The 115,343-nt window shown below is 40.8% G+C and carries 115 protein-coding genes and 4 pseudogenes (2 of these 119 cut by a window edge); 72 read left to right on the top strand and 47 right to left on the bottom strand.

Going from position 1 to position 115,343, the window contains the following annotated elements; all coding sequences use genetic code 11:
- The 6 genes from ACE1CI_RS14760 to ACE1CI_RS14785 form a co-directional block, all read left to right on the top strand.
- Window positions 1-89: the final stretch of an AcrVA2 family anti-CRISPR protein gene (locus ACE1CI_RS14760; protein ID WP_413261622.1), read on the top strand. 901 nt of this gene lie to the left of the window's left edge; only the last 89 of its 990 coding nucleotides appear in the window; its start codon lies beyond the left edge, outside the window; its stop codon occupies window positions 87-89.
- Entirely contained in the window at window positions 76-477 is a 402-nt protein-coding gene (locus ACE1CI_RS14765; protein WP_413261621.1) for a hypothetical protein, read from the top strand. The genes ACE1CI_RS14760 and ACE1CI_RS14765 overlap by 14 nt, the downstream gene beginning before the upstream one ends.
- The gene (locus tag ACE1CI_RS14770) at window positions 474-1,556 is read left to right on the top strand and encodes a DNA cytosine methyltransferase (protein WP_413261620.1); all 1,083 of its coding nucleotides are present in this window, start codon (window positions 474-476) and stop codon (window positions 1,554-1,556) included. The genes ACE1CI_RS14765 and ACE1CI_RS14770 overlap by 4 nt, the downstream gene beginning before the upstream one ends.
- A gap of 50 nt (window positions 1,557-1,606) precedes the next feature.
- Window positions 1,607-2,212, top strand: coding sequence for a hypothetical protein (locus tag ACE1CI_RS14775; RefSeq protein ID WP_496615482.1), 606 nt, complete (start codon window positions 1,607-1,609; stop codon window positions 2,210-2,212).
- Window positions 2,213-2,290: 78 nt separating this feature from the next.
- Window positions 2,291-2,815 carry a thermonuclease family protein gene (locus tag ACE1CI_RS14780; RefSeq protein ID WP_413261618.1) on the top strand — a complete coding sequence of 175 codons (525 nt, stop codon included), beginning with the start codon at window positions 2,291-2,293 and terminating at the stop codon, window positions 2,813-2,815.
- A 6-nt stretch (window positions 2,816-2,821) separates the two neighbouring features.
- Complete coding sequence (locus ACE1CI_RS14785) at window positions 2,822-3,016, top strand: hypothetical protein (RefSeq protein ID WP_413261617.1); 195 nt, start codon at window positions 2,822-2,824, stop codon at window positions 3,014-3,016.
- Here ACE1CI_RS14785 and ACE1CI_RS14790 read toward each other — a convergent pair.
- Window positions 3,013-4,212, bottom strand: a complete 1,200-nt coding sequence (locus tag ACE1CI_RS14790; RefSeq protein WP_459563986.1) for an RNA-guided endonuclease InsQ/TnpB family protein — start codon at window positions 4,210-4,212, stop codon at window positions 3,013-3,015. The two genes, ACE1CI_RS14785 and ACE1CI_RS14790, sit on opposite strands and share 4 nt — an antisense overlap.
- Window positions 4,213-4,548: 336 nt before the next feature.
- On the opposite strand from ACE1CI_RS14790, the gene ACE1CI_RS14795 reads away from it, so the two are divergent.
- From ACE1CI_RS14795 to ACE1CI_RS14810, 4 genes are all read left to right on the top strand, one after another.
- The gene (locus ACE1CI_RS14795; protein ID WP_496615483.1) at window positions 4,549-4,884 is read left to right on the top strand and encodes a hypothetical protein; all 336 of its coding nucleotides are present in this window, start codon (window positions 4,549-4,551) and stop codon (window positions 4,882-4,884) included.
- A 314-nt stretch (window positions 4,885-5,198) separates the two neighbouring features.
- On the top strand, window positions 5,199-5,684 hold the full coding sequence (locus ACE1CI_RS14800; RefSeq protein ID WP_413261614.1) for an Arm DNA-binding domain-containing protein: 486 nt from the start codon (window positions 5,199-5,201) through the stop codon (window positions 5,682-5,684).
- 253 nt (window positions 5,685-5,937) lie between these two features.
- A complete protein-coding gene (locus ACE1CI_RS14805) occupies window positions 5,938-6,246 on the top strand; it encodes a hypothetical protein (protein WP_413261612.1) in 309 nt (102 codons plus the stop codon).
- Between the two features lie 364 nt (window positions 6,247-6,610).
- On the top strand, window positions 6,611-7,072 hold the full coding sequence (locus tag ACE1CI_RS14810) for a GIY-YIG nuclease family protein (RefSeq protein WP_413261611.1): 462 nt from the start codon (window positions 6,611-6,613) through the stop codon (window positions 7,070-7,072).
- A gap of 18 nt (window positions 7,073-7,090) precedes the next feature.
- On the opposite strand, the gene ACE1CI_RS14815 is transcribed toward ACE1CI_RS14810, so the two are convergent.
- From ACE1CI_RS14815 to ACE1CI_RS14825, 3 genes are all read right to left on the bottom strand, one after another.
- The gene (locus tag ACE1CI_RS14815) at window positions 7,091-7,468 is read right to left on the bottom strand and encodes a hypothetical protein (protein ID WP_413261610.1); all 378 of its coding nucleotides are present in this window, start codon (window positions 7,466-7,468) and stop codon (window positions 7,091-7,093) included.
- Between the two features lie 251 nt (window positions 7,469-7,719).
- Window positions 7,720-8,541 carry a hypothetical protein gene (locus ACE1CI_RS14820; protein ID WP_413261609.1) on the bottom strand — a complete coding sequence of 274 codons (822 nt, stop codon included), beginning with the start codon at window positions 8,539-8,541 and terminating at the stop codon, window positions 7,720-7,722.
- A 56-nt stretch (window positions 8,542-8,597) separates the two neighbouring features.
- Window positions 8,598-8,759 (bottom strand): hypothetical protein, encoded by a 162-nt coding sequence (locus tag ACE1CI_RS14825; protein ID WP_413261608.1) that lies wholly within the window; start codon window positions 8,757-8,759, stop codon window positions 8,598-8,600.
- A 5-nt stretch (window positions 8,760-8,764) separates the two neighbouring features.
- Between ACE1CI_RS14825 and ACE1CI_RS14830 the strand changes: the two genes are divergently transcribed.
- The gene (locus tag ACE1CI_RS14830) at window positions 8,765-11,395 is read left to right on the top strand and encodes a PAS domain S-box protein (RefSeq protein WP_413261607.1); all 2,631 of its coding nucleotides are present in this window, start codon (window positions 8,765-8,767) and stop codon (window positions 11,393-11,395) included.
- 35 nt (window positions 11,396-11,430) lie between these two features.
- Here ACE1CI_RS14830 and ACE1CI_RS14835 read toward each other — a convergent pair whose 3' ends face one another.
- Both ACE1CI_RS14835 and ACE1CI_RS14840 read right to left on the bottom strand, forming a co-directional pair.
- On the bottom strand, window positions 11,431-12,009 hold the full coding sequence (locus tag ACE1CI_RS14835) for an HNH endonuclease (RefSeq protein ID WP_413261606.1): 579 nt from the start codon (window positions 12,007-12,009) through the stop codon (window positions 11,431-11,433).
- A 136-nt stretch (window positions 12,010-12,145) separates the two neighbouring features.
- Window positions 12,146-12,598 (bottom strand): annotated as a pseudogene (locus ACE1CI_RS14840) (reverse transcriptase domain-containing protein); the annotation flags it as partial.
- Between the two features lie 38 nt (window positions 12,599-12,636).
- On the opposite strand from ACE1CI_RS14840, the gene ACE1CI_RS14845 reads away from it, so the two are divergent.
- The 6 genes from ACE1CI_RS14845 to ACE1CI_RS14870 all read left to right on the top strand — a co-directional run bounded on the left by ACE1CI_RS14845 (window position 12,637) and on the right by ACE1CI_RS14870 (window position 19,531).
- Entirely contained in the window at window positions 12,637-14,334 is a 1,698-nt protein-coding gene (locus tag ACE1CI_RS14845) for a CHAT domain-containing protein (RefSeq protein ID WP_413261605.1), read from the top strand.
- An 18-nt stretch (window positions 14,335-14,352) separates the two neighbouring features.
- Complete coding sequence (locus ACE1CI_RS14850; protein WP_496615484.1) at window positions 14,353-15,558, top strand: DUF928 domain-containing protein; 1,206 nt, start codon at window positions 14,353-14,355, stop codon at window positions 15,556-15,558.
- A 61-nt stretch (window positions 15,559-15,619) separates the two neighbouring features.
- Window positions 15,620-17,542: an adenylate/guanylate cyclase domain-containing protein gene (locus tag ACE1CI_RS14855; protein ID WP_496615485.1), complete on the top strand. Its 1,923-nt coding sequence runs from the start codon at window positions 15,620-15,622 to the stop codon at window positions 17,540-17,542.
- A gap of 164 nt (window positions 17,543-17,706) precedes the next feature.
- Window positions 17,707-18,582, top strand: a complete 876-nt coding sequence (locus ACE1CI_RS14860; RefSeq protein ID WP_413261602.1) for an SDR family oxidoreductase — start codon at window positions 17,707-17,709, stop codon at window positions 18,580-18,582.
- Window positions 18,583-18,600: 18 nt separating this feature from the next.
- Complete coding sequence (locus tag ACE1CI_RS14865; RefSeq protein WP_413261601.1) at window positions 18,601-19,224, top strand: Uma2 family endonuclease; 624 nt, start codon at window positions 18,601-18,603, stop codon at window positions 19,222-19,224.
- 139 nt (window positions 19,225-19,363) lie between these two features.
- Window positions 19,364-19,531: a hypothetical protein gene (locus ACE1CI_RS14870; protein ID WP_413261600.1), complete on the top strand. Its 168-nt coding sequence runs from the start codon at window positions 19,364-19,366 to the stop codon at window positions 19,529-19,531.
- Window positions 19,532-19,607: 76 nt separating this feature from the next.
- On the opposite strand, the gene ACE1CI_RS14875 is transcribed toward ACE1CI_RS14870, so the two are convergent.
- Together ACE1CI_RS14875 and ACE1CI_RS14880 are read right to left on the bottom strand one after the other, a co-directional pair.
- On the bottom strand, window positions 19,608-20,876 hold the full coding sequence (locus ACE1CI_RS14875) for a pre-peptidase C-terminal domain-containing protein (RefSeq protein ID WP_413261599.1): 1,269 nt from the start codon (window positions 20,874-20,876) through the stop codon (window positions 19,608-19,610).
- Between the two features lie 365 nt (window positions 20,877-21,241).
- A complete protein-coding gene (locus tag ACE1CI_RS14880) occupies window positions 21,242-22,009 on the bottom strand; it encodes a TIGR00297 family protein (RefSeq protein ID WP_413261598.1) in 768 nt (255 codons plus the stop codon).
- A 31-nt stretch (window positions 22,010-22,040) separates the two neighbouring features.
- Between ACE1CI_RS14880 and ACE1CI_RS14885 the strand changes: the two genes are divergently transcribed.
- Entirely contained in the window at window positions 22,041-22,472 is a 432-nt protein-coding gene (locus tag ACE1CI_RS14885; RefSeq protein ID WP_413261597.1) for a VOC family protein, read from the top strand.
- Here ACE1CI_RS14885 and ACE1CI_RS14890 read toward each other — a convergent pair.
- Both ACE1CI_RS14890 and ACE1CI_RS14895 read right to left on the bottom strand, forming a co-directional pair.
- Window positions 22,402-23,067, bottom strand: coding sequence for an esterase/lipase family protein (locus tag ACE1CI_RS14890; protein WP_413261596.1), 666 nt, complete (start codon window positions 23,065-23,067; stop codon window positions 22,402-22,404). The two genes, ACE1CI_RS14885 and ACE1CI_RS14890, sit on opposite strands and share 71 nt — an antisense overlap.
- Window positions 23,068-23,166: 99 nt before the next feature.
- Complete coding sequence (locus ACE1CI_RS14895; RefSeq protein ID WP_413261595.1) at window positions 23,167-24,552, bottom strand: proton extrusion protein PcxA; 1,386 nt, start codon at window positions 24,550-24,552, stop codon at window positions 23,167-23,169.
- Window positions 24,553-24,660: 108 nt separating this feature from the next.
- Here ACE1CI_RS14895 and ACE1CI_RS14900 point away from each other — a divergent pair, with 108 nt between their 5' ends.
- Window positions 24,661-26,859 (top strand): recombinase family protein, encoded by a 2,199-nt coding sequence (locus ACE1CI_RS14900; RefSeq protein WP_413261594.1) that lies wholly within the window; start codon window positions 24,661-24,663, stop codon window positions 26,857-26,859.
- 79 nt (window positions 26,860-26,938) lie between these two features.
- Here the strand turns inward: ACE1CI_RS14900 and ACE1CI_RS14905 are convergent, their stop codons facing one another.
- The 5 genes and pseudogenes from ACE1CI_RS14905 to ACE1CI_RS14925 form a co-directional block, all read right to left on the bottom strand.
- A complete protein-coding gene (locus ACE1CI_RS14905) occupies window positions 26,939-27,949 on the bottom strand; it encodes a CHAP domain-containing protein (RefSeq protein ID WP_496615486.1) in 1,011 nt (336 codons plus the stop codon).
- A 640-nt stretch (window positions 27,950-28,589) separates the two neighbouring features.
- Entirely contained in the window at window positions 28,590-29,954 is a 1,365-nt protein-coding gene (locus ACE1CI_RS14910; protein ID WP_413261592.1) for a serine/threonine protein kinase, read from the bottom strand.
- 213 nt (window positions 29,955-30,167) lie between these two features.
- Window positions 30,168-30,968, bottom strand: a pseudogene (locus tag ACE1CI_RS14915) (serine/threonine protein kinase); the annotation flags it as partial.
- 15 nt (window positions 30,969-30,983) lie between these two features.
- Window positions 30,984-32,408: a serine/threonine protein kinase gene (locus tag ACE1CI_RS14920; protein ID WP_413261590.1), complete on the bottom strand. Its 1,425-nt coding sequence runs from the start codon at window positions 32,406-32,408 to the stop codon at window positions 30,984-30,986.
- Between the two features lie 330 nt (window positions 32,409-32,738).
- A complete protein-coding gene (locus tag ACE1CI_RS14925; RefSeq protein ID WP_413261589.1) occupies window positions 32,739-34,505 on the bottom strand; it encodes a ShlB/FhaC/HecB family hemolysin secretion/activation protein in 1,767 nt (588 codons plus the stop codon).
- A 195-nt stretch (window positions 34,506-34,700) separates the two neighbouring features.
- Between ACE1CI_RS14925 and ahcY the strand changes: the two genes are divergently transcribed.
- From ahcY to ACE1CI_RS14950, 5 genes are all read left to right on the top strand, one after another.
- On the top strand, window positions 34,701-35,972 hold the full coding sequence (gene ahcY, locus ACE1CI_RS14930) for an adenosylhomocysteinase (protein WP_413261588.1): 1,272 nt from the start codon (window positions 34,701-34,703) through the stop codon (window positions 35,970-35,972).
- 88 nt (window positions 35,973-36,060) lie between these two features.
- Window positions 36,061-36,666 carry a DedA family protein gene (locus tag ACE1CI_RS14935; protein ID WP_413261587.1) on the top strand — a complete coding sequence of 202 codons (606 nt, stop codon included), beginning with the start codon at window positions 36,061-36,063 and terminating at the stop codon, window positions 36,664-36,666.
- A gap of 12 nt (window positions 36,667-36,678) precedes the next feature.
- Window positions 36,679-37,293, top strand: coding sequence for a DedA family protein (locus ACE1CI_RS14940; RefSeq protein WP_413261586.1), 615 nt, complete (start codon window positions 36,679-36,681; stop codon window positions 37,291-37,293).
- 23 nt (window positions 37,294-37,316) lie between these two features.
- The gene (locus tag ACE1CI_RS14945; RefSeq protein ID WP_413261585.1) at window positions 37,317-40,040 is read left to right on the top strand and encodes a pentapeptide repeat-containing protein; all 2,724 of its coding nucleotides are present in this window, start codon (window positions 37,317-37,319) and stop codon (window positions 40,038-40,040) included.
- 116 nt (window positions 40,041-40,156) lie between these two features.
- Entirely contained in the window at window positions 40,157-43,852 is a 3,696-nt protein-coding gene (locus ACE1CI_RS14950; RefSeq protein ID WP_496615487.1) for a WD40 domain-containing protein, read from the top strand.
- Window positions 43,853-43,894: 42 nt separating this feature from the next.
- Here the strand turns inward: ACE1CI_RS14950 and ACE1CI_RS14955 are convergent, their stop codons facing one another.
- Entirely contained in the window at window positions 43,895-44,677 is a 783-nt protein-coding gene (locus ACE1CI_RS14955; protein WP_496615488.1) for an ATP-binding protein, read from the bottom strand.
- Between the two features lie 209 nt (window positions 44,678-44,886).
- Complete coding sequence (locus ACE1CI_RS14960) at window positions 44,887-45,738, bottom strand: PEP-CTERM sorting domain-containing protein (protein ID WP_413261041.1); 852 nt, start codon at window positions 45,736-45,738, stop codon at window positions 44,887-44,889.
- A 186-nt stretch (window positions 45,739-45,924) separates the two neighbouring features.
- On the opposite strand from ACE1CI_RS14960, the gene ACE1CI_RS14965 reads away from it, so the two are divergent.
- Window positions 45,925-46,566, top strand: a complete 642-nt coding sequence (locus ACE1CI_RS14965) for an adenylate/guanylate cyclase domain-containing protein (RefSeq protein ID WP_413261042.1) — start codon at window positions 45,925-45,927, stop codon at window positions 46,564-46,566.
- Window positions 46,567-46,667: 101 nt separating this feature from the next.
- Window positions 46,668-46,811 (top strand): CHAT domain-containing protein, encoded by a 144-nt coding sequence (locus ACE1CI_RS14970; RefSeq protein ID WP_413261043.1) that lies wholly within the window; start codon window positions 46,668-46,670, stop codon window positions 46,809-46,811.
- Here ACE1CI_RS14970 and ACE1CI_RS14975 read toward each other — a convergent pair.
- The 9 genes and pseudogenes from ACE1CI_RS14975 to ACE1CI_RS15015 form a co-directional block, all read right to left on the bottom strand.
- A pseudogene (locus tag ACE1CI_RS14975) lies at window positions 46,786-47,325 on the bottom strand (DUF928 domain-containing protein). The gene ACE1CI_RS14970 and the pseudogene ACE1CI_RS14975 overlap by 26 nt on opposite strands.
- Before the next feature lie 23 nt (window positions 47,326-47,348).
- Entirely contained in the window at window positions 47,349-47,582 is a 234-nt protein-coding gene (locus ACE1CI_RS14980) for a hypothetical protein (RefSeq protein ID WP_413261044.1), read from the bottom strand.
- A gap of 30 nt (window positions 47,583-47,612) precedes the next feature.
- On the bottom strand, window positions 47,613-48,398 hold the full coding sequence (locus tag ACE1CI_RS14985) for a GDSL-type esterase/lipase family protein (RefSeq protein WP_496615489.1): 786 nt from the start codon (window positions 48,396-48,398) through the stop codon (window positions 47,613-47,615).
- 3 nt (window positions 48,399-48,401) lie between these two features.
- Complete coding sequence (locus ACE1CI_RS14990) at window positions 48,402-48,719, bottom strand: hypothetical protein (protein WP_413261046.1); 318 nt, start codon at window positions 48,717-48,719, stop codon at window positions 48,402-48,404.
- A gap of 47 nt (window positions 48,720-48,766) precedes the next feature.
- Window positions 48,767-49,510 carry a class I SAM-dependent methyltransferase gene (locus tag ACE1CI_RS14995; RefSeq protein ID WP_413261047.1) on the bottom strand — a complete coding sequence of 248 codons (744 nt, stop codon included), beginning with the start codon at window positions 49,508-49,510 and terminating at the stop codon, window positions 48,767-48,769.
- 2 nt (window positions 49,511-49,512) lie between these two features.
- A complete protein-coding gene (gene xth, locus ACE1CI_RS15000) occupies window positions 49,513-50,304 on the bottom strand; it encodes an exodeoxyribonuclease III (RefSeq protein ID WP_413261048.1) in 792 nt (263 codons plus the stop codon).
- Between the two features lie 351 nt (window positions 50,305-50,655).
- Entirely contained in the window at window positions 50,656-52,386 is a 1,731-nt protein-coding gene (locus ACE1CI_RS15005; RefSeq protein ID WP_459563972.1) for an acetolactate synthase large subunit, read from the bottom strand.
- 59 nt (window positions 52,387-52,445) lie between these two features.
- Window positions 52,446-53,813, bottom strand: a complete 1,368-nt coding sequence (locus ACE1CI_RS15010; RefSeq protein WP_413261050.1) for an NAD-dependent succinate-semialdehyde dehydrogenase — start codon at window positions 53,811-53,813, stop codon at window positions 52,446-52,448.
- 448 nt (window positions 53,814-54,261) lie between these two features.
- Window positions 54,262-55,308, bottom strand: a complete 1,047-nt coding sequence (locus tag ACE1CI_RS15015; protein ID WP_496615490.1) for an alcohol dehydrogenase catalytic domain-containing protein — start codon at window positions 55,306-55,308, stop codon at window positions 54,262-54,264.
- Window positions 55,309-56,465: 1,157 nt separating this feature from the next.
- Between ACE1CI_RS15015 and hetR the strand changes: the two genes are divergently transcribed.
- Both hetR and ACE1CI_RS15025 read left to right on the top strand, forming a co-directional pair.
- Window positions 56,466-57,365: a heterocyst differentiation master regulator HetR gene (gene hetR / locus ACE1CI_RS15020; RefSeq protein WP_413261052.1), complete on the top strand. Its 900-nt coding sequence runs from the start codon at window positions 56,466-56,468 to the stop codon at window positions 57,363-57,365.
- A gap of 199 nt (window positions 57,366-57,564) precedes the next feature.
- A complete protein-coding gene (locus ACE1CI_RS15025) occupies window positions 57,565-57,927 on the top strand; it encodes a DUF433 domain-containing protein (RefSeq protein ID WP_413261053.1) in 363 nt (120 codons plus the stop codon).
- Window positions 57,928-57,930: 3 nt separating this feature from the next.
- On the opposite strand, the gene ACE1CI_RS15030 is transcribed toward ACE1CI_RS15025, so the two are convergent.
- Window positions 57,931-58,191, bottom strand: a complete 261-nt coding sequence (locus tag ACE1CI_RS15030) for a hypothetical protein (RefSeq protein ID WP_413261054.1) — start codon at window positions 58,189-58,191, stop codon at window positions 57,931-57,933.
- 284 nt (window positions 58,192-58,475) lie between these two features.
- Window positions 58,476-59,465, bottom strand: coding sequence for an MvdC/MvdD family ATP grasp protein (locus ACE1CI_RS15035; protein ID WP_413261055.1), 990 nt, complete (start codon window positions 59,463-59,465; stop codon window positions 58,476-58,478).
- Window positions 59,466-59,941: 476 nt separating this feature from the next.
- Between ACE1CI_RS15035 and ACE1CI_RS15040 the strand changes: the two genes are divergently transcribed.
- Window positions 59,942-61,357 (top strand): helix-turn-helix domain-containing protein, encoded by a 1,416-nt coding sequence (locus ACE1CI_RS15040; protein WP_413261056.1) that lies wholly within the window; start codon window positions 59,942-59,944, stop codon window positions 61,355-61,357.
- Window positions 61,358-61,590: 233 nt separating this feature from the next.
- Here ACE1CI_RS15040 and ACE1CI_RS15045 read toward each other — a convergent pair whose 3' ends face one another.
- On the bottom strand, window positions 61,591-62,418 hold the full coding sequence (locus ACE1CI_RS15045; protein WP_413266134.1) for a Tab2/Atab2 family RNA-binding protein: 828 nt from the start codon (window positions 62,416-62,418) through the stop codon (window positions 61,591-61,593).
- A 4-nt stretch (window positions 62,419-62,422) separates the two neighbouring features.
- The gene (locus ACE1CI_RS15050; protein ID WP_413266133.1) at window positions 62,423-63,490 is read right to left on the bottom strand and encodes an AI-2E family transporter; all 1,068 of its coding nucleotides are present in this window, start codon (window positions 63,488-63,490) and stop codon (window positions 62,423-62,425) included.
- 489 nt (window positions 63,491-63,979) lie between these two features.
- On the opposite strand from ACE1CI_RS15050, the gene ACE1CI_RS15055 reads away from it, so the two are divergent.
- A complete protein-coding gene (locus ACE1CI_RS15055) occupies window positions 63,980-65,263 on the top strand; it encodes a valine--pyruvate transaminase (RefSeq protein WP_413266132.1) in 1,284 nt (427 codons plus the stop codon).
- Between the two features lie 37 nt (window positions 65,264-65,300).
- Here ACE1CI_RS15055 and ACE1CI_RS15060 read toward each other — a convergent pair whose 3' ends face one another.
- The 4 genes from ACE1CI_RS15060 to ACE1CI_RS15075 form a co-directional block, all read right to left on the bottom strand.
- Complete coding sequence (locus ACE1CI_RS15060) at window positions 65,301-65,543, bottom strand: hypothetical protein (protein WP_413266131.1); 243 nt, start codon at window positions 65,541-65,543, stop codon at window positions 65,301-65,303.
- A 77-nt stretch (window positions 65,544-65,620) separates the two neighbouring features.
- Complete coding sequence (locus ACE1CI_RS15065) at window positions 65,621-65,950, bottom strand: type II toxin-antitoxin system RelE/ParE family toxin (protein ID WP_413266130.1); 330 nt, start codon at window positions 65,948-65,950, stop codon at window positions 65,621-65,623.
- Window positions 65,934-66,197, bottom strand: coding sequence for a hypothetical protein (locus ACE1CI_RS15070; protein ID WP_413266129.1), 264 nt, complete (start codon window positions 66,195-66,197; stop codon window positions 65,934-65,936). The genes ACE1CI_RS15065 and ACE1CI_RS15070 overlap by 17 nt, the downstream gene beginning before the upstream one ends.
- Before the next feature lie 139 nt (window positions 66,198-66,336).
- Window positions 66,337-66,486, bottom strand: a complete 150-nt coding sequence (locus ACE1CI_RS15075) for a hypothetical protein (RefSeq protein ID WP_413266128.1) — start codon at window positions 66,484-66,486, stop codon at window positions 66,337-66,339.
- Window positions 66,487-66,686: 200 nt separating this feature from the next.
- On the opposite strand from ACE1CI_RS15075, the gene ACE1CI_RS15080 reads away from it, so the two are divergent.
- From ACE1CI_RS15080 to ACE1CI_RS15095, 4 genes and pseudogenes are all read left to right on the top strand, one after another.
- Complete coding sequence (locus ACE1CI_RS15080) at window positions 66,687-67,106, top strand: XisH family protein (protein ID WP_413266127.1); 420 nt, start codon at window positions 66,687-66,689, stop codon at window positions 67,104-67,106.
- Window positions 67,094-67,426, top strand: coding sequence for a XisI protein (locus ACE1CI_RS15085; protein WP_413266126.1), 333 nt, complete (start codon window positions 67,094-67,096; stop codon window positions 67,424-67,426). Before ACE1CI_RS15080 ends, ACE1CI_RS15085 begins: the two co-directional genes overlap by 13 nt.
- Window positions 67,427-67,656: 230 nt before the next feature.
- On the top strand, window positions 67,657-67,887 hold the full coding sequence (locus ACE1CI_RS15090) for a type II toxin-antitoxin system Phd/YefM family antitoxin (RefSeq protein ID WP_459564106.1): 231 nt from the start codon (window positions 67,657-67,659) through the stop codon (window positions 67,885-67,887).
- Window positions 67,884-68,087 (top strand): annotated as a pseudogene (locus ACE1CI_RS15095) (type II toxin-antitoxin system VapC family toxin); the annotation flags it as partial. The gene ACE1CI_RS15090 and the pseudogene ACE1CI_RS15095, both read left to right, overlap by 4 nt.
- Before the next feature lie 92 nt (window positions 68,088-68,179).
- On the opposite strand, the gene ACE1CI_RS15100 reads toward ACE1CI_RS15095, so the two are convergent.
- The gene (locus tag ACE1CI_RS15100; RefSeq protein WP_496615491.1) at window positions 68,180-68,446 is read right to left on the bottom strand and encodes a prevent-host-death family protein; all 267 of its coding nucleotides are present in this window, start codon (window positions 68,444-68,446) and stop codon (window positions 68,180-68,182) included.
- A gap of 303 nt (window positions 68,447-68,749) precedes the next feature.
- Between ACE1CI_RS15100 and ACE1CI_RS15105 the strand changes: the two genes are divergently transcribed.
- The 3 genes from ACE1CI_RS15105 to ACE1CI_RS15115 all read left to right on the top strand — a co-directional run bounded on the left by ACE1CI_RS15105 (window position 68,750) and on the right by ACE1CI_RS15115 (window position 69,856).
- Window positions 68,750-69,022 (top strand): hypothetical protein, encoded by a 273-nt coding sequence (locus ACE1CI_RS15105; RefSeq protein ID WP_413266123.1) that lies wholly within the window; start codon window positions 68,750-68,752, stop codon window positions 69,020-69,022.
- Window positions 69,022-69,459, top strand: a complete 438-nt coding sequence (locus ACE1CI_RS15110) for a type II toxin-antitoxin system VapC family toxin (protein WP_413266122.1) — start codon at window positions 69,022-69,024, stop codon at window positions 69,457-69,459. The genes ACE1CI_RS15105 and ACE1CI_RS15110 overlap by 1 nt, the downstream gene beginning before the upstream one ends.
- A gap of 226 nt (window positions 69,460-69,685) precedes the next feature.
- A complete protein-coding gene (locus tag ACE1CI_RS15115) occupies window positions 69,686-69,856 on the top strand; it encodes a hypothetical protein (RefSeq protein ID WP_413266121.1) in 171 nt (56 codons plus the stop codon).
- Between the two features lie 103 nt (window positions 69,857-69,959).
- On the opposite strand, the gene ACE1CI_RS15120 is transcribed toward ACE1CI_RS15115, so the two are convergent.
- The 3 genes from ACE1CI_RS15120 to ACE1CI_RS15130 all read right to left on the bottom strand — a co-directional run bounded on the left by ACE1CI_RS15120 (window position 69,960) and on the right by ACE1CI_RS15130 (window position 71,596).
- Entirely contained in the window at window positions 69,960-70,253 is a 294-nt protein-coding gene (locus tag ACE1CI_RS15120) for a hypothetical protein (RefSeq protein ID WP_413266120.1), read from the bottom strand.
- Between the two features lie 4 nt (window positions 70,254-70,257).
- Window positions 70,258-70,596, bottom strand: coding sequence for a flavoredoxin (locus ACE1CI_RS15125; RefSeq protein ID WP_413266119.1), 339 nt, complete (start codon window positions 70,594-70,596; stop codon window positions 70,258-70,260).
- A 364-nt stretch (window positions 70,597-70,960) separates the two neighbouring features.
- Entirely contained in the window at window positions 70,961-71,596 is a 636-nt protein-coding gene (locus ACE1CI_RS15130) for a hypothetical protein (RefSeq protein WP_413266118.1), read from the bottom strand.
- Window positions 71,597-71,783: 187 nt separating this feature from the next.
- Here ACE1CI_RS15130 and ACE1CI_RS15135 point away from each other — a divergent pair, with 187 nt between their 5' ends.
- From ACE1CI_RS15135 to ACE1CI_RS15145, 3 genes are all read left to right on the top strand, one after another.
- On the top strand, window positions 71,784-73,154 hold the full coding sequence (locus ACE1CI_RS15135) for a helix-turn-helix domain-containing protein (protein ID WP_413266117.1): 1,371 nt from the start codon (window positions 71,784-71,786) through the stop codon (window positions 73,152-73,154).
- A 110-nt stretch (window positions 73,155-73,264) separates the two neighbouring features.
- A complete protein-coding gene (locus ACE1CI_RS15140) occupies window positions 73,265-73,741 on the top strand; it encodes a Panacea domain-containing protein (protein ID WP_413266116.1) in 477 nt (158 codons plus the stop codon).
- Window positions 73,722-74,156 carry a hypothetical protein gene (locus ACE1CI_RS15145; RefSeq protein ID WP_413266115.1) on the top strand — a complete coding sequence of 145 codons (435 nt, stop codon included), beginning with the start codon at window positions 73,722-73,724 and terminating at the stop codon, window positions 74,154-74,156. The genes ACE1CI_RS15140 and ACE1CI_RS15145 overlap by 20 nt, the downstream gene beginning before the upstream one ends.
- Before the next feature lie 17 nt (window positions 74,157-74,173).
- Here the strand turns inward: ACE1CI_RS15145 and ACE1CI_RS15150 are convergent, their stop codons facing one another.
- Both ACE1CI_RS15150 and ACE1CI_RS15155 read right to left on the bottom strand, forming a co-directional pair.
- On the bottom strand, window positions 74,174-74,803 hold the full coding sequence (locus ACE1CI_RS15150) for a type I restriction endonuclease (RefSeq protein ID WP_413266114.1): 630 nt from the start codon (window positions 74,801-74,803) through the stop codon (window positions 74,174-74,176).
- Between the two features lie 82 nt (window positions 74,804-74,885).
- Complete coding sequence (locus ACE1CI_RS15155; RefSeq protein ID WP_459564105.1) at window positions 74,886-75,530, bottom strand: ClpP family protease; 645 nt, start codon at window positions 75,528-75,530, stop codon at window positions 74,886-74,888.
- A gap of 331 nt (window positions 75,531-75,861) precedes the next feature.
- Between ACE1CI_RS15155 and rimM the strand changes: the two genes are divergently transcribed.
- The 20 genes from rimM (at window position 75,862) to ACE1CI_RS15255 (ending at window position 96,798) form a co-directional block, all read left to right on the top strand.
- On the top strand, window positions 75,862-76,428 hold the full coding sequence (rimM, locus tag ACE1CI_RS15160; protein ID WP_413266112.1) for a ribosome maturation factor RimM: 567 nt from the start codon (window positions 75,862-75,864) through the stop codon (window positions 76,426-76,428).
- Between the two features lie 151 nt (window positions 76,429-76,579).
- The gene (locus ACE1CI_RS15165; protein WP_413266111.1) at window positions 76,580-76,951 is read left to right on the top strand and encodes a DUF2237 family protein; all 372 of its coding nucleotides are present in this window, start codon (window positions 76,580-76,582) and stop codon (window positions 76,949-76,951) included.
- Window positions 76,952-77,235: 284 nt separating this feature from the next.
- The gene (locus ACE1CI_RS15170; RefSeq protein WP_413266110.1) at window positions 77,236-77,937 is read left to right on the top strand and encodes a 2,3-bisphosphoglycerate-dependent phosphoglycerate mutase; all 702 of its coding nucleotides are present in this window, start codon (window positions 77,236-77,238) and stop codon (window positions 77,935-77,937) included.
- 411 nt (window positions 77,938-78,348) lie between these two features.
- On the top strand, window positions 78,349-82,953 hold the full coding sequence (locus tag ACE1CI_RS15175) for a PAS domain S-box protein (RefSeq protein WP_413262940.1): 4,605 nt from the start codon (window positions 78,349-78,351) through the stop codon (window positions 82,951-82,953).
- A 275-nt stretch (window positions 82,954-83,228) separates the two neighbouring features.
- Window positions 83,229-83,918 (top strand): manganese catalase family protein, encoded by a 690-nt coding sequence (locus ACE1CI_RS15180; protein WP_413262939.1) that lies wholly within the window; start codon window positions 83,229-83,231, stop codon window positions 83,916-83,918.
- 267 nt (window positions 83,919-84,185) lie between these two features.
- Window positions 84,186-84,980 (top strand): CbiX/SirB N-terminal domain-containing protein, encoded by a 795-nt coding sequence (locus ACE1CI_RS15185; protein ID WP_496615492.1) that lies wholly within the window; start codon window positions 84,186-84,188, stop codon window positions 84,978-84,980.
- On the top strand, window positions 84,977-85,771 hold the full coding sequence (gene cobA / locus ACE1CI_RS15190) for a uroporphyrinogen-III C-methyltransferase (protein WP_413262937.1): 795 nt from the start codon (window positions 84,977-84,979) through the stop codon (window positions 85,769-85,771). The genes ACE1CI_RS15185 and cobA overlap by 4 nt, the downstream gene beginning before the upstream one ends.
- Window positions 85,772-85,778: 7 nt before the next feature.
- A complete protein-coding gene (locus ACE1CI_RS15195; RefSeq protein ID WP_413262936.1) occupies window positions 85,779-86,264 on the top strand; it encodes a DUF2721 domain-containing protein in 486 nt (161 codons plus the stop codon).
- Between the two features lie 225 nt (window positions 86,265-86,489).
- Window positions 86,490-87,830: a hypothetical protein gene (locus tag ACE1CI_RS15200; protein WP_413262935.1), complete on the top strand. Its 1,341-nt coding sequence runs from the start codon at window positions 86,490-86,492 to the stop codon at window positions 87,828-87,830.
- Window positions 87,831-87,953: 123 nt separating this feature from the next.
- On the top strand, window positions 87,954-88,916 hold the full coding sequence (locus ACE1CI_RS15205; protein ID WP_413262942.1) for an RluA family pseudouridine synthase: 963 nt from the start codon (window positions 87,954-87,956) through the stop codon (window positions 88,914-88,916).
- A 710-nt stretch (window positions 88,917-89,626) separates the two neighbouring features.
- A complete protein-coding gene (gene cpcB / locus ACE1CI_RS15210) occupies window positions 89,627-90,145 on the top strand; it encodes a C-phycocyanin subunit beta (RefSeq protein ID WP_413262934.1) in 519 nt (172 codons plus the stop codon).
- Between the two features lie 79 nt (window positions 90,146-90,224).
- Entirely contained in the window at window positions 90,225-90,713 is a 489-nt protein-coding gene (gene cpcA / locus ACE1CI_RS15215; RefSeq protein ID WP_413262933.1) for a C-phycocyanin subunit alpha, read from the top strand.
- A gap of 122 nt (window positions 90,714-90,835) precedes the next feature.
- Window positions 90,836-91,699: a phycobilisome rod-core linker polypeptide gene (locus ACE1CI_RS15220; RefSeq protein WP_413262932.1), complete on the top strand. Its 864-nt coding sequence runs from the start codon at window positions 90,836-90,838 to the stop codon at window positions 91,697-91,699.
- A gap of 77 nt (window positions 91,700-91,776) precedes the next feature.
- The gene (gene cpcD, locus ACE1CI_RS15225; protein WP_413262931.1) at window positions 91,777-92,046 is read left to right on the top strand and encodes a rod-capping linker protein CpcD; all 270 of its coding nucleotides are present in this window, start codon (window positions 91,777-91,779) and stop codon (window positions 92,044-92,046) included.
- Between the two features lie 20 nt (window positions 92,047-92,066).
- On the top strand, window positions 92,067-92,897 hold the full coding sequence (gene cpcE, locus ACE1CI_RS15230) for a C-phycocyanin alpha-cysteine-84 phycocyanobilin lyase subunit CpcE (RefSeq protein ID WP_413262930.1): 831 nt from the start codon (window positions 92,067-92,069) through the stop codon (window positions 92,895-92,897).
- A gap of 132 nt (window positions 92,898-93,029) precedes the next feature.
- Window positions 93,030-93,638, top strand: a complete 609-nt coding sequence (gene cpcF / locus ACE1CI_RS15235) for a C-phycocyanin alpha-cysteine-84 phycocyanobilin lyase subunit CpcF (protein WP_496615613.1) — start codon at window positions 93,030-93,032, stop codon at window positions 93,636-93,638.
- Between the two features lie 106 nt (window positions 93,639-93,744).
- Window positions 93,745-94,584, top strand: a complete 840-nt coding sequence (gene cpcG1 / locus ACE1CI_RS15240) for a phycobilisome rod-core linker protein CpcG1 (protein ID WP_413262928.1) — start codon at window positions 93,745-93,747, stop codon at window positions 94,582-94,584.
- A gap of 90 nt (window positions 94,585-94,674) precedes the next feature.
- On the top strand, window positions 94,675-95,421 hold the full coding sequence (gene cpcG2 / locus ACE1CI_RS15245) for a phycobilisome rod-core linker protein CpcG2 (protein WP_413262927.1): 747 nt from the start codon (window positions 94,675-94,677) through the stop codon (window positions 95,419-95,421).
- Window positions 95,422-95,466: 45 nt separating this feature from the next.
- Window positions 95,467-96,219 carry a phycobilisome rod-core linker protein CpcG4 gene (gene cpcG4 / locus ACE1CI_RS15250; RefSeq protein ID WP_413262926.1) on the top strand — a complete coding sequence of 251 codons (753 nt, stop codon included), beginning with the start codon at window positions 95,467-95,469 and terminating at the stop codon, window positions 96,217-96,219.
- A gap of 168 nt (window positions 96,220-96,387) precedes the next feature.
- Window positions 96,388-96,798, top strand: coding sequence for a hypothetical protein (locus ACE1CI_RS15255; protein WP_413262925.1), 411 nt, complete (start codon window positions 96,388-96,390; stop codon window positions 96,796-96,798).
- Window positions 96,799-96,878: 80 nt separating this feature from the next.
- Here ACE1CI_RS15255 and psb29 read toward each other — a convergent pair whose 3' ends face one another.
- On the bottom strand, window positions 96,879-97,601 hold the full coding sequence (psb29, locus tag ACE1CI_RS15260) for a photosystem II biogenesis protein Psp29 (protein WP_413262924.1): 723 nt from the start codon (window positions 97,599-97,601) through the stop codon (window positions 96,879-96,881).
- Window positions 97,602-97,832: 231 nt separating this feature from the next.
- On the opposite strand from psb29, the gene ACE1CI_RS15265 reads away from it, so the two are divergent.
- The gene (locus tag ACE1CI_RS15265) at window positions 97,833-98,447 is read left to right on the top strand and encodes a chromophore lyase CpcT/CpeT (RefSeq protein ID WP_413262923.1); all 615 of its coding nucleotides are present in this window, start codon (window positions 97,833-97,835) and stop codon (window positions 98,445-98,447) included.
- 187 nt (window positions 98,448-98,634) lie between these two features.
- On the opposite strand, the gene ACE1CI_RS15270 is transcribed toward ACE1CI_RS15265, so the two are convergent.
- Window positions 98,635-99,003, bottom strand: coding sequence for an STAS domain-containing protein (locus ACE1CI_RS15270; protein ID WP_193986826.1), 369 nt, complete (start codon window positions 99,001-99,003; stop codon window positions 98,635-98,637).
- Window positions 99,004-99,238: 235 nt separating this feature from the next.
- Window positions 99,239-100,279 (bottom strand): oxygen-dependent coproporphyrinogen oxidase, encoded by a 1,041-nt coding sequence (gene hemF / locus ACE1CI_RS15275; RefSeq protein ID WP_413262922.1) that lies wholly within the window; start codon window positions 100,277-100,279, stop codon window positions 99,239-99,241.
- A gap of 419 nt (window positions 100,280-100,698) precedes the next feature.
- Here hemF and ACE1CI_RS15280 point away from each other — a divergent pair, with 419 nt between their 5' ends.
- Window positions 100,699-101,187: an SRPBCC family protein gene (locus ACE1CI_RS15280; protein ID WP_413263266.1), complete on the top strand. Its 489-nt coding sequence runs from the start codon at window positions 100,699-100,701 to the stop codon at window positions 101,185-101,187.
- Window positions 101,188-101,195: 8 nt separating this feature from the next.
- Here the strand turns inward: ACE1CI_RS15280 and ACE1CI_RS15285 are convergent, their stop codons facing one another.
- Window positions 101,196-101,984 (bottom strand): SDR family NAD(P)-dependent oxidoreductase, encoded by a 789-nt coding sequence (locus ACE1CI_RS15285; RefSeq protein WP_413263267.1) that lies wholly within the window; start codon window positions 101,982-101,984, stop codon window positions 101,196-101,198.
- 190 nt (window positions 101,985-102,174) lie between these two features.
- On the opposite strand from ACE1CI_RS15285, the gene ACE1CI_RS15290 reads away from it, so the two are divergent.
- The 5 genes from ACE1CI_RS15290 to ACE1CI_RS15310 all read left to right on the top strand — a co-directional run bounded on the left by ACE1CI_RS15290 (window position 102,175) and on the right by ACE1CI_RS15310 (window position 108,382).
- Window positions 102,175-103,269, top strand: a complete 1,095-nt coding sequence (locus tag ACE1CI_RS15290; RefSeq protein ID WP_413263268.1) for an Mrp/NBP35 family ATP-binding protein — start codon at window positions 102,175-102,177, stop codon at window positions 103,267-103,269.
- A gap of 179 nt (window positions 103,270-103,448) precedes the next feature.
- The gene (gene rodA, locus ACE1CI_RS15295; RefSeq protein ID WP_413263269.1) at window positions 103,449-104,864 is read left to right on the top strand and encodes a rod shape-determining protein RodA; all 1,416 of its coding nucleotides are present in this window, start codon (window positions 103,449-103,451) and stop codon (window positions 104,862-104,864) included.
- A 169-nt stretch (window positions 104,865-105,033) separates the two neighbouring features.
- Window positions 105,034-105,231, top strand: a complete 198-nt coding sequence (locus ACE1CI_RS15300) for an NAD(P)H dehydrogenase subunit NdhS (RefSeq protein WP_413263270.1) — start codon at window positions 105,034-105,036, stop codon at window positions 105,229-105,231.
- A 154-nt stretch (window positions 105,232-105,385) separates the two neighbouring features.
- A complete protein-coding gene (locus ACE1CI_RS15305) occupies window positions 105,386-106,030 on the top strand; it encodes a hypothetical protein (RefSeq protein WP_413263271.1) in 645 nt (214 codons plus the stop codon).
- A 279-nt stretch (window positions 106,031-106,309) separates the two neighbouring features.
- Entirely contained in the window at window positions 106,310-108,382 is a 2,073-nt protein-coding gene (locus tag ACE1CI_RS15310; RefSeq protein ID WP_413263272.1) for a cation:proton antiporter domain-containing protein, read from the top strand.
- Window positions 108,383-108,501: 119 nt separating this feature from the next.
- Here the strand turns inward: ACE1CI_RS15310 and ACE1CI_RS15315 are convergent, their stop codons facing one another.
- From ACE1CI_RS15315 to ACE1CI_RS15325, 3 genes are all read right to left on the bottom strand, one after another.
- Entirely contained in the window at window positions 108,502-108,639 is a 138-nt protein-coding gene (locus ACE1CI_RS15315; protein ID WP_413263273.1) for a hypothetical protein, read from the bottom strand.
- Between the two features lie 294 nt (window positions 108,640-108,933).
- A complete protein-coding gene (locus tag ACE1CI_RS15320; RefSeq protein WP_413263274.1) occupies window positions 108,934-109,284 on the bottom strand; it encodes a hypothetical protein in 351 nt (116 codons plus the stop codon).
- Window positions 109,281-109,412, bottom strand: coding sequence for a hypothetical protein (locus tag ACE1CI_RS15325; RefSeq protein ID WP_413263275.1), 132 nt, complete (start codon window positions 109,410-109,412; stop codon window positions 109,281-109,283). The genes ACE1CI_RS15320 and ACE1CI_RS15325 overlap by 4 nt, the downstream gene beginning before the upstream one ends.
- Window positions 109,413-109,624: 212 nt before the next feature.
- Here ACE1CI_RS15325 and ACE1CI_RS15330 point away from each other — a divergent pair, with 212 nt between their 5' ends.
- The 5 genes from ACE1CI_RS15330 to ACE1CI_RS15350 form a co-directional block, all read left to right on the top strand.
- On the top strand, window positions 109,625-110,425 hold the full coding sequence (locus tag ACE1CI_RS15330) for a hypothetical protein (RefSeq protein ID WP_413263276.1): 801 nt from the start codon (window positions 109,625-109,627) through the stop codon (window positions 110,423-110,425).
- A 39-nt stretch (window positions 110,426-110,464) separates the two neighbouring features.
- Window positions 110,465-111,457, top strand: coding sequence for a pentapeptide repeat-containing protein (locus tag ACE1CI_RS15335; protein ID WP_413263277.1), 993 nt, complete (start codon window positions 110,465-110,467; stop codon window positions 111,455-111,457).
- Between the two features lie 116 nt (window positions 111,458-111,573).
- The gene (locus ACE1CI_RS15340; RefSeq protein WP_413263278.1) at window positions 111,574-112,842 is read left to right on the top strand and encodes a pentapeptide repeat-containing protein; all 1,269 of its coding nucleotides are present in this window, start codon (window positions 111,574-111,576) and stop codon (window positions 112,840-112,842) included.
- 126 nt (window positions 112,843-112,968) lie between these two features.
- Complete coding sequence (locus tag ACE1CI_RS15345) at window positions 112,969-113,508, top strand: hypothetical protein (protein ID WP_413263279.1); 540 nt, start codon at window positions 112,969-112,971, stop codon at window positions 113,506-113,508.
- Window positions 113,509-113,613: 105 nt separating this feature from the next.
- Window positions 113,614-115,343, top strand: partial view of an ATP-binding cassette domain-containing protein gene (locus ACE1CI_RS15350; RefSeq protein WP_496615493.1) — the 5' portion only. Its footprint extends 13 nt past the window's final position; 1,730 of the gene's 1,743 nt are visible here — the first part of the coding sequence; the start codon lies at window positions 113,614-113,616; its stop codon lies off the right edge, out of view.

A 115,343-nucleotide genomic window follows, 5' to 3' on the forward strand; every position in this document is an offset into this window, starting at 1 on the left:
GAAGTCAACGAGTGGGGGCAGGTCGATCGCATATCAAAACCATCTGGATAGAACCGCATTTAGTTGGTCAAAAATATGTTGAAACCTAGACAATTCTGGGCAGAATTAAAACAACGCTTGTTATCTGACAATTCCGAATTATTACATGGAGAGGCTGATATCTTTGTGACCAATCTTAAACATAGAGATGCCGAAAAGGAACTGGCAATTATTGAAGCATATAAAATTTTATTACTTCCTGAAATTTGTCAACTGGGGATTAACCAAATAATTTTATTCACCAAAAAAGGGGGTTGGTTTGTCGAAAGAATTGAATCAAATCAATTCAGTGATGAAACTTGTCATAAAACAGAATTATCCAGGGAATTATTATCAGCATCAGAATCGTTTAAATCGCCAAAGTTTAAGGGATTTGGACAAGAAAATTCGTTGCCACCAACCAAGATTAGATTACTTGAGCGGGCAATTCCAGTATGAGTAGACCAACAGCGATCGATTTGTTTTGTGGAGCCGGGGGGTTATCGCTCGGTCTGGAACAAGCAGGATTTGATTTAATTGCAGCAGTGGATTGCGAACGCATCAATTGCCAAACCCACAAACTAAACTTTCCTGATTGCCCAACGGTATGCCATGACATAACTGAACTGACCGCAGCTTCCTTAACAAAAATCGCTGGAATTAGCTCTCGACCGATAGACCTTGTAGCAGGTGGGCCACCATGTCAAAGTTTCTCACTCATCGGTAAGCGGCAACTGGATGATGAGCGCAGCGAGTTGATTTTTGAGTTTGCCAGAATAGCGATCGAGCTTGATACCAGTTACTTTCTGATGGAAAATGTACCGGGGCTGCTGTCATCAAAACATCGGTGGTACTTGGATGAGGTAATTAACCAATTTAGAAATGCGGGTTATGTAGTTCATGAGCCTGTCATTCTCAATGCTGCCGATTATGGAGTACCGCAAAATCGCAAGCGGTTGTTTTTGATGGGATGTAAACGTGGATTCGATTTACCAATTTACCCGCCACCTGACACCAAAACAGCGCCAACTGTATGGGATGCTCTAGCAGATTTACCAGAAGTCAGCAACTACCCCGAATTGTGGGAGCGAGATTGGATTGAAACCGATTGGTTTACTAAAGAAGGCACTTATGCTGCATCTCTGCGATGGGATAGTGCCAGAACATACAACCCAAATCTGTTAACCAACAGCAAACGTTGTCAACACTCCCCTGAATCGGTGTTTCGATTTGCCAAAACTCCACCTGGTCAGCTTGAGCCAGTTAGCCGTTTTCACAAACTGAATCCCTTTGGACTTGCACCAACTTTGAGAGCGGGAACTGGGAGACTTCGAGGAAACCATACCGCACCCAGACCAATTCATCCACATCAGCCCCGGTGCATCACCGTTAGAGAAGGTGCGCGATTACATTCTTTTCCTGATTGGTTTCGATTTCATCCCACAATTTTGTGTGGATTTCGACAACTTGGTAATTCAGTTCCACCTTTATTAGCAAAAGCGATCGCTTCGTCCATTATTCAGGTTATGGCAATTTAATCGCTGAACTTGGGTACTTTATTGGTGAGTAGTACAGGAGTACCAATACCATGCTTACAGACAAAATTATCGATTACATGGAACGGAATCAATATCAAATCTTTCGAGGCGAAAAACTGTTAAACATTGTTTACATTGAAGGGATGAATCCCGATGGGTCATTAAATGATGACGCACCGAATTACTTTAATGATGTACGGATGGTGATTGGATTTGAAGGCTCGGAACCGATCGCACTCGGTATTTGGGAAGGAACCACTGAGCCGGGTCGCCGCTATACAGTTAAACCGATGAACCCGAAAGGCGCTGCCAGAATTGCTTTCGGTCAATATCGCGCCTGGGTTGTTGGGCGGCATGGAAACTCTGAACCGCACGAGGCACTGATTCAGGTTGCAGCAGTTAAAGTGCATCGAGATTACAACAAAGATTTCATCCGCACAGGCGATCGCATTGATGAAGGTTTGTTTGGTATCAATCAACACTACGGTTATGATTTACCCCGTAGTGATATCGGGTTAGCCAGCGCTGGTTGCCTGGTGGGGCGCACCCGTGCTGGTCATCGGGAATTCATGCGGGTTGTTAAAAGCGATCGCAGATATCAGGAAAATAAGAACTTTATTTTCACCACAACAATAATTCCGGGTGACAAATTGTAGTTGTGATGACAGAAGAGGAAAAGACCATTGTTCCAGACTGACAAAAGTGTTGAGATAAACCTACCAGATAAACTTGCAATGAAGACCGAAACAAAGATTTTACCAAATCAGAAAATTATCGCTAAAGTTAAATATGTTGTTGATGGAGATACAATAGTTTTAAATTATCAAGGTGAAGATTTTTCGAGCCGAGCTAGATGGATTGATGCCCCAGAAACGAAAAAATCTAATCAGTTTAGCAATGACCCACAAATTTTAAAACATTGGCAATGGGGCGAACAATCAAAACAGTTTCTAATTAACTTAGTTCAAGGACAAAGTTTAGTAGTTAAAACTATTGAACTAGACCAGTACGAGCGATGGATTTGTGATTGGTATTTGCACAAAATAACAATCGCTAATAATCTGCAACTCAAATTATGTTTGGCTGGTATGTGTGCCAATTCTTTGCCATTCCAACAGTATAAATTTGCCACTAATACCGAATTAAGTTTGTATGTAGGAATCTTAAAAAATTGTGTTGATGCTTATAAAAAGCGCATAGGATTCTGGGCAGAGAGTGATTTTATTTTGCCTTATCAATTCAAAAAATTGATGTTGTAGAAGTTTATGGGAAAAAAGGGGAAAAAGTCGCAACGTGGCATCGGTGAAAAAGATACTGAAGTTCGGAATGTCAGAATTTCGATTTGGGTAACTAAATCAGATGCGCTTGGTTTAGAAGAGTTGGCGAAAAAACTTGGAAAATCGAAAGCAGATTTGCTAATACCGCTGATTAGAGAACTATTTGACACTCCCCAGGTCTAAAGACACGGGGATTCTTGTTTCTTAGAACGCTGCTTTTTGGTACTAGTACCAACGAGTCTTACACCTTCTCCACAAGCTTGAAATTCTGCGTGTCCCGCAGTATTTGTTGACATGATTCTGATGCCTTCTTCCCTAATATTCTTAGCTGCATTCTCATCACGGTCATGGTGAGTTTTGCATACTGGACAAGTCCATTCTCGGTTTTCTAACGTGAGAGAATCATTTTTGTACTTGCAGCAACTACAAAGCTTTGTGCTTGGGAAAAATCTGTCAACCTCTACAAGTATTCCGCCAACTTTATTCAGTTTGTAGTCTAAGAAATTAACTAGCATTCCCCAACCAGCATCTAATACAGATTTAGCTAGATTAGTTCGTGCTAATCCCTTAACACAAAGGTTTTCTACTACAATAGTTTGGTTATCACTGACTAACTGATGGGAAAGTTTGTGGAGGAAATCAAGTCTAGTATTTGCAATTTTCTGATGAACCTTGGCTACTCTCTTAACCTGTTTTTTTCGGTTACTAGAGCCAAGCTTTTTCCGAGATAAAGATTTCTGTCTCCTTCTTAATCGCTTGGCATATTTCCTGGTAGGTTTTATGGGGTCAATCTTATAGGTTGTCTCCCCATCAAACACCGTGACGAGAGAGTTAAGACCTAAATCAATTCCCGAAATCTTACCTTCTTTGTTCGCTGGAACATCTTCAACCTCCAACAAAATAGCGGCAAAATATTTATCCGTACTGTCCTTTGAGACAGTCACGGATTTTATTTTGCCACAAACGTTTTTGGAGATTACTGCTTTCACGATTCCCAGTTTAGGGAGTTGGATACCATTGCCTTTAATTGAACAAGCCGATGGATATCTCAGAGATTGCTTTTTGTGCTTACTTTTGAACTTCGGGAATTTAGCTCGATGTTCAAAGAAGTTTTTAAATGCTGCTTCTAGGTTTTTAAGCGATTGTTGCAATGCTGATGATGACGCATCTTGCAGCCACAAGAATTCTTCTTGTTTCTTTAGCTGTGTCAAATCTTTAGTCATATCGCAATAGCTTAATCCCTTACCTTTTTTTTGATATTGAGTAACAGTCTTATTCAGGTAGTAATTCCAAACAAAGCGACAACAGCCAAAGTTTTGAGTTAAGGCTATTTCTTGCTCTGTATTTGGGTACAATCTGACTTTTAAAGCTGTCAACATATCTCTATCAATCAAAGAATTACTAACAGTATATTCGATGAAATCTTGCATTGTCAATTATTATTTGATGTCACGGCGGTTAAAACCGCCTGGTACGTTTCATCCATACAGTCTAAAGCCAGGGGCTTTCATGTATGTTTTTCGGTAAGTACTTATATGAATCATCAGATTAATGTAACTTAAACTTAACTGACTGTTAATATCTTGGCGCTTTTAGGTGTATCTCTACAGATAAAATTTGGTAAATTTAAAGACCTGATGAATTTATTAATTCGCTTGGGGATTATCTGTATATTTTTGTGAAGATTATAAGAACATTATAAATAGGGAGGAACTATGGTAATTGCGGTAATAGAGCAGCAATCAAACACAGATATAATACCTATACCAAACACAGTGAAAGAAGCGGAATTAGTAATAGTTCCAATATTGGTGTCAGCATTGGTTTTTGGATTCCGGGAGGTGGTGGTAGCGCGGTTGAAGCGCAGATCGGTTCAGCAAGCAGCATTCATTGAAATGCAAAAGGCAGAGCAGAAAGAAAAAAGCGATCGCATCGAATATCTAGAAAAGCAGAATCAGATGCTACTCAACGAAATTCTCGACCTCCGTAAAATCCTTCAAATGTCTGGGCCATTGAGTTTGTCCATGTATGACCCTAGCAAAAAGTCTTAGAGTCCCTAAAAATCTTTACAATACCTTGCTGAATTAACAGCAGGGTATTTTTATCAAATTTTCTAAAATAAGGATAAAACTAATATATTATTTCGCATTAATTTTGTAATGCCTGTTGAATAAAGGTTACAGATTTATTAAACTTTTTTGGGGTAGTGGGGGTCGCACGTTCAAATCGTGTCGCTCCGATTGTTAGAACCCGCTCTCGTAGCGGGTTTTATCATTTTTATCCTTAATTCTCCTCTTTAGGCATTCTCAATAAGCACTGACAACGAGTGACAGTTTCCGACAATTTCTGTGATAAAACTGTGTGCATGAAGAGAACCCCTAAAGGCAGTGTTACGGTTGAAGATTTCAAAGGTCGGTTGCGCCTGTATTGGTCGTGGCAGGGCAAGCGTTTTTACTTGTATGTAGGTCTACCAGACACTGAAGCTAACCGAAAGGCAGCAGAAATCAAAGCCAGACAAATTGAGTTGGATATTGCTTCTAATAACTTTGACCCCTCTCTGACGAAATATAAACCGACTCGCCAGGAAGCTTTAACAGTAGTCGAACTATACGAAAAGTTCGTCACTTGGAAGAAAGCTCGGATAGCCCCTGGAACTCTGACCAAGTATGAAGGCTTACGCTCTCACATTTCTATTTACTTTAAAAATAGAATTGCTTTCTTAAGCGAACAAGAAGCAGAAAAGTTTAGAGATTGGTTAATGCAACGATTAGAACCTATTACCGTGCGAGAACGGATTGTAATGCTTTCAGCTTGCTGGAATTGGGGGATTAAAAAGAAGCTTGTACAATGATTGTAACTGGGATTCTTGCCTGTATACAACGGTAAAGGCTGCAAGTTTTCGTTGAGTGGACAATGTTCCCAAATCTGACGCTCCGGGTCTGCCTTACCCAACTTGTGATGCAGCTTCGGGTCTTGCTGCGGTGCGACTGGTAAAGGCGGATAACCCTCATTTAATAACCAATCGATTACCGCTTGCCGTTGAGCAATGTATTCGTCATCAGCATTGATCTGATATTCCCTGATTTGACTTGTCATTGATTGCGGTGGCCCAGGAACGGGACAAAGTTGATATCAGACCTTATCGCACTGCCGAAGAAGCAATGAGTGTTGTCGATCAACTTCACCATCAGGAAGCGGCTCGGTTAGCCCAAATGATTATCGGTCGTTTGGCGCAAATGGATGTCAAAATCGAAGAAAATCCTCCTGATGATGGTCTGTTGCTGCAAATTAGATTGATGAGTCCTGAACAAATGGCTGAGGTTTTACGCGCAGTGGCGAATCGTTTGAGTCCTGCTGTCAATCATCAGGAACCACCAGATGAAATCAGCACCCAAAATGCTGAGGATGTTTAGTTAAACAATGCTCATGCTGAGGAAACTTGTTATCCTGTAGCCACAAAAAAGGAATTACCTACTTTACCTCTGTACGACAACTTTAATATTAAATTATCAGGAACCGCGCTACAACTATTACAAAAACTCTGGCAATCTTTTGGTAAATATGATTGGGGGATTCCGCATTTACCGGAACTAAAGCTATTAATTAAAGCTAAAGTATTACAGAAAAATGTTTACCTTCAACCACCCGCTTATGAGTTTACTTCTCTAGGTAAAATTCCTGTTGGCGCTTTACCATTGCAAGAATTTAATCAAGTGCAAGAACCATTGTTGTTAGCTTGCATTAGCTGAACTCTCACGTCAAGCAGAATTAGCCAAGGTGATTAAATCACTAAATCTAGCAGAAAGATTAGTTGATTTAAGGTTATATCGCGCTCAGTTAGCTAGCATTTTATTGCATAATTTGTACTATCTGCGAATTGAAGCTGATGGGTTAGTTTTGCATAAGATTGGGGTAACTAAGCGATCGCTCACCCAACGCATCCCGGAAATTGAAAGAGATTTACGTTGCCATTACCAGAATATTAAAGTTAGCGTACTGGGATTATGGTCACATCGGGGAAATGTGGAACTCTATTTTAAGCATCGGTATAAACCGTTTAATTATCCCATTGGTAGTCTAACTGAATACTATTTGTTTAGCGATACATCGATCGCTGATGCTGTGTTAGATGATTTGAATCTCATGCAACCAAAAGTGCTTAGTTCAGAGGAGCAAAGTGTTTTGGCTGAAGGTAATATTTCTCGATTAACAGAAGCACATTTAGTAATGGTAAACTAACCCAAATTAAGTACATCCTTAGATTTTTTGACATTGCCGTTGCATCAAAATGCGATCGCTTCTATAAACCTCCAACGTACCTCTATTGGGAGAATCTATTGTTCCATCCCATACCCAATACTGGTAAGAGCCATTACGGAACTTATACACCGTAACACCTTCAGTTGCCTGCTTTGTGCCTCGCTCTATTTTCATGTTCCCACTCGAATTTTGAGAGCGATACATTAGCCCTCCAGTTCTCCGGTTTTTCCACACTTGGACGTTGTATCCACCTTGGCAACGTAAATTCAAGATTAAATCTGCTGTAGAGTCGGCGATCACTGGTCGGCAAGGAATGCTCGACAGACAAATGGATACTGCGATTGGTAATCTCAACAGTTTCAATAAAGACTTCATATTTTGTTGATACTCAGTTAATTTCTCTATTTTAAAGTGTTATCAGCCGAGAGAGGTTAACCTTGAAGGTTAGGAGTCACCTGATTCAGGAAAGTTAATTAATACAACTATTTTCTTCAAAAAACCTAAAAAATAATAGTTTTTATACTTGAGCGAAACAGAGTTCGCTCATATTAGCTGAACACTTTAAAGACAAAGAGCAGAATAATTATTAATTCATGCCAACAATCATCAAAACCTGATCTGAAAACTCAAGGATTTTTCGTAGTTGTACCGCGCTCGGATAGCTGGAGTTTTGGCTTGGGTGAGGGTGGTAGTTTAGTTATTTCTGTATCATTACTCTCTTCAGTGGATGTGGATTTTTTGAATTCTTTAACTTGTTGTAGTGCTTCGGTTTTCATTTTCTTGCTAGCTTTAAAGAATTGCGGCACTTCTGATTGCGGCAAGGTTAATAACGAATCAAAACCAAATACGTTCCTTTGGGGTAAAAATTTAGCTTTGATGGAGACAAACAATGGCTTACCTTGCTCTTCTTTATCTAATTTTGGATTAAACCGAAATGGTCGCATCGGCGCATCTTTCCAAAATATCGGTAAATGGCTGCCTTTCATAAATCTGACTCTTTTGTAAACAGGGGCTTTTTTGACCAACTCTAATCGTTCGGGAGTAAAATTCTTGAACACCGAAATGCACGGGACTTGACAAACTGGTATAAACTGCCACAAACCAGAGATTTTAAACTCAAAATCATTGAGGGATCTACAAATCCCTTCGCTCGAACCGTTGTCGAATCCTACTAATTGGAAGGTGATTTGATGCGGTTTATCTTTTCGAGGAAAATGAATTACTCTAGGATAGACGATCAGACGTAACTCGTTATTCCCTGTAGTTTCTATTTGTTTTTTCAGGGCTTCAAATGCTTTCAAGCCTTTTTTTGTGGGAATATATAAAAGCGGGTAGTTGCGGCCAGCAACTGTAACAGTAGCAGCTTTATCTTCTTCTGTAAAAGTTACTTTCCCAGGGAGGATGCCTACAGCTTGGAAAAGTAGTTCTTGGGGGGAATCAGTGGTCATACAAATTAAGTGTCTATTGATTACCTTTTTGACTTATGATGACCAAGGTAACATCCTCAGTCAATTGCGATCGCATCAATCCAACCTGGAAACAGTGCTTTCACCTTAGCATGAAACAGATCTCTTGCCCAAGCCAACAATAAAATCGCAAATACATATAGCCAAAGAAGTCTGGGTAATGGTAACACCAAGCAACCATTGATAAAGCTGTGTAGCATAATATATGGAATGGGATGCGGCAATGCTCTTAGAAACACTGATCGACTTGGCTCCCGATGCAATTTTTATTGCTGACTTGAATGGCTACTTCACGGAAGTCAACAGATTTGCCTGTCAACTGCTGGGCTATCGCCGTGAGGAATTGCTGGGCAAAACGATCGCCGATTTGATTGGGCCCGAAGATTTGCCCCGACTCGCAGCTGCACGAGAGCTAATGCTACAGGGCAATGTCCAGGTTGAATACTGGACGCATTTACACAAAGACGGTAGCCGCATTCCCACGGAAGTCAGCGCCAAAATTCTCCCGGATGGTCGCTGGGTGGCGTTTGTCCGCGATATTCGCCAACGCCAACAGGCAGAACTTGCTCTGCGGGAAAAAGAGCAGCAGTGGCAACAACTGAGTGACTCGATACCGCAATTCGTGTGGATACGCGATGCAATGGGCAACTTAAACTATGTCAATCAGCAATGGTGTGAATATTCGGGCTTAACACCCGAGCAAAGTCAAGATGTCACCCAGCGAGTCCAGTGTTATCACCCAGACGATCGGGATTTGGCGCTTGAGCAATGGGCACTGGCACTGGCAACCAAACAGCAGTTTGAGTTTGAGGCTAGGGTGAAGCGAGCGATCGATGGGGCATATCGATGGTTTTTGATTCGCGGTGTGCCTGTTCTGGATGAGCAAGGGGAAGTGCAGCGCTGGTATGGCATCTCAACGGATATTCACGATCGCAAAATAACCGAACTCAACGAACGATTCCTCAGAAACTTGGAATTGCGATTGCGGCAACTTTCCGATCCCGATCAAATGCTCTGGGAAGCTGTAAGTCGTATCGGCGAATATCTCAATGTGGAACGCTGTGTCTGGCATGAAGTGAATTTGCAGGAGGATGTGTCGATCGTCAAACAAGATTGGCGACGACAACCAGATATTTCCAGTGTGGTGGGCCTGTATCCCTTGTCTCGATCCATTCTGCCAGAACTAATCGCCCAGTACCACGCAGGTCAACCCGCCGTTGTTCCAGACGTAGCCACCCATCCCTACACCGCCCCCTTCGCCCAAAATTTTGCCCAAAGAGACATTCGCTCCTTTGTTGGCGTTCCCTGCATTTATGAAGGGCGCTGGGTAGCAGTTCTCGCCATCAATGCGAGAACTGTGCAACAGTGGCGATCGGATCAAGTTGCTTTACTTGAGGAAACCGTAGCGCGTCTGTGGTCAATTATAGAACAAACTCGTGCTATGCAAGCCTTGCAAGAACGAACCAACCACATCCAACTGTTGTACGAAACTACCCGCGATTTACTCTCGGCAAATCAACCCCTGACGCTGGTAGAAACGCTGTTTGCCAAAATAAAAACCCTGATGGGGCTCGATGTTTACTTTAACTATGTGCTCGATGAAGAACGGCAGCAGCTACATTTGGAGTTTTATGGTGGGATTTCAGAGGATACGGCTCGGCAGATTGAATGGTTAGAATTGGGCTGTGCTGTTTGTGGTACGGTGGCGCAACAACGCTGTCAAATGTTGCAATTTGATGTGCCCAACTCAACCGATCCGAAAACTCAACTGGTGCGATCGCTCGGTATAACCGCATATTCTTGCCAACCGTTAATCGCTCAAGGCAAACTGTTCGGAACATTAAGTTTTGGCAGCAGAACTCGGATGACGTTTTCGCCAACAGAAACTCAATTGTTTCAGGCACTTTGCGATCAAATTGCCATTGCTTTGGAGCGATCGCAACTGCTGTCTTCGTTACAAGAACAAACCGAAGAACTCAAGCAAAACAATCGCCTCAAAGATGAGTTCTTTTCTGCCCTTTCTCACGAACTGCGAACACCGCTCAATCCCATTCTCGGCTGGACTAAGTTACTGCAATCCCAAAGGCTCACCTGCGATCAAGTTACTCAGGCTTTAGAAACGATCGAGCGCAATGTGCAGCAACAAATTAGATTAGTTGACGATTTGCTCGATGTCAGCCGTGTGATTCAAGGCAAGATGCGCTTAGAAACTCACCCCGTTGATTTGGCACTCACCCTGAAAAGCGCCGTTGAAACAGTGGCATTTGCGGCTCAGGCAAAAGCGATTACCCTGGAAATGAATCTGACAGAGCCAATTTATACTTTGGGAGATGGCGATCGCCTGCAACAAGTATTTTGGAATCTATTGTCCAACGCGATCAAATTCACACCTAATGGTGGACAAGTTGACATTGAATTATCTGTATCTCAGGGACATGAGGGCGAATCGGTTCAAATTCGTGTGTTCGATGCTGGTATTGGGATCTCTGCTGATTTTCTGCCCCATATTTTTGAATACTTCCGTCAGGCGGAGGGCGGTTGGGCACGCCGATATAGTGGGCTAGGGTTAGGATTGGCGATCGTTCATCATCTTGTAGAACTGCATGGTGGTACGATTACCGCAGAAAGTCCAGGGTTGGGCAAAGGCGCAACTTTTACGGTGAAACTGCCGCTGTTGGGCAGTAGTCCACAAAAGCAAAGGAATCTGAGCGATCCCACCCTAGATTCGATTGATAAAAATCACTCTGATGCTTTCAACCTCTCATTTTCACCTGAATCCAGTTCCCCAACTGCTGCTCTGAAGCCACCCGTTAGGGTCGAGAGAAGTTATTACTAACCTCTCCCTCCCATCCGAAACCGTGCGTGCGACTTTTACCGCACACGGCTACTCAATGTGTTTCCTTTGTCATTACAGGACTTTCCACTACCATCACTGGTAGTCTTTTTATCATGACAATGCCGATGTAATACTTGCAGGTTTTTCCATTCATCCTTACCACCTAGCGTTCTGGGGATTATGTGGTCTACCTCTACTACATCCCATGATTGGAAGCTTAATCCACAATGAGAGCATTTACCCTTTTGTTGTTTTAACAACTTAGCCGTTCGAGAAGGCATTTCAGGATGTACTCCCAATCTTGTACTCCAATAAACTGTGTCGCCATCGAAAGGGCTTTTATCGTCTTTAACTTTCACATACTGAGTGCTACTGCTGCCAAGTTCGGTATGTGTCAGTAACCGGAAGGGGTTCGCATTTCCTTCCCTGGTTGCGAATACCCAGTTTTTATTGCCGATGGTTGTCCAGTATTTCTGGTGTCCAGAGTTGATATTTCCACATCGGCTTTTTGCCCATCGTCGAAGTTTCAGGTATGTGAGGTTATCTTGTTTAGATAACTCTCCAACTGTTTGTGCATCACAATTGGAGTAGTAGGCTGTCCATCCCCTTATCACAGGGTTGAGTTCCTCACCTCAATGTTATTTGAGGTGAGGAACCGTGTTTTTTGATGATTCGCCTGATTTGTTCTTGGTGAACCTTACTCGCCTTCTGAGATGGGGTGATGAGTACTCTAAAACCAAATACTCTTTGGTCTATCACTCCAGATTTCAGCCATGCTTTTATTTGTCGCCTGACTTGACCTAGAAGGTTCAACTTTTGGAGTAATTTATCATGGTTGATGCGGTCAAAACATTTGGCTATGTCTGCATCCAGCACATATTTTGCTTTCTGCTGTGTAGCCAGTTTTATTTGCGCTATTGCATCGTGACATGACCTTCCTGGTCTAAAGCCGTAACTGTTTGGCTCAAACTGAGCTTCCCATTCCGGCTCAAGGGCAGCCTTGATTACGGCTTGTAAAGCGCGGTCGTACATGATCGGTATTCCCAAGGGACGCTTTTCTTCACTTCCTGGTTTTGGTATCCATACCCTGCGAGTGGGTTTGGATTTCCCCGTTATTTTCAGGTGATTTGCCAGTTCAAGACGTGCTGCTGGGGATAGTTGTCGAATTCCATCCACTCCTGCCGTCTTTTTACCTTGGTTTTCTACAGACAGAAATAGAGGCACAACTCAATCAATTGAGTATGTTAGTCAATCTGGCAAAATGGGAACCAGCATTAGCTTTGATTCCCACAATTGAAAATAATTTGTCAGAACTTCCGGCAACACGCCCCAGCATTTATGCCAAAATTAATTTAGCAGAAAGTTTGCTCAGAATAGAGCATTTGCAAGCAAATAAGCCAGGATTGGGAGATGGAAATGGGCAAAAAATAGCCCAATTGTTAGTCACAGCTATTCAAGAAGCTCAAAAAATCCAAGACCCCAGAGCCGAAGCTTATTCTCTATATAAATTAGGCAAAGTTTATCAAATTAAAAATCAATTAAATGATGCTAAAAACTTGAATAAACAATCACTTCAGATTGCCCAAGGAATCAAGGCTGATGATATTATTGCTCGGTCAGCAGGACAGTTAGGCTCAATTTTGAAACAACAAGGGGAAGTGAAAGAAGCGATCGCCGCTTACGAAATAGCTTTTAATAATTTACAATCATTGCGAAGCGATTTAGTAGGAATTAATCCCGAATTACAATTCTCATTTAAAGAAGGCATTGAACCGCTTTATCGAGATTTAGTTAGCTTGTTATTAACTCCAATCCAAGGAGAAGTTAGTCAAGCTAACTTAAAACAAGCACGTCAAGTAATGGAAGCATTGCAAATTGCCGAATTAGATAACTTTTTCCAGGATGCTTGTTTAGATAGCCATCCAGTAAGTCTCGATCAAATTGACGTAAAAGCAGCCGTAATTTATCCGATCATTTTACCCGATCGCTTAGAAGTAATTCTCGCAATTCCCAATCAACCTTTACGCCACTACACCACCCAACTAACCCAACAACAAGTAGAAACTACTCTCAAACAATTTTATTCTTCTCTCTCTCCAGGTTATCCAAATGACGAGCGTTTGCAACTCGCCCAACAAATCTACAATTGGCTAATTGCACCTGCCACAAGCAACCTAGAAAATAATCAAATTAAAACCCTTGTTTTTGTGCCCGATGGTTTTTTGCGAAACTTACCAATGGCAGCAGTTCATAATGGAACAAAATATTTAATAGAAGACTATAATCTAAGCTTAAGTCCAGGTTTACAACTCTTTCCTCAAGGACTAAATCAAAAAAAACTTACCTTATTAGCTGCCGGATTAACAGAAGCACGCCAAGGTTTTCAACCTTTACCGGGAGTTTACGCAGAAATAGAGGAGATTACATCGGAAATTAAAGCTGAGGTATTGCTGAATCAAAAATTTACCCTCGACAGCTTTAGAAATACAATTAATAGCCAAGCTTTTCCGATTATTCACTTAGCTACTCACGGTCAGTTTAGTTCCAATCCAGAAGAAACATTTCTTTTAACTTGGAGCGATCGCATTTCCATTTCCGAATTCGATCTACTATTTCAAAGAAGGAGACTGGGACTACTCGAACCGATCGAATTATTAGTCATGAGTGCTTGTCAAACAGCAGCAGGTGATAATCGCGCTACCTTGGGTTTAGCTGGATTTGCCCTGCGTTCTGGTGCCAAAAGTACCATCGCTAGTTTATGGTCAGTGAGTGACGAATCAACTTCTAATTTGATGCAGGAACTCTACCAGCAACTATCCACTGGAAAAGTAAACAAAGCAGAAGCATTGCGACAAGCTCAATTAAAATTGATGGCAAATCCTTTATACAAACATCCCTATTTTTGGTCAGCGTTTGTATTAGTTGGTAACTGGTTATAAAATCAAACAGGTCGATCGATGAATCAATTAGTTTACTACCCACTTTTATTCACAACTGTTACTGGATTAGTTATCTTAACTGCTAATTCAGCCAGAGCTAGTTTATCCACCCAAAAACTAGGTATTGTCACCAATGATTCCCTAGTTGCTCTGGAATTTACCCCGCCAGACGATTCTGCACCCAAAACTAGCATTGGTGCTGGCATTCGGGGTGATGTGGAGTTTTCCTTACCCAGTGGCAGTTCTGCACCCAGAAGCAGCGTGGCTGGTGGCAGTCGGGGTGATGTGGAGTTTTCCTTACCCAGTGGCAGTTCTGCACCCAGAAGCAGCGTGGCTGGTGGCAGTCGGGGTGATGTGGAGTTTTCCTTACCCAGTGGCAGTTCTGCACCCAGAAGCAGCGTGGCTGGTGGCAGTCGGGGTGATGTGGAGTTTTCCTTACCCAGTGGCAGTTCTGCACCCAGAAGCAGCGTGGCTGGTGGCAGTCGGGGTGATGTGGAGTTTTCCTTACCCAGTGGCAGTTCTGCACCCAGAAGCAGCGTGGCTGGTGGCAGTCGGGGTGATGTGGAGTTTTCCTTACCCAGCGGTCGTTCTGCACCCAGAAGCAGCGTGGCTGGTGGCAGTCGGGGTGATGTGGAGTTTTCCTTACCCAGTGGCAGTTCTGCACCCAGAAGTAGCGTGGCTGGTGGCAGTCGGGGTGATGTCCCACGACTTACGGCATTAGTTCCGCCGAACAAATTCGGACTCACTGTATCAGCACGTCCGACAATCTATGTTTACTTGCCTCCTATTGGAGCGCAAGAAGTTTTCTTCAGTATCCAAGACGAAGGAGGTAATCCTCACTACCATACTAGGGTTCAGGTTCCGCCTGATGGTGGCGTAATTAGCATTACTTTACCTTCAGAAGCGCCTGCTTTGGAGATAGGAAAAAATTACTTGTGGTATTTTGCACCGATCGAACCAGGAGGAATTCTCCGCCCTGATAATTATGCTGTAATCGGTTGGGTAAAGCGGATTAAACTTAACTTGAATGAGCAAGAATTAGCTGCTTTTCCCATTAAATTGGCAACTGAATATGCTAAGGCTGGAGTTTGGTATGATACCCTCAGAGTATTAGTTAAGGCTCAAATTGATGCCCCAAATAATAAAAATTATGCTACAGAATGGCACGATTTATTAAAGCAAGTAGGATTGGAAGCGATCGCCTCTCAATCTCTAAGTAAATAAGGATAATCATAGTAGTTTAGCGATTCCTAATTTCAGAAAATAGTAGATTTTACATATTTTTATGCTCAAAAGATTCACCAAAATCAATAAGTATTTACCTCCAGCTAATCTGGTTATTACTAGCTGTATCACCGGATTAATAGCTACCGGAAGTCAATTGGGATTTTTTCGGATTGTAGAATGGGCGACGTTAGATCAATTTTTTCGTCTGCGTCCGCAAGAAGCTATAGATAACCGGATTGTTATTGTTACAATTGATGAGCCAGATATCAAATACGTGAAAAAATGGCCGATGTCAGATGCGGTCATGGCGCAAATATTACGCAATATTAAAGCACAACAACCAAGAGCGATCGCGATCGACATTATTCGAGACATCCCTGTAGAACCAGGACATCAAGAACTGGTGGAAATCTTTGAAAGTACCCCAAACTTGATCGGTGTGGAAAAAATTGCAGGTCAGTCTATCGCACCTCCACCAAGCCTAGAAAAACTTGGTCAAGTTGCTACAATTGACTTAGTTTTAGATCCTGATGGGAAAATCCGGCGCGGTATTGTTCTCTTAGGTAAAAATGGTACTTTAAGGCAGGGATTAGGGGTAAAATTAGCATTAAATTATTTAAAGAAAGAAGGAATTAAACTCAAAGCAATTAATCCAAAACAACATATTTATGGTTTAGGAAAAGCTACCTTTTCTCCGCTTTCTGGTAATGATGGGGAATACAACGAATCTGAGTTAGGAGGATATCAAATTCTGTTGAATTATCGGGGGGGAATGAATATTTTTCCCACTATTTCGATGACCGATGTGTTAGAAAATCGTATTCCTCCCGATCTTATGCGCGATCGCATCGTCTTCTTAGGCCCAAAAGCACCCAGTCTCCATGATGCTTTTTTAACTCCCTACAGTAGTAATAAATTTAATACTGTTGATTTAATGCCTGGAGTATTTATTCACGCCAATATTACTAGTCAAATCCTCAGTGCGGGTTTAGAAAATCGTCCAATGTTGCGGGCAACAGTCAAACCAATTAATTGGTTAATCATCTTTCTTTGGTCTGGATACAGCGCTACATTAGGTTCATTTTATATCCGCAATCGTTGGCTAAGTTTAGGAGGAATATTATTAGCAGGAGTAATTATTGTTAGCAGTTCCTACATCGCTTTTTTATTAGGTTGGCTAGTTCCTGTCTTTACTCCACTTTTAGCTGTGGTTGCTGCTGCCGTCGTCAGTATTGGTCAAGTTTTGTGGCAAAATCTAATGCTTTCTTACCGTCAATTAGAAGATTATGCTCGCAACTTAGAAGAAAAAGTTGAAGCTCGGACTCAAGAACTATTTTTAGAAAAAGAAAGATCCGAGAAGTTATTATTAAATATTTTACCTAAAAGCATTGCAGAAAAATTGAAAACCAACCAAAGTAGTATTGCTGAATATTTTGAAGAAGCGACTATTTTATTCTCAGATATTGTCGGTTTTACTCAAGTTTCTTCCCAAATATCTCCCATTGAGTTAGTGGAGTTACTCAATCAGATGTTTTCCCTATTTGATCGACTGACAGAAAAGTATAATTTAGAAAAAATTAAGACGATCGGGGATGCTTACATGGTGGTTGGTGGGCTACCAATTCCCCAAGAAAATCATGTTCAATTAGTTGCAGAAATGGCTTTAGAAATGCAACTTAAAATGCAAGAGTTACAGAATTATTCGGAAAATTCATTTCAAATTCGCGTCGGTATTCATTGCGGTCCCGTAGTTGCTGGCGTGATTGGTACGAAAAAATTTGTTTATGATTTATGGGGTGATACAGTTAATGTAGCATCCCGGATGGAATCCACTGGAACTCCCGGAAAAATTCATGTTAGCAGCAGCATTTATGAAAAACTCAAAGAGGAATTTATTTTTGAAAAAAGAGACATAATTACAGTAAAAGGCAAGGGAGAAATGCAAACTTACTGGTTAATTGGCAAAGGTGCTAACTTTTGACACTCTCGGATTTCATCCCCCGTTAAAGAGCGGTGTAACGGGGGCATTCATCCGACATTTGAGGTAAGCGATCGACCATAGATGAGATGTTTGCTATTTTAAGATCAAGATAACTTAGTTCAACATAGACGATCGCTCAATTGCTCGCAAAAGGAAGTACCATTATGTTTCTAGTTACTGGAGCCACTGGAGATTTAGGTCGCCGGATAGTGCGCTTATTATGCGATCGCATACAGCCAGTACGTTCATTTGTTCGTCTTACCTCACGTTATGGGGAATTAGAATACCGAGGTAGCGAAATATTTATCGGTGATTTACGGCAAGACAAAGATATTCACAAAGCTTGCGATTCAGTTAAATATATTATCAGCGCTCATGGTGGAGAGGGCAATCCTTCAGCAGTTGATTACCGAGCTAATATCGAATTAATTGACCAAGCAAAAGCGATCGGAGTCGAACATTTTGTCTTTATCTCTGTGCTGGGTGCCGATCGAGGATACGAAGATGCGCCGACTTTTAAAGCTAAACGAGAAGTAGAAAAATACTTACAATCTAGTGGATTAAATTACACTATTTTGCGTCCTTCAGGATTTGCTTCTAATGTTTTACAATTAGCAGAAAGATTCCGGGATACGGGGATTTATTTGTTAGTTGGAGACCCGAAAAATCGTTCTTCAATTGTCAGCACTGATGATTTAGCTCGGATTGCTGTGGAATCGGTGAATGTACCAGCAGCAAAAAACCAAATCTTTCCCGTTGGTGGGCCGCAAATTTTAGAAAGAGGCGAAATCCCGCAAATTTTTGGCAAGATTTTTAACCAAGAACCTTTTGTGGTTAATGTACCTTTGTTTTTATTTGATGGGGTGCGAAGTGCGATCGGTTTAGTTAGTCCTTTTACCAAAGATTCTTTAGGAACTCTGCGAGTATTACTGGGAAATGAATTCTTTTGTACCAGTGATGAAATTGCCAACTTGGAGTCAACTTTTAACTTCAAGTTAGAAACTTTGGAAATGTTTTTGCGCCGCTATTTGGGAGTGTGAATAGTTGGAAGTACTGCCATGTATGCAACATCTACAAAACCATTGACCTTTGAGGAATTTCTCGCCTGGGATGACGGTTCAGGCAGAGACTTTGAGTTACTTGATGGGGTTCCTGTGCCATTATCCGAACCAAATGCAAATCATGAGGATTTGATAGAGCGACTTTGTGCTTACCTCGAAGCTCACTGCTTAGAGGCGAATCTTCCTTATGTTTCTAGACAGTCTAAACAAGTTCGGCTCAAAACTAACCCAGACGAGAAAGAAAAAAGCCGTAAAGCAGATATTGTAATTTTTGCCAAAGAAGAGTGGCAGCGCATGAAAGGTAATTCTAGCTCTGCTGCTGCTTACGTTCCACCGCCAGGAGTCATTGAGGTAGTTAGCACAAATTGGAAAGATGACTATCTCACCAAACTCGCTGAATACGAGGATCTGGGAGTTTCAGAATACATAATTGTGGACTACGCTGCTTACGGCGGAATTCGTTTTATCGGTTCGCCGAAACAGCCAACAATTACGATTTATCAATTGGAGAATGGTGAATATCTGCCAGGTAAGATTTTTCGAGGGGACGATCGAATAGAGTCTCGCTTGTTTCCCAACTTAACTCTCACAGCCGAACAGATTTTTGCTATGAGCAGGTAAGCTGATGCAAGCGATCGTATTATTCAGATCTTGCACTCAAAGGAGGTAGAACCTCCTTTGTCCTCGTTTCCAGGTTGAACCTGGGAACGAATCGCACTCCTGATATCATTATAGCATAAAGGATAGCCAATAACCACCCATGAAAAGTGAAAGATTGTCGATTCGCCTCTCTCAAAGAAGGCATAATCGCTTAAGGCAGTACGCCGCATCTCAAGACAAGACGATTACCCAAGTAGTGTCTGACTGGATAGATACGCTGCCTGTCGATAAAAACTTCTCCAAGATAGATAAGTTTGATGAGGAATGAACAGGATTTTGGCTATTTAATCAAGCTCTGTTCCTTCCCCAGGTTTTTCAGACAATTATGATTGAGGGAAAATTGATTATACAGCTACAGTCATGTTATAGCTGGTGTTAGCTGTAGTGGTGTTGGTAAATACTTGGACAAAGTAAGAACCTGCCTCCAAGTTTTGTGTCAAAGTACCCAGGCTATTGTTAGAAGAAGTCACAACACCCAAAGTTTCTGTACTATCAAACTGACCATTGTTGTTAGTATCTCGGTAAAGGATGGCATACGCTGGATCGGTTGTACCGTTGAGTGAAAGGTTGAGATTCTGGTTACCATTTAAGACGAAGCGGTAGAAATCGAGGCGATCGGTACTGCCGACAAAATCACTTACCGTGCGACTACCGCTCAGAATACCTAGACTGAAAGCACTAGCTTGAGTACTTCCGGGATCTGTGGTGTTGGTAGAGGGAATGGTAGAAGGAGTCATTGCCAAAGTGTACAGGGTGTTACTTGCAGGGCTTTCAGTTAACACATCAATATGATAATAACCAGCACCCAAGGTCTTGTTAATGACTGCGGGAGTGGAAGCATTACCAGTAACACTAGCTATTTCTTCACCTGAATCAACTCGACCGTTATCATTAGTATCTGCAAAGAGTTTTAAAGTAGCATTATCACTCAATCCAGAAAGATTCAAGTTAAGATTAATTGGATCGACTACACGGAAGCCGTAATAGTCATCGCGATCGCTAGTTCCCACAAAATTGACGAAAGTTCCTTTAGCAATTAAAACTCCTACATCGTAAGCAGTATTAGAAACGTTACTCGGATCGGTGTCAGGAGAAACAGCTGGAGAACCTACTCGTCCTTCCCGAATCCCATTATTCAAGAAGTGTTGCAGTGCGGCTTGATAATTATTTCCAAAAGCTGCTCTCAAATCGCTATAAGTCGCTAAATAGTAATTTGGGTTGAAAAATTCTGAGGAAATTCTTCCTTCGCTCACACCATATTCTTTAAAGTGTTGATACAATTGCTCGTTATTGAACCCAACAGCAGCCAAATCAGTATTAACTGTCTTGTAAAAGTAGGGGCTGAACACCACTGAAGAACGCCGTCCTTCATTAGCACCAAAGTTTTCCAAATGGCTGAATAACTGCGCGTTAGTGGTTAACCCCGCCCGTCCTAAATCGGGATTGCTTTGGGCATAGTATTTGAGATTAACAAAAGCTGAAGGGACTCTTCCTTCGTTAATTCCAATGGTGCGGAAGTGGTTTTCTAGTTGTTCCGGGCTAGTTAAACCTGCTGCTGCTAAATCAGGATTCAGAGAAGCGTAAGTTTTAGCGTCAAAAAGATTGACAGCCATGATTTTTTCCTCCTAAAATGAAGGGTAAGCACTATATTTGTGAGAAAAAACACAAAGCATTTGGCAATGGCTATGTAATAAAAGCCTGCCATTTTTCATGTTGGTGATAAATGGAAGATGCGATGGCTCAAACTATGTTTTGTACACTAAGTATCCTTACATAACTATATATCATTGAAGGCTTTTTGGCGATTTAGTTAAAAGGAATACAGAATTTTTTAACAAAGTCAGTATGCGATCGGTTCTCCATAGATTTACCTAACCAAGGTGTGCTTTTGCTTTTGCTTTTGCACACCTATCTCTACAAACACCGATCGTACTATTCCAGAAAGTTACCAAGATTTACTAAAAGCCTGGAATAGTGGTCAGTGCGTCAGGATTAAAGCTAACAGGATGGCGACGATCGCGCCCACAAAAGTATTGATAGCATTAACTACTTCGTTAGTTAACCAGCTAACTTTTGTTTGGAGAGTGGCACCAATGACGCTTTCTAAGTTAGTGGCGACAAAGGCGGCGATGAGGCATAAACCGACACCTAGTAAATTAATTAAACCGACACCCCAAGCTAGGAGGGCGATCGCCACTGAACCGATGACTCCGGCTAAAGTTCCCTCTAAACTGACTGCACCTTCAGTTCCCCTGGCGACAGGTTGTAAAGTGGTAATCAAAAAAGTGCGTTTGCCGTATGCTTTGCCGACTTCACTGGCGCAGGTATCGGAAAGTTTGGTGCTAAAACTGGCGACATAACCAAGTAAAAGTAAAGGCTGTAAACTGGGGGGGAGGAGATTGGCACTAATGGCAGCTACGCCTAAAGCACAAAGGGCAGCTGTAGCCGCTGAGCCCCAAACATTTTCTGGCCCTCTGGCACCAGAACGCTTTTCGGCTATGCCTTCGGCTTCTTTTTGGGCCATACCGATGCGGGTGACAGCCGATCCTGCGAGGAAGTAAAACATAACGACTACGTAACCTTGCCAGCCGAGAGTTCCCCAAATCAGTACACCTAGTACCCAAGCGTGAAATAAACCAGCGGGAGTAAGTAGTTTTTTGGGGATTACCCAAGCGATCGATAATAAAACTGTGTTTAATCCCACTGCAATTAACCAGGGATTTAGAGAATTAATAGAATTAAACATTGAACACCAGCCTCCGGTGAAACAGTAGCTTATGAACCAAGTATTATTTCATCTTGCCTTTCCTGTCACTAACATTACCCAAACGAAAGAGTTTTACGTTGATGGTTTAGGGTGCGAAGTTGGTCGAGAAGCGGCAAATTCTTTAATTTTGAATCTTTACGGGCATCAGATCGTTGCTCATGTTACCAAAGAATTGCTTACCCCGCAAAAAGGGATTTATCCCAGACATTTTGGTTTAATTTTCACCCAAGAAGCAGACTGGGAAAATTTGTTAGCCAGGGCACAACAAAAGCAGCTGGGTTTTCATCAACAACCAAAACGGAGATTTGCGGGTTTACCCACCGAACATCGTACTTTCTTTTTAGAAGATCCGTTTTACAACTTTTTGGAATTTAAATATTACTGTCAATTTTCGGCAATTTTTGGGGAGGCGGAGTTTGCTCAAGTGGGTGATGCTGTCTGAGTGGTTCCGCAAGGGCTTCTGCTACTGCGGCAATTCCTTTAGGATCGGTAATCATCCAGGCATGAAAGGGAACTGGAACTTGCACATCTTTACCTACTAGCATTCGCGAACTAGTGGCAGGCACAATCATTAAATCATAAGGTGTCCAGATGGAAGTAAAATTAATGCGTTCCAACATGGAAAAATCACGATTTAAGTCGGCTAAAAATGGGCTATCTGGTCGCATTTGAATGCTGCCGGGACGAGCGACCAAATATGCTAAAACGGTGCCATGATGGGGTGAGGAAACGGTGATAAAGCGCTGTACGCGATCGATTCCCCCTAGCCTTTGAATATAGTAACGGCTGACAATTCCTCCCATACTAAACCCAACAATATCGATGGATTGTTCGGGGGGAAAAGTTTTTTCTACGTAATTAGCAATTTGTTTAGCTAAGTAGTCTAAAGGTTGAGCGCAGTTGTTGGGAGTTAAATCTATATCATGGACTGTCCAACCTTTTCTCGCTAATTGGGGAGCCATTTTAGAGAAAACTGAGGCAGTATCGTTCATGCCGTGAACTAAGAGTACGGGGTTAGGTTTAGTGGTAATGTTCATATTGTTTTCCAAGCATTATTTAATTTTAGTTTAGGGGACTGGGGACTGGCGACTAGGGTAGGGGCAATTCATGAATTGCCCCTACCCTAGTCCCCTAAACTATTCATTCATATTTCTGTAAGTTGCTACTGCCGAAGGAGATATACGGTTTAAATATCTGAAGATCCAATACTTAAACACCGTATCTAAAATTACTGGGAAAGTAGCAATAAACAAAAAGATAAAATCACGATTTTCTGGTAATCCTAAATGGCGGGCGACATTTTCTAACAACACTTCCCAACCATGAGGGGAATGAAAACCAACGAAGATGTCAGTTAATAGAATAATAATGAAAGCTTTGGCACTATCGCTAAGTCCATAGACAACTTCATCCATAAAAGATTTCAAAATTGCAATTTCTCGACGACTAAACATAATAATGACGACAAACATACCTAATGCTGCTAAGTCAGAAAACACATTTTTCACTGCATTAGCACTGGAACGTCGGGATTCTTCGGCTATTTCATTTGCTCTTTCTTGCAGCTTTTCTTCGATTTTTTCTGGTTCAAGTTTGGGTGTTCCTGAAATTAAATAATCAAATCTCAGCCGCTCCTCAAATTTTTTCAACTCTTCAAGGGCTTCTCGTTCTAAGTCTTCATTGATGAATATACTAATTTTGTTTTTCTCAATTAAGCTGTCAACTATTGGGCCTGCAACTGCCAATTTAAACAGTTGAAAACTTAACAAAGGTACAATAATTAAAGTTAAAATGAATCTTAGAGAAATCGCTGTTTTAGCTTTAGAACTCCGGTATTTTTTAATAACTTCCTGTTCTGATTCCGGGTCTAATTCCCTTTGAATTTTATTTAAAGTTGAAAAAATTGACCTGGGTAATACTCCAGTTTTATCAACAACGGTTTCAAATCTATTAGGCTCATCTTCAGGGACAGCAAACAGCTGCTTTTCATTGTTTAAACCCTCAGCAGCTATAGCTTCAGTACGTTCCAGTTTGTTATTATTTTTGGGAACTGGTATCAAAGAGGTAGATGAATTTTGAGCATTAATTCTGGGTTGTGGTCTGTACTTAGATATTACTTGGTCAATAAATTTCAGTTTTTCTAATGTTACTGTGACCTGCTCCGAGTTGGAGATTCTTTGGTAAGCTTTACCATTACCATCTGATGAGTTTACTTGCGATTTAGCGATTTTTTGACTGGTAATTAAATTGAGGAAAGAATTACTAGCTTTAAATTCTCGCAGACGATTAGAGGCAATAGTTAAATTTTGTCTTAATTCTGACAGAAAATAGGCTTTAACACTATCGCTGTAGTCAGTTTGATTGGCGGAAATTTTCTTGCCTTCAAAATATTCGTCTTCAATGGCTTTAATTTGTAAAGCGGCATTGTATGCTTGTTCTAAGGCTCTTTCTGGGGTGTCAAAGTACCAATCTCTCACCGATCGTACTAACCCTTGAATTGAAGTAAAAATGCTGTTAATCATGACACAGAGGGTTGTAAAATTTGTCTTTTAGTTGTAGTAGAGGTGTTTTTATAGATTAAGTTTTTTCAATGTATGTGGTATGATAACAGATTCGACGGAGGAGAAACGGTGTTTTCTGAATCTCTTTGGATTTCTGGCTCTAGCCGTAGTGGAAAAACAGCACGTTTGATAGAGCAGTTTTGCCATTGGTCAGAGTTAGGTTTTGATTTAGCGAATGTAGGCGCGGGAGATACTTTGGCGGGTGGAAGAGTTTCTTTAAGGAAACGTCGTTTAATTGCCAAGCAAGGTGTCCCAGCAGTTTTAGTGTTTGCGGCTAATGGAGATAATCGCATTGAATTGACCGATCGCATCGCTATCGCCAAACCTAATTTAGCAGTACAAACTACCACACCTTTAGCTTTTTTTGAAAATGAAATAATTTTATTTTGGCCTCTATTAATTCAACAGTTGAACTTGCCTGCACAATTTCCCTTGCGTCTACGTCCAGAGGCGGAACAAGAGTTTGCGACTGGGCTATGGCGACCGGAATTAGACCAGGGAATTGCGGTAAAAATGGGGGTGAATGAATATCGTTTGGTGCGGCGTGCTTTGGACTTGTTGCTATTAGCAGGTTTAAGCGGTACACCGATCGAAGACCTACCGCAAATTTTAGAACAAGGTTTTCCCAATGAGGAAGAAAATGACGATTCTGACGCAATTAATACAGTGGCAATTCCCCAAGAAATGCTACTGCGTTGGCGAGACTGGTGTTGGCAAAAAGGTTTATTAACTTACGGAATTATTGCAGAGTTATATTGGCGATATTTATTACCTAATCAAACTTATCAGCAGCATTTAAAGCGACGTTATCGGTTAATTTTAGCGGATGATGTAGATGATTATCCAGCGATCGCAGGCGATCTTTTTGAGTTTTTGTTAAGTAATGGTGCTATTGGCGCGTTTACTTTTAATCCTGAAGGAAGAGTTAGATTAGGTTTAGGTGCTGACCCTGATTATATAGCAAATTTAGCTTCCCGTTGTCGAGTGGAAAGGTTAACTAATCGACCTGTAGAATCTTTAGCAGATACTTGGGGAATGACATTAGTAGAAGCTGTCAGCGATCCGATGTTGATGTTTAATTTGCCGTCAGAAATCAAGTCGATTCAAACAACTTCGCGATCGCAATTATTACGCCAAACAGCGGAAGTAATTATTGATGCAGTTAATTCGGGAAAAGTTAAACCGCAAGAAGTGGCGGTAATTGCACCTGGTTTGGATGCGATCGCACGTTATACTTTAATCGAAATTCTTTCTAGTAAAGGTGTTGAAGTTGAATCTTTAAACGATCAACGTGCTTTAGCTAGTTCGCCAATTATCCGCGCTTTACTAACTTTATTAGCTTTAGTTTATCCGGGTTTAGGGAGGTTGGTAGATCGAAATGCGATCGCGGAAATGTTAATTGTTTTAAGTGCTAGGCAAGTACATAGCGGAGAACCTAATTCGCCATCTAAAATTGAACATTGGATCGATCCTGTGCGTGCAGGTTTACTAGCTGATTATTGTTATAAACCAGACCTAGAATTACCTGAATTATTACCTGTAAAAACCTTTGCGCGTTGGGATAGATTGGGGTATCGTGCGACTCAAGCTTACTTAGAAATTGTGCAGTGGTTGTCAGAACAGCGATCGCAACAAGAACAGCATCTTATTCCTAATCCAGTTTACATTTTAGACAGAGCAATTCAACGCTTTCTTTGGCATGGTAGCTATCTTCCCTACGACCAATTATCAGCATTGCGAGAATTAATTGAAACTGCTCAACAATACTGGGAAGTTGATGCCAGAATGCGAAAAATTGAAACTAGTAATACCTTACCAAATACTACCATTGGTCGCTTTATTCAATTGCTCAGAAGTGGGACAATTACTGCTAATCCTTACCCAATAAGACTATTTGGAATTACTAAGCAAGCGGTCACTTTAGCTAATATTTTCCAATACCGTTCTAGCCGGAGATTTCATAAGTGGCAATTTTGGTTAGATGCAGGTTCGCCACTGTGGTTAAGTGGAGGTGCAGCAAACTTATTTGGCGCACAATTATTTTTGCAAAATCGCTTTGGTCAACCTTGGACAACGGAAGATGAAAATAGAGAAGGTGAGTCAAGATTACGACGAATTTTAATAGATTTGCTCAGTCGTACAGGGGAGCAACTTTACTTGTGTCATAGTGATTTAGCTGTGAATGGACAAGAACAAAATGGCCCTTTGGTAACATTAATAAATGCAGCGGTTCCTGTGCTAGCCGTACAATCAAATGAATTTAGGTAAGAATGCGATCGCACTTTACAAATAAAAAGAGCGATCGCATTTTGGGAGAGTAAGCTTTTAATTACTAAAACTGAAAGGTTTATGTGGTTATGAAATCTCTTGTTGAGAGTTGAATACTGCCATTAGATGTCGAAACACCCAAAACCACAGCCACAACTTCACTAGTATTACTACTCAAAACAATAGCTGTATCGTTACTGGAATAGCCATACAGACTACCAGATCGCAACTGATATTGACTGAGACTTCCTTGGACTTTGATCTTATCACCCTGCGAACTTGAAAAGTCTTGAATGACAGCCCAACTGTTACCTAAGTAGCCTTTTCCGTAATAATCACCAATGACGAAAGTATCTGCACCTCCATCACCGCGTAAATAATCAACTTCCCCATTTCCGCTTAAGCCACTATAGTAAAAACCATCTAAAACATCGTTACCTGCACCGCCAATCACAGTATCATTTCCAGTACCGCCATATAATAAATCATTACCGTCATTGCCATAAACAATGTCATTGCCACTGTCGCCTCTTAGGGTGTCACTTCCGCCTGCTCCACTTATCGTGTCATTTCCACCTAAAGCGTTAATATTGTCGTTACCCGCACCTCCCATAATGTTGTCATTGCCTGCTGTGGGAGTACTAGGAGGAGTACCTCCTGTTGATGATGGGATTGTTACAAATTTCGCAGTATTAAAAGCAGTCGTACCAAGAGAAATTGTGCGGGAGTTGAAACCTGGTTTGCTCCAGTTTGCTTCCGAAATAACAAATGAACCGTCTGAGTTAACTTTTTCAACAAAACCTACATGACCGACGGAACCTGCTCCCGCTTGCAAGGGGTCCCAAACAACAAAACTGTTAGCTTTTACTTGCTTAGTCCATCCTAAATTATCATCCCACTGACCTGCATTACCAAAATATTTTGCGCCGAAGCCTTGATTATTTTGAAATAACCCTTTTTCAATGGCACGACCATAAGCAAATTCAGTACACCAAAAAGTCGAATCGTTGTTTCCAGCAACAATTTTATTGCCTGCGGCTTGATAGTTAATGGAATTAAGGTTAATTCCGAAATCAGATGGATTTGGCATAGGTTTTTCCTTCCTTACTGTGTGGGATTTGTCTGGTAAATCAAATGCAAAGTTATGCGCTTCACTTCACCCATTTTTCACTTACTTAGTGTGGATTTCATAGTGAACGAAACTTGAGATTAAACTGTATGAGATTAATCAAATCCTGGTAAGCGCGATCGCGTTATTGTCTAATTTATCTAAACAGTAGTAATGCGTTCACACCTAGTTTTAGACGTTCATCAAATTCTCAAATCTCCTAGTTGATGAAGAAATTAGCTTTCCTAACACAATTTAATATAATTAATAAAAAAAATTTATCAATCGTGGCTTCCACTGAAATTTATTTCTGAGTTTTGTGAAGTTCTCTTAAAATCTCCTCTTAAAAGCTTTAAAAATAATAGATAGCCAAAAAACATAAGTAACTCTACTTACGTAATTTAATCCCTAAGTGTCTTCTCTTAAGCATAAATTTGGTAATAGAAAAATGATTTCGCCTTACTAATCCATTATTCGTAAAATTATCTATGAGCGAATTTATTATGCAATGGTCATACAAAAGAAAAACTTCCTTAGAAAAAAGCCCTAAGAGAAGTGAGTTTAGTTTGTTGCTTGAAAAAACATTTAAATGCTTAATCAATCCTTTATTCAGTTTCTCTATCTACCTCGAACTTAGCCAATCTTTAATTTCTTGTGCTAACCAGAGACATTCGATCGCACTCAACCCCAAACCAAAAGAATACCTTTTATCGATCGTTTGAATAGTCACCATTTCTTCTTCTTTACCATTAGCTTGAAAAGAATAGTTATGACTAATTTGGACGCTTTGAAAAACATCTTGAATATCGGAAATATAACCTTTTTTCTGATTATTACAGTGATTAAATAGCCATTTTTCTATTAAAAAACTTTGACCTTTTAAAGTGATTGTTTGATAGCCAAATTTATTGAGTAAAAAGCCATAGCCTAACAAAAGCCAAAGTGACAATAACATACTGTATAAGCTGAAAGAAAAAACAGAAGCATCGAGCATTGCTTGGAGAATTAGCACCATACTAGCAAAACTAAATTGAGCCAACAATAATATGATGATTACAGTTCCTACTGCTTCTCCTAAACCTAGTTTACGGTTAGGTAGTTTAATAAATAAAGTATGTTGAGAACGATTAATTTTAATTCTATTATCTTGAGGCTGAGTAACTTTTTTGACTGGGAGACTATACGCACGATTATTTTTTAATGCTTTCAAAGCTTCTTCGGCTTTAGAAAAACGTTTTTCTACCGATGGTTCTGTGAGTTTTTCAATCCATTGGATAAATTTGAGGTTAGCGTTAGTACGATCGCTAAAATGAATCCGTAAATCTCTTTGTGGTAAATCTGCGGGAGAAGTTCCTGTTAATAAATGAATTAAAGTTGCTCCCAGTGCATATAAATCAGAAGCGGGAACTGTTCTTCCGCCAAATTGTTCTAGCGGTGCATAACCATAAGTTCCTACAACAGTAAAAGTTGCTCCTTCAGTGGCTGCTTTGTCTTGAACTGCACCGAAATCTACTAAATATATCTGTTTGTTTTCCCCTAAAATTACATTACTAGGTTTAATATCTCGGTGGAAAACTGGGGGATTTAATTCATGTAAATAAGTTAAAATATTTAATAATGACTCAGCAATTTGGCGCACTTCTTTTTCGGAGAATTTCTTTCCCATTTTCAACAAATCTTTTAAAGATGCGCCAGGAATGTATTCTTGCACTAAACCAAACCACAATACGCGATCGTCAACGGAAAAATAATCTCGATATTGGGGAATTTGGGGATGTTTTAAATGTTTGAGAATTTGCGCTTCTCGTTCAAACAACTTTAAGTCATCCCATTGAATATCGCCGCCAAAAGCTAGGAGTTTCACAATCACTTTTTCGGAAGGCTTATTTTTTAAGTCTTCTGCTAACCAGGTTTGTCTTCCAGCATTTTGACCTAACTTTTCTTTTAGCTGGTAACGTCCTTGCAAAACTTGTTCTACTTGCAGCATATTTCCCATTCCCTTTGGCAATTACTCAATTCTATCTTGTGGTTGTCCGGGTGTATCTATACTATTGACAAAAGTATAAACAATGCCAAAAACCACGAAAAAGCTTAAAGCAAAACCGCTCAAAGATAATAATACTAATCGACCATAATTGACTGGTTTATTAAAATTATTATACTTATCTATTGAAAAATCTCTCCTGACTAAAACAGGTTCTTGTAAAGCTTTTAATGCTTCTCTAGCGGAATTGAAGCGCTTTTCTGCTGCTGAGGCTGTCAGTTTTTCTAACCAACTGTTAAAGCCGGGACTTAAGAGGATTTTATCAGCAAATTCAATTCGCATTTGTTGTGTCAGATCGGTTGGAGGAATACCTGTTAATAAATGAATTAAAGTTGCTCCCAGCGCATACAAATCTGAGGCGGGAACTGCTTTTCCCCATAATTGTTCCGGGGGAACATAACCATTGGTACCAACTACAGTAAAGGTAACTCCTTCGGCTTTTGCTTTGTCTTGAACTGCACCAAAATCTACTAAATAAATTTGGCGGTCTTTTCCTAAAATTAAGTTACTAGGTTTAATATCTCGGTGCAATACTGGCGGACTTAATTCATGTAAGTAAATTAAAATTTCTAAGATTTGGATCGCAAAAGAACGTACTTCTGGGGGATAAAATTTTCTTCTTTGGTTGAGCATTTCTTGTAAGGAAGTACCCGGAATATAATTCTGCACTAAGCCAAACCAAAGTAACCCGGTATTTGTTTGTTCATCAATAGAAAAATAATCAAGGTATTGGGGAATTTTTGGATGATTTAGATTAGCTAGGACTTGAGCTTCTCTTTCAAAAAGTTGTATTTCTTGCCAATCTATTTGGGGACTAACAGCTAATAATTTGACAATTACTAACTGTTTTGATTCGGATAAAATGTCTTCTGCTAACCAAGTTTGTCGTCCGGCATTTTTGCCTAATTGCTTTTTTAGTTGATAGCGATCGCTTAAAATTACTTGAGTATCTAGCATTAGCTTTTCCTCTGTTTAGATTTGCTCAATCCAGTCTTGCATTTGTTGACTTAACCACTGACGTTCTGTTTCATTCAACTCTTGACCAAAACCGTATTTAAAAAAGTTAGTTTCCAGAATTATTCCCTGATATTTTATGAGTTTTACTTGCTTAACTTGAGCAGTTTCTAAGTGATGTCGCCAATAAGTCCAACCCCATAATTTCTGTTCTAATACAAACTTTTTGCGATCGCCAAAGATGCAGTAATCTGATACTCTTATTTTACGAAACCGAAAGTGAGATAGTAATTTAAATAATTCTTTGCTCAAAGATGAGCTAAATTTTTCCATAATCATAAATGTAAAAAATAGCATAGTCACTAGTACAAAGGCTAAAGAAAAGTTTAAATAATTGATAAGAATAGCACTTAAAATTACAGCCAGCGAGCTACCCAATAACAGAAAGACAACTAAAAGGCTGAAAAAAGACGAGCCGGCTAAAATTAATTTTAAAAATAAGGCGATCGCATCGAGAAAAATCCAAAATCCTCGTCCCGCAATTTCCACTTTTAACTGAGTAGGAGATTGCCAAAGTTGAACTTTACTCTCAGGAAATAGCGAAATTTTCTGTAGCGGTGCGTTTAGATAACGATTAGCTTTTAAATCAGTTAAAGCTGCTTGTGCAGTTTGATAACGTTGACTTAAATCTGGTGCGGTGAGTGCTTCAATCCAATAAACAAAGTTAGGATTAATACTAATGCGATCGCGAAATTGAATCTTTAAATTCTTTTGGGGTAAATCAGCAGGCATAACACCTGTTAAAATATGAATTAAAGTTGCACCGAACGAGTAAAGATCGGAAGCTGGAACTGCACGTCCCCAAAATTGTTCTAAAGGCGCATAACCCGCCGTACCCACAACAGTAAAAGTCACACCTTCCATCGCACCTTGTTCTTGAACCGCACCAAAATCTACTAAATATATTTTGCGATCTTCCCCTAAAATTAAATTACTCGGTTTAATATCGCGATGCAACACAGGCGGCGAAAGTTCGTGCAAATAACAGAGAATTTTTAAGAGTTGAGCAGCTAGCGATCGCACTTCTTTTTCGGTAAAATGCCTCCCAGAATCCAACAAATTTTGCAGCGACTTTCCCGGAATATAATCTTGCACCAAAGCAAACCAGTATAAACCAGAACCAGCCTGTTTATCTATAGAAAAATAATCCCGATATTTGGGAATACGGGGATGAGAAAGATTTTTTAAGACTTGCGCTTCCCGTTCAAAAAGTTTAAAATCTTCCCATTGCATTTCCGGGCTAAAAGCCAAGAATTTAACGATTACTTTTTCCTCCGGCGACGCACTTTGATCTATAGCAATCCAAGTTTGTCTTCCCGCATTCTGCGCTAAACATTCTTGCAGTTCGTATCTTCCCTCTAGCAACTTCCCTGCTTGCAGCATCACCACTCCTTGCAGACCTATTCTTTACTAATTTACCTGCAAATGCGAAAATCAGGTTCGTTGTGAGCACTTTAGTGCTCTGCTTATCGAAGACTAGGACTAAAGTCCTTACAACGAACTAGGACTAAAGTCCTTACAACGAACTAGGACTAAAGTCCTTACAACGAACTAGGACTAAAGTCCTTACAACGAACTAGGACTAAAGTCCTTACAACGAACTAGGACTAAAGTCCAACAACGAACTAGGACTAAAGTCCTTACAACGAACTAGGACTAAAGTCCTTACAACGAACTAGGACTTTAGTCCTTACAACGAACTTATGAAAATTCCTAATCTCTAGCAAAGGGATTATATTGAAACGAGAAATAAAAACCTTGTTCTTGCAGAGTTCTTTCTCGCAACCCTGTCCTAACTAAAGGTAAACCATAATCAAAACGGAAACGTAATCTTTCGCCCATTTGCCATTGTAAACCTACACCAACGGAAGCTATAGTACTAGGGTCAGGATTTTCTCGATCGCCATTATTCCAAACTCTTCCCACATCAACAAAAGGAATAACTTGGAAAACACCAGGACGATCGCGCAACCGATAAACTGGTATTCTAACTTCCACAGAACCTAAAATGCCATTATCCGTAAGAAATAGATCTTGACGATAACCCCGCACACTTTCCGCACCACCGATAGCAAACTGTTCTAAAGTTACGAGTGGGCGATCGGCTAACTGCATATCTGCTCTAATTAATAAAATAGGAGAACCAGACGTATCAGAAGCATTTCCGCCTAAAAGACGTAACCATTGTGCTTGTCCGCGCCAAGAAAAGAATCTACCATCAGGAGCACTTTGGCGAATGGAAGCATCAAAAGCTCCCACACCTAAGCTAAACTGAGAACGAGCCGCAAACACCGATCGACTTTCACGCTGCGTCCATTCTTGGAAAAACCTAATCACAGAAAGGCGTGTTTCTCCCTCCTCATTTGCACCAGGAGAAAGTGGATAAGGTTCACCCAAAAGAGTAGTATTACTTTCGCGACGATTCAGAGTTAAACCAAGGGCTAATTCTTGACTTGGTGTGAGAATTAGCGGTTGACGAAACGACAATTCATAATCGTAAGATACCGCCCCAATATCAACCGTATCAAAAGGTTCTTCAATAATGCGGCTTTTAATCCAATCAAAACCCAAACGAATCGTACCATTACGAGCATTGACCGGAAAAATGTAATTAGTTTCAAGTTGGTTACTACCATTAGTATTGGCGTAGTTAACCGAAAAAGTATCGCCATTCCCTGTTAAATTAGCTTGATTAATATTAAGTTGGCGGCGAAACACACCCACACTGGGAGGACTATTATTATCTAAACTAATGGAAGCGCTAAAAGTTCTTTCTGGTGTCACCGTTACTTCTAAAATACTTAAACCCGGACGAGTACCCGCCGAAAGTTCCGCCGAGATATTTCTAATTAAAGGATTGAGTTGGAGTAATTGCAAAGATTGCAATAAACGATTAACATTTAAAGGAGTTTTCGCACCCAATCGGAGACGCGATCGCACATAATTAGGATTTAACCTCCCAGTACCACTAACCCGAATCTCCTCAACCGAACCCTCCACCACTTGAATTTTCACTATCCCACCCGTGAGAGTTTGCGGCGGAATAAACGCACCCGAAGTAATATAACCTTTGCTAACATAAAGTTGAGTTACAGCCGATCGCGCCTGCAACAACTGAGCAAAAGAAATCTTCCCCACAAAAGGTTTCAAAACTTTATCAAACTCTTCCTTGCTAAAAACCGTACTCCCTTCAACGTCGTACCCTTTCACATCTATTTCCCCAGGAATATCACTAGGTAAAGGTTCAGGAACACTGGGCGCAGGCGCACTACCGGGCGGCGTAAGTAACTCCGACGGCGGCGGTAAAGGAGTCGGCGGAGGTAAAGGAGGCGGCGGCGTAGTTGGCGGTAAAGGAAGAGTGGGAAGAGGTTGATTAGGATTAATCTGTTGAGCAAATAATGGACTAGTGTTGCTGGCAAAACATATCAAATTCAGCAACGCAGCAGAAACCGGAATGGTGACTAACTTAGGCAACGTCATAAAACTCAGGGATTAAGTAACGGACAATCTAGCCATCGATCGCAAGCTTAATTTCGTCCTAAGAGTTTATCATCCACCAACAGCTTTCATGAATTTTGTGTAAAAATTTTCCACATTAACTAAATAACATCACTGAGTTAGCGACAAGGGAAAGATACTATGCTAGAAAGTTCTAGGTAAGAAGAAATCAAATTTATGGTTGCAACTCAAATCAAGCACGAAGTCAAAGACCTTTCCCTCGCCCCCCTTGGCAAACAACGCATTGAATGGGCGGGACGGGAAATGCCAGTATTAAAGCAAATCAGGGAAAGATTTGGCAAAGAAACACCACTAGCTGGGATTCGCTTAGTCGCTTGCTGCCACGTTACCACCGAGACTGCAAATCTCGCCATTGCACTCAAAGCAGCTGGCGCAGACTCCTTGCTAATTGCCAGTAACCCCCTTTCCACCCAAGATGACGTAGCAGCTTGTTTAGTTGCAGAATATGGCATCCCCGTCTTTGCTATCAAAGGAGAAGACGCAGAAACCTATACTCGTCACGTCCACATTGCTTTAGACCACCGTCCGAATATTATCATTGATGATGGTTGCGACGTAGTAGCTACCTTAGTCAAAGAACGTCAAAATCAACTTGCCGAAATCATCGGTACTACCGAAGAAACTACCACAGGAATTGTGCGTTTGCGTGCGATGTTCCGCGATGGCGTGTTAAGTTTCCCCGCCATTAACGTCAACGACGCAGACACGAAACACTTTTTTGATAACCGCTACGGTACCGGACAATCTACCCTAGATGGCATCATTCGCGCCACTAACATTTTATTAGCCGGAAAAACGATTGTTATCGCCGGATATGGTTGGTGTGGTAAAGGTAGCGCCCTCCGCGCCAGAGGCATGGGTGCTAATGTAATTGTGACTGAAATCGATCCTACAAAAGCGATCGAAGCAGTAATGGATGGTTTCCGCGTCCTGCCAATGGCGGAAGCTGCACCTTTAGGCGACATTTTCATCACCGTTACTGGCAACAAGCACGTCATCCGTAGCGAACATTTTGATGTGATGAAAGATGGCGCAATTGTTTGTAATTCCGGTCACTTTGACATTGAAATTGACCTGAAAGCATTAGCTGCAAAATCCACCGAAGTTCGCACAGTACGGAACTTTACTGAAGAATATCATTTAAACAATGGTAAGTCAGTAGTAGTAATTGGTGAAGGTCGTTTAGTAAATTTAGCTGCTGCTGAAGGACACCCAAGCGCCGTAATGGATATGAGTTTTGCTAACCAAGCATTAGCTTGCGAATATTTAGCGAAAAACAAAGGTCAATTAGAAGCTGGTATCCATTCCGTTCCTGTAGAATTAGACAAAGAAATTGCTCGTCTAAAATTACAAGCAATGGGAATTAGCATTGACAGCTTAACATCCGACCAAATCGAATACATGAACTCCTGGACATCAGGAACATAATATGTACGTTGTTGCGCTTCAGCGCTAATTTAGCGCTAAAGCGCAACAACGTACTACAATAATCACTAACTACCCAACACCAAAAGCTATGAAAGAGTGGATACTGCAAATTATGACTTCCCTCAATTATGTGGGAATTGGCTTATTGATGTTTTTAGAAAATCTCTTTCCCCCCATCCCTTCGGAATTAATTATGCCTTTGGCAGGGTTCACAATTTCCCAAAAACAAATGGAATTTTTCCCCGCCATTTTCGCCGGAGTCTTGGGAACAATGTTGGGTGCTTTGCCTTGGTATTATGTAGGTAAACTCGTTGGTGAAGAGAACATCAAACGGGCAGCTGATCGATACGGCAAGTGGATTTCAATTAGTAGAAAAGATATCGAAAAAGCAGACCAATGGTTTCACAGACACGGCGAAAAGGCCGTTTTTTTTGGTCGTTTAGTACCTGGAGTTCGTACTTTGATATCTTTGCCAGCAGGTATCAGCAATATGAACTTGATACCTTTTTTGATTTATTCTACGATCGGCACGACTATTTGGGTAAGTTTACTGACCTTCGCTGGCTATAAATTAGGGGAACATTACGAATTAGTAGATGAATATCTAGCGCCTGTTTCCAAAATTGTCGCTGCGATTCTAGTAGTTGCTTTGATTATTTGGATTGTAAGAAAAAGAACGAGAAATCAAACATAATTGGGATTAAAGATGGATAGCGCACATTTGCAAGAACTGATCAAACACATCGGTTACTTCGGAGTATGGGCAATTATTTTTGCTGAGTCGGGATTGTTTATAGGCTTTTTCTTACCTGGAGACAGTCTATTATTTACAGCTGGGTTTATAGCTTCCCAACCTAATTTTTTTGACATTCGCGTGTTAATATTTGGTGCGTTTGTCTGTGCGGTGTTAGGTGATACAGTTGGTTATGCTACTGGCTATAGATTTGGTCGTCGCTTATTTCAAAAAGAAGATTCTTGGTTATTTAAGAAAAAGCATTTGAATAAAACCCAAGACTTCTATGAAAAGCATGGAAAAAAGACCATAGTTTTGGCAAGATTTCTGCCAATCATTCGCACCTTTGCGCCGATTGTTGCAGGTATCGCCGCTATGCGTTACAAAACATTCGTTGCTTATAATGTGATTGGCGGCTTTGGCTGGACTTTCGGTGTAACTTTAATGGGATACTACTTAGGACAAGTAATTCCTGATGTCGATAAGTATCTAATCCCAGTTATCTTGGTAATCATTGTTGTGTCTTTGATTCCATCAATCCTTCATGTAATTCAAGAAAATCGAACGAAACAAGATGATAAAGCTTAAACAATTCAATTATTAACTAGGAGATGGGAGGTAATCTTCTAAATAATAACCATAAATTTATCGCCACAGAACCACTAGGAAAAAGTGGTCAAAAGGGTGAACGCAAAGTTTGGGAAGCTGTCAAAAGCGTATTTTCTGAAAGGGAATGTATAGCTTATTGGCGCTATCCCATTTTTTGTGCGGTGAGGAAAGTTCGCAAAGAACCGGATATTTTAATTGCTGATATGGAACTTGGTCTAATTGTGATTGAGGTAAAATCAATAACAATTGACCAAATAGTTGCTATTAATGGTCATCGTTGGGAGTTACGCAACTTTTATACTAGTAGTAGCAACCCCTACGAACAAGCAGAAAATCAACTGTTTGGGTTGTTGGGATATTGCGATCGCGAACCCAACCTCCGCAGCCAAGTCAGTGGTAGAGTTATAGTAGCCTTACCCTTCATTTCCCAGCAGCAATGGCAAAACAAAGGTTTCGCTAAACTCCCCAGTTCGCCGCCTATCCTCTTCCAAGAAAATCTGTTTTTAGAAACCGAAAACCCCACATTTTTAGATAAGATTCGCCAAACTTCCCCCATAATTAAGGGGAGAAAACTGAACCTTGAACAGTGGAAATTACTGTTATCAGTATTAGGAGGAAACCCAGTTTTCCGCCGGAATAACCTCACCCCCTCAGTCCCCCTCTCCGTGAACGGAGAGGGGGAAGATAGAGGAGTATTTCCTCGCCTTTCTTTGAACAAAGAGAAGGAAATTAAAAGTGCATTTCCCCCCCTCTCCGTCTACGGAGAGGGGGTTGGGGGGAGAGGTTTTCGCGCCAGTATTTTAGAAAAAGTAAAACAAAACTTATCAGAATTCGACTTACAACAAGAAAATATTGGGAAACAAATTCCCCCCGGAATGCAAAGAATTCGGGGAATAGCAGGTTCAGGAAAAACCGTTTTATTATGTCAAAAAGCGGCAAATATGCACTTAAAATATCCCGAATGGGATATTGTTTTAGTGTTTTTTAGTCGCAGTTTATACGAACAAATAATTAGCCAAATCGATAAATGGATACGCCGCTTTAGTCATAACGAAGTTCAGTATAATCCAAACAATGAAAAGTTGCGCGTACTCCATGCTTGGGGTGCAAAAAATCAACCCGGACTTTACAGCATTATTTGTGAAGCAGCAAACGCCCCGAAATTAACTGTTTTTGACACCGAAAATAAACAACCAAATGAATCTTTAGCAGAAGTTTGTCGTTTCCTGTTAGAAAAAAACTCAATTCCCCAAATATTTGACGCTATTTTAATCGATGAAGGTCAAGATTTGATGGTGGATGATGAATTTAAATTTCAAGATAAACAACCTTTTTATTGGATGGCGTATCAAGCTTTACGACCTTTTGATGAACACCATCCCGAACAACGTCGCTTAATTTGGGCGTATGACGAAGCGCAAAGTTTAGACAGTTTAAATATTCCCACCGCAGGCGAGTTGTTTGGCGACGAATTGGCGCATTTAGTAACAGGTCAATATCCCGATGGTATCAAAAAAACGGAAATTATTCACCGATGTTATCGTACTCCTGACCCTATTGTAACTGCTGCTCATGCGATGAGTATGGGTTTCCTACGTCGTGGGGGAATGGTATCAGGAATTACCCGAACGGAAGATTGGCAAGCGTTAGGTTATGAAGTGCAGGGTCGGTTTACTCGCGGTCAACAAGTGACTCTCAAAAGATTGAGTGAAGACTCTCCTAATATTATCACAAAACTTTGGGAAAAGCCAGTTTTAGAGTTTGAAACTTATAATTCTCGACAGGCGGAGTTAAGGGCTTTAGCTGATAGTATTGTAGAGGTTGTGAAGGGCGATCGCCTCCAACCCAGCAAAGAAATTTTGGTCATAGTTTTAGGTTCGTTTTTCGAGGCGATGCGATTAGAAAATCATGTTGCTGAATTCTTAATGTCCGAAGGTATCGATATATTTATTCCGGGGACAACTGATTGTAACATTTTAAGGGGGGAGGGGGAGAATAGCGATCGCAATAAATTCTGGTGTGAAGGCGGCGTTACCGTCTCCCGCATTCATCGCGCCAAAGGTAACGAAGCAGACATGGTTTATGTAGTTGGTTTAGACAATATTGCCAAAGACGAAAGTAATATTAGATTAAGAAATCAACTTTTTATTGCTTTAACCAGAACTCGCGCTTGGGTAAAATTAAGCGGTGTTGGTAACTATCAAATGTATGAAGAAATGCGCCGAGTAATTGCCAGTGGCGACACTTTTACCTTTACCTTCAATCATCGCCCAAAACGCGAAATCAGCGTCACCGATGCCGGAGAATTGTTGAAAAGATACGCCGCAGGTGGGAGAAACTTTCAAAATGCAGATTTGCGAGGTATTCAGTTAGCTGGTGCTAATTTACGAGGTGCAAATTTAATTAGTGCTAAGTTGAACAATGCTAATTTAAGTAATGCCAAATTGGATGGTGCAAAATTGGTAATTGCTGATTTGAGTAATGCTGATTTAGGTAACGCTAGTTTGCGGAAAGCTAAATTAATGGGCGCAATTTTAAGGGATGCAAATTTAAGCGGCGCTGACTTAAGTCGTTCCGATTTAAGTGATGCAGATTTGCGAAATGCAAAGTTAGTTGGTGCGAATTTGTTAGGGGCAAATTTGAATGCTGCTGATTTGACTAATGCAGATTTGACCGGGGCGAATATTACGGGGGTTGAGTTGGGGGATGTGAGTTTACCTAGATAAAGTGAGCTTTGCAATTTATTAAAGATGCTTGTACCCAAATGCTTCGCCCTGTCTTGGCTAAGTTGGCTTTTTAGGTGTTGGGTGTAGAATGTAGGTAATTTATTTAAAATCGAAAGATGCTATATCAAGTCGGTGGTAGTTTACCTATTGATGCGCCTACTTATGTTAGACGAAAGGCTGACGAAGATTTTTATGAAGGTTTAAAAGCGGGTGAGTTTTGTTATGTGCTCAATTCCCGACAGATGGGTAAGTCTAGTTTGCGCGTACAAACGATGCAGCGGTTACAAAATGAGGGAATTGCTTGTGCTTCTATTGATATTACTGCTATAGGTACTTCTGATATTACTCCTGAACAATGGTATGCGGGAGTTATCGATTATTTAGTTAACGGTTTTGAACTTTACAGCGAGTTCGATTTAGAAGAATGGTGGGTTTCTCACAGCTTACTTTCTCCGGTACAAAAGTTTAGCAAGTTTTTGGGGGAAATCCTCCTGCAATCTATTGATAAAATTATTGTTATTTTTGTTGATGAAATTGATAGTGTTTTGGCTTTACCATTTAATATTGATGACTTTTTTGCGGTGATTCGGGATTGTTTTAACCAACGGGCAGATAATCCTGAATATAACCGTTTAACTTTTGCTTTGATTGGGGTGGCAACGCCTGCGGATTTGATTAGTGACCGTCGTCGTACACCATTTAATATAGGTAAAGCAATTGAGTTAACTGGTTTTCAATTAACGGAAGCTGAACCTTTAGCTTTAGGGTTCGCCAATCAAGTGGAAAATTCCCAAGAATTGTTAGCTGCGGTGTTATCTTGGACTGGCGGACAACCTTTTTTAACCCAAAAGATTTGTAAATTAATTACTAATAATTTAGATAATGAATCAATCATAAATCCTCTTGAGTGGATAGAAAATTTGGTGCAAAAGCGGGTAATTGAAAATTGGGAAACCCAGGATGTACCAGAGCATTTAAAGACGATTAGAGACAGGATTTTAAGAAGCGAAGAACGCGCAGGCAGATTATTAGGAATATATCAAAGAATCCTGCAATCAGAAAGCTGGGGAGATGGGGAGATGGGGAGCAGGGGAGCAGAGGAGCAGAGGAGCAGGGGAGCAGAGGAGCAGGAAAATTCTTTAACTCAAAACTCTCTTCCTAACTCAAAACTCAAAACTCAAAACTCAAAACTTTCCCAGTCCCCAGTCGCAGCAGACGATACTCCGGCACAAATGGAACTGCGTCTTACCGGATTAGTGGTCAAGCGTGAGGGTAAACTGAGAGTTTATAACCGAATTTATCAGTCGGTTTTTAACTTTGATTGGGTGGAAAACGCTTTAGCTAATCTCCGTCCTTATAGTGAAAATTTTCGGGCTTGGGTAGATTCTAATTTTCAAGATGAATCGCGATTATTGCGGGGTCAGGCTTTGGAAACTGCCCAAGCTTGGGCAACTGGCAAAAGTTTAAGCCACCAAGATTATCAGTTTTTGGATGCTAGTCGGGAGTTGGAAAGGCGGGAAGTTGAGCGTTCTTTGGCAGCCGAGAGAGAGGCTAATCAAATTTTAAGTGAGGCGAGGCAGAAAGCAGAATTGGCGTTAGAGGATGAACGGGTTGCCAAACAACAAGCGCTAAAGATTAGGACTGTAACTTCGGTTTTTGCTGGCGTATTTATATTACTTGCAGTTGGGGCAGGTTTGTTCGCCAATTACCAAGTCATGCAAGCCCAAAATTTAAGAAATGCCGTAGAGAGAAGCCTCTCTTCCCAAGAATCTTTTCGTTCTGGCGAAAAGTTGAAAGCACTACTGGAAGCATTAAAAGCAGTACAACCATTCAAAGAGCTAAATTTCCCAGAATCTATTACAAATGATATTCAAGGAAAAGTAATCGCTGCCTTGTACCAAGCAGTTAATAGTCGTGGAATCAGAGAACGAAATAGTTTGTCAGGTCATCAGAATTCTGTCAGAAGTGTGAGTTGGAGTCCGGATGGTCAAACTCTGGCTACCGCAAGTGCTGACAAGACGGTGAAACTGTGGAACCGACAAGGAAAGTTGCTGCAAACTCTGAGTGGTCATCAGTATCCTGTCACAAGTGTGAGTTGGAGTCCGGATGGTCAAACTCTGGCTAGCGGAAGTTGGGACAAGACGGTGAAACTGTGGAACCGACAAGGAAAGTTGCTGCAAACTCTTCAAACTCATCAGAGTGAAGTCTATAGTGTGAGTTGGAGTCCGGATGGTCAAACTCTGGCTACCGCAAGTGCTGACAAGACGGTGAAACTGTGGAACCGACAAGGAAAGTTGCTGCAAACTCTGAGTGGTCATCAGAATTCTGTCACAAGTGTGAGTTGGAGTCCGGATGGTCAAACTCTGGCTAGCGGAAGTTGGGACAAGACGGTGAAACTGTGGAACCGACAAGGAAAGTTGCTGCAAACTCTTCAAAGTCATCAGAGTGGAGTCTATAGTGTGAGTTGGAGTCCCGATGGTCAAACTCTGGCGACTGGAAGTGCTGACAACACGGTGAAACTGTGGAACCGACAAGGAAAGTTGCTGCAAACTCTTCAAAGTCATCAGAGTGGAGTCTATAGTGTGAGTTGGAGTCCCGATGGTCAAACACTGGCTACCGCAAGTGCTGACAAGACGGTGAAACTGTGGAACCGACAAGGAAAGTTGCTGCAAACTCTTAGGGGTCATCAGAGTTATGTCTTAAGTGTGAGTTGGAGTCCGGATGGTCAAACAGTGGCTACCGCAAGTACTGACAAGACGGTGAAACTGTGGAACCGACAAGGAATGTTGCTGCAAACTCTTCAAAGTCATCAGGATTGGGTCAATAGTGTGAGTTGGAGTCCGGATGGTCAAACTCTGGCTACCGCAAGTCGTGACAAGACGGTGAAACTGTGGAACCGACAAGGAAAGTTGCTGCAAACTCTTCAAAGTCATCAGGATTGGGTCAATAGTGTGAGTTGGAGTCCGGATGGTCAAACTCTGGCTACCGCAAGTCGTGACAAGACGGTGAAACTGTGGAACCGACAAGGAAAGTTGCTGCAAACTCTTCAAAGTCATCAGAGTTATGTCTTAAGTGTGAGTTGGAGTCCGGATGGTCAAACTCTGGCTACCGCAAGTGCTGACAAGACGGTGAAACTGTGGAACCGACAAGGAAAGTTGCTGCAAACTCTTCAAAGTCATCAGGATTCTGTCACAAGTGTGAGTTGGAGTCCGGATGGTCAAACACTGGCTACCGGAAGTCGTGACAAGACGGTGAAACTGTGGAACCGACAAGGAAAGTTGCTGCAAACTCTTCAAAGTCATCAGGATTCTGTCACAAGTGTGAGTTGGAGTCCGGATGGTCAAACACTGGCTACCGGAAGTCGTGACAAGACGGTGAAACTGTGGAACCGACAAGGAAAGTTGCTGCAAACTCTTCAAAGTCATCAGAGTTATGTCTTAAGTGTGAGTTGGAGTCCGGATGGTCAAACTCTGGCTACCGCAAGTGCTGACAAGACGGTGAAACTGTGGAACCGACAAGGAATGTTGCTGCAAACTCTTCAAAGTCATCAGGATTCTGTCACAAGTGTGAGTTGGAGTCCGGATGGTCAAACTCTGGCTACCGCAAGTCGTGACAAGACGGTGAAACTGTGGGGTATCGACAGCGAAATTCTCACTTCTGGTAATGATAAAAATACTGTCTATAGCTGGGATACAGATTTAGACAATTTAATGGCAATAGGCTGTGATTGGATAAAAAATTATCTAGAAACTAATCCTAATGCGACAGATGAAGAACGGCGTACCTGTGCCAAATACCTCGCCAAAAAGTAGAATCTTTCTGACCAAAATATCTATAAACCCGCCCTTAAATTACTATTGAGCCGGAAATCTGAGCCAAAAGTCACTTCCTTGACCTGGATGAGATTGGACAAAAACATTTCCACCCATTCGCCTGACTAATGTATCAATAATTTCTAATTTTAAATCTAGAGTTTCTTGGGAATGAGCGTCAGATAAATTTATCGGTTGATGAGATATTCCAGAAATACCTGGCTCACAGCCGCCTGGATTGCTAACTTGAATAATTACTAAATCATCTTTTTGTTCCAGTTGAATTATTGTTGTAGAGACGTTGTATACAACGTCTCTACAACTAGGTTTGGCATAATCAATTAAATGGATGAGAACTTGCAAAAGGGAATTGCGCTCGGACTTAACCATAATTTTTCCCGAATTAGCTGTTACTTGAATCATGCGATGTTGGAATTTTTCGGTCATTCTGACAGCATCATTAACCACATCTTTATCATAAGTTCTCAGCAACGGGCGAATTTCTACTGGCATTTCTGCGACCCGAAAATTAGCTTGGGTATTTTGGTTAATTGAATTAATGGCAATGGCATCAGTAAATTTTTGCAAGGGACGGAGCGATCGCCAAATCACAAAAACAATTGCCCCAATTAATATCGGCATAACTGCGATCGTTGTTGTCATTAAACTGCACATTCCAATATGCCAAATTGATTCAACTGATGCCGATGTCATTTGTTGATGGATTTGTGCGATCGTGCAAAGGTTTACACTAATCAGACCGATAATTAAAATGCTACCATTTGTAATGTTAGAGTTTAACTTTTGCTTTGATTGGGGTGGCAACGCCTGCGGATTTGATTAAAATAAAACGATCGCACTTACTCAAGTCGATAGATAAAGTTACAGCACAATAGTAACGCCGAGTCAGGTAGGTAGAGCAAAAGTTACAGGAAGTTACAGCTGATGAGGCTAGAAGCTAACAGCTATAAAGAAAAAGCCCATCAACGTGAGCTTTGAAGTTGTTAGCCATGAAGGAAGGGAGAAATCAGACATTAACCTACAGCATCACTTTTTGAAACTAACTGCACTTTTGTTGAACAAGAATATTGACGTTTCAACATCCAAGCACCACCAAAGATGAGCAAAGCTAAGGCGGAAGTCGGTTCGGGAACTGGCTTCGGTTGGGGGTTTGGTTGAGATGAGGAAGTCATCTTGAAACTAGCAGTTTCTCTGTCAAAGATGAACTGACTCGAATAGGTTGGACTTGAAAGTGCTTTTAAATCACTAGCAGTGAAACCCCGATCGCTAGTAACTTTGAATTTGGAAACCCCACTGCCTAACAGTTTAACGAAGTCAATATTATCACCGGATTTATATTGACCAACGATAGAATCTCCCACAGAAATACTAAACAAACTACTGTCATTCAGACCAGCCAAAAAGTTAGAAACTGCATTAAATTTGGCATCTCCAGCCATCTCCAATTCAAAACTATTACCTGATAGATTGGATGGAGTAGCGAACCAAAAACCACTTTGGGCATTATCAAACATTAAAGCATCGCCGACTTGTTGGGCTGAAATTGGCACGAGTCGAGAGGAACCTGTCACAACTGAATGAGTAACTTTTTCATTAAAAGATGCGGTGAAACCTGCACTAGCTGAACAAGATTTACCGGGAATTATACAATCTGTGGGTCGGGGTCTGCCTTCTTCCAAGACTCCATCGTTGTTACCAAAAACTACATAAAAATCATTTGGATTCTGGTCAGATTGTGATTGAATGATTAGATCAAAATAATCATAATAAGCTCCTGGATTGTCGCGATTAGTTGAGCCGTAAGCGTAAAATTGATTTCGATTTGGATTACGTCTGTAACCTGCATCTTGACCATCTAAAAACATGGTAAAGTCCGTTATTTCCCGGTATATAGTATAATCAGCCCTACCTATTTCATCATATTGAGGGTTGGTAATAGCAGAAAGCCATGCGCTGTAAATGTCATCGCTAATTGAGTAAGTACCTTTGATGCGTTCTCCATCAAATCTAAAGGTAACAGCATTAGCGGAAAATTAGGTGATGGAATTCTCATGTATTTTACGAGTGTGGAAAAAGCTGTGGCTTGCTCGATCGACATTCAAAAATCATTAGCTTTAGCTGCGGCTAATTTACCCAAAAATGATGTTTTATTGCACAGAATTGGCATTCATTTAGGAAAAGTTTTTTTTAGCGGTAGTGATGTGATGGGGAATGGCGTAAATTTAGCAGCACGTCTGCAATCAGAGGCAGAATCAGGGGGAATTTGTATCTCAGAAGATGCCTACAAAGCGACGAAATCTGACTTGCAAAAAAAGGCATTTTATGTTGGAGTGCGCCAGCTAAAAGGTATTTCAAATCCCGTCCCGGTTTATCACATTCCTGCTTTTTATTCGCTAACTGAAGCAGGAGTTAAGTTACAATTAAATCCGTTAAGAAGACGGGCAATAAATTGGTTAAAATTAGCGTTAGTGAGTACGATCGCAACTAGCCTAACCGTAGGAGTGCGATCGCTCGGTTGGTTGCAAACTTGGGAATTACAAAGTTTTGATTTATTAATGCAATTACGACCTCAAGAAAAACCAGATGAAAGGCTTTTATTAGTAACTATTACCGAAGAAGATGTGCAATCTCAACCTGCGGAAGAAAGAGTTGGTAGTTCATTATCCGCTCGTTCCTTATTGCACTGCAACTAATCCGCAATCAACAACGCTACTAACTATTAGTGTACCGATCGGCTTACAATTTGCAAGTAATCCAGGCAATATTGTCAATCAAGCTAGGGATATTAATAACAATGGTTTGCATAAATAATCCACAAATTAGCAAAGCCGAAGCTTTGCGAAATAGCCAAATTGCTTTTTTAACCAAGTACCCCGATGCAGATTATAATCGCCCTTATCATTGGGCAGCTTTTACTCTTGTCGGGAACTGGTTGTAACATTGCCAGCGATCGGTTCTTTTGCCAAAGTTTGTAAACCGATATTGCGATCGCTCAACAACTCAACCCAAATCTTCTCAATCTCCGCATTTTGTGATGTATTTAATCGCAGTTGAGCTAATTCAGTTAAAGCATCATACCAGATACTATTTTGTGCATAAGCCGCAATTTTTTATAAAGGATTTTGTGCAGATTTTAAAGCATTTTCCAGATTGCTAGAAGGTGAAATCCGTCGCACTATCCCAGTCACAGAAGCAGGCGCAGTTCTAGCTGTTCTTTGGGTATTAGGGCAATTAATTTCAAAGTACCAACGGTAAGTTTTTCCAATTTCTAGAGGTTTTGCTGTTGCCGGAAGAGTGACGCTAACAATTCCTGGCGTAGCTGTTAATTGAAAGCGAGTTCGGTAAACATCTTCATCCCCATCTTGCAAGGAAAACTCCCCGCTAGGTGCTTCATCAGAAGTGTAGGGTACATAAACCCAAAAAGTAGGACGTTCTTTAGTAGTTAACTCCAAATTGTTAGCACCTACTAAAGCCGTTAGTGGAGGATTATCCTGTTTATATAACAGTTCCCACGACTACCAGTTCCTTGGTTAGTTCGCGGAGTTCCCCGATCTGGCGGATCTGGATTTGCCAAAATAAAACGAATTTTTATTTTGTCAGCATTATTTGTACTTACTTGCTCGGTTTGGGCAAGGGATGGCGGTTGGCTAATTGCTGTACTTATTAGTACACAGCTAATCAAAAATACTTGCTTCAATTCGCTATACATAGGCTAGTTTTAAAGTAGCGATCTATACTATCAAAATGATATGCCCAGATCCCCGACTTCTTCAAGAAGTCGGGGATCTAGATCAAGTGCTTGTTCTATTGCAGATTCAGCCAGTGGAGCCATGATTTCATAACCTTTAGTGTTAGGATGTAAGCCATCATCTGCTAAATCTGCCCTTAGCATTCCCTGTCGATCGAGCATTTGGCTGTAATAGTCGAGGTAAATGTGATTGTGTTCTAGACAGTAGCGTTGCAGCCAATCGTTGAGTGCGCGAATTTTAGTGGGTAGATGTATTGGCGATCGCGCGATCGAACTATAGTCATTAATGGGTAAAACTGAAGCAAAAATAACTTGAATTTTGTTAGCTTGCGCGAGTTCTGCCATTGAAGCATAATTATCTTCAATCATCGCCAATGTCACCAAACCTGTGTTACCTGCGATATCATTTATTCCAGCTAAAATTACCACCACTTTTGGTTTAAGCGCAATCACATCCGGGCGAAAGCGAATTAACATTTGCTGCGTAGTTTGCCCAGCAATCCCGCGATTAATGTAAGGTTTATCAGGGAAATATTTGGCTAAATCCCAAAATTCAGTAATCGAATCTCCAAAAAAGACTATCCGATTTTCATTCATCTTCGGAGGCGGAAGTAATGCGTTTGCTTGCTGATAAAAACCCAGTTCTGCCCAATCAGTTAATCGATGATTTAGTTTATCAAGTTTTCGTATTGGCAGCCGAGACAAGGTTGGAGAAATCCAGTTGAACAAAATCCATTCTTTGATGACAACAGTTGCAATACGAAAAGCACGTTTCATGATTCAAGTGTTTTCCTCTGTTTGGTTCAATGTATCATTTATCGCCGCTATATGTTGTTGCACAAGTTTTTGAATACGTGCTTCCAGAGATGTTTCGAGAAATGTGACTCTTTGATCTAATCTGTCTAGGCGCTTGTCTATATTGTTGGTAATGCGATCGATCGGCTGTCGGGAAAATCTCGTCGGTGTCCGATCTAGACATTCCTCTATATAATTAACCAGTAGAGCAGAAGCATTTGTACCACTGCGCTTAGCCCATTCCTGAAAGGCTTCCCATTCATCAGCATCAATGCGAAATGTCGCTAACTTTTTCTGCCTCATTGTCTATACATCCCTAGTGCTTGAGATTTCTAGATATCTACAGTAAATTATATAGACAATTGAGTTGCTTTCATTCCCCCAAACAACGCTATTTCCAAAACTTTAAAGTAACAATCAACATTGATAAAACCGATTTCTTCCAACCAATCACACTGAACATCTAAAGGTGCTAATATGTTTGCTACTTTATCAGGTCTGTGGTAAAATTCTTGAGCAATTTCTTCTCGGCTTTTCCCTGATTCATTGCGCTGATGGAACTCATACAACGAGTCAATAAAAACCTCTGAAAAAGCTGTTTCCAACCATTGACTAGGCGATAGAATATGTTCTAAATTCAAGAATAAACCGCCTGGTTTAAGCAAACTATAAATTTCCTGATAAACTTCCTTTTTCCGTTCATCAGTTTGGTGATGAATCGCAAAACCGGAAACGATTAAATCAAAATCTCCTTGATTTTTTACGGTATTTACCCAATCTTTTACTCCAAAATCTTGAGAAATAAACTCGGCATCTTGATTATTTCCCAGTTTGCTTTTAGCTGCTGTTAACATTGTTTCGGAAAAGTCCAAAAATACCCCTTTAGCATTTGGGTATTTAGCCAAAATTGCTCTCCCTAAAACGCCATCGCCGCAACCTAAATCTAAAAAAGTTTCGACTTTTGGCAAAGCTAAGTTTATAATTTTTAACATCAAGTTAATTTGCTCTGCTGCAAGGGGAATACCTCCGCGTACTCCTTCGAGAAAAGTTTGAGCTAATTGAGCATTTTGCCAAGCGGTATCTGTTCTATTCATAGCTATTCCAGGGTAACAATTACAGGAGTATGATCGCTGGGTTGAGTTAATTTTCTTGGTTCGATATCAATGGTGCAATTGGTGGCGCGATCACACAAACTAGGAGTAAGATAAATATGGTCAATTCGCCATCCCCAATTGCGCTTAAAACCACCTGTTCGATAATCCCACCAGCTATAATGTCCACCTTCGGAAGTAAATTTCCGAAACACATCAATTAACCCTAATTCTAATACAGTTTTCAAGGATTGGCGTTCTAAATCTGTCGCCATTATCTTAGTTTCTCTACCTTTGGGATTATGAATATCTATATCTTCTAAAGCTACATTAAAATCACCACAGATACAAAGATTATTAGGCGTTTTCTCTAACAAATTTTGTAAGTATTCTCGCAATACAATCAACCATTTTAGCTTATATTCGTACTTCTCGCTACCCACTGCTGAACCATTGGGAACATAAAGGTTAACAACCCGAATATCACCAATCACACCAGTAATTACTCGCTTTTGTTCGTCAAAATTTTCTGCAATATTTTCGCCTAAAATTCGTGCAAAACCCTTGCTAACTTCTTGTAAAGGTTGACGACTAATTAACGCTACACCATTGTATGATTTTTGCCCGGAAATATAAGCTTGATAACCTAAGCTTTCAAAAGCTGCTATGGGGAATAAATCATCTACAACTTTGGTTTCTTGCAAACATAAAACATCTACTGGATTTTCTTGTAACCAATTGGTTACTTGTTCTAAGCGAGTGCGAACTGAGTTAACATTCCAAGTGGCAATTTTCATTATTAGTCATTGGTCATTGGTCATTTGTAAATTATAAATTATGACTTATGAAAAAGATTTTTTTGAACCACGTTCGCGTAGCGTGTGCTACGCGAACGTGGTTCAAAAAAATTTTAGCCTTTTCTAATCATCAGTTTGTTAGGTGCGTGACTAGTTTCCGGTTCCCCCCTTGAGTAAGGGGGGTTAGGGGGGATCTAAGGTTGTGCTTAATAGGTTTAGATCCCCCCAACCCCCCGTGAAGTTAATAGCGAAGCTTCCGCTGGTTCCCCCCTTTTTAAGGGGGGCGGAGGGGGGATCTCTTAGGGGGGCTAAGAAAGAACTAGACTTGTAACTAGCAACTTGAATTACTAATTAAATTACGCAGTTCAAAGCGCCTGCTTTTTGGGTAAAGCGGAGATTTTCCCGATAGTCAACTGGACAATCAATTACTACTGGGACATCTTGTTCTAAAGCAGTTTTGAGAGTCGGAATAAAATCAGCAGTTGATTCAATTCTGTACCCTTTTAATCCCATGCTTTCTGCGAATTTGACAAAATCAGGATTGCCGAATTTAATAAATGCCGATCGCCCTAATTGATTTTGCTGTTTCCACTCAATTAAACCGTAACCACCATCATTAAAAATGATTGTTACGAAGGGAGTACCGACGCGCAAAGCAGTTTCTAATTCTTGGCAATTCATCATGAAACCGCCATCGCCTGTAACAGCAACAATTTTCTTGTCGGGATATACTAATTTTGCCGCGATCGCACCCGGAATCGCAATCCCCATCGCCGCAAAACCATTAGAAATGATACAAGTATTTGGGCGATCGCAATGATAATGTCTTGCCATCCACATTTTATGTGCGCCGACATCAGAAATAACAATATCTTCCTCACCCATTACTTGCCGCAAATCATATATTAGTTTTTGTGGCTTAATCGGGAAACCATCATCATTGGCATAACGTTCGTAATCTGCACGAATGTCATCTCTTAATTGCAAAGCATAAGTATCTGCTTTACCAGTGCGATCGGCCCGTTGTAAAATTTCATCCAAGGAATCAGAAATATCCCCAACTACTTCCACTTTGGGAATATAGCTGCTATCAATTTCCGCATGGGTAGCATTAATATGGATGATTGGAATTGTGCCATTAGGATTCCACTTTTTCGGGGAATACTCAATTAGATCGTAACCAATGGCAATCACCAAATCAGCATGATCGAAACCACAACTAATGTAATCTCGCTGTTGCAAACCAACCGCCCACAATGCTAAAGGATGAGTATAAGGAATCACACCTTTACCCATAAAAGTATTAGCAACCGGGATATTTAATCGGGTGGCAAACTCAGTTACAGCAGCACTAGCGCGATCGCGAATTGCCCCATTTCCCACCAAAATCAAAGGATTTTGCGCCTGAGAAATTACTTCTGCGGCGTGTTTAATACTGCGGAAAGAAGCAAAGGTTTTTTCCACATCACCCTTACTTAAAGGTTCGCCTGTAACTTCCATTGCCGCAATATTTTCTGGAACATCAATATGCACTGCACCAGGTTTTTCTGATTGCGCTACTTTAAAAGCTTTGCGAACAACTTCCGGGGCAATGCTAGGGCGAACAATTTGGGCATTCCATTTAGTTACCGAAGAAAACATTGCCACCAAATCTAAATATTGGTGGGATTCTTTGTGCATTCGATCGGTCCCCACTTGTCCGGTAATTGCTACTAGCGGCGCACGATCTAAATTAGCATCAGCCACACCTGTCATTAAATTAGTTGCACCAGGGCCTAAAGTCGAAAGACAAACTCCAGCTTGACCTGTCAAACGTCCATAAACATCAGCCATAAAAGCTGCGCCTTGTTCGTGACGGACGGTGATAAATTGGATGTTGGAGTTTCTGATTGCCTCTAAAACATGGAGGTTTTCTTCTCCTGGTAAACCAAAAATATATTTAACACCTTCATTTTCCAAACATTTAACCAATAAATCGGCGGTATTCATTCTACTTTGTGACTCCTCGGTTGATAGTAATTGGTAATTAGACTGATAGTTAGATCTGGCAGCAAGAGGCAGAGCCTCTTTTTTAGTTCCCAGGTTAAACCTGGGAACGAGACTCTGGAGGTTCTACCTCTTAATGCTGCAAGATGTGAGTTTTATTTGACCCAAACGGTTTTAACGTTGACAAATTCATGAATGCCTTGAATGCCTAGTTCTCTGCCGTAGCCGGAACGCTTGATACCCCCAAAAGGTAGGCGCGGATCAGATTTCACTAAACCATTGATGAATACGGCACCTGCTTCAATTTCTGAAATCAGGCGATCGCGTTCTTCTTCTACTGTAGTCCAAGCACTAGCCCCTAGTCCAAAGGGAATGTCATTTGCTTTTCTAATAGCTTCGTCCAGATTTTTGACTCGGAATAATAACGCCACTGGGCCAAAAAATTCCTCTTTGTCTGCTGGCGATCCGGGAGGCAAAGCGCTCAAAATAGTGGGAGGAAAGTAGTTGCCAGGTCGATCGCTAAAGGAATGTCCACCTGTTAAAACTTTTCCGCCAAATTGGACGCATTTTTCCACTAAATCATCCAATTCTTGCACAATTCCCGGAGTTGCCAAAGGCCCAACTTCTGTATCTGGTAACATCGGATCGCCAACTTTTAAAGCTTGGAATTTCTCCACCATTAGCTTTTCAAACTTATCGGCGACTGCTTCGGCGACAATAAACCGTTTCGCCGCAATACAAGATTGACCATTGTTAATCATTCTCGCTGTGACTGCGGTAGTTGCTGCTGCTTCAATATCTGCACTTTCTAAGACAATAAACGGATCGCTTCCTCCCAATTCAAGCACGGTTTTTTTTATATCTTTAGCAGCGGCAATTGCTAAACTAATTCCTGCGCCTTCACTTCCGGTTAAAGTTGCAGCTTTGACTCTTTCATCTGCTACAATTGCGGCAACTTTATTTGCACCAATTAATAAAGTTTGAAACACAGCATCAGGAAAACCAGCGGCTTGAATAATTTCCTCAATTGCTAAAGCTGATTGCGGTACATTAGAAGCGTGTTTTAAAATTCCCACATTTCCCGCCATTAACGCAGGTGCGGCAAAGCGAAACACTTGCCAAAAGGGAAAGTTCCAAGGCATTACTGCCAGAATAACGCCCAATGGTTGATAGCGGACAAAGCTTTTACTAGCATCGGTGGTGACAGGTACATCTGCCAAAAACTGAGCCGCATTTTCCGCATAATAACGACATACCGAAGCGCATTTTTCGACTTCTGCGATCGCTGCTTTTAACGGTTTCCCCATTTCTAAGGTAAGAATTTTCCCAAACCGTTCGCGATCGTTCTCTAAAATATCCCCCGCTTTATTTAGCCATTGAGCCCTTTGACTCATCGACGTTTGACGGTAACTCTCAAATGCCTGTTGCGCCCGTGCCAGCTTAGATTCAATCTCCGCATCGGTTAGCGCCTCAAAGGACTTGACTAATTCACCTGTTGCTGGGTTAATAGTGGCGATACCCATTTTATTCTCCAGTTCTGCAATCATACCTTGGGGTAGCACTTTAGTTCTTTACATACTCAATTTGCTACTCCAGCCTTCCTTTAATCTTAGATTTATTTTTCAAATAAAATCAGCAATCAAAGGTTAAAAATCTTGCAGATTTGCATTATCTTTATATATTGTTTCACCAGAGTTTCTGGCGTAATTTACTAAATTTTTACGATTATAAATATATCGTTTTTAAACTTAGCAAATCTTCATAAATCTCAGGATAATTTTAAGGTTGGGGACTGGGGACTGGGAAAGTTTTGAGTTTTGAGGAAAGTTCTAAATTTTAAGTTATCTCCTCTGCCCCCCTGCTCCTCTGCCCCTCTGCCCCTCTGCCCCTCTGCCCCCCTGCTCCTCTGCCCCTCTGCCCCCCTGCCCCTCTGCCCCTCTGCCCCTCTGCCCCTCTGCCCCTTGTCCCAACTCAAGGATAAATGAGAATCTTATAAGTCTCAGGAGTTGGGGAAACGGCTTTGGCTACGGTTTGGGGTAACTCTTGGAGAGGATAGCGATCGCTCACCAAAGCATCCACATCAATTCGGCGGTTAAATACAATATCATTAGCCAGAGATTGCAACCTAAAAGAAGAACTGTAGCTACCCATCAAATCAATTTCCCGACGATACAACATATTTGGGTTAATGGGAATTTGCACTTCATCGGGAAACTCAGCAAAAAAGAGAATCTTTCCACCTTTGCGAGTACAATCTAACGCTTGGAAAAACGCCTTATCGCTGGGAACGGCTAATAAAGTAGTATTAACTCCTAAACCATTAGTTAAAGCTTGAATTTTCTGGGGTAAATCTCGATCGCGAGCATCAAAAGCGGCTTCTGCACCCACAGCTAAGGCTTTTTCAATGCGGGAAGGTAACAAGTCAGTGGCGATCGCTCTCCCCCCAAAATATTTTACCAACATAATAAACATTAAACCGATCGGACCTGCACCAGTAATCAGCACCGTCTCACCCGGTTTAACTTCCGCCTTTTTCACCGCCTTCAAACAGCAGTTAGTCGGTTCTACAAAACTCGCTTGTTCAAAAGTTACATCATCAGGAATCGGAATTAACCCACCACTGCGAACAATATGTCCCGGAACCTTCACATATTCCGCAAAACCACCCCCACTAGGCGCAAAACCCGCCGTTGTAGTGATGTTTTTGTAAACCTCACACATCGAGAAATTTTCATTTAAGCAATACTCGCAACGCATACAAGGGATATGGTGCATCACCACCACCCGTTGTCCCACTTGCCAGTCTGTTACAGCTTCTCCCACCGCAGAAATTACCCCCGCAGTCTCATGTCCAAAAATGCGCGGTGGTTGATAAAGCGGATAAAGAATCTTCTTAATATCCGACTGACACAAACCCACCACCCGCACCTGCACCAATACCTCATCCGCTGCCAATGTCGGTACTGGTACTTCTTCGTAGCTTAGTTGATTTACCCCTCTAAAAACCTGTGCTTTCATTCTTTGTTATTTGTCCCTAGTCAGTTTCTATTGTCATTTGTGCTTCGTTGTGGGTTATTTGTCAATCAGGGAACAGGGATTAGGGATTAGGGATTAGGTCAGTAATTTCACTGATTAGACAATAGTTATCAAAATTTGTCAACCGCGAATTCACTAGTTTATATAGTTACTGCTTGAGCATTTAGATCAAAAGCTACAGGATTCTACTAAATGCGATCGGCAAACCAGTCGATTTTGAGCAGAGAAATACTCATACCTAAAAAATAGTCGGATTTGCTATTCCCAGATGAATGGCGATCGCCAGTAAATTTTCTTTTTTAAATTACTTAAACAAATTTTCCTGATGGCTCCTTCAAGTCCCTGAAAGAAGGAACAGAAATGCAGGAGATTCAAAAATTTATATGGGACATCTCAAATTTACTGTTAACTCTTTACTTTTGGCTTTCCTTACAATTACTTGCCAAAGTTTCTACCTTCAATCACAAGCTATTACTACGGAAAAATCAGAGGAATCTGTTAATTTAGAATCCCTTATCTTATACCCCTGGGCTAAGACTAAGGACGATCACCGAGGTAGTGGACGCAGAGGTTAGAGAAACAGAATATTTGTCACCCGAAACTTTGCTAATCATCTAGGCTTTCAGCGCCGATCTATTCTGCTAATTCGGATTTTGTTTTTGTAAAGACAAATAACTCAGTTAACTTACAAATTATCATACAACGGTAAGTGAAAAATAGGCTAGGTAAACTTGCTATTTCCTTACCAACCCATGCCAAGATAATCTTAGCGTGGGTTTTTGACTTTTTTTTACTTTTTAGCCAGTATAAGTGGTATTTATGGCTGCCGATCGGCTAAATTTTGAAAAGCAGGGTGGCTCTCAAACTTAACTTAAAACTGTCTACAGCAGAAATTATGGGTGCAATCATAGTAATCATTCCATTGGTGATGGATTATAGCGTAAGCTAGTTGCTTCTGGCATAAGACCCAAAACAGCTAGTGCAAGAAGGCTCCAAGCAAAGAAGGCTTGTACAAAGCTTTTCCAGTGGTTTTTAACTATATAGTTATTTCTGCCTGGTTGCGCTAATCATCCTCAGCAGTGGCTTGATGCTCAAAAAACTGGAAATTTTGAATTTATGCGATACAATCTCTTCTACTTATGAGTAACGACCTAGATCTGATCAAACGCCTCAGTCCCAGTGCAATGGATCAGATCATGCTTTATCTGGCATTTAGTGCCATGAGAACAAGCGGACACCGACACGGAGCGTTTCTGGATGCAGCAGCTACAGCTGCCAAATGCGCCATTTACATGACTTATTTGGAGCAGGGACAGAACCTCCGCATGACTGGTCATTTGCATCATATTGAGCCAAAGCGAGTGAAGGCGATCGTTGAAGAAGTCAGACAAGCGCTCACAGAGGGCAAACTGTTAAAAATGTTAGGTTCTCAGGAACCACGTTATTTAATTCAGTTTCCCTACGTCTGGCTAGAACATTATCCTTGGATGCCGGGGCGATCGCGCATTTCCGGTACTAGCCTCACCTTAGAGGAGAAACGGCAGATTGAGGAAAAATTACCTCCCCTCTTGCCAGATGCTCAACTGATCAACTCTTTTCAATTTATGGAGTTAATTGAATTTCTCCACAATCGTTCTCAGGAAGACGTACCAAAAGACAAACGAGTTCCTTTGAGCGAAGCTTTGGCAGAACACATCAAACGCCGTTTAATTTATGCGGGCACAGTGACAAGAATTGATTGTCCTTGGGGTTTACCTTTTTACGCCCTCACCCGTTCTTCCTACTCGCCTTCGGACGATGAGGAACGTACTTTTATCATGGTGGAGGACACGGCGCGATATTTCCGGTTAATGAAGGGGTGGCAAGAACGACAGCCAAATGTCATGCGAGTTTTGGAAGAATTGGATATTCCACCCGATCGCTTTGACAGAGCAATGGAAGAATTAGATGAAGTGATCCGCCAATGGGCCGATCGACATCATCAAGAAGGCGGTCAACAAATGATTTTACAAATGGTATTTGGCCCTAAAGATGATTAATTAGGGTTTGAGTACTAAATTGTTGGGTGCAATCTACATTGCGATCGCGCAGCGTGCCGTAGGCGAATCTTTAAAAAATTAGACTATGAAAAATCATCACATTAGTAATATAGAAATGGATAAGTTTGTGAGTATTAAAGATGTTGGGTTTCTTTAAAGTCGTTTGGTAACATAGAAAGTAACCTGTTCTTTGTTTGCCATGACACTGAAAGAATTAGAGCCTCAACTGCTAGCACTTTCTGACCAAGAAAAAGCTCAAGTCGTTCAACTTCTATCTCAAGGCAAAATCACTCTCGGACGCGGTATTGAAAAAACGCCTGGTGTTTGCGGTGGGAGTGCCTGTATTGCGGGAACTCGTATCACTGTTTGGGGACTTGTAGAAGCTCGTCGGATTGGATATAGTGAAGCCGATTTACTCATTAGCTATCCATCCCTTTCTGCTACTGATATTGCCAATGCTTGGGCTTATGCTGAAGCTTTCCCAGAGGAAATTGAAACAGAAATTCGGGAAAATGATGATCGCCCAAGGCTATCAATTCGCTCCGTAAATGCAAATCTCTGACCATTAAGCATTAGCAGATCCCTTGGCGGTAGCTAGAAGTTCTGATAATGCTTGAACTGCTTCACTATCTGCCTGTGGAGACCAAACAACTGCTTCCGTTGATGCCAGTTGATTAAGAAGTAAATTTTCTGAATGACTATTTTCAGAAGGTTCTAAGCTGCATCCTTCTTCCTTGGCAACAGCCAGCAGGAGAAAGTGAATTAGTCGAAGTTTATCTTGATGAGATAGTTGACTAACGGTGGGTAGAAGTTCGTTGAGAGGCATATCGTTTGTTTAAGATAATACACATTTAGTTTAGCCTTCTTGCCTCGCGTTATAAGGGCGATCGCTCATCCGAAAAAACAAACTGCGATCGGTCTTTTTTTTGGGTAGGGGTGCAGGGGTGCGATCGCGCGGCGTGCCGTAGGCGATCGCTATCCATTTCTATCATCACAATGTGATGATAGAAATGGATAAGATTGTGAGTGAAAAAAGATGTTGGGTTTGTTTGCGTTAACCCAAGTTAAAAGCAAGGGCGATCGTACTAAGGATCTGACAATAGTAAATTCTTAGCTATCTGGGTTTAATGTTACTTTACTTATGTAATCAGCAAATGTCTTTGAAATAGAAAGATTTAGAATCCTTTCAAGCCATCCATACGCACCATGAGGATTAACTTCCAAGAATATATACTCATTATCTGGCGTAACAATCATGTCAATTGCACCGTAATGCAAGTCAAGCCTGTCCATCAGCATTCTAAGCTTATCCTCAATGGCTGTTGGTAAAATTGATAGCTCATAAGAGATCTCATTTCTGCCAGCGGCTCTCCAATCGATTTTCCCAGCAGGAGCCTCTTGGGAATGCAGAATAACAGGATGAAATGTATCTCCGGTAAAAGTTATACGAAGTTCATAAGCTTTATCAATATATCGTTGGAATTGACATGGAGCATATTGAACTTGATCGAGATATCCAAGATCGTCTGCATTAAGTAATCTGGAAAAAATCAGGCTTCTTCCATGCTCATAAATGACGCTAGGTGAATGAAGTGTCTTATAAAGTGTCTGCTGGTGAGAGTCTATAAATTGTTTTGCATAACTATAACTGTTAGTTACTGTCGTAGTTGGTATAGATAAACCACATTCAACCGCTAACTTTAGCTGATATAGTTTAGAAGCAGCCCTCCTAGTGGATTCATATTTACTAATCCATGTTGCTTCAGATAGTAAATAAACAAGCCCATGAATCGCTGCTTCAATTTCTCCCGATGCAAAAGATCTATGAGCCTTATCCTGAATTTGAGGGTCTAGGATGGGCGCACCTATTCGTCGGAACCAAACAGCCTTGACTGATGACAAGTCATAAATATCCTCGGCTTGCTTAATTAAAATATTGGCTGGAGATACACTGCTAAAAGAGAAATTTATATCAATCATAGATGGATATTGATCGATATTGAATCGACAGTATCCAACTTCATGTGACAGATTAGAAACTACATAATCTATGTGAATATCTTTACTTGTGCCTATTATGAGAAGGTTTGGTTTCAACATCGTATTCAAACACTATTGTCCAAAAATGAAGGGCAAGCTCTTTGCCTACCCTTGATCACATCGAAGAAAATATTTGAAAATTTATGTGTCGTTATCTTCTGTCGATTTGTTACAGGTCGCAGAATCATCATCATTCATATCCATTGTATTTGTGTGTGCCATTTCAACTTCACTAAGACACATTTGTTCAAAGTTAATCCCAAAAGGAATAGTTTCTATTGGCCTTTTTGTGGAAGTGGGGTTTACTTCATTTGTGTTCTTACCGAAAAAATGTGTGGAAGTGAGCATAATTAACCTTTTATCTTAGACTATAAACTTTACTATTATTCCTTAAAAATAAGAGCTTTGTCTACTCAAAAAATGTTCAATTGTGTTGGCAATTTTGTCTGCTATTCAAACTCGCCTATTGAAAAATGTTATAAAATGCCAGAAAATGTTGAGTATAATACGGAAAATTACGACATATACGATGCTCCATGAATCTTAAGGAAGTGTTAAAAATGGCTGACGATCTGGTGTTTGCCAAGACAGGGCAGCATCTTGATGACTTGCAAGAGGCAATTCTACGGGGAACTATGCAAGGTGAGAAATATACTAAAATTGCCGAGGAGATTCACTGTAATGAGAGTTATGTCAGGGATGTTGGCTCAAAATTATGGCAAATACTTTCAGAAGAGTTAGGAGAAAATGTCAGTAAATCTAATTTTCGCTCTACGATGGGAAGGTTTATATTTTCAAATGTATCGAATTTTAAAAAAGAGGCTGTAGCAATCGGCAGTTTTGAAAAAGAAGTTGTAGCTATCAGTAGTTTTAATATCTGTGGCGAAACTAGACACCCGCCAGATATACCAAACTCACACGCACATAATGAGGAAACAACTAACTCGAAACAAACTAAAACATCCCATCACGATTTAAGCGAAATGCCAGACTTGGGTGCTTTCTACGATCGCACTCCCGAACTCACCACCCTCACAACCTGGATTTTACAACAACGCTGTCGCCTAATCGCACTCACAGGCATCAGCGGTATCGGCAAAACCGCATTAGCAGCACAACTTGTACAACAAATTAAAGATGAATTTGAGTATGTAATTTGGTGCAATCTAGATGAATCTCACACCCCAGACGAATTTCAACATAAACTAATCCAGTTTTTCTCCCAGTCAGAAAACCTAAATTCATCTCCAACTAACCAAAAACCATTACCTCTAATTAAATATTTACAAAAATATCGCTGCTTAGTCATATTAGATGATATTCAAAATCTCTTCATTAGCGGCGAATTGGCAGGAAAATATAAACCTGGATACGAAGAATATCGCAGTTTATTCAAACAGATAAAAACATTATCCCATCAAAGCTGCTTTCTGTTAATCGGTTGGGAACAACCAAGAGAATTTTCTCAAATCGAAAGCCAAAATATTCCCAGTTGTACTTTACAACTCACTGGTTTAGATATTGCTGCTGGATGGCAAATTCTCAAAGATAAAGGTTTAGCAGAAATCGATAACTACTCAGAACTGATTCACATCTATCAAGGCAATCCTTTATGGTTAAAAAGCGTGGCGACTCTGATTAAAGAGTTGGGAGGATGCGTGAGTGAGTTATTACAAGATGCTCCTATTTTATTACCGGAAGATTTGAAAGATAATTTACAGCAAACTGTTAGCCGCTTATCTGATTGGGAAAAAGAAGTTCTTTCTTTGTTGGCGAGAGAAAGCGATGGAATTAACTTAGCAAAATTACTAGAAAACACCAAGATTCCTTCGTCAGATTTAGTGAATGTAGTGCAATCTTTGTTGCGACGCTGTTTGATAGAACCACAAGAAAGTTTTTATACATTGCCATTGGTGTTAAAGCAGTATATGATAACAACAATGTATCGATAGTTCTTTCTAATCTAGCGGGTAAGAAGCTGAGTTTACTTATCACTAAGTAAGTGTAAATAAATAAAGTGTTAATAGTTATCTTTGGATGGGGCGGGCAGGATGCCCACCCCACAAGAGTCAGCTTTCTTGTGGGGTGGGCATCCTGCCCGCCCTAGTTTTCACTTTATTTATATCTACCTACTTACAAGTACGAGAGAACCAGCCGATCGAATCTACTTTTGCACTATCTTTGTCTATCCTTCAGCTACATTTTGTAATAACCAAAAGCCACTATAAGTCATTCCCGAATCATCAGGTTGCACTAATAAAAAATGGAGTCCCTTAGTTTCTTGTTTACGTTGTTCAAATATTTTCGCTGCTAGAGTAACTTCGTCATCTGCAAAAGTCGCGACAACCCATCTATCTGCTAACCCAGCTTCTAAAATTAAGCCATCAGGCGCACCAGGAATATAATTCAACGCTACAGGTCGAGATTCCTGTATCCAACGTGCTAACCTTAAAGATTGTCTCCCACCATCAATAACTACTCCCGGAACTGGCAAAGTTGAAGCTATTCCTAAGTTGATTGGTAAGAGAAATTCTGGAATTTCTAAAATTGGCATTGGTTGCCCAGCAAAACTGTCTTCAATATCACTCGCCATCAGAGTAGCAAAGCGCCATTTTTCTCCCCAAAGTTTTTCCGGTAAAGGAACTGGAGGTGGTTTTTCTAAAGCTATGGGATCGAAAGGTTCGCCACTTTGAGAATATTGCTGCGCTTTTAACCAGTTTTTTAAACTCTCAGTGCGGCGCGTTGCTTCAACTGCAATCCCTAATTTATCGGCAGCAGTTTGAATTAAACTGAGCGATTGGGGGCGAAACACTTGGATTTTTTCAGGTTGATTTTCCGGGGAAGTTATTACTTTTTGGAATTGGGCAACTAACCAATTAGCATTAGCTTCAGATTGGGGGCAGAATGCTTGATATGTCAAGTTATTTTTGGGGTCACAAATTACCAATTCCCACAAAGTTTGTCCGGTGGAATCTTTCAGGGGACGACGATAAAAATCAACTTGCCAAGGCATAAGTTTAATTAGGATTTATGTTAGCGGATTTCGGCTCGTCAGCCAAGGGTTCTATTGATTCAGTTTTGACTGGTTCTTTCATCCAACTTACTATCATAGCAGCGATCGGCACCGCTAAGAATATACCGAGAAGTCCGGCAACTCGTTCCCCCAAAAATAAGGCTAAAAATAGCAGGACTGGATTAATTTCTAAGTTGGCTTTCATCAATTTGGGAGCAATTAAGTTATCTTGAATTTGTTGTAAAATTGTACAGATAATTAAAACTTTGACTGCCATCCAAAAGTTTTGGGATATGAGTACCAGTAAGGTAACGACGATCGCACACAAAGTCCCTCCAATCCCCGGAATTGCATCAATTATCCCCAAAAGTAAACATAAAAATAGGGCGTAGTTGACTCCGATTATAGTAAAGACAATCCAGCAGGAAATAGAAAGGAAAAGAACTAGTAAAATTTGGGCGCGAAAGAAACCAAGAAAACTTTTTTGAAAGGTAACACTAAAGCGATCGCGCAAATCAACTGGTAACAATTTTAGACAAGCTAACCAAATTTTTTCCCCATCAATTAGCATATAAACACAGATTACGGCAATGAACACAGCCGTCAAAAAGTTGGAAAACACCCCTTGTAAAAATCCTATACCTGTAAGCAAACCAGTTTGCAGAGTTGCAATGAATTTGTCTATTTGAATAGATTGGAAAAATTTGGTTATTGGTGTAATTTCCTTGGCTCTAATAAAATTAAATAAGCTATTAGCTAATCCTTGCCCTTGTGTGATTACCTCAAATCCTAAGCTGGTAATTAGGGTGACAATAATAGTTACAAATAATAAACAAACGATCGCTATTGCCAAACCTCTTGGGATAAATCGATTCAGCCATTGTACGGGGTAATTCAACAAAGCGGCTAAGGTAGCAGCAATGGTAAAAATAGTAATTAATGAGTAAAAATAATTTATTAGAAATCCGATCGCACAACCACAACTAAACAACGCTAAAAAGGTTAAGGAAGAACGCAATAATTTAGTATTGCTGAGGTGATACCAAAAATGTTTATTCCGATAATCTGCCATCTTTCGTTAATTTGCCATAAAATTAAATTTTCCAGTCCCCAGAGGTAAATTCTGTGTGCCTCAGCCTCGCCCTGAGAAAATTATCGGGCGTTAGGCACTGACGCTAAAAATGGGGGGATGGGGCGCGATCGCTTTTGTACTTAATAGTTTTTATCATACTTTTCCAAATTTATAATTGCTCTAAATTTAATGATTTTGAAGAAAATAGCACATTTTTTCCGATTTACCGAAGCGATCTGCTACAGATAGAAGTGTACTACAAGTGATGTAATAGATTAGCATCGGTTAATAAGTGATTGGGAAGCACCCCTCGATGCTCAGTTTTCACAGAAAAACCAGTCGTTTTGATGCAGGAGGCCATTTTTACCCCAGAACTCCCTAAAGGTTCATCCATTGACATAGTTAATTTCTAATTGCTCATGCTTGTCAACCCCTTCCCAATTTCTTAACAGCTTAGTAAACTTTTGTAATTTAGTTTAGTTCAATCCTATGAATCCTGCCCTGACTCAATTTGGTAATCAAATGTCCCAGCTTACAGGCGTGCGGGCAATCATGAAAGATATTGCACAAACCCTAAAAGCTAATATAGGAGAGCAATTTATTAATCTAAGTCCCGGAAATCCGGTGATTCTACCGGAAATTGAGCAGCTATGGCGCAAATACACCGAAGAGTTGTTGAGTAGCTCTGATTATGGTGAGGTAGTTTGCCGCTACGGTCAATCTCAAGGTTATGAACCTTTAATTGATGCAATAGCTAATGAATTTAATCGTCACTATGGGTTAAATTTAACTCATGAAAATATTTTGATTACTCCGGGCAGTCAAAGTATTTACTTTTATGCAGCTAATGCTTTTGGTGGTTATAGTAAAAATGGTCAATTAAAGCAAATAGTTTTGCCCTTAAGCCCAGATTATACAGGTTATGGTGGTGTAACTTTAATCCCAGAAGCTTTAGTATCTTATAAACCAGAATTAGAGATTGACGCATCTGCACATCGCTTTAAATATCGCCCAGATTTCAGCCAGTTAGAGATTAATGAAAGTACTGGTTGTGTATTATTTTCTCGTCCTTGTAATCCGACAGGTAATGTTTTGAGTGAAGATGAGGTTGGGAAAATTGCGACTTTAGCAGAACCTTATAATGTTCCAGTATTAATTGACTCGGCCTATGGGCCGCCTTTTCCGGCTTTGAATTTTACTCCCATGTCTCCGGTATTTGGGGAAAATATTGTGCATTGTATGAGTTTATCGAAAGCGGGATTACCGGGAGAAAGAATTGGGGTGGCGATCGGAGATGAAAAGATAATTCAAGTTTTGGAGTCGTTCCAAACTAATATGTGTATTCATTCATCTCGCTATGGACAAGCAATTGCCGCCAAAGCGATCGCATCAGGTGAATTAACAGAACTCGCGACAACAGTAGTTCGCCCTTACTATCAGAAAAAATTTGTCATAGTAGAATCCACTCTTGATGAGTCAATCCCTCAAGATTTACCTTGGTTTTTACATAGAGGTGAAGGAGCCATTTTCGCTTGGTTATGGTTAGAAAACTTACCGATTACTGATTGGGAATTGTACCAATTGTTGAAAAAAGTTGGTGTAATTGTCGTTCCTGGCAGTTCTTTCTTCCCCGGTTTAAGAGAAGAATGGGCACACAAAAATCAATGTATTCGCATTAGTTTGACCGCAACTGATGGAGATATTGCTGAGGGAATGCGACGGTTAGCGAAAGTTGTCGCCCAAATTTATCAAAAGTCTGCTGTGGCGATTTAGTTAGTTTAGCAGTTTAGCCAGGGAATTAACTCTCTGGCTAATCGGGCGATCGTTCTCTAATAACCTGCCAATCAATAAGTGCTACCCAAAGATTTTCCTCTTCTGAATATTGAACTACACCATCAGCTTCTAATTCTTCGCTATAAAGGGTGAGCAATTGACCATTTTGCAACTTAATATTTTGGCGGCTTAAGTCTTCAATTGTTCCCACACAATTCAGACGAAGACGACCTTGTTCATCAGCATTATGAAAGTCTGCAAAAATTTTAGGGTGACTCATAATTTTACTCTATTTAGGCGATCTATCATCATAAAAAAGAGAGTGAGATCGCACTACAAAAAAGAACGATCGCTCCTCTATAATTCCTCTTCTAAATCGTCTAAAGTCAACGGTGCTTGTGCGCTATGGCGAACATACAAAACGTAAACTTTCGGCTCTCGAATAGTAAATAGCACTCGGTACATATTTTTAGATTTTCCGTAAAGTAGTTGTCGAACTTCTTCGGGAAAAATTTCGTGTTCGACGGCTTTAGCACAACGCTGAGGTTTTTCTTGAAGTGTTGAAATCGCATTCATTAATCCGCGAAACCAGCGATCGGCAAACTCAGGATTTCGTTCGCGATACCAGCAGTAAGCTTGCTCAATTTGGCTTTCTGCAATTGGGGTAATTTCAACTTGAAATGTCATATTTCTGTTGCATTTCTTGGATGAAATTCCCGATCGGGCGAGTTTGCCCAGCGTTGAGTTCCTCAAAACCTTGCTGGATACCTGCGATCGTTTCTAGTTTTTCAATCAGCTGGCTTAGTTTAGTGGGATCGATTTTGCCCGGTTCCAGAAAGGTGACGAGGACTTGTGTGCGATCGCTCATGTTCTGCGGTAATTCGCTTAGTTCGATTTGCCCATTTTGATAAATGCCTTCAATAGTTCTGAGCATGGCTGATAGCAATAGGGTAATTAGATCTGAGAAGATTTTATCCCATAAATTTATCCTTCTGCTTGCTAAGTGCAGAAAAAGCGATCCTGTTTTTTTTGGAGTGCGTTCGCGTAGCGTGCCAAGATTGCGTATCGCTTTTTCATTTTAGGCGATCGCTGATCTGAAAAAAGAGAGTGCGATCGCCTTTGGCGCTGCGCTTCGCGCAATCGCGTAGCGTGCCAAGATTGCGTATCGCATAGCCTGTTCTCTTGCATAACCCTCTTTGTTTTGCTGCCTCTTCGCCATCCATTAAATCATCACATTATCATAGTAGGAATATATCAAGATTGGAGGCAAATTTATCGTGCCAGAGGACTTTAACGATCCTTTGCCAACAGAGATATTGGCAGCATTCGAGGGGAATGAAGAATGAAATTGTTGTTAGATACTCATTAATAGGTTATAATATTTAAAGTTATTTAAATCTTAGTTTTCATTTATTATTTAATTATGTCCGCTAAAGATATCTTTCACAATACAGTCAGATATGCTTTGGAGAAGGATGGATGGACAATTACCAATGAGCCGCTGTTTTTGCCAGCCAGTCAGGAAGTTACTATGAAGGTTGACTTGGCAGCACAAAAGTTAATATCGGCAGAAAAGGGGAATCAAAAGATTGCGGTAGAGGTCAAGAGTTTTGTTGGTTTATCAGCAATATCCGAATTTCATACGGCTGTTGGTCAATTTCTGAACTATCAAGTAGCGTTAGATAAACTAGAGCCAGAACGGATACTTTATTTAGCTATACCCAAAGATATTTATCAAGAATTTTTTACAGATTCATTTGTGCAAGAAGTGGTTAAGCGATATCAAATAAAATTGCTGATTTTTCATGTTCAGAAACAGGAGATAGTGCTATGGAAAAACTAGATTATCGGGAATTGGTTAAAAAAATTATCCAAGCACACGCTAGCGAACAATCGGAGTCAGGCATTAATCAAGCTCATATTGTTTTTGATGAGGAACGAGATCGTTATTTATTGCTGTATGTGGGATGGCGAGATGAAGAACGAGTTTACGGGTGTCCAATTCATATTGATATCCAAGATGGGAAAATTTGGATTCAGCGCGATTTTACCGAAGAAGGAATTGCTAATGAATTAGTAGAATTGGGTATACCGAAAACCGATATTATTTTGGGATTTCGATCGCCCTATGTTCGACAATTCACAGAGTTTGCTGTGAGGTAATTTGACTGATGTATTTAGGTAAAATTGCGATCGCACTACAAAAAAGAGCGATATGCCTACGGCACGCTACGCGAACGCACCTGAGAAAAAATCAAGTATGATCGCTTTTTCATTTTAGGCGATCGCTCATCGGAAAAAAAGAGATGTAACAACGGCAAAAACCTATCATTCTGCTTGCTAAGCATCGGATTATAATAATAGAAATAGATCGGATTGTGAACAAGCAAAAAATGACACAAATTACCACGACAGAATTACCCCAAAACCTCCAGACTCTATTTATAGAGGTTGAACGTACCAGAACCCCTCTAACCGTCATCCATGAAGGAAAACCATTAGTGATTATTTATCCTGCTACCACCCAAGCTTCACGACCCGCTTTTGGGGTGATGAAAGGAAGCGGTGAAATATTAGGAGATTTAATCGCTCCTGTAGCTGAACCTTGGGAAGTTTTACAATGAAACTTTTACTCGATACTCACATTTGGCTCTGGTATTTACTTGGCGACCAACACCTTTCGCTCCAACTCCAAAATGTAATTGTTGATCAAAACACTGAACTTTGGCTCAGTCCAATTAGTATTTGGGAAACGCTTATTCTTGCAGAAAAAGGACGGATATCTTTACAACCCGATCCTATTACATGGGTCATAGTACCACTGGTTTGCTACATCAGCACTGAGATAATCGCACATCCAACGGTAGGCGGTTTCAATTTCTGCAAAGGCAGGTGGTTGGATGATGACTTGATAACTCATGGACGGGGAGGAATATTGAACTGCTGCTGTAGCATTGTCATGGCTTGCTCGGTCGGGATACCTTCACCTCGCTCGAAGCTTTCGAGTCCTTTGCGGATACCGATGACAGCTTCGAGGTAATCGATTCGCTCTAGCAGTTGTTCATAGATATTAAGTTGGTTGTACCCAGTGGATTTGAGCGATCGCACTAAGCTCAGAAGATCGGTGAGCAGTTCGTCAGGGGTGCTATCGATTTCTTGGAGGAGGAGTTCTTTGATGGTCATCGCAGCATCTGGGGAGGATTGATATTTTGAGTATAACGAGTCTCCAGCAGACTGCTCTTAAGGGAGTTGCGTTCGCGTAGCGTGCCGTTAGGCGTATCGCTTTTGCATTTTAGGCAATCGCACCTGAGAAAAATAAGAGTACGTTCGCGTAGCGTGCCAAGATTGCGTATCGCTTTTGCATTTTAGGCGGAGTGCGATCGCGTAGCGTACCAAGATTGAGTATCGCTCTTAGTTTTGGTTGTTTATTATTCGGTAAATTGCTCTCAAGTAAGCTATAATTTGGCAAAACTTCTCTACTATGATATGAAAACAATGAAACTGCGATCGCAAATTGGAACAGATGGCATATTGCTTCTCCAGATGCCTACCGAGCTTAAAAATACTTCTGTTGAAGTGGTGGTAGTTATACAGCCGTTATCATCTGAAGAAACTAAACCACAGTATAATGCTTGGGGAAAACCAACTACTAAACAATCTATTCAAGAAGCAGTTACCAAAATGCAACAACTAAGGCAAGAAGTAGGAATAGATAAAAATTCAATTCGCGAAATGATTGAAGAGGGGCGCAGGTTTTAATGCGGTTTGTCTTGGATTGTTCGATAGCAATCAGTTGGTGCTTAGTCGATGAAAATGACAATTATGCTAATGCTATACTGGCTATGATGCCAAATTCTGAAGCTTATGTACCGGAAATTTGGTCGCTAGAAATTGCTAATACTTTACTAGTTGCAGAACGACGTAATCGCATCACTACTGAACAATCGGAGTTAGCTATTGCTCTGTTACAATCTCTATTAATTCACGTTGACGAATCTACAAATAACTATGCACTTTCATCAACTTTGTTGTTAGGAAGGCAAGAAGGTTTAGCAGCTTATGATGCAGCATATTTAGAGTTAGCATTACGATTACAATTGCCGAGCGCAACACTTGATACTAGATTAGCCCAAGCAGCAACTCGCTGTGGTGTGGAGTTGGTAGTTGTTGATGAAGAAATAAATCCAGAAGATTGATAATAATGCAACTCAAAAAATGAATTTCAAGAAGTGTTGATGAAAAGAGCGATCGCTCAGAAGAAAAAACAAAGTGCGATCGCCTTTGGCGCTGCGCTACGCGCAATCGCGTAGCGTGCCTCTGTTGCATATCGCTCTTTTTTGTTAGTGCTTAAAACACTGATGACTAGCTCGCTCTCACGCTCTCAGGTAAACTATAATTATGGAGAGTTTCTGGAGTTTGACAATGAAAACCTATAGCTTTGATGCCGTTGTGGAATTGGTCGAAGAAATGTCGGATGAAGAACAGAAGATTCTCATCAATTTGATCGGGAAACGACTAAAGGAAAAACGGAGAGATGAGATCGCTCTCAATATTGTTAGTGCCCAAGAAGAGTATAAGAGTGCGATCGCGTAGCGTGCTAAGAGAGCGTATCGCATAGCGTACTCTCTTGCATATCGCTCAATATACAAGCTGCTATATCAGCAACTATCCAATCATCATATTGCAATTTAGATTGTTAGGATATTGGCAGAGATATACCACTTTCAGATAAGCCAGAATTGCTCGGAATAATATCTTCTACTTCTCTAATAACCTGCCAATCAATGAGTGCTACCCAAAGATTTTCCTCTTCTGAATATTGAACTACACCATCAGCTTCTAATTCTTCGCTATAAAGGGTGAGCAATTGACCATTTTGCAACTTAATATTTTGGCGGCTTAAGTCTTCTATTGTTCCCACACAATTTAGACGAAGGCGACCTTGTGCATCGGCATTATGAAAGTCTGCAAAAATTTTAGGGTGACTCATAATTTTACTCTAATCGAGATGATTGCTTTGCTGGATTGGGAATTGTTGGTGTTAGCAGAAAGCTTGCTTGCTCTGGCGTTAAGCCAGTCAGAGTTGCATGATTTAAACTTCTACCAGAAGTACGGATCACATCTCCTCCTTGGACGCGAACTTCGCCTACTGTCGTTACGCCAACTTGTCCATGAGGGATTGCTAATGCTAGCTCTGCTACTGACAATCCTACTGCACATTCTACAGAAATTCCTGTAATGCCGCTGGGGTGGGTTCCTGTGGCACGTTGAATATCTTCTGGGCGATTACGACCACCACGAACTACAAAGGCTTCGTTTGGAATTATTTCCACACACAAATGTACGCTATTAGATTTAAGTACGCGCTACAGTTTACCAAAAATTTCTGCTCAGGTGCGATCGCACTACAAAAAATAGCGATATGCTCTCTTAGCACGCTACGCGATCGCACCTGAGAAAAAATCAAGTACAATCGCTTTTTCATTTTAGGCGATCGCTAATTTGAAAAAAGAGAGTGCGATCATGATCGCATAGCCTGTTCTCTTGCATAACCCTCTTTGTTTTGCTGCCTCTTCGCTATCCATCCAATCATCACATTGCAATGATAGAAATGGATAAGATTGTCAGTGGAAAAAAATGTAGAGTAACATAGGTCAACCCAAACTATAATTTTAGCAATCTTACTGTCTTAAAATATCAATTTAATTTTCTTGTATTGCCACCTCCTCCTAAATTATTGCCGTCTGGACTTTTGTATACCCCTGCTCCACTAAAAGTTGTAATCACACTGTCTGTGCCATTGATGCCTGAACCTCGATCGCATAACATTTTTCTGACAAGCTGAGTCCCGTCATACACTCTTCTAGTGCTGCCACCACCACCAGGATTTTGACCATCTGGACTGTAGTAAATTCCTGCTCCGTCAAATGCTGTGTAGAGTCCTCCCCGACACACTAGCATTGCTACTACCTTTTGTCCTAAGTACAGCCGTGTAGTGCTTCCACCGCCGCCAAGGTTTTGACCATCTGGACTGCGATAAATTCCGCCATTTTCAAATGCTGTGTAGATTGCGCCGTTGTATTGAACTATCGCCAAAGTCTGTTGTGTACCATCATAAACTCGTACAGGATTGCCCCCTGAAGCAGGATAGAAGAATATGTGACGGTTTGGCTCAATACGAAATGAGCCTGCTGCGCGTGTTACATCGATTGTACTTTGTGCTTGAGCATTGGGTAAGCTGTTGCTACAAACACTAAACATGGGTGCTACTAAAATCAACCCAGTTGCGAAAATACTTGAAAGTTGCTTGGGCTTAATCGTTCTGGTAATCATTGAGAATAAACTTACTCTCGATCCAAACTAGCAACTAATTTTTCTGTTTACATTGACAAAAAATCTGGTAATTATCGGGACTTTTCCAATTGATGATCTACTCGAAAAGGGGAAAATATGGGGAAATGTTGGGAAATGTGGGGAAACATTGGATACAATACTACCAGCCTGACATCTACCCGACTGTATGAACCTTGAGGAAATGCTAAAACTTGCAGACGAACTCGTATTTGCTAGAACAGGTAAGCATCTTAATGATTTGCAAAAAACGATTCTGCGAGGGACTTGGGAAAATGAGGAATACAAAGAAATTGCTCAAAAGGTTAAACTTTCCGAGGATCGTGTTAGAGAGGTAGGAATGGAATTATGGCAAATACTTTCACAAGAGTTGGGCGAAAAAGTTAAGAAATCCAATTTTCGAGCATCAATGGAGAGATTGCAAGTCTCCTTATTTTCACATTATGAACAGCATCACAATCAAATCGGTAGTTTCAACATTTGTGGAGAAAGTAGACAACCGCCAGATATACCAAACTCACAAGCAGATAATGAGGAAACAGCTAACTCGAAACAAACTAAAACCTCGCATCAAGATTTAAGTGAGATGCCAGAGTTGGGTAATTTTTATAATCGCACTCCCCAACTAGAAACCCTAAAAACATTAATCTTAGAACAACGCTGTCGCTTAATAGCACTAACAGGTATCAGCGGTATCGGCAAAACTACATTAGCGGCGCAACTCGTACAACAAATAAAAGATGAATTTGAGTATGTAATTTGGTGTAATTTAGAAACTTCCCCCACTTTAGCTGAATTTCAAGAGAAACTAATCCAGTTTTTCTCGCAATCAGAACAGCTAGATTCACCTGCAACTAACCAAAAACCTTTACCGTTACTTAAGTATTTACAAAAACATCGCTGCTTAGTAGTTTTGGATGACATTCACAATCTTTTTATTAGCGGCGAATTAGCAGGAAAGTATAAACCAGGATATGAAGAATATCGCTCTTTATTTAAAAACATAGAAACATTATCTCATCAAAGTTGCTTTTTGTTAATTGGTTGGGAACAACCCAGAGAAGTGACTCAAGTTAAAAACCAAAATCCTGCTATTTGTACTTTACAACTAACTGGTTTAGATATTGAATCTGGACGGGAACTACTAAGAGATTACGGGTTAGCAGAAATCGAGAATTACTCAGCTATTATTCACCGCTACCAAGGCAACCCATTCTGGTTAAAAAGTGTGGGAAATTTGTTACAAGAGTTGGGAGGAGGCGCGACTGAGATATTACAAGATGATACTATTTTATTACCGGGAGAATTGCAAGATAATTTACAACAAACTGTTAGCCGTTTATCAGATTGGGAAAAAGAAGTTCTTTCTTTGATGGCGAGAGAAGGTGACGGAATTAAATTGGTAAAATTAATAGAAAATACCAAAATTCCCACGTCAGATTTAGTGAATGTTGTGCAATCTTTATGGCGGCGCTGTTTGATAGAACAACAGGGAAATTGTTACATTTTGCCCGATGTATTAAAGCAGTATATTCTCTAGATCCCCGACTTCAGATCCCCGACTTCTTCAAGAAGTCGGGGATCTGGGGGGATCTGGGTGCTATGTTATTATAAAAATTATCAAACTTATTTAGCCTTTAGCTGATTTTTATGACCGCAGTAACCACAGTAACAACTGCTTCCAAACTCGCTGATTACTTCATCTGGTTTGCGAATGATGTAGGCTCTTACCTCAGCAATCAAAAGCTACAAAAACTATTGTATTATGCCCAAGCATGGTATTTAGCATTTGAAGATAAACCGCTTTTTGATGAAGATTTTGAAGCTTGGGTACATGGGCCGACTATCCCAGCTTTGTTTTACGAATACAAAGAACAATTCGGCTTTAAACCAATTCTGAAAGAAGTGGAAAAACCAGAGTTTTCAGAGGAAGTACAAAAGTTTTTAGATGACTTAGCTGACGAGTATTTTTTTCTGGACGCTTATGAGTTGGAATTGATGGTGCGCCGCGAAGATCCTTGGATTAAAGCAAGAGGTGACTTGCCAAAAGATGAACCTTCTCATGCTATTATTACCAAAGAATTAATGAGAGATTTTTACAAAACTCGTGTCATCGAAGAAACCTAAAAAAGCAGATTTACGCCGTCAGACATCTTTATCTAATATCAAGCGCCAAGATGTGAAAATACCGGAAGGAATTAGTTTTTCTTTCAGGTATTATCAGGATGATAAAGAGAAATTTTCGATCGACAAGAGAGATGCGAAATATCTAAGCTCTCTCTTGCGAAGACTGCGGGATTTATCACAGTTGAAAGCTGATGAAGTTATTAACAATCAAAGTAAAAGTCTGCGATGTCATGGAATACATTGGCAAGATACAACTGAGCCTCACGGTTTCGGTATTCTTCATGAAGATCAGCTAGTAAGTACACCTTACCAGTTTCAAATATCTGCTAATGAATATGGCAGGGTGCATGGGTTTTTCAGCGAAAATGTTTTTTACATTGTTTGGCTAGATCCAGACCACAATCTGTATAGTTGAAATTATTAAAATTTGACTTAGGTGTTGATGATAGTTTGCCCTAAATGTTTGAGGATTTGAAAAGCCGATCGCACTTCGCTTACCACAGTATAAATTGAAAATGCTCTTGACAATGCGTATTGAGGAGCAAAAAGTTTCACAAACAACACATCATCACCATTCGTTAACATCCCAAATCGCGGTTTATTCAAATCTGGATTTGCCATCATATATGCTAATGCTTGGGGTAATGCCGATCGCACAGAAATAGTAGTTTTTTTAGACTCCAAAATCATTACCCAAAGCTGATTTTGCAAAATCAAAACATCAATTCTTCCGCGTAAGGTTTCTTCTCCATCATCAACTGCAATTTCAATAGCAGCTTCTGCTTTCATTTTAAATGGTGGATCGTAAAATCCCGCTAGTTCTAATAAAGGCGATGCTACCAGCAACGTTACTGCCCCTTCTAGCAATTCTCCGTCCGATCTGTGATACAGTAATCTACGTCGCAGAGTATCCAAAGCAGTCTGTTCAGAATCACTCAGACTTGGTAATTCAGTTTGCCATTCTGTAAAAAAAGCTTCATCCTCAGTTCGGCTTAAGTTAAACCTTGATTCAGCTTCAGTCAGAGTTTTTATTGCTTCTGTAACTGCAACAAACTTCGCCATCTGTTTCAATTGTTATGGGGATTATTTTAATTATGGGGAATGGTGCGTTACACTGCGTTAACGCACCCTACGGATTGTTTATTTAGCGGGTAGAAGCTGAGGGGAGTTGATTAATTACTTTGTCAACTATTCCGTATACTTTAGCTTCCTGAGCAGACATGAAAAAATCTCGCTCGGTATCAACCTCAATTTTGTTTAATGGTTGACCTGTTAGTTGAGCTAGTAAGCTGTTAAGTAAAGTTCTTGAATGCAAGATTTCTTTAGCTGCGATCGCAATTTCACTTGCTTGTCCTCCAACATCATATATTGAAGGTTGATGAATCATAATTCGTGAGTTAGGTAGAGCAAAGCGCTTTCCTTTAGTACCGCTGGCTAACAACATAGCTGCCATTGAGCTACATTCTCCCACACTAACCGTCACCACATCAGATTTAAGAGATCGTATCGTGTCGTATATCGCCAACCCTGGTTGTATGTCACCACCCCTAGAATTAATGTACAAATAAATATCTTTCCCAGGTGCTTTGGCATCTAGAAAAATTAATTGATATGTAATTCTTTCTGCTAATTCAGGCGTTATTCTTCCTGTTAGAATGACGATTCTTTTACTGCGTAACCATTGATAAATTTCTGGATCTAACTGTTTGTTATTTGACGATAGATCGATCGCATCCACAAGTTGAGATAAACTAAGCTTTGAACTAATTTCCTTAGAAGTTTGTCCCATCACTACATTCGGACTAAGAGTGGTAGTGAGAAGAGTTAAAGAAATAGAAGATAGAAGTGGCACAAAAATTTTGAGACTCATGTAGTTTAGTGTCTTACAGGCAACCTTATCATTATCCGATGCTTAAATCTATAATCAGGATTTTATTTAGCCTTTTGCACTACAATAATATTAAGTGTGAATACGTACTAATGTTTTGAGGAATGCCGATCGCGTGGAAATCAGGGTTTTTTAGACTATAAAACTATTACCCAAAGCTGATTTTGCTAAATTAGTCATTGTAGATAACAAATCAGCGACAATATAAATAGAGTGAATTTTTCGATCGCAAATGAGTAAAGAAGACTGGCTAGAAATCGGTACGATCGTATCAGCGCAAGGTTTAAAAGGAGAGGTGCGGGTTTATCCTGAATCGGATTTTCCTGAACGTTTTGAAAAACCTGGAGAACGTTGGTTATTGCATCCCAAGGAAACCGAACCGCGATCGATCGAATTGCTGAGTGGTAGATTCATTCCCAATAAAAATTTGTATATTGTAAAATTGGCGGGAGTTAGCGACCGCAACCAAGCCGAAGAATTACGGGGATGTAAATTATTGGTTCCGGCGAGCGATCGACCAACATTAGAAGCAGATGAATATCATATTTTAGATTTAGTGGGTTTAGAAGTTTTCAATCAATTAAATGGTGAAAAAATTGGCGTTGTCAAAGATTTAATTCCCGCAGGTAACGACTTATTATTAGTCAGCCCTAATGATTCATCTGGGGTTGGTGAAGAAGGCGAAAAACAAAAGGAAATTTTAATTCCATTTGTCAAAGAGATTGTACCCATTGTAGATTTAGCAAATAAGCGAATTGAAATTAATCCCCCTCCCGGTTTGTTAGAAGTTAATAGGTAGAATTAACCAGGAAAAATTTTGTGGGATGGGCATCTGTGGGATGGGCATCTTGCCCGTCAACAACTACTACTCTTGCCCGTCAACAACTACTCTTCCTCATCATAAAATACATTAACATTAACATAGAGAAAGTTTCACAAAAGTTGTGCTTATGACAGGTGCTAGAAATGTTTTAGGGGGAGATTTGCAAACTTGTTGCACTTCACCAATGACGGGATTTTATCGTGATGGTAAGTGTAACACGGGTGCGGGTGATGTGGGCGCTCATATCGTTTGCGCTCAAGTAACTGAAGAATTTCTCACTTTTAGTAAAGCCAGGGGAAATGATTTATCCACACCAGTTCCGGCGTTTAATTTTCCTGGGTTAAAACCTGGCGATCGCTGGTGTCTATGTGCCCTAAGATGGAAAGAAGCTCTAGATGCTGGTGTTGCACCCCCTGTAATTTTATCTTCTACCCATGCTTCAGCTGTGGAATATGTTTCCCTCAATGAACTGAAAGCAAACGCTCTCGATCCTGTTTAAAAACTGTCGGGTGGGCATTTTGCCCGCCAAATAAATATTATCAAAACTAATAAACAAAAATAGACATCTGCAAAAAACCTTGTAGAGACGTTATATATAACGTCTCTACAAGATATATAACGTCTCTACAAGGTTTCCAGGTAATGCACCTTTAATTTTTGGAGATGTCTAATTAATCTAGAATTAAATTTAGTTTAACTAAAGATCTAACAAAAGATACTGACAGCTTCATATTATCAACAGTATCATCATTTACCAATTAGAACATCTTAGGAAGTGGGTAAATGGCTAAATTGATTTTACTCCGTCATGGTCAAAGTCTTTGGAATGCTGCCAACAAATTTACAGGTTGGGTAGATGTTCCTTTGAGTGAACAAGGTCGCGCCGAAGCGACAATTGCTTCTTGTAAACTTAAGAATAACAAATATCTTGTAGATGTTTGTTTTACAAGTATGCTATTTCGAGCAATGGAAACCGCCGTTATTTGTTTAACAGAATGTGATGAAATTTGTGGCGGTAAAACCCCGATTATTAAACATGATGCAACTGACGAAGATTGGCATGGTTGGGATAAGTATGATGGCAGTCCAGAAGAAGAATTACCCATCTATCCTTGTTCATGTTTAGATGAGCGTTATTATGGGGCATTGCAAGGGTTAAATAAAGCCCAAACTGTGGAAAAATATGGCAAAGAACAAGTTCATGAATGGCGACGTTCTTTCTCTGTACGTCCTCCGGGTGGCGAAAGTTTGGAAGATACAATGAAGCGAGCTTTGCCATTTTTTCAAGACCGTATTCTCACTCATCTTAAGCATGGAGATAATGTGTTAGTTGCGGCTCATGGTAACTCTTTACGGGCGATTATGATGGGTTTAGATAACTTAAGTCCAGAGGAAGTTACCAAACTAGAGTTAGCAACTGGTGTACCAACTGTTTACGATGTAGACGAGTCAGGAAAAGCGACTAATAAGATGATTTTGGCGTAAGTTCGTTGTGAGGACTTTAAGTAGGTGCAAATAAATAAAGTGAAAATAGTTATCTATCAATGGGGCGGGCTCTCCTGCCCACCCCACAAGATTTTCAGCTTTCTTGTGGGGTGGGCAGGAGAGCCCCGCCCCATTTTTACTTTATTTAGATCTACCTACTTAGTCCTTCTATGTGGCAAAAAAGGACTAAAGTCCTCACAACAAACTAATTTAAAGATTGCGTCTGTTCAGCAAATTTTCTGTATAATAGAAAAAATCAATGGTTTAGCTGTTAAGTGAAATTTTTGATTTCTTATATAAAACTATGTAAAAACTTATCCAACTATGGTAATTTTACTGAGTGATTCGGGAAGAATAAGAAGGAGAATAAAGTAATTGATAAATTTGCCTGGTTAAGCGAGGCTGGGGATAATGAATTCTCAAATAGTGACTGCGAATGGGTTAGGTTGGGCAAATATAGACCGATTTTTTGAACTATCGGTTGATTTACTTTGTATAGCTAGTTTTGATGGTTATTTTCAGCTTTTAAACCCAGCTTGGGAGAGAACGCTAGGTTTTACACAAGCTGAACTGATGGCAAAACCCTTTATTGAATTTGTACATCCAGAAGATCAAGCTGCGACTATCGCAGAAGCCCAAAAATTAACCACAGGTGCAAAAACTATTTCTTTTGAGAATCGTTATCTTTGTAAAGATGGTTCTTACAAGTGGTTGTCTTGGAATACCAACCCTTGTTCAGAGGAAGGGTTGTTGTATGCTGTTGCTCATGATGTTACCAAACGTAAGGAGACAGAAAACTCTCTCAACCGCTTGGCGCAAATTTTAGAAACTACAACTGATTTTGTGGGTACTTACGACATTCGCCAAGGAAAGGGAGTTTACTTGAACCAAGCGGCGCGTCGGATGTTGGGCGTAGATATAGATGAAGATATCGATATAAGCGATCTCTGTGAGGTACACCCAGAATGGGTAAATAAAATTCTTAGGGAAGAAGGTTTTCCCACTGTGTTACGTGAGGGGATTTGGAGTGGGGAAATTGCTTTTTTGAGTCGTGATGGTAGGGAAATTCCGGTTTCTCAAGTAATTTTAGCTCATAAAGATGCTCATGGTCAGCCGGAATTAATTTCTACTATTGCGCGTGATATTAGCGATCGCAAACAAGTAGAACAAACTTTATTAGCAACTCAGGAAAAATTACAACATTTAATTTCTTATAGTCCAGCTGTTATTTATAGTTGCAAGGCATCAGGTGATTTTGGTGCTACCTTCATCAGCGAAAATATTACGGCGATGATGGGCTATGAACCAAGGCAATTTATCGAAGATTCTTCATTTTGGGTTAATCATATTTTTCCCGAAGATCGATCGCTTGTGTTTGACGGATTATCTAATTTATTTGCTAATGGCTGTCACTCTCATGAATATAGATTTCTTTATAGTGATGGTAAATATCATTGGGTACACGATGAATTAAAGTTAGTTAAAGATGCCGATGGCAACGTGCTGGAAATTATCGGTTGTTGGCGCGATGTGAGCGAACGCAAACAAATGGAAGCCGCACTTAAACAAGCTAACGAAACTTTAGAACTTCGCGTTCAAGAACGGACTGCTCAATTAAATAGCTTAGTTTTGCAATTAGAAACTGAAATTAAACAACGCCAACAAGCCGAGTCAACTTTATATAATAGTGAATCTCGACTCAATAGTATTTTGAATTCCCTGCATGATGTAGTGTGGTCAGTTTCTCCCCAAACTTTACAAGCATTGTATATTAATCCGGCTGCTGAAAAAGTATATAAACGTTCATCTAAAGAATTCTTTGAAAATCCTAATTTATGGTTAGAAGTAGTTCATCCCGAAGATAGAGAGATTGCTATTAACTGCAACCACAGAGTTTTAGCAGAAGGAAAAAGCGAAGCTGAGTATCGCATTATTCAACCAAATGGCGAAGTACGTTGGATACACGCTCGTGCTTGGTTGATTTATGATGAAACAGGTGCAACTATTCGCATAGATGGTTTATCCGCAGATATTACCGATCGCAAACAAGCCGAAGCAGCTTTAGAAGTAAGTGAGTCGCGCCTCAACAGTATTTTTACTTCCTTAAAAGATGCAGTCTGGTCAGTTTCAGCGACTACATTTCAGATTTTATACCTCAATCCAGCCACAGAAAAACTTTATGGTAGATCCTGCAAAGAATTTTATGAAAACTCGAAATTGTGGGTAGAAACTGTTCATCCAGAAGACCGCGAATATGCTTTTAGTCATCATCAAACACTGTTAGAAACTGGAAATAAAGAAATTGAATATCGGATTATTCGACCAAATGGCGAAGTGCGTTGGATTCTCGATCGCGCCTGGTTAATTTATGACGAAAATGGTAAATTGCTGCGGATTGATGGCGTAGCTTCTGATATCACCGAACGTAAGGAAGCCGAAGAAAAATTGCGTCAAGCTACCGCCGAATTAAAAGCCATTTTTGAAGCTTTACCTGATATGTATTTTCGCCTAAATGTAGATGGGACTATATTAGATTTTATCACTGGACAATCACAAGCATTGTATTTGCCACCATCTGAATTTATCGGCAAAACAATGCGAGAAATCTTTCCTCCAGATTTAGCAGATAAATTCTACAATGCTATATTTAAAGTATCGGAAACTAAATCTTTTTCTACTTGCGAATATTCCTTACAAATGCCCGAAGGCGAACGTTTTTATGAAGCCAGGTATTTACCTTTATTGGAAAATCAAATAATTGCCGTAGTCCGAGATATTACTCAGCGAAAAGAAGCTGAACAAGCACAAGCTAGATTAATTGCCATTTTAGAAGCAACACCTGATTTTGTTGGTATTGGCACTGCTGAAGGACGAAATATTTACATAAATAAAGCAGGTCGGCAAATGGTGGGAGTAGGGGAAAATGAAGATCTTAGTAATACTTGCTTCCAAGATTATCACCCAGAATCAGTAATGGAATTGCTCGTTAATGAAGTATTACCAATTGCCATTGAAAAAGGTTCATGGAGTGGCGAAACTGCATTATTGCATCGGAATGGTAGCTTAATTCCTACTTCTCAAGTAGTGATGAGTCATAAATCGGAAAATGGGCAAGTGGAATATTTTTCCACAATTATGCGGGATATTAGCGAACAGCACGCTGCGCTACGCGAACGCAAAAAATCCGAAGAAATTTTAGCCAAACAAGAGCGAACTTTAAGAGCTATTTTGGATAATACACCGATTTGGATTTGGATGACCGATCCCAACGGAAAAATTCAATTTATTAACAGAACTTTCTGCGAAAATGTGGGTGTTCCAGAGTCGATATTTTTGGCAGCTAGCCACTATTGCGAAATTTTAGGAGTTCAGGAATCTGCCAATTGTATGGCTTCAGATGCAGCTACTTGGGCACAAGAAACACCATATCAAACAGAGGAAATTTTACCCTTTGTTGATGGCAAATTGCATTATTTAGAAGTTACTAAAGCTATAATTAAAGATGCCAATGGTAAAGGAATTGGTTTAATTGGTTTAGGGGTTGATGCTACAGAAAGAAAACTCCAAGCCGAAGAACTTTTGCGATCGGAATCTAGATACAGACAACTAGCCCAAAGGGAAGCATTACTGAATCGTTTAGCTAGCGACATCCGTAAATCATTGGATGTTAATACAATTTTGAAAACCATTGTCTGCGAAATTCAAAGCTTATTACAAGTTGAACAATGTAACTTTGCTTGGTATTGTCAACAGACAAATCCACCAGCTTGCAATGTGGTAGCCGAAGCACAAATATCAAGTATACCTAGTCAAATTGGTAAGCGTCCAATTAAAGCTAATTCCCTAATTAATCAATTGTTAAATCGGCAAATGATTTGTGTTTCGGATATGCGAAATGCCGCTAATTTAGAATGCCGAGAATTATACCGGGAATGGGGTTTTGCTGCTTTATTAGCCTTGCCAATTAAAATGCCTTCTGGAGAAATGGGATTACTTAGTTGTGCTCAATATAATGAGGCAAGATATTGGAGCGAAGATGAAGTAGAATTGTTGCAAGCTGTTAGCGATCAATTAGCGATCGCTCTTTCCCAAGCAGAACTCTACACCCAAGCGCAAAATTCCGCCAAAGAAGCCCAACAAAAAGCCCAAGAATTAGAGTTAACTTTGAACCAATTACAACAAACTCAAGCCCAACTAATTCAAACCGAAAAAATGTCATCTTTAGGGCAATTAGTAGCAGGTGTCGCTCACGAAATTAATAACCCCGTTAACTTTATTTACGGTAACTTGACACACGCTGAACAATACACTTCTGAATTGCTCAACTTAATTGAACTTTACCAAAAACACTATGCCCAACCTCCCGCAGAAATTGCCCAAGAGATTGAAGAAATCGATTTAGATTTCCTCGCCAGTGACTTACCTAAATTATTAGTTTCAATGAAAATGGGAGCCGAACGTATCCGGCAAATTGTCCTAAGTTTACGCAATTTCTCGCGCTTAGATGAAGCAGAAATGAAAGATGTAGACATTCATGAAGGTATTGATAATACATTGCTAATTCTGCAAAATCGGATTAAAGCAAAAAGCGATCGTCCAGCAATACAAATTGTTAAAGAATATGGCAAACTACCTTTAGTACAATGTTACGCCGGACAATTAAATCAAGTATTTATGAACATCATCAACAATGCTGTTGATGCCTTGGAAATGAAACATTGGGAAAAAGAGCAACCACCATTACCAAAAATTATTATTGAAACCAAAGTTTCTGCTAATAAAACTCATGCTATTATCTCCATTACAGATAATGGCCCAGGAATGTCTGAACAAGTTAAAACTCACTTATTTGACCCATTCTTTACTACTAAAGCCGTTGGCAAAGGCACAGGTTTAGGATTATCTATTAGTTACCAAATCGTAGTAGAAAAACATCAAGGAACCCTTAAATGCGAATCTCAAATCAATCAAGGAGCAACCTTTATCATTGAAATCCCCATTCATCAAACCAATTAAGTCTGTTTTAAGTCTGTTGTAACGACTTGAGTCGTTTCCAGAGCAGGACTAAAGTCCTCACAACGAACCGTCTGTTGTAACGACTTGAGTCGTTTCCAGAGTAGGACTAAAGTCCTCACAACGAACCAGTTTATAACTCACGATAGAGTATTATTCCTCACAATTACTTCTTTAGACACAGGATGTAAATTTTTGCCTCCTCTAAGCTAAAAATAACAGTGATTAAAAACTGTAAAACCGCAGTTTTTAGGTATTTACGAGAGAGGAATAAACTCATGTTTTTTCATAAAAAAGAAACAATTCATACAGTCAATATCAACGATCCTAATCCTCGTTTCGCACAACTACTTTTAGAGCAATTTGGTGGAGCAACTGGAGAATTAACCGCAGCTTTACAATACTGGGTTCAGTCTTTTCACTGTGAGCATCCGGGAATTCGCGATATGTTACAAGATATCGCCATTGAAGAATTTGGTCACTTAGAAATGGTGGGTAAATTAATTGAAGGACATACTAAAAATACAGATCAAACAGAAGCTTATAAAAGCACATTGTTTGCCTTGCGTGGTATAGGCCCACACTTTTTAGATAGTCAAGGAGTTTCTTGGACTGCGGCTTATATTAACGAAGGTGGCGATGTTGTGCGCGACTTACGAGCAGACATTGCTGCGGAAGCTGGTGCTCGTCAAACCTACGAAGAATTGATTAAATTGGCACCTGATGAAGGCACTAAAAACACTTTGGTACATTTGCTAACTCGCGAAATTTCTCACACCAAAATGTTTATGGAAGCTTTGCAGTCTTTAGGTAAGCTAACTGTTCCTTTCTTTGGTAATATTGAACCCGATCAAACTGTCGATATTTACTACAACTTATCTCAAAACGGTAAGGATGAGCGTGGGCCTTGGAATTCCGAGCCTAACTTCCGATATGTTGCTAACCCGTTGTCAGAAACGCAATCATAACCACAGAAAGTTAAAGACAGGGAAACTTGAACAAACAAAAGGGAGAAGTTTGGCGAGAATCGATCGCCAAACTTCTCCCTTTTCAGGAAATTTCTGCTTAAAGCTTTTTTTTACCAATAAAAATATGTATAATAACAGAAATATTCGATCGCCAAACCTAAACCAAAATGCCAAAGACTTAAATTAGAAACAGTTTATACAGAAAAATCAGAAACTCCAAGATATTTATAAAAAAAGATATCTGAGCCAACGCTTCCATTTAGGATTGTGCCCTTGCTATCTGCTTACTTACTTGTCACTCACGGAAGTCGTGACCCTCGTCCCCAAACTGCCGTAGAGCAATTAGCGCAATTGCTTTGCCAAAAATTACGCGGGGAAATGCTCACCAAAACTCAGGAACTCACAAATACCGAAATATTAACAAACTCATCTGTTAATGTGGTAACAGTTAGAGAACCTTTGGTGGGTACAGCTTGTTTAGAATTAGCTCCTTTACCATTGCATGAACAAATTCAACAGTTTGGTAAATATGCTTCTTCCGCTGGTTTCAAGCATATTCAAATATTGCCATTATTTCTGCTACCGGGAGTTCATGTTATGGAAGATATCCCCGCAGAAGTAACAAAAGCAAGGGAGAATTTTGGTTCTGACTTAACAATGGAAGTGCGACCTTACTTAGGATTTCATTCCCAAATTAGTCAGGTATTAACTTCTAATTTGCATGGTTTTAACGCCGATGAGTGGATTTTGTTATCTCATGGAAGCCGCCGTCAAGGTGCTAATTATCCAGTGGAAGCATTAGCAAATAAAATAGGAGCATTAGTAGCTTATTGGTCAGTACCACCAAGTTGGGAATCTCAGGCAAAAAGTTTACTAATTAAAGGAAAAAAACGCATTGGCATTTTGCCTTATTTCCTATTTACTGGGGGAATAACTGATGCGATCGCGCAATCAGTAAAACAAATTAAACAAGAGTATCCGGCAGGAAAATTTCATTTGGCAAAACCCTTGGGAACCACCTCTGAATTAGCAGAATTAATCTGGGATTTAACGAGCAAATGAATCAAAACACATTCTTAATTGCACAAGAGAGGACAACATATTTGGGTAAAGTATATTTAGTCGGTGCAGGCCCAGGAGATCCTGGTTTAATGACAATTAAAGGAAAAGCACTTTTAGAATGTGCCGATGTCGTAATTTATGACGCACTTGTAAGCCCTTCAATTCTGGCAATGATCAACCCGCAAGCCGAAAAAATTGATGCGGGAAAAAGAATGGGTAGACACTCATTATTACAAGAAGAAACAACTAAATTATTAATTGAAAAAGCCCAAACTCAAGCAATAGTTGTCCGCCTCAAAGGTGGCGATCCTTTTGTGTTTGGTCGTGGCGGCGAAGAAATGGAAGACTTAATTAATGCCGGAGTTTCAGTAGAAGTAATTCCAGGCATAACATCAGGAATTGCCGCACCAGCTTACGCCGGAATTCCCCTGACGCATCGAAATTATAGTTCTTCAGTCACCTTTGTTACTGGTCATGAAAGCGCCGGAAAATATCGTCCTGACATAAGTTGGTCTGCGATCGCGCAAGGTTCCGAAACAATAGTAATATACATGGGCGTACATAATTTAGCCCAAATTGTGCCAAAATTACTAACAGCTGGATTAGCAGCAAATACACCCGTAGCCTTAGTTCGTTGGGGTACTAGACCAGAACAAGAAGAACTAATTGGCACCCTAGAAACAATCGTTGAACAAGTAGAAACAACTCAGTTCAGCGCCCCAGCGATCGCCATAATTGGTGCCGTCGTAAACCTACATAGTATACTGTCAGTAGCTCGCCCATATATATAAACAAACAATGGCTGTTAGTGGAATTACCTCAACCCAAGTAATTCAAACTATATTGGCTCCAGCAGTAATGATTTCCTCGAGTGCCTTATTTTTTTTAGGATTAAGTTCCCGATATGTGGCACTTTTAACCAGAATTAGATTACTCAACGATGAAAAAAGAAATCATAATCGACAACTGATGGAACAGGGGAAATTGACCCAGTTCGATCGCAACAGATTAGGTCATATCAACACTCAGATAGATGCTTTATTACGCGCAACATGGTATGTACGAAACGCCATTTTGTGCCATATTTTAGCCGTAATCTGTTTTGTGTTGAGTTCATTTGCGATCGCCATCAACTTCCCCATTACTCATCGCATTATTCAAGGCATACCCATCTATTTATTTTTAAGCGGAATGTTTTTAGTTTTATGCGGTGTTACCTGTATGGGTTTAGATATTTTTATATCTTCCAGAGTAATCTTAGTAGAAGTTAAAGATGAAGGTTAACAGAAAAAAACACTTAGTTGCAAAACTTAAACTTTAAATTCGCTACAGGGGGAAACAACCCTAAACTTACCTGAAAAATTTGTGTTAATCTGTCTGTAGAGAGAAAGTTAGCGGTGCAACTAGAAGCCATACCCTCAGCAATATCCAAGAAAGAACTCCTTTTCTCTTTAGGGTGTTGGCTTAATCAAAAAAAGATTATAGTGTATATGATTGGACAACATTTCTGTGCAGCCCTTGTCGATCTATTACCCACATCTATTCCTATTTGTCTACAGCCTGAGAGAAATACAGGAAGACATTCAACCAACCCCCCAGCAACAATCCTGGGAAAGTTTGCGTAATCGTCTCAAACTTGACCAAGAAGCACATAGCAACCCAGAAAGAAACTACCCCTTTATCCTAGAAGATATCGAAGGCGTAACAGGTTTTTATCGCCACTACATCTTGGGAGATACAGATAGTTTATTAGTTTGTTGCAATACTAAAGATAAAGAAAATCCCCAAAATTATGATTGCTTTTATGAATTTCAGAAAAAACTAGAAGCTAAAGGCACTATAGGCAAAACATGGCTGATTTTAGGCTATGTAAACTCCGCCACCGATCTAGACAAAGAAAAAGCAGCTAAACAAGCTTACCAGTCATTTAGAAAAGATGGCACAGAACCACAACTGAGACCCGGAAATCACTTTTTAGGAGCTTCAGTTTTTGAAATTTGGGAATCACCAGAAGATTGGACAGATAACCCAGAACATGAAAATGTACTAATTTGTATTTGTCACCATAAAAAGATAGTAGAAAGGATTGAAACTTTTCAATATGAACTAATGTTATTGTTCTATTATCGCCATAAAATTAATTGGAACTATCGCAGTAGTATAAACATTAGAAAAATACTGATTCAGGAGGGTATTTTCCCCGAAACTAACCAAATAAATGAAGCTATTATTAACTGGCCTGAAATCAGCGACATCGAACGAAACTTTGATTACTTCAATCACGAACTTCGGACAAATTTGCATATTTTAGCTAAATATACAATCGCACTGGAAAGTTTGAAAGTGCAATTGCAAAATTTGCGCCAAAACCTACAAAACTACCAAAATCGCTTAGCAATAATCAAAGGTAAAGCAACTGAAGAAACCGGAATAACTAAACTCAAATTTATCGAGGAATTCGGCGAATTTACTGCTGCTGATTATCTGTTGCAAATGGAACAAGATTATCGGATATTAATGCCACAATTACAGGTGAGAGAAAAGTATATTAATAGTATCCGCACTTTTATTGAAATACTTCGAGGCGAACAAGACCGCCAAATAGCCTGTCAAAATACCAAGTTTCAAGATACACTAATCTTTCTCGGTACTACTATTGGTACTTCTACCTTTACAGCCGTTGCTTCCGCACCATTTATAATTAAACAAGCTACTACCTCAAACTTAAGTCAAACTCCTCAGAATAGCTGGTTCACCTGCTTTAGTTTCTTAATTTTATATTTAGCGATCGGTCTAATTTCCGGTTACTTTGTCTCTCAATGGTGGCGGTTTTATCAAAAATCTAGATGATTGAGATCCCATTGAGATCCCCCTATCTCTTGAGATCCCCGACTTCTTCAAGAAGTCGGGGATCTCAGAGGGGAACTACAATAAAAAAGAAGCATTCAGGTAAAAACTATTTCTCACTCTCACATCGAACTAGAAGTTCAAGAAACTAGCGATCTTCTTAAACAAACTCAAACCGATCGCATAGACGCTTGGTTAGCTAGTCAAGTACCAGACCTTTCTCGATCGCGCATTCAAAAACTAATTCAACAAGCAAATGTCCAAATTAATGGCGAAGTTTGTACCAGCAAAAATCACACCGTAAAAACAGGCGATCGCATCCAAATTACTATCCCCGAAGCTACAACTTCAGAACTAAAACCAGAAACAATTCCTCTGGATATCCTTTACGAAGATGACCATTTACTCATAATTAACAAACCTGCTGGTTTAGTGGTTCATCCCGCCGCCGGACACTTCGATGGAACTCTCGTTAACGCTTTGTTGGCCCATTGTCCCTTAGCGGAAATTGGCGGTGTTCAGCGTCCGGGTATAGTTCACCGCTTGGACAAAGATACTACTGGCGCGATCGCGATCGCCAAAACTGACCAAGCATACCAACACCTGCAAGCACAACTCAAAGCTAAAACCGCCCGTCGAGAATATTTAGGCGTAGTTTATGGCGCTACCAAAACCGAAAGCGGCACCGTTGACCAACCGATCGGTCGCCATCCCGTAGACCGGAAAAAAATGGCAGTTGTCCCAGAAGCAAAAGGCGGTCGTCCCTCCGTCACGCACTGGTGGGTCAAGGAACGCCTGGGAAATTGCACTTTGATGCACTTCCAGCTAGAAACAGGTCGCACCCACCAAATTCGCGTCCACAGCGCCTACATCGGTCATCCCATTGTTGGCGATCCTGTTTACAGTTCTGGGCGGGATGTCGGTGTTAACCTACCCGGACAAGCTTTACACGCTTGGCGACTCTCCCTCCAACATCCGGTTACTGGAGAGTTAGTCCAAGCGATCGCCCCACCTCCCCATTCTTTCGTGACTCTCCTAGAAGTTTTGCGACGGCGTTGCGGTCTACCGCCAAGGGAATTAGAAATTTAAATCTGTCATTTTTCTCTATCGCCAGACGGATGACTTAAGCGATCGGTTTAGTGCTTCTCGCTCCCCCTGTCACTCCCCCTGCCCCAAAATTCCCCCCTACCCCAGCTATTTGGCGAAAATTTTGCCCGGATTTTACATAGCTATGTAAACTTTACTTAATATAACTATATATATTAAAAAGAGAATTTTAGGGTAATTTAAGCACCAAACCTTCAACCAGTAAAGCTTAACGGCAATAATTAAGAAAATATAAAAAAACACTAGGGAATTTAAAATTACCTCAAATTATTAAGCAATGTAAAAAATATGGGCTAAATAAGGCTGGACAACCCTAATAAATAAAGGAATTGCAGCGTTTCTCTATACTTAGCTAAGGTATTTAATAATTCGTAATAAATAAATCACAATAGGCAGTGTATAAAAATAACCTGTAGGGACTAGAAGACAGGCAAATGTTAAACAAAACACTCGTTAAGTAAGTTTTCTCGTTTCTCATAAAAACGTGAACTTTTCTCAGATTTATGCCTTATGCTTGTAGAAAGATGAAGATAACTCATCGACGAGTCATAAGTCAGAAGGTCAAAACAGTGTTTTGTTGCCTGAAATCTGACACCTGCTAGGCTAATTCAAAAAAGAGTTAGCTTAACCAGAGATTCCGAAAATTTTCCGCAAAACGCACTCAACAACAATTCAAGTAGGAGATTGAGTAAATGTTAGACGCATTCGCCAAGGTTGTTTCTCAGGCTGATGCTAAGGGCGAGTTCCTGAGCGCCGGACAATTAGATGCTTTAACCAACATGGTTAAAGAAGGCAACAAGCGCTTAGATGTCGTGAACCGCATTACCAGCAACGGTTCCACCATCGTTGCTAACGCTGCTCGCGCCTTGTTCGTAGAGCAACCTCAGCTGATCGCTCCTGGCGGAAACGCCTACACCAACCGTCGCATGGCAGCTTGCTTGCGCGACATGGAAATCATCTTACGCTATGTTACTTATGCGATTCTCGCAGGTGACTCCAGCGTATTAGACGATCGTTGCTTGAACGGTCTGCGCGAAACCTACCAAGCTCTCGGTACTCCTGGTTCTTCCGTAGCAGTTGGCGTGCAAAAAATGAAAGAAGCAGCAATTGCTATTGCTAACGATCCCAACGGTATCACCAAAGGTGATTGCAGTCAGTTGATGTCTGAAGTAGCTAGCTACTTTGACCGCGCTTCTGCTGCTGTTGCTTAAGAAGCAGAAAGTGTAATTAACACTCTCATTTTTTCAGAACTGTCGTTAGAAAACATCTGCATTTGGAGATACCAAGAACATGAAGACCCCTATTACCGAAGCTATCGCAGCAGCCGATACCCAAGGCCGTTTCCTGAGCAATACCGAACTTCAAGTTGTTCGTGGTCGTAATGAACGCGCAGTTGACAGCATGGAAGCTGCTCGCGCTTTGACCAACAACGCACAAAGCCTGATCAACGGTGCAGCCCAAGCGGTGTACAACAAATTCCCCTACACCACTCAAATGCAAGGGCCAAACTATGCTTCTACCAACGAAGGCAAGTCCAAGTGTGCTCGTGACATCGGCTACTACCTCCGCATGGTAACCTACTGCTTGGTTGCTGGTGGCACAGGCCCAATGGACGAATACTTGATTGCTGGTTTAGATGAAATCAACAGCACATTTGAGTTGTCTCCCAGCTGGTACGTAGAAGCTTTGAAATACATCAAAGCTAACCACGGTCTGTCTGGTCAAGCTGGTAACGAAGCTAATACCTACATCGACTACGCGATCAACGCTTTAAGCTAATCGATCGCATAGCCCGGAAAGGTATGCAGTTGCTAGCTGCGAAACTAGCAGGTGCGTACTTCTCCGGGCATTGTTGTATCTAAATCAAGTGCTCTGTTTGTTGTGTTGGGAGATTATTAATTGTGGCGATAACAGCAGCAGCATCTCGGTTGGGAACTTCAGCATTTAGCGACAGCGCTAAAGTGGAACTGCGTCCCAATTCCAGCAAAGAAGATGTTCAAAACGTAATTCGAGCCGCTTACCGTCAGGTACTTGGCAACGACTATTTAATGGCTTCTGAAAGATTGACCAGTGCGGAATCTTTGTTAGCTGATGGCAACATCTCAGTTAGAGAGTTTGTTCGCATCCTGGCAAAATCAGAGCTATACAAAACCAAGTTTTTCTACAACAACTTTCAAACCCGGGTCATTGAACTCAACTATAAACATCTGTTGGGACGTGCCCCTTATGACGAATCAGAGGTAATTTTCCACCTCGATTTGTGGAATGAAAAAGGTTACGACGCAGAAATCGATTCTTACATCGATTCTCCAGAGTACACGGCTAACTTTGGCGATAACATCGTACCTTTCTATCGCGGTTTTGAAACCCAACCAGGACAAAAACAAGTCGGTTTTAACCGGATGTTTAAGTTGTACCGGGGTTATGCAAACAGCGATCGCGCCCAAGCTCAAGGCAGCAGTTCTCGCCTCGCCCGTGACTTGGCAATGAACTTACCCACAACCATTGTTAGACCTTCCGGTGGCGATGGCAGTTGGTCATACTACAGTGCTTCCAGCGATATTGCACCTCGCAACTGTTTGGGTGGATCTTACGGTGAAAGCGGTCGCGTTTATCGCATCGAAGTCGCAGGCATTCGCCAACCTGGATACCCAGGAGTACGTCGCAGCAGCGTCGCCTACTTGGTACCCTACGAAAACTTGTCCAACAAAATGCAGCAAGTTCTTCGGGCTGGTGGCAAAATCATTAGCGTTACCCAAGCTTAGAAATAGTCAATCGATTTTCGATTTTCGATTTTCGATTTTTAAAGATCGAAACTTACGGAATTGGAGGAATGAATTAAATGCTCGGTCAAACCGCGATCGGTAGCGCTGCTAATACACCCTCTGGTAGCCGCGTTTTTCGTTACGAAGTCGTTGGGTTACGCCAAAACGATGAAACTGACAAAAACAACTACTCCATTCGTCGTAGCGGTAGTGTGTTTGTCACCGTACCCTATAGCCGCATGAATGAAGAAATGCGGCGCATCACCCGCTTAGGTGGCAAAATCGTCGGCATTCATCCAATGGGTGCAGAAGAAGCCGCCAAAGAACCCGCGAAAGCAGAAGAATAGGGGAAACTTGATTATAAGCTATGCAGGAATCCGATCCTGAAAGAATAGGCGCACAGGGAGATTCCCCATCGCTTACCGTAGAGCAAGCGATCGCCAACCTGAGCCACGAAGATACAAGTCTGCGTTACTATGCAGCTTGGTGGCTGGGTAAGTTTCAGGTGAGAGAACCAGCGGCAATAGAAGCTCTGATTGCAGCTTTAGAAGATGAAGCCGATCGCACAGAGTTAGGCGGTTATCCCCTCAGACGCAACGCAGCTAGGGCATTAGGAAAACTGGGAGATCTTAGAGCAGTACCAGGCTTAATTAAATGTTTGGATTGTTCTGATTTCTACGTGCGCGAAGCAGCTGCACAGTCGCTGGGCAAATTGGGCGATCCAAGTTGTATACCAGTGCTGGAGCAGCTGCTATCTGGTGGTTTAGCTGCCGCAGTGCCAGTACCGGGAAGACCCCACCTAGCCGAACCTTACGAAGCAGTCATGGAAGCATTGGGTGCATTGGGAGCCAAAACAGCCATCCCTTTGATTCAACCCTTCCTCCTCCACCCAGTCGCACGAGTTCAGTATTCCGCTACTAGAGCCATGTATCAGTTGACCCAAGAGCAAATCTACGGGGAACGCTTGGTACAAGCTTTGTCAGGAAAGGATATTCAACTGCGTCGAGTCGCACTCTCTGACTTAGGTGCAATTGGTTATTTACCAGCAGCAGAAGCGATCGCTACTTCCGCAACAGAAAACAGCTTCAAATTAATTGCCCTTAAAGGCATTCTCGAACACCAACTTAACCCAGAACAAGCGCAATCGCTTAATGACGCAGCCATCAGAGTTATGACTTTGATGGATTCGCTGTTATAGTCTGTTATTTGTCCTTCGTCATCCGTCATTTGTCCTTTGTCATCTGGGAAAAGTGATTTTTTAAATAGCGAGAGAAAATTACTTTTACACTCACTATTGACATAAGACATAAGACCAATGACTTATAACCAAATGACCGATCATCAGCAACTTATTCAAGCTGTAGAACAAACCGATTCACCAGAACGCCTGATTACAGCAGTCCGTACTCTAGCAGCCGCCCGATCGGAAGCGGGAATTCCCACATTAATCGCTGCTTTAGGTTATAACAACCCCGGAGCAGCACTCGCAGCAGTCGCCGGACTAGTTCAAATGGGAGCAACAGCAGTACCTCTATTATTAGAACTGCTTGATGGGTATAACTATGGTGCTAGAGCTTATGCGATTCGAGCTTTAGCTGCGATCGCAGACCCCCGCGCCCTAGAAGTTTTACTCAACGCCGCCAAAAGCGACTTCGCCCCTAGCGTCCGTCGTGCTGCAAGCAAAGGATTGGGAAATTTGCACTGGAATCAACTTGAATCTAGCCAAATACAACTTGCCCAAGAAAGAGCTTTTCAAACATTAGTAGAAATCTGCCAAGACACCGATTGGTCGATTCGCTATGCAGCAATTGTTGGCTTGCAAACAATGGCTAATCAAACCGATTTCCACAGCAAAATTTTGGCACATTTTCACTCCTTGCTCCAAACAGAAACCGACTTAGCCGTTCGCGCTAGAGTGCAATTAGCCATCAATTCCTAATTTCGTCATTCGTCATTTGTCCTTAGTTATTTGTTAGCAAATAATCACCAATGACATAAGACCAATGACATAAGACTAATCAACTAGAAAAAGAGAACTAGTTAAAATGTCAATACCTCTCCTAGAAATTACTCCCACCACGCAAAATCAGCGTGTACCCGGTTACGAAGTTCCTGACGAAGATGATTCCCCAATGTATCGTCTGGCGGATGCCATTTCTGATGCAGACATTGATGCCATAATTTGGGCTGGATATCGCCAAATCTTCAGCGAACACCTAATTTTAGAAAGTCACCGTCAACCATCCTTAGAATCTCTCCTAAGAAATCGAGTGATTTCTGTTAGAGAGTTTATTCGCGGATTAGGAAAATCGGAAGTTTACCGGGGATTGGTAGCAGATACTAACTCGAATTATCGGTTAGTTGACATTACTTTCAAACGCTTCTTAGGACGTGCAACTTACAACAAAGACGAGCAAATTGCTTGGTCAATTGTAATTGCTACAAAGGGATTACATGGCTTTATTGATGCCATTGTTGATAGCGAAGAATATGTCCAAAACTTCGGTGATGACATTGTTCCTTATCAACGCCGTCGCTTCAACGAAAGACCTTTTAACTTAGTTAATCCTCGTTATAGCGATTACTGGCGCACTCGCCAAATTGCTATAGAAGGTCGTACCTACTACGAAGTAAAAGTCTCCGGTCAAGGAAACCTAGAAAGACGCTCAGTGCGTTCTGCTATTCCCAACACATTTTTGGAAATGGCAAAGGGTATTGTGACACCACAAATCGACTTTCAACGCGATCGCGATCGGGCAATTAACACCGCCAGAAGCGTCCAAATTCCCGAAATGACTCGCAAAGGTGCCACAGTTAAACCATCAGTCAGCCGCACGGAAGTTTCCCTTCCTTACAGCTACATCCCTGCTGATCCTAAAGTCTAGTAATTTTAGATTTTAGGGTTTAAATTTTAGATTAAATCCAAATCTAAAATTTTTCATCCAGCATCCAACTCAAAACACAAAAAGAGACTCATGTCAATACCTTTGCTAACTTACAAACCCTCCTCGCAAAACCAGCGAGTAGCGGGTTATGAAGTACCCAACGAAGATACACCCTATATCTATCGTCTTGAAGATTGTGTTGATGAAACTGACATCCAAGAATTAATTTGGGCAGCTTATCGCCAAGTCTTCAGCGAACATGAAATCCTCAAACGTTTTCGCCAACCAGGTTTAGAATCTCAGCTGAAAAATCGCTCTATTACCGTGCGCGATTTCATTCGGGGATTGGCAAAAACCGAGGCATTTTATCGCTTAGTTGTGGAAACAAACTCTAACTATCGCGTTGTAGAAGTTTGCCTCAAACGTATTTTGGGACGTGCCCAATACAATAAAGATGAAGAAATTGCCTGGTCAATTAAAATTGCGACCAAAGGCATTGGCGGATTTATTGACGCACTAGTTGATAGCGAAGAGTATCAAACTAACTTTGGTGACAATACAGTACCTTATCAACGTCGTCGTTATAAAGACCGTCCCTTCAACTTAGTAACACCTCGCTACGCTGGCTACTGGCGTGACAAACAAGAGGACGCACGTTACAAATGGGGCGCTGTGGGGAACTTTTTGGACATGGCGCGATCGCTCAAGATCACCCCTGTCACCCAAACTACCAAAGTTGACACAGCGAACATCAAAATTCCTGACACAACAAGGGATAATAAGCCTGAAGCTCGCGTATCGGTTAACCCAGTGGCAAGTTTCCCCGCCCGTAAATAGGCAATCCAATTCACAGCCAATCTTACCAAATTAGGAGATTATTGCATGGCTCTGCCGTTGCTCACATACAAACCATCATCCCAAAACCAGCGGGTTAAAAGTTTTGGAATCGCGGATCTCAACGAAGATACACCTTATATCTATCGCCTAGAAGATGCCGCTTCCCCTGCTGAAATCAGAGACTTAATTTGGGCAGCTTATCGCCAAGTTTTCAGCGAACACGAAATCCTCAAATTCAACCGTCAAATCACCGTAGAAACTCGTTTCGCCAACCGTTCCATCACAGTCCGTGACATGATCCGGGAATTGGCAAAATCTGAAGCTTTCTACCGTTTAGTTGTTTCCGTTAACAACAACTATCGCTTAGTAGAAATCTGTCTCAAACGCTTTTTAGGTCGGGCACCTTACAACAAAGACGAAGAAATCGCTTGGTCAATTGTAATTGCTACCAAAGGTTTTAGCGGTTTTGTTGATGCTTTATTGGACAGCGATGAATACACCAACGCTTTTGGTGATTTCACCGTACCTTACCAACGCAAGCGTATGGAAGCTCGTCCTTTCAACTTGGTAACTCCTCGCTACGGCGAAGACTTCCAAGAAAAAGCAGGTACAGTTACCACCGACTGGCGCTTTACCTTGGACAAATTCTACAGCGCTAAATCCAAACAACGCCGTTTACCAGAAGGCGATCCTGGCAAGTTCAAAGATATGGCAGCAACAGTGAATACTAAGCGCTATTACGCTCAAAATATCCCTGCTTCCAGCATCGATTACCTGAACAAAGTACCAAGACGCTAATCAAGGTTTTAATTCACATTCTGTGAGTTAAATCTAAAATCCTCTCATCAAAAATCTAAAATCCACTAGCTGGGTCTGACCTTTGGGAGATAGCCAACTAATATTTGATTAGTTGTTATTATCTCAGCGGTTTAGACCCAGTTGTTGTTTACTGCTAATGAGGAATCTGTGAAAAAAATCAGTACAGACAATGCCGGAAATCTTTTTGTGGCAACTACTACTGATGATTCTGCCAACAATTTGCACAGTATTAGGTTAGCAGCTGATGACGCTTTAACAGGTACAGAGCGATCGCTTTCCCAAATCCCAGTTAGCAGTGGAGTTAGCTTTTTGGACTTTATGTTTGATCGCACAGGCAATCTTTACACTCTGAATCGCGATCGTGACTACATTGCAACATTAACTAAGTACAACATTAGTGGGATTAAAGAATGGTCAATGTCCAAATCTGACACCTTCTCTGCATCCTATGCTACCGTCGGTAACGATAACAACATTTACGCAGTTGAAGCCCCCCTTTATAATGTAAATTCAGAAACAAGCATTGGCAAATTCTCACCAATCTCCAATTTTTTGTGAGTGATTCCCAGCAAGATCCCCGACTTCTTCAAGAAGTCGGGGATCTGTGTACCGTTGATTTATTTCAGCCTCTAAATTACTTACTTACCTTCAGCAGAACCTTTTTGCCCATTAGGGGGCGCAACTACTACACCTTTATCAGCAGCACGTTGTTCGCGTTTTTTGCGTTCAGCTTTGACGGCATCTTCCATTATTACTAATGCCTGAGCCATTTTCTCTAAATTGCTGCGGTAAAGTTCCAGATCTTTTTGTACTTTGTCTTCTGGCAAATGCAAACCACTACTAATTTTTTTGAGTGCTTCAGTCACTTGCTTGGGATCTTTTGCTAATTCGGGATCTGCTTGTTCAATTAAATTAAACAAACCGACAGCAAATAAGCGACTGTATTTAAATTTTTGGTTGTTGGCGATCGCTTGCAGAGTTCCTTGTAACTCCCCTGCATCACCAAAAGACTCTTGACTAAAGCTATCAATCACCTCTTTTGCCGATCGCTGCGCCACAAAAGACCTTAACCTTTCAGCATCCTGCTTATAAGTTTGGGCATCACTTCCCACCGCTTGACAAAGTGCAGCAAATATGGGTTCTTTGTCCGCTTCCGGGCGATAACCTTGCATAAAGCGATCGAAGGTAGTCACCACCCCTAAAGCATAGATAGGGTCATAGCTGAAGTCATTATTGACCGAAAGCAAGTGCATTTCCACCATTAACTCTTCTACCACTCGCCGATAAATCGTGTTAATCGGACGAGTGTGGAGGGAGTAGAAAGTTCGCTTAGTATCTGAAACAGTGCGGACGTTGTTCACGGAAAACAATTAAGGAGGAATTAAATTTATTGTCTCCTTTAAGGGTAACTTTGCCAAGCAGTTTTTGCGAAAGCAGGAGGGGCAAAGGCTCCAGGGACTCCAGGGACTCCAGGGGCAAGGGAGCTCTCGGAGTTTTTCCCTAACCCCTAACCCCTACCCCCTAACCCCGCCCCAGTCCCCAGTCCCCTAATGCGTTAAAATTTAAGACTGTGACCTTTCCCCGGTCTTGAGATGAGATTTTCTGACCAATTAATTGCTTTAGCTAGCTACATGGCAGGTGAGTTTGATAATCAGGCACAAGCGATCGCAGATCCAGCTTGGTACGTTCACCTGCGACTTTGGCAGCGACCTGTACCATTGTTTACTGAAGATAGCATCACCTTATTTGCCGAACAAGCCAATATTGTTAATTTAGAGCAAGCTTATCGACCGCGAATCATTCGCCTGCGAGAACGAACAGAGCTTGACTCCTCCCTCCAGGTGCAGTATTACATGATCGAAGACCCGGCATTAGTACAGGGGGCGGGGCGCGATCGAGAAAAACTGAAAACCTTAACCACAGAGCAAATAGAATTCTTGCCCGGTTGTACCCTTAACGTCACGCAAAATTCTTTAACCACCCAAACCTATCACTTTCAAGCATCTTTACCCCCAGATGCCCGTTGCTGCTTCACCTATCGTAATGAAACCTACCAAGTTTCTCTCGGATTTGAAGCCACTCCCGAACACTTTCTAAGTTATGACAAAGGTATAGATCCTCAAACAGGAAAAGCGATTTGGGGAGCATTGCTTGGCCCTTTTCGCTTCACCAAACGCCAGGATTTTTCTACCGAAATAACCCTTTAGGGTGCAGGGGAGATGGGGCGATGGGGCGATGGGGCGATGGGGCGATGGGGCGATGGGGCGATGGGGGGATGGGGAGATGGGGGGATAGGGAGATGGGGAAAAATTCTCTCCCTATCTCCCCACCTGGAGCCCCTGGAGCCCCTGGAGCCCCTGGAGCCCCTGGAGCCCCTGGAGCCCCTGGAGCCTACTAACTAGCAATGGTGCGGGGTACACCTTCTAAAGCTTCTTCCTCAGTTTCAAAGATTTCAAATACCGAGTCCATCATCGTCACTTCAAAAACCAATCTAGCTTCTGGATGCACACTACAAATACGGAAGCTCCCCTTAACTTTATCTGCATCTCGCATTCCAGCCACCAATGATGTGAGGCCAGAACTGTCGATAAAATTGACTAGACCCAAATTCACGACCACATGACGGCTGAGTTTAGAAATACATTCTTGCAACTTTAGGCGAAATTGCCATGCAGTTGTAATGTCCAGGCGACCTGCTGGAGTCAAGACGATTACAGTAGTGCCGTCTTGGGTCGTGTGGGTTTTTTGTTCGATCTGAATCACTGACCCTCCCCTTGAAATCGTAAGAGTTTAGAGTTTTTGCACACAACCTAAATCTTATAAACCGTCAAGCAATCCCAGGTAAGTGGGTGCCAATATGAAATTTATAAGATCCACAGTTGTACACTTTTGCGGTTATAGGAAATAGTATTTTTTTGTTTCTCTTACTATTGTTCCCAGGCTGAGGCAAAAATGAATAACCTGTTTAATTTTGGGTTGTTCATCTCAGTAGTTTAACTCAGACTTCTGCATCAGTTGCAGTCCAGTTAGCCCAATCTTGAGGCTTCAAGAAGGTTTCATATAATTGGGCTTCTGGGGTGTTAGGTTCTGGCTGATAGCCATATTCCCAGCGTACCAGAGGTGGTAAAGACATCAGAATGGACTCGGTGCGTCCGTTGGTTTGCAGACCGAAAATGGTGCCGCGATCGTAAACGAGGTTAAACTCGACGTAGCGCCCGCGACGATAAAGTTGGAAGTTACGTTCGCGATCGCCATACTCCAAATTCCGGCGACGTTCTACAATCGGAGCATAAGCAGGTAAAAATGCCCTCCCACAATCTTGGATAAAAGCAAACAACTCTTCCCAAGTGCGGGTCAAGGAACCAACCTTAGCACTATGAAGTGCTGCTTGCCCATTAGTATTATTTGCCCGATACAATTCCCCTTGAGCATCTTGGTAATCAAAAAACAAACCACCGACTCCCCTAGTTTCCTGACGGTGCTTCAAGTAAAAATACTCATCACACCAATATTTAAACGTCGGATAGTACTCTGGATGGTGAGCATCACAAGCTTGTTTCAAAGTCTTGTGGAAATGAGCCGCATCCTCAGCAAAAGGATAGTAAGGTGTCAAATCAGCACCACCACCAAACCACCAAACTGGCCCTGCTTCAAAATAACGATAATTTAGATGTACCGTCGGAATGTAAGGGTTGCGGGGGTGCAATACCATCGAAGTCCCAGTAGCATAGAAACCATGTCCAGCAGCTTCCGGGCGTTGTGCCAAAATCGAGGGCGGTAAATGTTCGCCCCAAACTTCCGAAAAGTTAACACCGCCTTGCTCAAAAACAGCACCTTCGCGCATCACGCGAGAACGACCTCCACCGCCTTCTGGTCTTTCCCAAGAATCTTCTTGGAATGTGCCTATGCCGTCTAATGCTGCCAAACCTTGACAAATTTCATCTTGGATTTGGCGCATAAACTGGCTAACTCTAGCTTTGGAATCAGCTGGAGGTGCAGAATTAGAGGAGGTTACTTCGGAAGTTGAAAAAGCCATCATATAAACACTTAAATCCCAATATTACGCAAACGAATAGCCCTAGAGAAAGAAGAGAGCGTTTTTAGATTAACTCGAATCGGGTCTTCACGGATAAACAACTAAGTTAACTTTAATTGAGGGCAAAAGATAAAAATTCTCATTTGAAGTCGAGAGTAGGGAACAGAATAAATTCTCTAATCGTCCCCTAGTCCCCTAGTCCCCTAGTCCCCTAGTCCCCTAGTCCCCTAGTCCCCTAGTCCCCTAGTCCCCTAGTCCCCTAGTCCCCTAGTCCCCTAGTCCCCTAGTCCCCTAGTCCCCTAGTCCCCTTGTCCCCTTGTTACCGCGTTAGCAGGCAAAAAATTTCTGAGGGGGGGATGTTATCCAATACACAATTAGCATACAATCAGGCTGTCTTGGAGGCTTGCTAAGGGAGGATTACTATGATTCCCAATTTTTTCTCCAAATCTGTCCGTAAAAGAGTCCGAAAGAGATACCGAGTTTCTTTAGCCAGGACGTATAAAGCCCTGAGTTCTGCCTCGGTGGATGCTCTTTGGCAGAAAATGACGGATTTAGCTGATGTGTCTTGGCATCCTTTGTTAGCAAGTACGAATGTCCCTAAAGGATTGGTGGCTAAACCTGGTTTGATTTACCAGGCGATAACGCGATCGATCCTACCCATTCCGATTCAGATTTTTGTCGAACAAGTCAGACCCAGAGAGTTATTGAGCGTCCGAATTATCACTCTACCAGGGCTGGAAGAACGAGTGACTTACAAAGTTGAGTCAACTGTTTGTGGCACTCAGATATCTTATTCTGTCACCTTACAGGGTTGGTTGTCGCCATTAATTTGGTCTTTAATTCGATCGAGCGCAGCAAGGGTGGCGGCACAATTAGCTGATGCAGCAGAACAAAACCCGTTATTAAGATAAGGCGAGATTCAAAATACACTCCGAATCAAACCGCCATCAACTCTCAGACTGGCACCATTAATGGCAGAAGCTAAGGGACTAGACACAAATGCCACCAAATCAGCGATTTCTGAAGTACGAATCAAACGCCCAATTAAGGAAGTGGGACGATTTTCGCTCATAAAGCGTTTTTCGGCTATTTCATAATCAACATCAGGAAAAACATCTCGAATTAATTCCACAACTCCAGAGGTTTTTGTTGAACCTGGAAGAACCGAATTAACTGTTACATTTGTTCCTTTTGTTAGTTCAGCAAGACTGCGAGAAATGGAAAGCTGCATAGTTTTAGTTGCGCTATAATGAACCATTTCCATAGCAGGATTAATGGCAGATTCGCTGGAAATAAAGACAATTCGCCCATAGTTACGGTCTAACATTTTTCGCAAATAATGCCGACTCAAGCGCACAGCACTGAGAATATTTACTTCAAATATTTTGAGCCATTGTTCATCAGTGGTTTCAAAAAAATCTACTGCTTCATAAATACCTAAATTATTGACAAGGATATCAACTTCTGGATATTGAGCGATCGTATGAAGGCAGCCGGGGGCAACACCGTTATCTGCTACCAAGGGCAGGAGTTTTGCTTGGGGATACTCGGAAGAAATTTTTTCAATTGCACTGTTGACACTGTTTGATGTTCTCCCATTAATAATCACACTAGCTCCTTCACGGGCTAAGGTGCGAGCAATTTCTAAACCGATGCCACCCGCAGAAGCAGTCACAAGTGCAGTTTGATTTTGCAGTTGTAGATCCATTTTTACTCCCCATTGAGTTTAGTTTATTGGAAACTGAAAAAATTGCTCCCCTGCTCCGAGAGTTGCGGGGGTCTCTCTACTGTCTCAATAAATAATTTAGATGGGTGACAGTTTAGACTCTGACCACCATTAGTTAAGATTTTAAAAGAATTAACCTCAAAACACCCCGAAAAACAAGGGGAGAACACTAATGTCAGAAGTTCTCAATGTCAGCACAATTTTAGAAGTATTGCGTCCAGTCCAAGACCCGGAACTCCGCAAAAGTCTGGTGGAATTAAATATGATTCGCAACGTCAAGGTTGATGCTGGCAATGTCAGTTTTACTCTTGTGTTGACGACTCCAGCCTGTCCTTTGCGCGAGTTTATTGTGGAAGATTGCCAAAAGGCAGTGAAGAAATTACCAGGGGTGACGGATGTCAAAGTAGATGTAACCGCAGAAACACCGCAGCAAAAATCTCTGCCCGATCGCACCGGAATTGCTGGGGTAAAAAATATATTAGCCGTTTCCAGTGGTAAAGGTGGTGTAGGCAAAAGCACCGTCGCCGTAAATGTCGCCGTAGCTTTGGCGCAAGCTGGCGCGAAAGTGGGGATGATAGATGCCGATATTTATGGTCCGAATGTCCCCACAATGCTGGGACTTTCCGAGGCTAAGGTAGCAGTACGGCAAACTGCTCAAGGGGAAATTTTGGAACCAGCTTTTAATCACGGTGTAAAAATGGTTTCAATGGGCTTTTTAATTGATAAAGACCAACCTGTAATTTGGCGTGGCCCAATGCTCAATGGCATTATCCGACAGTTTCTTTACCAAGTGGAATGGGGGGAACTGGATTATTTAATTGTGGATATGCCTCCGGGAACTGGTGATGCTCAGTTAACTTTAGTGCAAGCAGTGCCAATGGCGGGGGCTGTGATTGTGACTACGCCGCAAAATGTGGCTTTGTTAGATTCCCGCAAAGGATTAAAGATGTTCCAACAGATGGGAGTCCCAGTTTTGGGCATTGTGGAAAACATGAGTTATTTCATTCCTCCTGATTTGCCCGATACGCCTAACGGCACGCTACGCGAACGCCAGTATGACATTTTTGGCTCTGGTGGTGGCGAAAAAACCGCAGCGGAATTAGGTGTAAGCTTACTCGGTTGTATACCTTTGGAAATAGCCTTGCGTGAAAGTGGCGATCGCGGTATACCTATTGTGGCTGCTGACCCAGATTCCGCTTCTGCTAAAGCCTTAAAGCAGATTGCCGGACAAATAGCCGCCAAAGTTTCCGTTGCTGCCTTAGCTTAGTCAAGAGATGGGGGGATGGGGGGATGGGGGGACAAGAGGACAAGGGCAAGATCTTTGAATTAGCTCTTCAACTCTCCCTACCTCCTCTGACAAGTGCCCAATCCCCTTGCCTTCTGCTATAAAATTGAGAACTTGAAATCTAAAATTGCTCTGTTCCCTGGAGTCCGATCTAAAAAATCATGATGTTCAAGTCAATCAAAACATTTCGTTGGAAGTCTGTGATCTTACCCTGGCAGCAAGCTGACCTTTGGTTACTTCTGCTGCCTCTGGGACTTTCCATTTTAGGCGGCATCATGATCCGTAGTACGGAACTCAATCAAATTAAACCTGAGTGGTGGATGCCTTGGGTTTTTGCTCTGAGTGGTTTAGCAGCGGTGCTAGTGATATTGGTAGTAGCAGCACGATATGTCGCTCATGAATATTGGCAGCAATGGTTGATTGGTGGCATTGCTTTTGGTTTGATTTTAATTAAAGCCTTTTTAGCTGCTCCCAAGTGGTCAGAACATATCCTCATTGCTGTCGTCGGTATATGCTTAATGCTGTTATGCGCTCGTTGGCGTTATGAAAACTTGATTAAATGGCATTGGATTATCTACGGCATTACCAATCTGTCTCTGGTATTTGTAATGATTGCTGGTACAAGTGCCAAAGGTGCCCAACGCTGGATTGCGATCGGTTCCTTTAATGTTCAGCCTTCAGAATTTGCTAAGTTATCTTTGATTATTACTCTAGCTGTGCTCTTAAGTGCTAAAGATTCTGCAACTATGGGTTCTTTAGTCAGGTCTTTGGCAATTACAGCTGTTCCTTGGGGTTTAGTTTTTTTACAACCAGATTTGGGAACTTCTTTGGTTTTTGGTGCGATTACTCTGGGAATGCTTTACTGGGCTAATGTGAATCCAGGTTGGTTGCTCTTACTCAGTTCTCCTCTTGTCTCAGCAATTTTGTTTAATGTTTATTTACCGGGATGGTGCGCTTGGTCAGCATTAATGGCATTGATTGCCTGGAAAACTTTACCTTGGCCTATCAGGGGTGCTGTGGGTGCTGTGGCGATTAATTTATTGGGTGGTGAAGCTGGGCATATTTTTTGGGGTTTGTTGAAGGATTATCAAAAAAATCGCATCATTACCTTTTTGAACCCGGAACACGATCCTTTAGGTTCGGGATATCACTTAATTCAATCTCGCATTGCTATTGGTTCGGGTGAACTTTGGGGCAGGGGTCTATATCATGGAACTCAAACTCAGGGAAATTTTGTTCCTGAACAACACACGGATTTTATTTTCTCAGCAATTGGTGAGGAATTGGGTTTTGTGGGTTGTATTGCGGTTTTGCTGGCTTTTTGGTTCTTTTGTCTCCGTTTGGTGATGATTGCTGAGAGTTCTAAGAGTAATTTTGGTTCTCTGTTAGCTATTGGTGTTTTGGCAATGATTGTGTTTCAGGTGATTGTCAATATCGGCATGACTATTGGGATGGCACCTGTGACGGGGATTCCTTTACCTTGGGTGAGTTACGGGCGATCGGCTATGTTGACTAATTTTATTGCTGTAGGATTGGTAGAATCGGTGGCAAATTATCGACAGCGGCTTAAGTTTTAGTTGGGACTGGGGACAAGGGGACTCTTGGGACAAGGGGACTCTTGGGACAAGGGGACTCTTGGGACAAGGGGAATGTTTACCTTGTGCCCCTGGAATCCCTGGAACCCCTGAAGCCTTCGACAGATTGCATAGTAAGCTAATTAATGAAGCAATCACTGAGGAGATAATCATGTTTTTGCCCGGATCGGCTGTGCGTGTTAAGAATGTCAATGATACTTATTACGGTTTTCAAGGATTAGTGCAAAGAGTGACTGATGGTAAGGCAGCTGTGTTGTTTGAAGGTGGGAATTGGGATAAATTGATTACTTTCCGCCTTGGGGAATTGGAACTGGTAGAAACAACGGCTGGTAAGAAAAAGGGCAAGTAAGTAATTGGTAGTGGGTAGTGGGTAGTGGGTAGTGGGATTACTATTATCTACTATCTACTACCAGCCTTAATCTTATAAAGAGTAATTTGATTTAATAAATAATGAAATTGCCTATTACCAACTACCAATTACCAATTACTAATTAGTTAAAATTATGCGTCTTCCTTTACCACAATTTTCTGGTGGGACTCGCCACCCGAATCATTTTGCTGAGGTGATCGTCACCTCAACTTCGGAGTTTTTGGCTCAATGTTTGGAACCAGAAACTTTGAGTTTTCCGGCAATGCCTCCTTTTGGTAGTTGGGTGCGATCGCTAGATGAAGAATCAGATAATCTAATTTATGCTGTGGTTTATCATGCCACTACTTTACCTATTGATTCGGTGCATCGTGCCCGTGCTTTAGGTATGTCTCTGGCAGAATTAAGGGAAGAACAACCGCAGATTTTTGCGATGCTAAAAACTGAGTTTAGCGCCGCTATTGTGGGTTATAAAACTCCGGGAAAACAGCCAAGTTTTTATCAACATATTCCTCCCCGTCCTCCCCAAATTCACCAAGCTGTTTATTTTTGTCAACCTGAAGAAATAATTGTATTTAGTGAAGAGTTAGATTTTTTGCGAATGCTCCTGCAAATACCGCAAGCGCCTGTGGATGCACTTTGTGCGGCAGCAATTCGAGAAATTTATCAGTTAAGAAAGGGCGATCGCACTTGGTTGGTGAAGGCTGGACGTTATTTAAGTACCTTACTTAGAGATGATTACGATCGCTTAAGAGTTATTTTAAGTCAAATCCATTTGTAGTAAATTATCTGTCTCTGTTTAATTAGGAAAATTGTAACTATAACAACAATTAAATTTTAGATAAAAATCTATTTCTTAAAAATTTTTACTCAGAAATACTAAATATTAAATCTATCTATAGACTAGTAGACTCAGTATTTTTTATCAGGTTAAATTAATCTGGTATAAGTTTTTAACCGTTACCCATAATCCTCAACTCAACAAATCTAAACTAAGAAACAAAGCAATATTGATTTTGTTTATTAGTTGACGCAGCCCCTTTATCTACCCTGTCACATTATGGAATCAATTTTGCACGTACTCGAGCAACCAATTGTGCCGTTTGCGATTCTGCTAGCGGTAATTCTCACTGTACCTCCCTTATTTGAAAGATTGCGATTGCCGGGATTAGTTGGTTTACTAGCAGCAGGTGTTATCCTTGGCCCAAATGCTTTAAAAATATTAAATACTAAACAACCAACTATGGAATTACTTTCAGACATTGGGTTAGTTTACCTGATGTTTGTTGCGGGTTTAGAAGTTGATATGGAACAGTTTCGCAAAACTAAATATCGTTCCGCAGGTTTTGGCACTTTTACTTTTATTGTGCCGTTAATTTTCGGAACAACTGTGGGGCGAGTTTTTGGTTTTGATTGGAATGCTTCCATTTTAATTGGTTCTTTGTTTGCTTCTCATACTCTTTTGGCTTATCCAATTGTGAGTCGTCTTGGGGTAGTGGGAAACGAAGCGGTTACAGTGACAATTGGGGCGACAATTTTTACTGATATTGGTGCTTTGTTAGTATTAGCTGTTTGTATTGCTATTCATAAAGGTGAGTTTTCTGTAACTAATTTATTAACTTTGTTGGTGATGTTAATTGTCTATTCTGCGATCGTCCTATTTGGTTTTGATTGGGCAGGGAGGCAATTTTTCCGGCGTACAGGTGACGATCAAGGAAATCAATTTTTATTTGTGTTGTTAGCAGTTTTTCTTGCTGCTTTGGGGGCGGAATTAATTGGGGTAGAAAAAATTGTTGGGGCTTTTTTGGCAGGTTTGGCGGTGAATGATGCGATCGGAGAAGGGCCTGTCAAAGAAAAGGTAACATTTGTTGGTAGTGTCCTATTTATTCCGGCTTTTTTCGTGGATATGGGATTACTCATTGATATTCCTGGCTTTCTGAAAAGTTTGTCGTCAATTTGGTTAACATTGGCAATTGTTATTGGGTTAATTACAAGTAAATTTTTAGCGGCTTTGTCCGCTAAGTTATTGTACCGCTACAACAAGCAAGAAATGTTAACTATGTGGTCGTTATCTATGCCGCAAGTAGCAGCAACTTTAGCAGCCACATTGGTAGGTTATCGAGCCGGAATCCTGACAGAAGGAGTATTGAATAGCGTTTTAGTATTAATGTTAGTAACCGCTACTTTAGGGCCATTAATTACTAGTAAAGTTGCTCCAGGTTTGCGTTTACCGGAGACTAATGTTGCGCCTGTGGAGCCGAAAACAGAAGTACAGGAAAAGGAGGAAGTTAGTCCTTTTACTATTGTAGTGCCAGTAAGAAATCCGCAAACGGAAAGGTTTTTAATTGAAATAGCGGCAATGTTGGCAAAGCATGAAGGTGGAAGAATTTTACCATTAGCTATTCCTCAAGCTCATGCTCAAATGGATGCTTCTGAGTTGGATCAAGCTCTAAAACAAAATGACATCTTACTTAAACGAGCAATGGAAATAAGTCGAGAATTAGGTGTGGAAGCAGAACCAATATTACGAATTGATGATGCTGTTGCTCAAGGAATTAGTCGTGCTAGTCGGGAAAACAATGCTAATTTAATTGTCATGGGTTGGAGTAATCGCGCTAGTTTTCGGGCAAGATTATTTGGTAATGTGATTGATGGGGTTTTATGGGCATCTCATTGTCCGGTGGCGATTACCCGTTTGCTGGATTCACCTAGTAAGATTGGGCGCATTTTGGTGCCAATGGAAAATTTTACTAATCAAGCGGTTAGGTTGCTCAGATTTGCCAAGATTTTAGCTGATGCGAATCAGGCACAAGTAACTTTGTTGAATGTTTGCGATCGCCGCACTACTGATAGTAAAATTGCTTGGACAACTTCTCAGATGAATTTGTTAGCTGATAAATGGATTCCTCACATTAATACTGATGTTAAAGTCGTGGCTAATGATGATATCGTGAAAGCTGTACTTATGGCATCACAACTTTCGGATTTAGTAATTTTGCGATCGGAACGGCAACGCACTGCTGGGGGATTAACAATGAGTAATATTACTACCGAAATAGTGCAACAGCTTCATTGCTCATTCGTGTTGTTGGGGGAACCACAAAAAAATTATCGAGAAGTTGTTTCTTATTAAAGTTAAATTTACCTAACTTAAAATGGCGGAAATAATTATCCGATAAAAAAAGGCTAAAAACCCAACTGTAGAAGTTTTCTTAGCTTCTGTCTTTCTAAGTGAGGAGCGAGTGGAGATGATTAAATTTCCTGGGATTCTTCCATGATTTCTATTATCACCCAACCGATGTAAGACAGCGCCAGTACCAGTACAACGGAAACTAGATAAGCAAGTGCGAATGTTTGCAGCGCGGAAGAGAAGGAAATGTATGGTGCCATAATTTGGCCTCCTGAACATTATGCTATTTCTAATATTCCCTCAATTGCGATCTTTTTATCTACTGATTTATAGTGATTTATACTCTATCTATTGGTTGAGTTTGCTTAGTATTCGTAATAAATCCCATAAGCAAAACAAATTTGGGCCCAAAGTCTGAGTGCGATCGCTAACCCTAATCAACTAAGATGAATTTAGATGTGCCATATTTATCTGGCATAACTTGGCAAGAGGAGAAAATTACTCTAATACTCTCCTCTTTTCGAGCAAATTAGTAACTTTAGATACTAAACAACTTAATGAGTACGACGACAGGGATTTTGTAACAGTTTGCCGTCGCCATCCATACTAAAATCTTGTCCGGGAATTAAACCTTTGGCAATTAACTGTTTATAGTTAGTTACTGCAATTATTCTTTTAATTTCGCTTTTAATCTCCTTCGGAATTAGATTTTCAGCACACCAGAAAAATAAATCTAAATCAAACCATAATAAACGTTCTAAACTGACTAATACTACACCAGCGACTTCTTCTAGGCTCAGTTGTGCTTTCAGACTTACAATCAAGTCAGAAACAATCTCTCGATGGCGAGTCATCATTGCTGTAGTCAACTTAGAAATTTCTTCTTCTAACAGGAAATAATTCATGCCAACAACACCTTGTTATTTACTAAATGTACAGCTTGTTCGTTAACAATTACCGTTTCGCTAAGTATACCCAAAGGTGGATATAAATATACCGGAAGTGGGATGGCAGAATATAAATTTTTTTTCAATTTTTATCGCTAGTTGATAAAATCTTTGTCAAGATGAGATAGTTTGGTTACTCTGTGGGGTACTCTAGAATAAGTTCTGATCTACTAGCTTTACTAGAGGTTGATAGATTTTGTTGGGGGAATACAACATCGCTACAAGCTCTAGGAAGGTTCGATCGTAATAAAATAGATTCAAGATTTTCTCATCTCAATAGTTGAGTGTGGTAGCAATAATGAAAGCTTTATCCTTGCTTGATGAAGTCGTCAAAAATTTAGAAGAACATCAAAATTCTTTACGTATTAGAAAACTCATTTACGCAATTTGTAAAAATAAGTGGGAAAATGATGCCAATAAGTTAAATAGTATACAATTAAAAGAACTAATACAAGAATTGCAAATAGCAAATCCAACTTTAGATTATTTGAATTTTTCTTTAGATAAAGTTGTCAAAACCTTGAATAAACCAATGGAATATGCTTTAGTAGCTGATGTAATTGCGGAAGAGATGACGAGGCTTTATCCAGATGCAGAGGAAGCTACGCAACAAGTTGTAAAAAGCAATCCGGTGCCACCACAATCTGTAGAATATAAGCCCAATTTAGGCTGGGATGAACCGCCAATCAGTTACGATCCTTTTGAGTTGCGAGTGGAAATCATCAAATATACTAATCCACTCCGGGCGAAGATTCTGGCGTATTCGATCGTTTATCATATCTTCGACTTTAGTTCTCAAGATTGGTTAAGCTTAAAAACCAAAGAATTAGACGATTTATTGCAGAAGTTATTTGACAGATGCAAAACTTTAAAAGACTTGGAATATAACCTGCAAACAGTAGCGAAAAACTTAACCCCAACAGATGAGCATACACAAGCAGCAGGGGCAGTTTATCAAGCAATGAAACGGTACTATGCTAACCGGGAATCAAATCAGTATCTACCAGAAAACTTTGTGATGAATTTTGAGGGGGAAATCACAGGCGGGAAAGATGATCTAGATGATGGCGAAGAAACTTGTCAAATTCGCCCATCTTAAAACTTGAGAAAATTTAGATGCACAATTAAACCAACCAATATGAATCCTAATGAACTGTTAAAACGTTATGCCGCAGGTGAAACACAATTTGTGGGAATTAATTTGCGGGGTGTCAATCTTTTTAATGCAGATTTGATTGGCATAACTCTCACGGGTGCAGATTTAAATGGGGCTAATTTGATTTTTGCTTATTTGAGTCGGGCGCATTTACGCAAAGCCAATTTAATTCGGGCTAAACTGGATGGAGCGAACTTAAATCAGGCAAATTTAACTGCTGCTAACTTACACAATGCTGATTTACATGGTGCTAGTTTAAAAGGTGCTGATTTACGCAGTGCAGATATTACCTTAGCCAATCTTTTAGATGCTAATTTAATAGATGCAGATTTGCGGGGAACTAATTTAAGTGGTGCTAATCTCACTGGTGCTTGCTTGCGGGGGGCAAATTTCCGGGAAGAAAAGCGAATTTACACAGCAAATTTAATCGGCGCAAATTTACACAAAGCTGATTTACGTGGGGCGAATTTAACGGGCGCAAATTTAGCGAAAGTAGATTTAAGTGGCGCTAATTTAACGGAAACAACTTTAAGGGAAGCTGATTTAAGTGGGGCTAATTTAGCAGGAGCAAAATTGGGTAGTGCTTATCTCAGTGATGCTAATTTGAGTGGCGCGAATTTAGCTGGTGCTTATATGCGAAATACTAAATTAGAACGAGCAAATTTAGCTGATGCAGAACTGACAAATGTGGATTTACGAGAATCTTTGCTGACGGATGCAAAGATGAGTAGGGCGAAAATGAGTCGGGCAAATTTGACTCGCACCAGATTAATTAAGGTGGATTTAAGTCGGGTAGATTTGCGGGAAGCTAACTTATTTGAAGCAGAATTAATTGAGGCTTATTTGGCAAGGGCTGACTTTTATGGTGCGAATTTGCGAAAGGCGAATTTGGCGAGGGCAGAATTGAGTAGTGCTAATTTAATGGGTGTAGAATTGGCAGGTGCTACTATGCCTGATGGTTCAATTCATGATTAGGGTATTTTGTTCACAAATAGTTGGTAGCAATTTTTGCTTGGTTTCAGTAATTTTACAGTTCTAAATCGTTCTTCAGGTTAGAGAAAATGTTTATAACCGCTCGGAGAACAGCTAAAATGATTAGTCAAGATTTAGATTTATCGTCATTAGTTAACAGAATTGAGAAATTAGAACAACAGCAGAATGCTATTAAGCAATATCTGACAAAATTTAAAGTTCAGTTCGATAGTCTAGCAGAGCAATTTAACAATCGACCTGAACAAGAACAGTTGGCAACTTTACAAGCGGAAATTGCCAAGTTAGTAACAGGGGATTTTTCTCAACAACTTGTAACTAATAATGGTTCAAGTAACGGACAAAAACCTAATGTTTCTTCGCAAAATCTCTCTGATGATGATCTTTTGAATCAATTATGCGATCGAGTTGAGCGAGGAACACAAGCTGGGGATCTCAAAGCACCAATGGTTCAACCTGCAAGTAATCCAACTGTTGGTACTCCTATAAAAACTACTAATGTGGAATCTACCGAAAATCAAAATATCGGTGATTCTACTGAAGTTGAGGAAGAACCTACTTTCAGCGCAGAGGAATTGTTAAAGAGTTATGAGCAGGGAGAACGGAATTTTATAGGGGTTAATTTAGCGAAGCTTGATTTCAGCGGAAAAAACCTAAGTAAAATCAATCTGAATGAGGCTAATTTGCAAGGAACAAACCTCTGTGAAACTCAGTTAACTCACGCCAACTTGATTGAGGCTAACTTACAAGCTGCCAATCTGAGTAAGGGGAATTTTGAACAAGCAAAACTCCTGAATGCAAATCTAAATAAAGCAAATCTACAGGGAGCATTACTCTACTATGCCAACTTAACTGCAAGCAATATATGTGCTGCAAATCTAAACGCTGCTAAACTAAATTGCGTTAATCTGACTACAGCAAATTTAAGTGGATCAAACTTAACGCAAGCAGAGTTATGTAGTGCCAATTTAACCACAGCTGACTTAAAGGGAGCTAACTTAAATAGTGCTAATCTAAGCAGTGCTAACTTGACTGGAGCAGATTTGAGTCAAGCTAAGTTGACTCAGGCAATTTTGAATTCAGCCAATTTAATAGGTGCTAATTTAACGGGTATAAGTATCGTTGGAGCAAGCCTTACATACGCTAATCTAAGTGGACAAAATTTAAGTTGTCTTAACCTTTGTGGAGTTAATTTATCAGAGAGTAATTTGAGTGAAGCAGACTTAAGTTCAGCAGACTTGCGTGGTGCAAATTTACAGGGTGCAAACTTGGAAAAAGCTAACCTCAAAGAGGCGAAACTTACTGGCGCAAATCTGGAAAAAGCAAAGCTGACTGGTGCTACTATGCCTGATGGTACAACTCATGAATAAAGGAATTTACTAATTTAAATTTGTTCAGTTGATCAAGCTGATGAAGCTATACTTTGTCAGCTTTGATCTTTTTAATAAGTAGTCGGACAAAAGTAAACGACACTGGCAGCAGCAATGGAAAAAATAATGCTTTTTGTTGATATTGATGGGGTAATCAATGTCCGCAGTTTGGGCAATAGCGAATTTATCGGTCGCTATCAAGGATTCGATTTATATGGTTCTCCAGTGCCAATGGCGCGAAAATTTCTCCAAATTGTAGACCAAGCTGAGTGGATAAAACCGCTGTGGATATCTTGGGGTTGGCGAAAACACGCACTCTTGTGGAATCATTGGTCTAAAACTCGTCATTGGCAAACTGGATATCCGATTTCTTATCGAGAAATCCAAGATGTAATGACAAATTATCCAAAAATGTTCTTAGATGAGATCGAAGATGGCAAAACATTAGCGGCGATTTGGCATAGTAAGGGAGCGAATAAAATTGTCTGGATTGAAGACGGCTTTCCTTCATCAGCGATCGCTTGGGCGAAAGCAGATAATCGGGTAACATTAATTGATACCCTCCATCCCTCTGACATCACTCAATTGGGAATTCAAACTTGGAACATCGATAAAATTGAAGCAGCACTTAACTTAAAATTTTTAACCACAGATGAAAGCAGATGAACGCAGATGTAAAGGTAGCGGTTCAAAAAAATCTAGCCTTACCTGCTGGCACACATCAGACTAAGAGAGCGTTACACTAGATGATTGGTAGACAAGCTGGAAATTATGACTATTTTTACTTTGCGATCGCTAAAAAAAGACTTCGGCATCAAAGAAATTCTCAAAGATGCCAGTTTTAGTTTAGATGAGGGTGATAAAGTTGGGCTAATTGGCACTAATGGTTCGGGAAAATCGACTTTATTGAAAATGATCGCAGGTTTAGAACCAATTGACGCGGGCGACATTTGGGTTAATTCGGGTTCTAAAATTGTCTACCTACCTCAACAACCAAATTTAGATGAAAATCACACGGTTTTAGAGCAAGTTTTTGCTGATAGTGGCGAAAAAATGGCGTTAGTACGGGAATATGAAGAAATTTCCGATAAACTTGCTCACGGACATGGAGATCATGACAAATTAATGTCGCGTTTGTCTAGTGTTTCGCAACGCATGGAAGAGGTGGGTGCGTGGGAATTGGAAACTAACGCGAAAGTGATTTTAAGTAAGTTGGGAATTGAAGATTTTAATGCCAAAATTGGCGATTTGTCAGGAGGTTATCGGAAAAGAATTGCTTTAGCGACGGCGCTTTTATCCGAACCTGATGTGTTATTAATGGATGAACCGACGAACCATTTAGATGCGCTTTCGGTGGAGTGGTTACAGAGTTATTTAAATCGGTTTCGCGGTGCTTTGTTGTTGATTACGCACGATCGCTATTTTTTGGATAAAGTAACTAATCGGATTATTGAGATCGATCGCGCAGACCTTTACACTTATTCTGGTAACTACGCTTATTATTTAGAGAAAAAAGCCGAATCTGAAGAATCAGCTGTTAGTAGTCAGCGCAAACACGCGGGAGTTTTGCGCCGCGAATTAGAATGGTTGAAAAGAGGGCCAAAAGCACGCAGTACTAAGCAAAAAGCGCGGATCGATCGCATTCGAGAAATGCAAGCGCAAGAGTTCAAACAAACCCAAGGAAAAGTTGAAATTTCCACCGTTGGAAGACGCATTGGCAAGAAAGTAATTGAACTAAAAGAAATTTGCAAAGCTTATGGCGATCGCACTTTAATCAAAGATTTTACCTATAATTTCAATCCCGAAGATCGCATCGGAATTATTGGTAGCAACGGCGCGGGAAAATCCACATTAATGGATATAATTACCGGAAAAGTGCAACCAGATTCGGGAACTGTAGAAATTGGTTCAACAATTCATATTGGTTATTTCGATCAACACTCGGATGATGTAAACATAAACGAAAATCAGCGAGTAATTGATTACTTAAAAAATATCGCCGAGCTCGTGGAAACTTCCGACGGAAGCGTAATTACTGCGTCGCAAATGTTGGAAAGATTTCTGTTTCCGCCGAATCAACAATATGCGCCAATTAGTAAACTTTCCGGTGGCGAAAGACGGCGCTTGTTTTTATTAAAAGTGTTGATGAGTGCGCCAAATGTATTGATTTTAGATGAACCAACAAATGATTTAGACGTGCAAACTTTAGGGGTTTTAGAAGAGTATTTGGAAGATTTTAATGGTTGTGTAATTGTGGTGTCGCACGATCGCTATTTTCTCGATCGCACCGTAGACGTAATTTTTGCCTTTGAAGCAGGGGGAAATTTACGGCAATATCCGGGAAACTATTCAGTTTATTTAGATTATAAAGCTGCCAAAGAAACCGAAGAAAAAGAAACCAAAAAAACCAAAGAACATTCTGCATCTAACGAGCGAAAATCCAAAACCGAAAATCCCAAATCAAATCAACTCGTAAACTCTCTTTTAACGAAAAGCGAGAA

This window comes from Floridaenema flaviceps BLCC-F50, from assembly GCF_041929275.2.
GTDB lineage: Bacteria > Cyanobacteriota > Cyanobacteriia > Cyanobacteriales > Aerosakkonemataceae > Floridanema > Floridanema flaviceps.

Excerpts from the sequence above, each read along its gene's own strand:
- ACE1CI_RS15340 (WP_413263278.1), top strand. The coding sequence starts at position 111,574 with ATGATTAGTCAAGATTTAGATTTATCGTCATTAGTTAACAGAATTGAG.
- ACE1CI_RS15080 (WP_413266127.1), top strand. The coding sequence starts at position 66,687 with ATGTCCGCTAAAGATATCTTTCACAATACAGTCAGATATGCTTTGGAG.
- ACE1CI_RS14965 (WP_413261042.1), top strand. The coding sequence starts at position 45,925 with ATGTATTTTACGAGTGTGGAAAAAGCTGTGGCTTGCTCGATCGACATT.
- cpcG2 (WP_413262927.1), top strand. The coding sequence starts at position 94,675 with ATGTCAATACCTTTGCTAACTTACAAACCCTCCTCGCAAAACCAGCGA.
- cpcA (WP_413262933.1), top strand. The coding sequence starts at position 90,225 with ATGAAGACCCCTATTACCGAAGCTATCGCAGCAGCCGATACCCAAGGC.
- ACE1CI_RS14855 (WP_496615485.1), top strand. The coding sequence starts at position 15,620 with ATGCTCAAAAGATTCACCAAAATCAATAAGTATTTACCTCCAGCTAAT.
- ACE1CI_RS14910 (WP_413261592.1), bottom strand. The coding sequence starts at position 29,954 with ATGCTGCAAGTAGAACAAGTTTTGCAAGGACGTTACCAGCTAAAAGAA.
- ACE1CI_RS15140 (WP_413266116.1), top strand. The coding sequence starts at position 73,265 with ATGACCGCAGTAACCACAGTAACAACTGCTTCCAAACTCGCTGATTAC.
- ACE1CI_RS15065 (WP_413266130.1), bottom strand. The coding sequence starts at position 65,950 with ATGACATTTCAAGTTGAAATTACCCCAATTGCAGAAAGCCAAATTGAG.
- ACE1CI_RS15135 (WP_413266117.1), top strand. The coding sequence starts at position 71,784 with ATGAACCTTGAGGAAATGCTAAAACTTGCAGACGAACTCGTATTTGCT.
- ACE1CI_RS14940 (WP_413261586.1), top strand. The coding sequence starts at position 36,679 with ATGGATAGCGCACATTTGCAAGAACTGATCAAACACATCGGTTACTTC.
- ACE1CI_RS15010 (WP_413261050.1), bottom strand. The coding sequence starts at position 53,813 with ATGGGTATCGCCACTATTAACCCAGCAACAGGTGAATTAGTCAAGTCC.
- ACE1CI_RS14860 (WP_413261602.1), top strand. The coding sequence starts at position 17,707 with ATGTTTCTAGTTACTGGAGCCACTGGAGATTTAGGTCGCCGGATAGTG.
- ACE1CI_RS15265 (WP_413262923.1), top strand. The coding sequence starts at position 97,833 with ATGAGATTTTCTGACCAATTAATTGCTTTAGCTAGCTACATGGCAGGT.
- ACE1CI_RS14920 (WP_413261590.1), bottom strand. The coding sequence starts at position 32,408 with ATGCTGCAAGCAGGGAAGTTGCTAGAGGGAAGATACGAACTGCAAGAA.
- ACE1CI_RS14795 (WP_496615483.1), top strand. The coding sequence starts at position 4,549 with ATGGTAATTGCGGTAATAGAGCAGCAATCAAACACAGATATAATACCT.
- ACE1CI_RS15195 (WP_413262936.1), top strand. The coding sequence starts at position 85,779 with ATGGCTGTTAGTGGAATTACCTCAACCCAAGTAATTCAAACTATATTG.
- ACE1CI_RS14935 (WP_413261587.1), top strand. The coding sequence starts at position 36,061 with ATGAAAGAGTGGATACTGCAAATTATGACTTCCCTCAATTATGTGGGA.
- ACE1CI_RS14825 (WP_413261608.1), bottom strand. The coding sequence starts at position 8,759 with ATGCTACACAGCTTTATCAATGGTTGCTTGGTGTTACCATTACCCAGA.
- cpcG1 (WP_413262928.1), top strand. The coding sequence starts at position 93,745 with ATGTCAATACCTCTCCTAGAAATTACTCCCACCACGCAAAATCAGCGT.
- ACE1CI_RS15345 (WP_413263279.1), top strand. The coding sequence starts at position 112,969 with ATGCTTTTTGTTGATATTGATGGGGTAATCAATGTCCGCAGTTTGGGC.
- cpcD (WP_413262931.1), top strand. The coding sequence starts at position 91,777 with ATGCTCGGTCAAACCGCGATCGGTAGCGCTGCTAATACACCCTCTGGT.
- ACE1CI_RS15330 (WP_413263276.1), top strand. The coding sequence starts at position 109,625 with ATGAAAGCTTTATCCTTGCTTGATGAAGTCGTCAAAAATTTAGAAGAA.
- ACE1CI_RS15015 (WP_496615490.1), bottom strand. The coding sequence starts at position 55,308 with ATGAAAGCACAGGTTTTTAGAGGGGTAAATCAACTAAGCTACGAAGAA.
- ACE1CI_RS15030 (WP_413261054.1), bottom strand. The coding sequence starts at position 58,191 with ATGCCTCTCAACGAACTTCTACCCACCGTTAGTCAACTATCTCATCAA.
- ACE1CI_RS15105 (WP_413266123.1), top strand. The coding sequence starts at position 68,750 with ATGAAAACAATGAAACTGCGATCGCAAATTGGAACAGATGGCATATTG.
- cpcG4 (WP_413262926.1), top strand. The coding sequence starts at position 95,467 with ATGGCTCTGCCGTTGCTCACATACAAACCATCATCCCAAAACCAGCGG.
- ACE1CI_RS15110 (WP_413266122.1), top strand. The coding sequence starts at position 69,022 with ATGCGGTTTGTCTTGGATTGTTCGATAGCAATCAGTTGGTGCTTAGTC.
- ACE1CI_RS14970 (WP_413261043.1), top strand. The coding sequence starts at position 46,668 with ATGGTTTGCATAAATAATCCACAAATTAGCAAAGCCGAAGCTTTGCGA.
- ACE1CI_RS14775 (WP_496615482.1), top strand. The coding sequence starts at position 1,607 with ATGCTTACAGACAAAATTATCGATTACATGGAACGGAATCAATATCAA.
- ACE1CI_RS14890 (WP_413261596.1), bottom strand. The coding sequence starts at position 23,067 with ATGAACATTACCACTAAACCTAACCCCGTACTCTTAGTTCACGGCATG.
- xth (WP_413261048.1), bottom strand. The coding sequence starts at position 50,304 with ATGAAAATTGCCACTTGGAATGTTAACTCAGTTCGCACTCGCTTAGAA.
- ACE1CI_RS15040 (WP_413261056.1), top strand. The coding sequence starts at position 59,942 with ATGAATCTTAAGGAAGTGTTAAAAATGGCTGACGATCTGGTGTTTGCC.
- ACE1CI_RS14950 (WP_496615487.1), top strand. The coding sequence starts at position 40,157 with ATGCTATATCAAGTCGGTGGTAGTTTACCTATTGATGCGCCTACTTAT.
- ACE1CI_RS14990 (WP_413261046.1), bottom strand. The coding sequence starts at position 48,719 with ATGAGGCAGAAAAAGTTAGCGACATTTCGCATTGATGCTGATGAATGG.
- ACE1CI_RS15050 (WP_413266133.1), bottom strand. The coding sequence starts at position 63,490 with ATGGCAGATTATCGGAATAAACATTTTTGGTATCACCTCAGCAATACT.
- ACE1CI_RS14780 (WP_413261618.1), top strand. The coding sequence starts at position 2,291 with ATGAAGACCGAAACAAAGATTTTACCAAATCAGAAAATTATCGCTAAA.
- ACE1CI_RS14765 (WP_413261621.1), top strand. The coding sequence starts at position 76 with ATGTTGAAACCTAGACAATTCTGGGCAGAATTAAAACAACGCTTGTTA.
- ACE1CI_RS14880 (WP_413261598.1), bottom strand. The coding sequence starts at position 22,009 with ATGTTTAATTCTATTAATTCTCTAAATCCCTGGTTAATTGCAGTGGGA.
- ACE1CI_RS15155 (WP_459564105.1), bottom strand. The coding sequence starts at position 75,530 with ATGGGACAAACTTCTAAGGAAATTAGTTCAAAGCTTAGTTTATCTCAA.
- ACE1CI_RS14815 (WP_413261610.1), bottom strand. The coding sequence starts at position 7,468 with ATGAAGTCTTTATTGAAACTGTTGAGATTACCAATCGCAGTATCCATT.
- ACE1CI_RS14960 (WP_413261041.1), bottom strand. The coding sequence starts at position 45,738 with ATGTTTTTAGATGGTCAAGATGCAGGTTACAGACGTAATCCAAATCGA.
- ACE1CI_RS15315 (WP_413263273.1), bottom strand. The coding sequence starts at position 108,639 with ATGGCACCATACATTTCCTTCTCTTCCGCGCTGCAAACATTCGCACTT.
- ACE1CI_RS14875 (WP_413261599.1), bottom strand. The coding sequence starts at position 20,876 with ATGGCTGTCAATCTTTTTGACGCTAAAACTTACGCTTCTCTGAATCCT.
- ACE1CI_RS14995 (WP_413261047.1), bottom strand. The coding sequence starts at position 49,510 with ATGAATAGAACAGATACCGCTTGGCAAAATGCTCAATTAGCTCAAACT.
- ACE1CI_RS14845 (WP_413261605.1), top strand. The coding sequence starts at position 12,637 with ATGTTAGTCAATCTGGCAAAATGGGAACCAGCATTAGCTTTGATTCCC.
- ACE1CI_RS14830 (WP_413261607.1), top strand. The coding sequence starts at position 8,765 with ATGGAATGGGATGCGGCAATGCTCTTAGAAACACTGATCGACTTGGCT.
- ACE1CI_RS15120 (WP_413266120.1), bottom strand. The coding sequence starts at position 70,253 with ATGAGTCACCCTAAAATTTTTGCAGACTTTCATAATGCCGATGCACAA.
- ACE1CI_RS15165 (WP_413266111.1), top strand. The coding sequence starts at position 76,580 with ATGACAGGTGCTAGAAATGTTTTAGGGGGAGATTTGCAAACTTGTTGC.
- ACE1CI_RS15075 (WP_413266128.1), bottom strand. The coding sequence starts at position 66,486 with ATGGATGGCGAAGAGGCAGCAAAACAAAGAGGGTTATGCAAGAGAACA.
- cpcF (WP_496615613.1), top strand. The coding sequence starts at position 93,030 with ATGACCGATCATCAGCAACTTATTCAAGCTGTAGAACAAACCGATTCA.
- ACE1CI_RS15280 (WP_413263266.1), top strand. The coding sequence starts at position 100,699 with ATGATTCCCAATTTTTTCTCCAAATCTGTCCGTAAAAGAGTCCGAAAG.
- ACE1CI_RS14945 (WP_413261585.1), top strand. The coding sequence starts at position 37,317 with ATGGGAGGTAATCTTCTAAATAATAACCATAAATTTATCGCCACAGAA.
- ACE1CI_RS15320 (WP_413263274.1), bottom strand. The coding sequence starts at position 109,284 with ATGAATTATTTCCTGTTAGAAGAAGAAATTTCTAAGTTGACTACAGCA.
- ACE1CI_RS15170 (WP_413266110.1), top strand. The coding sequence starts at position 77,236 with ATGGCTAAATTGATTTTACTCCGTCATGGTCAAAGTCTTTGGAATGCT.
- cpcE (WP_413262930.1), top strand. The coding sequence starts at position 92,067 with ATGCAGGAATCCGATCCTGAAAGAATAGGCGCACAGGGAGATTCCCCA.
- ACE1CI_RS14980 (WP_413261044.1), bottom strand. The coding sequence starts at position 47,582 with ATGTATAGCGAATTGAAGCAAGTATTTTTGATTAGCTGTGTACTAATA.
- ACE1CI_RS15175 (WP_413262940.1), top strand. The coding sequence starts at position 78,349 with ATGAATTCTCAAATAGTGACTGCGAATGGGTTAGGTTGGGCAAATATA.
- ACE1CI_RS15070 (WP_413266129.1), bottom strand. The coding sequence starts at position 66,197 with ATGCTCAGAACTATTGAAGGCATTTATCAAAATGGGCAAATCGAACTA.
- ACE1CI_RS14885 (WP_413261597.1), top strand. The coding sequence starts at position 22,041 with ATGAACCAAGTATTATTTCATCTTGCCTTTCCTGTCACTAACATTACC.
- ACE1CI_RS15060 (WP_413266131.1), bottom strand. The coding sequence starts at position 65,543 with ATGAGTCACCCTAAAATTTTTGCAGACTTTCATAATGCTGATGAACAA.
- ACE1CI_RS14895 (WP_413261595.1), bottom strand. The coding sequence starts at position 24,552 with ATGATTAACAGCATTTTTACTTCAATTCAAGGGTTAGTACGATCGGTG.
- ACE1CI_RS15045 (WP_413266134.1), bottom strand. The coding sequence starts at position 62,418 with ATGCCTTGGCAAGTTGATTTTTATCGTCGTCCCCTGAAAGATTCCACC.
- ACE1CI_RS14985 (WP_496615489.1), bottom strand. The coding sequence starts at position 48,398 with ATGAAACGTGCTTTTCGTATTGCAACTGTTGTCATCAAAGAATGGATT.
- cpcB (WP_413262934.1), top strand. The coding sequence starts at position 89,627 with ATGTTAGACGCATTCGCCAAGGTTGTTTCTCAGGCTGATGCTAAGGGC.
- ACE1CI_RS14770 (WP_413261620.1), top strand. The coding sequence starts at position 474 with ATGAGTAGACCAACAGCGATCGATTTGTTTTGTGGAGCCGGGGGGTTA.
- ACE1CI_RS15025 (WP_413261053.1), top strand. The coding sequence starts at position 57,565 with ATGACACTGAAAGAATTAGAGCCTCAACTGCTAGCACTTTCTGACCAA.
- ACE1CI_RS14850 (WP_496615484.1), top strand. The coding sequence starts at position 14,353 with ATGAATCAATTAGTTTACTACCCACTTTTATTCACAACTGTTACTGGA.
- rodA (WP_413263269.1), top strand. The coding sequence starts at position 103,449 with ATGATGTTCAAGTCAATCAAAACATTTCGTTGGAAGTCTGTGATCTTA.
- ACE1CI_RS14790 (WP_459563986.1), bottom strand. The coding sequence starts at position 4,212 with ATGTTGACAGCTTTAAAAGTCAGATTGTACCCAAATACAGAGCAAGAA.
- ACE1CI_RS15115 (WP_413266121.1), top strand. The coding sequence starts at position 69,686 with ATGAAAACCTATAGCTTTGATGCCGTTGTGGAATTGGTCGAAGAAATG.
- ACE1CI_RS15100 (WP_496615491.1), bottom strand. The coding sequence starts at position 68,446 with ATGACCATCAAAGAACTCCTCCTCCAAGAAATCGATAGCACCCCTGAC.
- ACE1CI_RS15035 (WP_413261055.1), bottom strand. The coding sequence starts at position 59,465 with ATGTTGAAACCAAACCTTCTCATAATAGGCACAAGTAAAGATATTCAC.
- ACE1CI_RS14800 (WP_413261614.1), top strand. The coding sequence starts at position 5,199 with ATGAAGAGAACCCCTAAAGGCAGTGTTACGGTTGAAGATTTCAAAGGT.
- ACE1CI_RS15180 (WP_413262939.1), top strand. The coding sequence starts at position 83,229 with ATGTTTTTTCATAAAAAAGAAACAATTCATACAGTCAATATCAACGAT.
- ACE1CI_RS14905 (WP_496615486.1), bottom strand. The coding sequence starts at position 27,949 with ATGCCAAATCCATCTGATTTCGGAATTAACCTTAATTCCATTAACTAT.
- ACE1CI_RS15285 (WP_413263267.1), bottom strand. The coding sequence starts at position 101,984 with ATGGATCTACAACTGCAAAATCAAACTGCACTTGTGACTGCTTCTGCG.
- ACE1CI_RS15130 (WP_413266118.1), bottom strand. The coding sequence starts at position 71,596 with ATGATTACCAGAACGATTAAGCCCAAGCAACTTTCAAGTATTTTCGCA.
- cobA (WP_413262937.1), top strand. The coding sequence starts at position 84,977 with ATGAATCAAAACACATTCTTAATTGCACAAGAGAGGACAACATATTTG.
- ACE1CI_RS15305 (WP_413263271.1), top strand. The coding sequence starts at position 105,386 with ATGCGTCTTCCTTTACCACAATTTTCTGGTGGGACTCGCCACCCGAAT.
- ACE1CI_RS15055 (WP_413266132.1), top strand. The coding sequence starts at position 63,980 with ATGAATCCTGCCCTGACTCAATTTGGTAATCAAATGTCCCAGCTTACA.
- ACE1CI_RS14820 (WP_413261609.1), bottom strand. The coding sequence starts at position 8,541 with ATGACCACTGATTCCCCCCAAGAACTACTTTTCCAAGCTGTAGGCATC.
- ACE1CI_RS15090 (WP_459564106.1), top strand. The coding sequence starts at position 67,657 with ATGACACAAATTACCACGACAGAATTACCCCAAAACCTCCAGACTCTA.
- rimM (WP_413266112.1), top strand. The coding sequence starts at position 75,862 with ATGAGTAAAGAAGACTGGCTAGAAATCGGTACGATCGTATCAGCGCAA.
- ACE1CI_RS15290 (WP_413263268.1), top strand. The coding sequence starts at position 102,175 with ATGTCAGAAGTTCTCAATGTCAGCACAATTTTAGAAGTATTGCGTCCA.
- ACE1CI_RS15300 (WP_413263270.1), top strand. The coding sequence starts at position 105,034 with ATGTTTTTGCCCGGATCGGCTGTGCGTGTTAAGAATGTCAATGATACT.
- ACE1CI_RS14865 (WP_413261601.1), top strand. The coding sequence starts at position 18,601 with ATGTATGCAACATCTACAAAACCATTGACCTTTGAGGAATTTCTCGCC.
- hemF (WP_413262922.1), bottom strand. The coding sequence starts at position 100,279 with ATGATGGCTTTTTCAACTTCCGAAGTAACCTCCTCTAATTCTGCACCT.
- ACE1CI_RS14785 (WP_413261617.1), top strand. The coding sequence starts at position 2,822 with ATGGGAAAAAAGGGGAAAAAGTCGCAACGTGGCATCGGTGAAAAAGAT.
- ACE1CI_RS15150 (WP_413266114.1), bottom strand. The coding sequence starts at position 74,803 with ATGGCGAAGTTTGTTGCAGTTACAGAAGCAATAAAAACTCTGACTGAA.
- ACE1CI_RS14925 (WP_413261589.1), bottom strand. The coding sequence starts at position 34,505 with ATGACGTTGCCTAAGTTAGTCACCATTCCGGTTTCTGCTGCGTTGCTG.
- hetR (WP_413261052.1), top strand. The coding sequence starts at position 56,466 with ATGAGTAACGACCTAGATCTGATCAAACGCCTCAGTCCCAGTGCAATG.
- ACE1CI_RS15085 (WP_413266126.1), top strand. The coding sequence starts at position 67,094 with ATGGAAAAACTAGATTATCGGGAATTGGTTAAAAAAATTATCCAAGCA.
- ACE1CI_RS15310 (WP_413263272.1), top strand. The coding sequence starts at position 106,310 with ATGGAATCAATTTTGCACGTACTCGAGCAACCAATTGTGCCGTTTGCG.
- ahcY (WP_413261588.1), top strand. The coding sequence starts at position 34,701 with ATGGTTGCAACTCAAATCAAGCACGAAGTCAAAGACCTTTCCCTCGCC.
- ACE1CI_RS14870 (WP_413261600.1), top strand. The coding sequence starts at position 19,364 with ATGAAAAGTGAAAGATTGTCGATTCGCCTCTCTCAAAGAAGGCATAAT.
- ACE1CI_RS15335 (WP_413263277.1), top strand. The coding sequence starts at position 110,465 with ATGAATCCTAATGAACTGTTAAAACGTTATGCCGCAGGTGAAACACAA.